Below are 115,343 nucleotides of genomic sequence, written 5' to 3'. Positions count from 1 at the left end.
CGAGGATTCAAGTAAATCTTATGTAGCCGCTATGGGTTCAATGTCCAAAAGCACGCAAGAGGTTTATAAGGAGTATGAGAACGGAAATGCAAGCGTAGCGGATTTATATAAAGCTGTAATACCTGACCTTCAAAAGATGAAAAAAGAGCTGCCAGCTAAAGAATTCAATACGATAGGAAAAGCGCTTTTTGGCACGAAGTGGGAAGATCAAGGGGCAGATGTTGTTTTATCCATGAAAACCATTAATAAAGAGCTACAAAATAATAAAGGTACAATGGATAAGATGACTAAAAATGTAGAACAATCCTTTGGTGCTAGATTAAAAGGAACTCTACGTGAAGCGGGAACAGCATTGTTACCTTTTGGGAATATCCTTCTTTCTGTAGCTGAAAAGATTCTTCCTAAAGTATCATCTGGTGTTCAAGCAGTCTCTAGCTTTATATCTGCATTATCTCCAGCCGTACAAACAGTAGGGCTTATTTTTGCTGGACTGTTAGCAGCACTTGGCCCTGTACTTACTATGGTAGGTATGTTTGTTGGTGCCATAGGTAATATTTTACCTGTTTTTACGCCAGTGATGGGGGCTATTGCACGGGCCGGAGGTTTATTAAATGTTCTAAGAGCGGGGCTTGCTGCTTTAACTGGCCCGGTGGGGATAGTCGTAGGTGCAATAACCTTATTAGGCGCTGGATTTGTGGCCTTATATCGCAATTCTCAAACATTTAGGGATGGCATTTCTGGCGTAATGAGCGGTATACAAAAGCTTGGACAAAGTGCGCTAAATATCTTAAAACCAGCTATTGAGTCGGTTAAGCAATTCTTTCAGAGTCAGCTATCCGTGATAAAGAAATTTTGGCAGGACAACTCTAAAACAATACTTCAAGCTCTTTCAAATATAGGCAGCGTAGTGAAGGTAGTTTTTCAGGGTATTTCCGCTGTAATTGGCTTTGTCATGCCCTTTATACTTTCCATAATCAAATCCGTTTGGGGAAATATACAGGGTGTCATAAGCGGAGCGCTAAATATTATTATGGGGCTAGTGAAGGTTTTTTCTGGTCTTTTCACAGGCAATTTTTTAAAAATGTGGGAGGGCTTAAAGCAAATATTTAAGGGAGCTGTTCAATTTATTTGGAATTTTGTGCAGCTGCAAATGTTCGGTAAGCTCCTTTCTCTAGGAAAAGTCTTTATTACCTCTTTCCGTGGTGCCTTTGTCGGATTGTGGAACGGTTTGAAATCGTTATTTTCTTCAAGTGCAGGAGCAGCAAAAAATGCTGTAGTGGGATCTTGGAACATACTTAAATCAGTAACGACAACTATTTTTAATGCGTACCGTTCTTTCCTTTCAGGAATATGGAATTTCTTGAAATCTATGATTACTAAAACGGCATCTGGAATAGTTTCTGCTGTTCGTGGTTCGTGGAATTTACTTAAATCAGTAACGACAACTATTTTTAATGCATACCGCTCTTTCCTTTCAGGAATATGGAATTTCTTGAAATCCATGATTACTAAAACGGCATCCGCAATAGCTAATGCTGTCCGTTCAGCTTGGAATTCCTTGAAATCTGCAACAACAAGTATTTTTAATTCTGTCCGTGGTTTCCTAACTTCATTGTGGACAGGAGTACAAAAAACGGTAACTAATTTAGCTTCCAGAACAAAAGATGGGGTAGTAAATGCCTGGTCAACTTTGAGAAACCGAACAACTGAAATTTTTACAAATATTAAAAGCAAAACATCGAAAATTTTTGATGATATAGTTTCTGGGGCCAAAAAATTGCCTGGTCGAATTGGCAGCGGGATCAAGCAGATGGCTGGAAAAGTAAAAGATGGCGTGTCTGCTGTTGGTGCAAAGCTTGCTGGCGGTCTTGAAACGGTTCTTAATAACATTACTCAAAAGGGTATTAATGTTGTTTTAGATAAGATCGGTGTGAGCAAGAAAAGCCAAATTCCTAGATTAGATATTCCCGGTTATGCAACAGGTACTGATTCACACCCAGGCGGTTACTTTTTCGCAGGTGATGGGGGAAAAAATGAATTAATACGTTTCCCGGATGGACGAATTACAATGAGTCCCAACAGCACTACTTTATATTGGGGGCCTAAAGGTACTCAAGTATTAAGTGGTGAGCAAACGGAACAGGTAATGGGCGCAGCACCTCCAATGTATAAAAAAGGTACAGGCGTTAAAAATCCACTAAAAGCAGTCGGAGAATGGACAAAAGAAAAAGGCTCCCAAGCTTTAAGTAAAGGGAAAGATCTGGCTGGAAAAGTAGCTGATAGTATTGGTGATGTATGGTCGTATATATCTAATCCTAAAAAGTTAGTTGATAAGATATGGAAAACCCTTAGCATAAAAATGCCAAATGTAGGCGGGATTATGGGCCAGATTGCAAGTTCTGGTGTTAGTAAAATCAAAGATGGAGCTGTTAGTTTCCTTCAAAGTAAGTTAAGTGAATATATGCCTAGTGACGATGGTTCCTCTACTGGAATCGGTAGCTATTACTTGAACAGTCCGTTTAGAATCACAACACGTTTTACGCCTAACGGAAATAAAAACGATAGAGTACACAAAGGCGGAAAACATAACGGCCTAGATTTAGCTGCACCCGCTGGCACAATTATTAAGTCATTAACTGATGGAATTGTACGAGAAGTATTAGTAAACAATCCTACTGGTGGTAATCTGGTTCGTATTGCTTCAGGAAAAGACTTATTATCTTATGCTCACATGCTTACAGCTCCACCTGTTAAAGTGGGACAAAAGGTAAAAGAAGGGCAAAAAATTGGCCTTGTGGGTTCAACAGGGTTTTCAACAGGAAACCATTTGGATCTTAAAATTAAGAGAAATGGAAAGTATATTGATCCGTTAGCTTACTTAAAAGGTATGGCTGGTAGCGGCCCTGCTGGTAAAGGTGCAAAAGCATGGCGCTCTTTAATTTACAAAGCAGCAGCACAAATGAATGAAAAAGTTACAGAGCGTGAAGTTAACGGGATTATTGCCCAGATTGACAGGGAATCCAAGGGTAACGAAAAAATCATTCAAGATTCAAGATTACGTGATATTAACGTCAGAAATGGAAATCCGGCAAAGGGCTTGCTCCAGTACATCCCGCAAAGCTTTATGCGCTATGCCTTAAAAGGACATACCAATATCTTTAACGGCTATGATCAATTATTAGCCTTTTTCAATAATACATCTTGGAGGAAGAACCTAAGATACGGGAAATCTGGTTGGGGGCCTACTGGAAAACGTAAATATAGAATGGGTACCGGATTGTTCGGACACATCGGAGGCGATGCAATACTAGGTGATGGAAATAAAAAAGAACCTTTCTTGCTTCCAGATGGCACTTTAGGATTAAGCCCAAGCAAAGCAACATTGTTTCCTAACCTTCCTGCTGGAACAGTGGTATGGTCGAGTATTCAAGATTTTTTAAAAGAATACGCTGGCTTTGCAGCTCCAGCTAATAACAATAAAACAGATGCTATGAAACTGATAGCTCTGGCTGGAAAAGAGTTTCAACAAAATAAAGGCTCGAATCCGTTATCTACCTCTACAGGTAATAATACAAGTACGAAACAAGGGCAACAGCAAGAACAATCTATTCATGTTGAAAACCATGTTTCTGTTTCTTACGCAGGTTTGCCAAATAGGGATGATGTCATTAAGTTTGCTAAATGGCTGCAAGAGATAATGGACGAACAAACAGAACAACAGCTAAGAGCTAAAGGAGTAAGGTGGGTAGTACATGGCCAGTCTTATTAAAAGTTTTGCAGGGGTTAACACCCCTGACTTTTTAATTATAGATAAAGTTCATTTGCCGCCTTTGCCGCCTTCTGAACTAACATCTATTGATATACCTATGAAAAGTGGTTCGCAGTTTGTAAATAAGAAGCATGGAAACCGAACGATAACTATTGATTTAACGATTAAGGCACCGGGCCGAGATAAAGTAATGTCAATGGGGGACCAACTAGCCGATTTTTTACAGCATGACGAACCACAACCTATTATTTTTCGGGATCTGCCAGGGCGTAAATATTATGCCATTTTGGACGGTGACACGGATCTTGAAAAGATTGAACATCTAGGAAAAGGCAGTATTAAGTTAATTTGTCATGATCCGCACGGATATGGAGAGCAAAGATCCTATAATATCACCTCTGACACTACTATGTTAGTGAATTACGGTAATAGGCAAACAGCTCCACAAATTAGCATGACATTCACTAAAAATGTAACTGACTTTTTTATTGCAACAGACAAGCAAAGCCTTTATTTTGGGGAGCCTTTTGATCCAACAGAAAAAACAGTAACCGATACAAAGCCAGTTATTTTAAATGATCCTGGCAGCAGTACAACAGATTGGTTACAAGCAACAAACTTTAATGTAGATGGCGGGCGTGTATTAGGTACCATTGGTTCTAATGGCTATTCATTTAGCCAGGCAGGAAAAGATTATGGTACACTAAGCGGCTTATGGCATGGCGGCAGTATGGTAAGAAGCTTAACAAGGCAAATTCAAGATTTTGAATTGGAATGTCAGGTAGGCTTTGCATCCAGTAATAAAAACCAAAAGGGCAGAATTGAAATTTATCTGCTCGATATTAATAATAATCAGCTTGGAAAAATAGCGATAAGAGACATCTGGAATAACTTAGATAACCCACAATTTGAATTTTGGGTAGGAAAGGTAAATGGTGGCGGTGTTTCTGTCACAAATACCTACGGAGCTTATAAAGGCGTATTTTCTAATTTTAATGGAATTATAGAGATGGGTAGGATCGGCAAGAAATGGCATTGCTACATTGCAAAGGTTGATTCTAACGGCAGAGCGCACACCAGACACTACAAAGCCTTTACTGATTGGCAAAATAAATATATGCAAAAGGTAGCCAAAATTCAGCTGCATATTGCTGCCTATGACAAAGATCCAGCAGTAGATCAAATGTGGATCAGTAATGTTTACTTTAGAGAAATTTTATCTAAACAATCTAACCAAGTTGATTATGTATTTAGAACAGGTGATAAGCTGCTAATCGATTGTGAAACAGGGGAGATTTATAAGAATGGAAAACTCTTTCTTGAACGGTTATATCCAGGATCAGAATTTTTACTTTTAGATAAGGCAGCAAATGGCCTTGTGGTTTCTGATTACTCAGCTATTAAGGATGGAAAAGTAACCTTTACAGAAAGGTGGCTATAGATTCTAATGTGGTATATTTTGAACAAAACTTATGATGCCGTAGGCGTTTTAAACAATAAGATTCCTAAAGGCTGTCCCATTCTTAGAGATAGCTGGAAAGGTCAGCTAGAGGATGGATATACGACATTAGAGTTTGATGTCTATGCTAGTCACCCACAAGCCAGCTTTTTGAGTAGGGGAGCTTTTATTATTTATACCGATAATCCAGATGGCTATGAGCTATTCAGGATTACAAAGACTACGGAAAGTCATGGATTAGAGGAAATAAAAACAGTTTATTGTGAAACAGCAGCAACCCAGGATCTAATTGGCCAGATCATTGAGCCAAAGTCTTTTGTCGGGGCCAGCTTATCCGATATAGTTAAATTTCTTTTGAGTAATACAGGATGGGAGCTAGGCGTTTGCTATTATGGTGAAATCATTTCAGTAGATTTTGACGATTACCCAACAGCTTTAGAAGCCATCCGAAATACGATTAAACAATTCGGTGCAGAAATTGAATTTAAGGTAGAATTCGATGGACAAGAGGTTGTGCGGAAAGTTGTAAATCTCTATGAAAAACGGGGCACAAAAACAGGTGTTAGCTTTGAATATGCAAGGAATTTAGAGGGTTTACGCAAAATTGAGGATGGAAACAAAATTGTTACGGCCATGATCGGCATTGCTAGTAATGAGGACAAAAACGGAAATCCTATTTTACTTATGAATGCTCAAAAGAAACCGCCAGAGGGTTTTGAAGTAGTGGGAAACATGATTGTGGATGTTAATGCCCTTCAGGAATATGGAAACAATGGCGCAAATGTAGTCGATAAATTTATTGATGAAACTGCCACAAATCCAGTAGAGCTTTTTGATAACACAATAGAAGCCTTAAAAAAAGTAAATCATCCCGTTTTTTCATATGAGGCAACAGTCGTAATGATGGAGCAGCTAGAAGGGTATGAGCATACAAAGGTTTCTATTGGCGATACCATTTTCATAAAAGATATTTCATCCGAGCCGCCTACTTATTTAGAAGCCAGGATTTTAAATAAGGAATTAAGTACCGTCCAAAAGGATAAAGGATCTATTGTACTTGGTGAATATGTTCCGCTTACAATTCAACCAATTCAAGCAGTAGAAAAAGCGCAGCGTACCCTTCAGTTAAAGGAAAAAGTATGGAATGCAACTATTGACCGGGCAAAAGAGGCCCAGGAAGGCGTAGAAGAAGTAAAAAAGCAAGTTCCTTATAAGGTAGAGCTTGTTTCTAGTAACGGCACAACATTTAAAAACGGCCTGATCGATACAGAGATAACAGCTATTGTCTACAAAGGAAAAGAGAATATTACCGCTACACTTCCAAAAACCGCTTTTATCTGGACGAAAAAAGATAAAGACGGTTTTTTTGATGTGGCTTGGAATTATGAGCATGTAGGGATAGGTAACAAAATCACTGTTAGTTCGTTTGATGTTGTTCAACGAGCTGTCTTTACTTGTGATTTAGATTTACCAGAAGAAGAATAAAAAACATAGAAAAGAGTGAAATGTTTATGGCGACAGTAGCTACAGGCAGTATGACGTTAATCGATGTAACAGATGCAAAACAACTAATAGCGTTTATTGGTTCATCACAACAAAGACAGGTTATTTATAATCCTAATGGCGGTTCATATACACCGAACTATGCTAGTTCAAATAACGTGTTAACACCTCAATTGTATATTGCAGGGACTAACACAAATATTGCAGATAAAGCTAAATCAATTAAATGGTTCTATCAAACAAATAGCAGCGGCAATTTCACTGAAATTACAGCGAGCGATACAAACTATACGTTAGGAACTACAGCACCTAAAACATTAACGATTAAGGGAAATGTACTTGCTTCCGCTAACTCAATGACTTATATGTGTGAGGTTATTTACACAGATCCAGACACGGGATTTGATGTAACTACAAAAGCAGAATATGAAATTATTAAAGTAACAAATGGTACAAATGGCTCCAATGGTGCAGCTGGTCAAGATGCTGTAAGAGCTGTTGTATGGACACCAGATGGAAATGTTACACGTAATTCAAATGGGACTGTCAAAGCAACTGTTGATGTATACAAAGGAGCTTCAAAGGTAACACCAACAGCTTTTAAATGGTATATCCAAGATCCTGCTGCTACAACTTCAAGCGGTGGAGATACAGACGGGAGCGCTGGTTGGCGCTTACTTACTTCTACATCAAATGCAGGAGTAACAGGCTATACAACAGATACAATTACGATTCCAGCAAGTGCAATCCCTAGTGTAGAGGCTTTCAAGTGTGTTGCAACATATAACAATGTGAAATATAACGATGTCTGTACAGTGGTAGATGTTAGTGATCCATATGTAGTTACAATTGTAGGGACAAATACTTTTAAAAACGGGCAAGGAAGTACAACTTTAACGGCTAAAGTATTCCAGGCCGGGGCTGAAGTAGATGCTGCAGGAACAGCTTTTACTTACAAATGGTCTATATATGATGCAAACAATGTTAAAAATACAAACTGGAGTAAAACAGGAAAATCAATTACTGTTACCGCAGCAGATATTAATGTTCGTGGTAATGTAACATGTGATATAGATAAGGCTTGATAAAAGGAGTGGGAAACCGCTCTTTTTATTCGTTCTTGAAAGGAGTAAATAGCAAATGGCACCTTTAGCAACAGGAACAATTTCACTAGTGGATATGAACGATGCTATTGTTTCAGGAACAGCACCAGCAAATCCTACTGTTGGGACATTATGGCTAGATACAAGTGTAACCCCTAATATGATGAAAAAATGGGGCGGTTCTTCATGGGTGGATATAGGAGAGCTTGATCCTAACTATTCGGATACGATTGAAAACATAAACAAAAGCATTGATGATATTACAAGCGACAGTGTAATTGATTATACGGAACGGAAAATTTTAAAAGACCGTATTACTGAAATCATCGGTTATGTCATTGCGGATAATGCCACAACCTTGCCAGCTGCTTCTACCCTGGATAGTAGCGGTAAAGGAGAATTGTATACTGTTCGGAAACAGGCATTAAATGCGGGCATTTCAACAGCTGATACAACTTATATTGAGGTAGCTACTCAATATACGAATTTAAAAACCTATTTAGAAGGTCTTACACCTGTTGACGTTTGGGATCTATCTACGGCCAATAAAGCAAAAACAATCGCTGTTACAAAATCAACGTTTCGAGATAAGTTTTTGCAATACGAAAATGCAGTCAATGCACTAGTAGTTGCAACAGCTGCCAAGCAAAAAGACAATTCAGATGCAGCGGATAAGAAGGGCCAAGATGCTCTGGATGATTTGGGCCTTTATGGTGAGAAGTGGACCGATGCAGCAAATAAGGTCGGTCTATGGAAATATAAAGGTGATGAAACGAAATTTAACGGTGGATCAGTAGCAACAGGAACCATTTTTGCACAAGCTCTTTTACTAGCTGATTGGACAAATTTAGTTGAAAATCCTGACTTTGAAAATGATACCATAGGCGAGTTCCCCAACGGTTACTATCCAAGTTATGAAGCAAATAGATCTAAAATTAGGGTAGAAGATATTTCAAGCTTTCAAAATGGGAACGGATCAAACAAAGCATTGGCCCTAGATGCTTTATCAAGCTCTAATAACAGCATCTATGTAAATAACCTTATACCTGTTAATCCTGGTGAAGAAATGTTTATCCAAGCGGAGGGCCGCTATTTAAATACAGCTGGTTCAGGTGATGGACGAGTGGGCTTTTTATGCTATGACGCTAAAAGACAATCATTAAACATCTGGAATACACCTTTAAGATGGAATGAATCAACGAAAAAAACCGCTTTTGTTAAAAAAAGTGGTTCTTTTGTTGTTCCTGAAGGTACCGCCTATTTACAGTTTTACATGAGCTTTTCGTCTAATGGAGAAACGACAAACAAATTTTATGTAGACAATCTTATTTGGCGAAGAAAAGCGGGTGGCGATTTAATTGTTGACGGTGGCATTGAGGGCCGACACGTTAAAGCTAAATCAGTTTCTTTTGACAGTTTACAAGGTGGCATAGCCCAGTTTGGTGGATCTGGCGGGAATGGTCGAATTGAGGTTTACAATGCAAATGATGAATTAATTGCTTCACTGGATGCTGCCCAGGGAGGGTTTAGTGATTTATATGTAGGTAATTTTGATAGTCCTACAGTGGTAGAGTATGGTGCGGATGATATAAACCTTTTTGTCTCTGACAGGCTTTTAGAATATTCAGGGGCCATTGAACCTAACGATGATAACGAGGGTACGGGATGGACAAAGCCGCTTGCAACAGTAACAGAAGCTATAAGACGTATTCCAAAGTATTACGATGGAAAAGCCACAATAAACGTAGCTTATAACTCTCTGATGTATGAAAGCTTTGAAATCAGCGGCTTTTTAGGTGCAGGATCTATTAATTTATCACTAGGTAGCTCTAAATTCTATGGGAATCCAGTGATAAAAAATAACTTGTTAAATATCTTTTCCACTGGTGGAACAATCAACGGTAAAAAACTTGATTATGCAGTCGTAAGCTTATTGCGTAATTCTTATGTGCGTTTAGAAAAAATGAAAGTGTATGGTAATGGATCTAGCATGAACTTTGATACATCGGCAGGATTTACAGAAATGGATCAATGCGAAACATACGGTGCTGATTTGGGTATTAGTTCACGTTATGGTGGGCGTGTTTTCCTCACTAATTGTAAAGGAAGCGCCACAACCTACGGTTTGCATTGCTATGGCGGTGATATTTTTGGCCAGGGCACAGCTCCAAGCGGTGGAAATAATAACATAGGAGAAGTTGCAGGGGGCAAGGTTATGGGTGCCTTCGATTACCAGAAAACTACAGGGAGCACAATGGATGCTCAACCTACTACTGTAACAATTAATGCAAGTAGCGGTGATAGCTGGCGTGATAACTTTGGCGGTCAGTGGTACGGGCAAAATGAAGTTGTGCAAGGTAAGTGGGGCAGCTATGGCATTTATCGTGGTCTATGGTTCTTTTCATTACCTTCTCTTACTGGAAAGACGATTACACAAATTAGAATGTATGTACATCGTAAAAATGCGGGTGGAAATGCTGCACCTGTTACTACGTACTTTAAACCGCATACGTATACAAGCAAGCCGAGCGGAGCACCTTCTTACCAGTCACCGCAAACAACAGCAAGCTTTAAGCTCAATGAAGGTAAATGGATTACTATTCCTAGCTCATTCTATGCTGGATTTGTTAGTGGATCTTATAAAGGCATTGGAATTTATATTAACTCAACTAGTCAAAACTATTATGCAAAATTCGATGCAACAGCAAAATTAGAAATCACTTATAAATAAAGACTGAAGGAGCAAAAAAACATGAAATTTGTATCTTTAAATATTGAAAACAAAGTAGGAAACATAATTGAAAACATTGTGAATCACACATCTAAACTTGATCAGTTTGTTTATACAACAGCAGAGGGTGAATATGGTGTTTTATCTGGATTCCAGGTAGGTTATTGCGTGGGAGAAGATAACTTAGATCCTGACACTGTAACCCCGCAAGTCGTGGCCAATTATTTGAAGCCGTTCAAAATTGAAGAATTGGAACAGCAATGTAACCTGGTCATTGCTTCAGGATTTGAATATACAAATGGAGATAAGTTTTTATATGGCCCGGATCAGCAAAACGATTTCTCTCAAAAGCAACTCTTACTTTTATTAAATCCATCTTTAACTACCGTCCAAGTTCAAACAAAGAACAACGGTATTAAAAAATATACAAAAGAAGAATTTATTAGCCTGGTCACTTATGCAAATTCCTTCAAGGATCAGCTTATTAGAAGGCTCGATGATCTAACTAGGGAAATTGATGAAACAGAATATACCGATGTCCAGGAGCTAAGAAATTTAACGTTTGTTGAAGATGTATCCATTCTTACATTAGATGCTGAATAAGCATCTTTTTTTAATTCTTAAAGGAGGGAGTAAAGGTGGAACAAATTTTCAAATGGTTACTAACCGTTTCTGGTGGAGTAATCGCTTTTTTATTTGGAGCGTGGACACCCATGTTAAATATTTTAGTGGCGTTAATGGTTATTGATTATCTGTCAGGTATGGCAGCAGCATCCATGAACGGGGAATTAAAAAGCCGTGTTGGATTAATGGGTATAGCCCGTAAAGTATTTATTTTTGCAATGGTAGCGGTCAGTCATTTGGTGGATTTATTGCTAATTGAAAACAAAATTGAAGTTGGTTATCTAGCTATGAGTGTTGTAATTACCGCTTATTGTCTAAACGAAGTGCTTTCCATTGTTGAAAACGCTGGAAAGATGGGTGTTTATGTTCCAGAACCATTAACCAAAGCAATTGCCGTTTTAAGAAGCAAGCCACAAAAAGAAGAAAAACCTGTTGTACCTTCAACTTTAGAAGTTCCAGCAGAAGTCAAAAAGGAAGAAAAAGAAGAGGTTAAGTAAGTCGCTGTTTATGCAGCGGCTTTTTTATATCAAAATTTTGAAAGGAAGATGAAAATGTATAAGTTTGAAAAATTACCGCAGTTAGTTGATAAACGAGGAAAATTAGTTCATAAAGGTTCATACAGCAAGCGTACAAAAACTATTACTACCCGTGTATGGCATCATTCATTAACAAAATTATCAGCTGGTGGATCTAAAATTGAATCATTCGCTGATTTTCATGTAAGAACAAACGGCTGGCCAGAAATTGCTTATCATTTAATCATTGATCCTAAACACGTTGTGAATGGCAAAGCCACTATTTATTATTGTGTAGATATTTCTAAGAAATCTTATCATGTAGGTAACAGTAATAACATTGGCTTGGGTATTTGTGTTATTGGTGATTATCGAACTGATAAACTCACTGATCCTACTATTCATTCAATTGTTGATCTTCATAAAGCTCTAGTTGCTGATGGAATTGGAAAGTACGATAAAGCCCATAATGAAATGCCTGGCTACTCTTGGAAAGCATGTTGCGTATTTGATTATAATAAGGCTTTTAAAGATGTCTTAGATGATATGCTGCCAGGATCTAAGCAACCTGATCCAGTACCAGGATTATATACAATTCAAGAGGGTGATACATTTTGGAGTATTGCTTTAAAAGATGGAAAAGAAGGTATTACTGTTGAGGATTTAATTGCTGCAAATCCTGGTGTAGATCCTAGTAAGTTGAAAGTAGGCCAAACGATTAAATTTGGGTCAGCTCAAAATTCATATACACCAAAGCCAGAAACACCTAAAAAAGATCAATCAGAATATAAATATCCTTTACCTTCTGGAATACTTAAAACGGGATCAACAGATAAAACAGGAATTAAACAACTTCAGAACGCTTTAAATGCTGTTTATTTTAAATGTGGTACAGTAGATGGAATTTATGGAGCTAAAACAAAGGATGCAGTTACACGTTTTCAAAAAGTCTACTTGCCATATGAAGTTGACGGAGTATTTGGTTCAAAGACAAAAAAAAAGTTACAAGCTGTCTTAAAATCCAACGGCTTTTAGTTGGTTTCTTTGCTCAATAAGTTTTATCAGAAAAATTTTTAAGGTGAACAAATTATGTTGTTTTTTAACAAATATTATCAAGTGGAAAATATATGTGTGTTAGAGTAGTACACATTTATAAAAAGTAAGTTTTTTATACATTTTTTGTTTATTGACCTTTTAATGATGTAAAGGTATATCATGAGTATGTATAATGTTTAAGTAGGAAGAGAACCCTTTACCCGAACTTTTGCCGCTCGAAAGTGGGTGAGCGGTTCCAATCCTTGAAGAGTAATTATCTTTATGAAAAATTTATATAGTATAGCTAAACTTATTTGAGTTGCTAATTATTTTTTACTATATTTATATCTTTTAATTAAAAAATGAGTAAAAAAGGTTCAGGTAAATTTGGATTTTTAATAAGGTAACTGTGCATATAGTGTAGAGGAACAGCACGACTGAAATTTTTAGAAGTCTAGATATAGGGAAAAACACCGCATTTAATAAATTGAACGATTAAATGTTTTATAAATAAGGAATTTAATATGTTAATTTTCTTTTTAGTCTAGATTCGTTACAGAGGTGTTATCCATCTAAAGAGGGGGACATTGTATGGATAGAGAAAAACTAGGGAATATCGTTGTCAGTACTTATAATGAAAAAGATCTTTCTCCAGTTTCTAACGCTCAAGTTGAAATTATGGATATGGAAGGGAATTTAGTTAAGACTTTAAAAACAAATGAATATGGTAATACAGAAGAGCTCGTTTTACCTGCTCGTTCACCTTATGATACCTCAGGAATCACTGGTAAGTATATAATATACGTTACACACACTAATTATCAGCCGGTAACTTTGAAGGGTATACAAATATTTGAAGGGTCTAAATCATTGCCAACAATTAAGCTTTCTGCTGTTAGGAATGATTCTGAATATGTTAGAAATAAGGTTTTAATAATGGAAGATACAAGATTACCAATAGAAAAAGAAATTCAAAGCTCTTACAATCTCTCTCATTTCTCTTTAAGCCCGACGTCTCTTTTACCCTCTACGTCTCACCATTCATATCATTCACCTGGTCTGTCGGATTCGGCAGCTCCTATCTTTTCTATAGGTCTTATAATCCCTGAATTTGTAAGATTACAGTTATTCTCTTCTAATGGAAGTGCTCGCACTGTAGAAGTTCCATTTATTGACTATATCAAAGGTGTGGCACATATTGAAATCCAAGGCTTTACAGAAGATGAAGCAATTAAAGCCTGTGTCATAGCAATGGTTTCTTTTACGTTAAATCGTATATATACAGAACATTATAGAAGACAAAATAAAGATTATGATATAACTAATAGCACTAAAGATCAAGATTATGTGGAACATTATACTCCTCAAGAGCCCTTAATTAGGAATATAGAAGAGGTCTTTAGTGACTATGTAGAATATCCTGGAGGGCAATCTTTTCCCTTTTTGACTCAATATTGTGGCAACTGTGGAACCCCGGGGTTATTAAATTTGACAGCAACTAGAGAATTAGCTAAGAAACAACAGCGATACATTGATATCTTAAAACATTATTATGGGCAAAACTTTAATACTCTCTCAGCTACTGGAATTATTATCAAAAATAGATTTTATAGTTTTATAGCTCCCATAAAATTAGGTAGTTCAGGGCAGGATGTATATTTACAACAACATTATTTGGAGGTTATAGGTAAAAATTATGGTATACCGACTTTCACAAAAGCCATTGATGAAAAAGGAGAATTTGGAAAGAAGTCTGAGGAAGCAGTTAAGTTGTTTCAGCGTCAAGCTATGAGGATGTCGAAAGAAAAGGCAAATGGAATAATTGATCGAAAAACCTGGTATACAATTTTAAATCGTTATCACAGTATTGTTGAAAATACATCTAGTAGGAATTATCATCCTATAAGCCCTCCACCTAAAAATATTCCTTTAAAGAAAAAAAAATTAAAAGAGACTGTAGAGTTTTTTCCATACCTTGCTTCTTGGATTTATATATGGACTAAAGAGAGTAATGGAAAAGAAGGCTTTTGGTTCTGGCCAGCTTATATTGCGATAGATCACTTTCAAGGTTATACTTGGAAAAATAATGACTCGGATTATATTCAGATTTATGATCGTGATATTTATGCAGTAGGGTACCCGCCCCAAAATGAATACGGAAGAAATTTACATCATCGAAGTAAATTCCAGGACATCACGGGGACTATGCTTATCACCAAAAAAGGTATAAAAAGGCTTAATATTTTACCTAATACGAGCTTATATATTTGTCAAACAATTTCAAACTTAAGGAATCATCAACAAACTTTCGTTGTGCTATACCCCAAAGTGGATATGTGGGGTAATTATACAAACGGAATAGCTAAGATTACTTTAGAAGAACTTTTAAAATCTTAAGCTGTTTGAGTCGGAAAAAATTTGTAGGCTTAAAATAGCTTTGAAAAATATATAATAAGAATTTCTGGCGTAAGCATATTTTCTAAGAAAATATCTTTTTAACAAAAGCTATCTAACTACAAAAAACATTGGTTAAGCCTTAACCAATGTTTTTTGTAGTTGTGAGACCCTTTATTTTATCTTTTATGCTTAATTTCCAACTTTTGTGATTGGGGATAACTTTTATAATGTTAATTAAGTTTGTATACTCTGGAGGAGTTTATCATGCAAAAAGAAGTTTTCTCATGATAAATTTTTCAGCAGTTGAATTTAACCCAACTAAGCCTTATTTAACTAATACTAATATTTGATTAGGCCCTGTACGCTTTATAACGCGATAACCAGTGTTTGAAGCTGTAGCAATCCCTTCATCATTTGGCTTACAATAGCTATTTACCTGTGCAGTTCCATCATCTCGAACTAAAAGTTTTCCAACAAGCCCAACAGGGACCCATTCTGCTCTTTGCAAACGTGGGATATATTCTTTTGAAGAGTCCCATTCAGGGTTTAATATAGGTTCAGTTTTTATAAAAGAAGATTGAATGACTTTTCCGTCACCATCTTTGATTTCTGGTACGACGACCTCATGGTATTGAACTTTTCCCCATTCATCTTTTACAAACAGATTATGCCAACGTAAATCACTAGCATCTGCAATCATTGCTGGGTTCGCACTAACTACCCCAAGAATATAATCATCCTTCGCATTTGCTTTTCGTATTTTATCTTCTTCTAAGGTTACAAAATAACCAAAGTCAATTGAGTTACCATCAACTGTTTCAAACATTTCAGCATAATCGGCTTGAGAACCAGCCAATACCGTGCCATCGAGATAAAGGTTTCCTGTCGCTCCTTCTATTACAGCTGAGTTTAATGTTGGTCCAACAGCAAGGCCATTTGCTAGATGCCAGGAAAAAGGGAAACGTGTGGTTCCATTTTGTCCCATTATATGAGAACCAATATGAAGGGCATTTACAACTGTATTTTGTCCCTCAGCATGAGAAAAATTGGCTTGTGCTTGTGTATTAAATCCTTCAGTATGAGAAGCTTCTCCACTTGCTTGTGTAGCATTTCCTTCAGCGTGGGAATAAGCCCCACTGGCAATTGTTGATCTTCCTTCGGCATGAGAAACGTCCCCACTAGCAGTTGTGAAAAGGCCTTCAGCATGAGAAATAGTCCCATTTGCTAAAGTGCTTGACCCCTCAGCATGAGAAACACCCCCAATGGCTTTTGCATCAACTCCTTCGGCGTGAGCAGCTAACCCAGCGGCTTCTGTAATAATTCCTTCGGTATGTGAAAAATTCCCACTTGCTTTCGTGCCATTCCCTTCAGCGTGAGAACCTTGACCAATAGCTTGGTTAACAGCTCCTTCAGCGTGAGAACTTTGACCAATAGCCTGTGTGCTAGTACCTTCAGCATGAGAAGCTATCCCACTCGCTTTTGTATTTAGTCCCTCGGCGTGAGAGCTATCGCCGCTTGCTGTATTGGGCAAATCACCTACTATATTGGTACCGCCTCCTTCAGCGTGAGCAGCTTTCCCGCTTGCTATGTTACCCAGTCCTTCAGCATGTGAAACATCGCCGTTCGCTTGAGTGAGACTTCCTTCCGAATGTGAAGCTATTCCATTAGCAGTAGTTTCTCTTCCTTCGGCATGAGAGCAATCTCCATTCGCTACAGAGTTACAGCCTTCAGCATGTGATCCAAATCCATTAGCAATTGTGTTGCTTCCTTCTGCATGGGAGCACGCACCTATTGCTTGAGCATTACAATTATTTGTTGGGTTTTTCTTTAATATTAAAATTAAGATAACTAAGACGTTAATGTTTATAAGACCGTTTGAATTTGAAAGATTGGTACTGGATGTATTGTTAAAAAGATTACTCACCTTTCCTATATTATTAAGTAACTGTATCCTGTTCATTAGCAAAATTCCTTTCCCATAATATAAACTCTGACACATTATATGTGATTTGATAAAGATAGTTTGTGTAAAAGCCTATTAATGAATAGATTAATCTTTTAAGAGGAGAACAGGTGATGTTATACAAAAAGCTTAGAGTATAAATCTTATGTAGGATGGAATTATAACCGTTATATGATGGTTTATATTTGGTATTTCTTAATATGAAAAGGGGATGTGATTAGGATTCAAAAAAAATCATCTAAATTTGGACTAGCTCTATCGGGTGGAGGGTTTCGGGCAGCATTTTTCCATATTGGTGTTCTTGCGAAAATGGCAGATTTAGGTCTCCTTCGTCATGTAGAAGTCATATCAACAGTGTCTGGGGGTTCAATAATTGGTTCCCTTTACTATCTTCATTTAAAAAAGCTGCTTCAAGAAAAACTAGACTGTGATATAAAAGATGAAGACTATCAAGAAATCGTTAAAAAGATTGAAGTTGACTTTCTTCAAGCTATTCAAAAAAATTTGCGTGCACGTACTTTTCTCAATCCTTTAAAAAATCTAAGGATGAGTTTACCTAATTACTCCCGGAGTGACCATATTGGAGAGCTTTACGATAAGTATTTATATCAAAAAGTTCTTGATCCTAATAACAACAGTCCTATTAAAATGAAATGTTTAAAAATAAAGCCTTATGGTGAAGAAAAGTCTTTTCATCCAAAAAAACATAATAAAAATAGAAAAGCAAAAGTACCAATTCTACTTATTAATGCTACAGTTTTGAATAATGGCCATAACTGGCGTTTTAGTGCAACGGGTATGGGTGAAACAAATACATGTAAATCAAATAATGAATTTTATAAAAATTTCCAATTAAAAAAAGTAAATTCTTACGAAGAAATAAATAATAAACATAAGAACTTTGAACTTGGTTGGGCTGTGGCTGCTTCAGCTTGTGTTCCTGGGATATTTGCGCCTCTAGCTATTAGCAATCTTTATCATGAGGGAGTTCGTGTACAATTAGTTGATGGTGGTGTTTATGATAATCAAGGAATTGATGGATTACTGGATGAGGAATGTACGCACTTTCTCATAAGTGACGCTTCAAAACAGATGGAGGATGAAAAAGAACCAGAAATACAACTAAATAACGTAATAAAACGTTCTAATAGTATTCTCGCAAATCATGTACGAGAACAACAACTCTCAAGAATATTTAAAGATTATGCAGATAATACCATACTCTTACATTTAAAAAAGGGAATTAAGCGGCGAGAAATATCTTATTATGAGAAAAATCCTAAATTCAAAAATAAAACTAAAGATTGTGAAACCGAATTACCGTCAGAAGTTTATGGTGTAAATACAGAGGTTCAGATACTTCTTTCTCGTATTAGGACTGATTTGGATTCATTTTCGGATGTAGAAGCTTTTTCTCTCATGTATGATGGTTATAAAATGGTTGAATTTGAATTAAATAAAAAGAGTATAAGAGACTTTGTCATAAATACCACACTAAGGAAGAAAAGTTATAATTTTTTTAAGGTAGAAGAATGGATGTCTCCTTCAACTATTGACTCTTATTATAAAAGTATTCTTGAAACCTCCAGTCAAAGACTTTTTAGAACTATGAAGTTAAATTCTTTTTTTAAAATTGTAACTATGCTAATGTTTATTTCGCTATGTGTAATCTTTGTAAGTGCTTTCGAATCCATATTTACTGAATGGGCAAATGATTATATAACAAAAGGGAATCTATTGTTAATAATCTTATTTACAATTACTCTCTTGGTTCTTAGAAAGAGGTTGTACGATAGCTTAAATCAAAATCCTGTTGTGAGGTTTTTACTAAGCTTTATACCAGCCATTTTTATATCAGTAGCTGGTCTCATCTGTGTTGGAATTTACCTCATTACATTTGATCGGCTATTTATATACTTAGGAAGTCTCAAGTGTTTAAATAAGATGCAAAAAAAACGAAGGTTAGCTAATAAGCAATTATCTTGATGAATAATGCAGAAGAACACATATTTAAAATAAATGAGTTGACCACGTAAATAACCAGATACTATCTAAAAAATGCTAAAAGATGCGAATGTAAAATAAGATATATGCAGGGAAGATGACGAATCTTTACTAGTTCATGAGCTACTTTGAAAGCCTTCGGTATTATACCTAAGCTATTCTATATAATTCTTGAATTTCAGAAAGAAAAAGAAAATGGGGCAGAAGTTTTGCCCCATTTTTGCCCCATATAATTTAATTTATAATGATATGTTTTGAAAATTAGAACCTAATAAGAATCAATTAAATAGCTCTACAATAGCTTCACTACATATTATGAAACCCGCTTGTTTTTTTAAGAAAAAGATGGGGTTTTTTTACGGGATTAAATGTTAGAATATTTAAAAAGGAGGAGTGACATGCAAGTAGAGCAAAAAAGTGTAAGCAGCCAAACTAATAAGATTACCTATACATATATTAAAACAGGAGGGCCTCGCATTTGCTTTATGTTTTCAGGGCTAGGCTATACGTACGAAAAGCCCCTGTTGTATTATGTAACGATGCTGATGATAAAACACGGAATTGACGTGGTTCAGATTCACTATACATATTCAAAAGAGCTGATGACAAAGTCTACAGATGAGATTGCAGACGTTATGATGAAAGACATTTGTTTAGTGCTGCAAGACGTTTTGCCTCAAAATAGCTATAAAGATATCATATTTGCAGGGAAATCGCTTGGGACCATTCCTCTAATTCAGCGAGTTATGAAAGATGAAGTTTACAAAGACGCAGTGATGCTTTTACTGACGCCGCTTTTAACAAGAACAGAACTGTTTGAAAGTTTACTAAAAAGCTCTCACAAAGGTCTTCTTGTAATAGGAAGTGGTGATCACTATTATACTGAAGAAGTTTATCGATTAAAAACAAATCCAATGAATATTGCGGTCATCGAAAATGCCGATCATTCATTGGATGTTTTATATGCTCCAGCAGAATCGTTAAGGGTGCTGGGAACCGTTTTGGACGGCATAGAACAGCTTCTGTGAGACAGGAAATAAGGAAAGGAGAACAAAATGGATACGCTACGTGAAATTATTTGCGAAAAAAGAGCCTACAGCTATTCACCTCATACTCATGATCATAACTACAGTCAGCTTTTGTTTCCGCTAGCAGGCGCTCTTGATATTCAAGCAAGCGAGCAGCACTTAACGCTGCAAGAAGGATGCTTTTACATTCCGCCTCGTCAACTGCATACGTATCAAGCTAAAAATACAAATGAATGTTTGGTTGTTGATATTCCTTTGAAATTTACAGAAGGTGCGCATCTTTCTCAAGAAGCAGCTTTTATTCAATGGGATTCAACGTGGAAAGCACTTCGCTATCTGTTACTTGAGGGGCTTCAAAAAAGCACTGACAGGGGGGCGCTTGAAGATTTAGTCCGTTACGTTCAGCATTATTTACCAAAGAAGCAAACGTTTAAATCCATTGATTACCTTCATGCTAACTTTAATCAAGAGTTAAACATGGAAAGTCTTGCTAAGCTGGAAAATTATCATCCTGCCTATTTTTCCACTTGGTTTAAGCAAAAAACGGGTTATTCGCCTCAAAGTTATGTAGCGCATATACGTTTAAATAAAGCAAAAGAACTGTTAAAAGAGAAGGACTACTCGGTAACGTATATTGCGCATGAAGTGGGCTATCACAGCTTGTCTTCATTTACGAAATGGTTTGTAAAACAAGAGGGAGTCTCACCGACGCGATATCGAAGTATCTTAAAAACAGACAAATAAGATCATAAAAGCGGAAAAACTTTTTTCTTTCTTTTAGCTATGATAAAAGAAAGGAGATGAAACGATGAATACTTCATTATCAAAAATACTTATTTTATGTGCCGCAGTTTTGTGGGGAACAACAGGAACCGCCCAAGCTTTAGTATCTGCTGAAGCGCATTCCGTGGCTATTGGAGCCGTACGTTTAGCGGTAGGGGGACTATCGCTTCTTACAGCTTGTCTTATACAAAGAAAGAATGTGGACGTAAGACGTTTTCCTATTTTGCCTCTTGCGGTTGCTGCAGCAAGTATGGCCGCTTATCAGCCGTTATTTTTTTCCGCTGTCATTAAAACGGGTGTTGCAGTAGGCACAATGGTGGCAATTGGCAGTGCGCCTGTTTTATCAGGAGTATTAGATTACATAGTGTACCGCAAGAAACCTACAAAAAAATGGTTGCTTGCTACGGTTACTGGTATTATAGGGTGCAGCTGCTTGTTGTTAAAAAAAGATACTCAAATCGACGTGATAGGTTTGGGTATGGCGATAGGAGCAGGGGCGTCTTTTGCTTGCTATACGACTGTCAATAAAAAAATTGTTCAGCATGTTAATCCGCAAGTAGGAGCTTCGCTTGTGTTCACAGCCGCCGCCGTTTTACTGATACCATGCTGGTTTATGTACGATATGAGCTGGCTAGTCTCTTTAAATGGAATGGGGATTGCTCTTCATTTAGGAATACTTACGACGGCGATTGCTTATGTATTATTTTCTACAGCGCTTAAGTCAGTGCAAGCGTCTACCGCGGTAACGTTATCGTTAGCAGAGCCCGTTACCGCTTTTTTACTTGGCGTCTTTTTCTTAGGAGAGTCTCTAACTTTGGTCAACATATGCGGAGCAGCACTAGTATTTGCTAGCTTAGCGTTTTTAACGTATTCTCCGAAGTCATCGCTAAATCAAGAGGTGCGTATATAAAAAAATCCCCTTTCTCTATAGAAAGGGGATTTCTTATTAAGCGTACATACTAGCTACTTGTTTTTGCAGGTTGCTGTCTTCTAAATACTCATCGTACGTCATTTGCTTGTCAATTACTCCATTTGGCGTAATTTCAATTACACGATTTGCAATCGTTTCAACGAACTGATGGTCATGAGATGTGAAAATCATTGAACCTTTGTAGCTGATAAGTCCATTATTTAGTGCTGTGATTGATTCTAAGTCAAGGTGATTCGTAGGGTCGTCTAGTAAAAGAACGTTTGAACCGCTTAGCATCATTTTAGAAAGCATACAGCGAACTTTTTCTCCTCCGGAAAGAACGTTGGCTTTTTTCAACACTTCTTCACCAGAGAATAGCATTCTACCTAAGAAACCGCGTAAGAAGCTTTCGCTTTGATCATTAGGTGAATACTGACGCAGCCAGTCTACTAGGTTTAAATCTCCGTTTTCAAAGTACTCGGAGTTGTCTTTTGGGAAAAAGGCTTGAGACGTTGTGACACCCCATTTGTACGTACCGCTGTCTGCTTCCATTTCACCCATTAAAATCTTCATTAATGTTGAATTTGCAAGTTCGTTTCGGCCTACAAGAGCAATCTTGTCATCTTTATTCATAATAAAGCTTACGTTATCGAGTACTTTTACGCCGTCAATTGTTTTTGTTAAACCTTCAACGCGAAGTACGTCATTTCCAATCTCACGTTCCGGCGTGAAGTTCACGTATGGGTAACGACGAGAAGAAGGACGGATGTCATCTAATGAAATTTTATCAAGCAATTTTTTACGAGACGTTGCTTGTTTTGATTTCGATGCATTTGCGCTAAAGCGAGCGATAAAGGCTTGAAGCTCTTTAATTTTTTCTTCTTTTTTCTTGTTTGCATCTGACGCCATTTTTTGTGCTAATTGACTTGATTCATACCAGAAATCATAGTTACCAACGTAGACTTGGATTTTACTGAAGTCAAGGTCAGCAATGTGCGTACATACTTTGTTTAAGAAGTGACGGTCATGTGATACAACAATGACTGTGTTTTCAAAGTTAATTAAGAACTCTTCTAACCATTGAATTGCTTGGATATCCAAGTTATTCGTAGGCTCATCTAGAAGTAATACATCAGGTTTTCCGAATAAAGCTTGTGCAAGAAGCACTTTTACTTTTTCACTACCCGTTAGTTCAGCCATTTTTTTGGCGTGAAGATCTTCAGAAATACCTAATCCTTTTAAAAGAATAGCCGCTTCTGATTCTGCTTCCCAACCGTTTAATTCAGCAAATTCACCTTCAAGCTCAGCTGCTTTCATTCCGTCTTCATCTGTGAAGTCTGCTTTCATATAAATAGCATCTTTTTCTTGCATTACTTCATAAAGGCGAGCGTGCCCCATAATAACGGTTTTCATAACTTCTTGATCTTCATATTCGAAGTGGTTCTGTTTTAAGACAGCAAGGCGTTCGCCAGGGCCCATATGTACATCACCAGTCTGAGATTCAATTTCACCAGATAAAATTTTTAAAAACGTTGATTTTCCAGCACCGTTTGCGCCGATTAATCCATAGCAGTTACCAGGCGTGAATTTAATATTCACATCTTCAAATAACTTTCGGTCGCCAAATCGTAAACTTACATTACTAACTGTAATCATGTATGAGCAGTCCTCCAAATTCAATATCTATAAAATTATACCATTCTTTTGAGATAAGAGCGATATGAATACAATATTTCAAACATAAAGTGTAACCGACACTTTAAGCACTCGTCAACCATTTAAGGGATTTTTTGAGCGGTAACGCTTGATTATTCTAGCATTCACCAAAACTTTGAGCAGCAAACTAATATATTCAGGGAAACAGAAATTGTTGAATATATATTGTTTTTTATTGAGCTATACGGATACAATCTATGAAAAACGTAGACGGTTTAAAAAACGACTCTTCACGCTTCACTTTTATGTTCAAAACGAAAGAAAGCTCTGAGGAATAACCTGAGAGCTTTCTAAATTTATTATTCAAAAATATAAGCCAATGCTTGAAGAGCCTGTTCTGCCGTTTCGACTACAACTTGCGCTTTGTTTGATAGTTCTTTAAGCGGGTGATGCAGTTTTTCAGGGCGAACCAAAATTAGCGGTTTATCTAATGCGATGGCTGTTGCCGCATCCATTGCGCTGTTCCACTGTTTGTATTTTTCACCAAATAAAGCAATGACCACATCAGATTTTTTAAGGAGAACCTGTGTGCGTAAATTATTAATTTGAGAAGCAGCTTCATCTTTTAAGACAGCGTTAGGCTGTTTTCCTAAAATTTCTTCTCCAATGTTGTCGGAGCGGTCATGGTCTGTCATGGGACCGACAAAGGTAAGGGGAAGGTTTAATTGTTTTGCTTGGTTTTTAATTTCGTCTCGCCAGTTATCGTGAATTTGCCCGGCAAGGTATACGGTTAAGTTCATTATGTAGAAGTCCTCCTCTAACTAAGATTTGTTTTATTTTATCAAATGTAAGCGGATAATACGAATGATTTGAATGGGCTACTTTTCCAAAAATAAGGTTATAGTAGACAAATAGTTAAAAAAGAGAAACAATAGAAGGCGTATTGCTAATTAAAGAAAGGATGTACATGATGACAGAAACAGTGCTACAAGTAGATCATGTCAGTAAAGTAATTGGGAAGAAAACCATTTTGCATGATGTATCCTTATCGGTTGAGCGCGGTGAGATTTTCGGATTGCTTGGTCCGAACGGATCTGGAAAAACAACGCTCATTCGTACCGTCGTAGGACTCATTAAAGAAACAAAGGGAACAATTACCGTCAATGGTTTTCCTTTAAAAGAACAGTTTACATCAGCTATGAAATCAATTGGAGCGATTATTGAAAATCCTGAGTTTTATGATTATCTGACGGGCTATCAAAATTTAAAACACTTTGCGAATATGCATGAAGGGATCACAGCAGAACGCTTGGATGAAGTGATTGCGCTAGTAAAGCTTGAAAACAGCATTCATGCAAAAGTGAAGACGTATTCCCTTGGGATGAGACAGCGTTTAGGAGTAGCTCAAGCTATTTTACATAAGCCTGCATTGCTTTTACTAGACGAACCAACAAATGGTCTAGACCCAGCGGGAATGAGAGAATTTCGTACATATTTACAAACCCTCTGCAGGGAAGAAGGTATTTCAATTTTAATCGCGAGCCACTTATTAAAAGAAGTGGAAGCATTATGTGACCGCGTTGGTATTATTCAAAACGGCGAGTTAAAAGCTGTTCAAGATCTATCTCCAAATCGTCAAGATCAAGGGATGTATGTAGAATTTGAAGTATCTGACGTGCAACAAGCAGCGGATCTTTTATCTCAAGAATTCCAAGTAACAATAAAATCCGATAGTATTGATGTAGTGATTATGAAAGAACAAATTCCAGCTGTGAATAGAAAATTAGTGGACAGCGATATTTTAGTCTACCGAATCACTCCTGTTTATGAGACGCTTGAAGATTCGTTTATGTCCGTTACGGAGGGAGAGCACCATGCTTAAGTTAATTCAAAATGAACACATGAAATGGTTTCACAAAAGAAGTACAAAAATCACGTTTATCACAATCGGTATTTTAACTCTTTGTATGGCTCTTTTAATGAAGAAAGTGGCAAACAGCGCAGGAACGGAAGACAACATATTGAATTTCCTGTCATTTAGTGCAGGCATGCTGATCCTCGTTCAATTTTTCGCGCTTGCTGTTGGAGGATCAATGGTTGCAAAAGAGTTTGAAGCGGGTACCATTAAGCTTCTTTTAATTCGCCCTGCTAGACGTTCAACGATTTTAACGTCCAAGTACATAACGCTCATTTTAATTAGCTTGTATTATTTGCTGAGCTATTTGCTTTTTTCGTTTGTATGGGGAGCATTGTTCTTTGGATTTGCCAGTCTAGAAGGAGATGCGCAGCTGCTTAAAAACATTACGCTTACGTATGACAGCGCGTATATGGAAACGTTTATGATGATGACGTTCGCATTCATGCTGTCGTCTTTATTTAGAAACAGCGCGCTTGCTTCAAGTCTAGCTATTGTCGTAAGTATTGGGGCGAAAGCAGTAACTGGGATAGTATCACAGTTTGGTCTATGGTGGGGGAAATTTTTACTGTTCGCCAACACAAACTTTGTGCAGTATATGGACGGAATGAAGACGATGTTTGACGGAATGACAATTCCATTTTCAATCTTCATCTTAGTTGCACACTTTGTCTTCTTTATGGGCGTAGCATGGGTGGCGTTTTTAAAACGTGACGTAGCTAATTGATGTGAGAATTTTCACACTATATATTTTTCTAAAATAGCATTTGACAATTAAATAAAAAGAGATTACAGTAGTGAAAGACTATTTTTAAAACAACTACAAACTTCTTATCAAGAGAGACGGAGGGACTGGCCCTACGATGTCTCGGCAACTGGCTGTACGCAGTGCGGTGCCAAATCCAGCAGACGATGTTTCGTTTGGAAGATGAGAAGGGTAATCTTATGATACAAATAAGAGACCTCTTCTTATCAATAAGAAGAGGTCTTTTTTTATTACGTAAACAAGAGGTGTTAAGAATGGAACAACAAAAAGGAAACGGCTGGGCGCTGTTACCGCTGGGCGTCTTTTTAGTCCTGTTTGTCGGATCAGGAATTATAACGGGAGATTTTTATAAGCTGCCTGTATTAGTAGCTATTATCATTGCAGCCATTGTGGCGCTGGCTATGAACCGCAAAGATTCACTTAATGTAAAAGTGGAACGCTTTGCTAAAGGAGCAGGGCATCCTGATATCATTATTATGGTACTTATTTTTATTTTAGCAGGTGCTTTTTCAGAAGTCGCTAAAGGCATGGGAGCTGTTGATTCAACGGTAAACTTAGCTCTGTCTGTGCTTCCGCAAAGCTTAGTGGTAGTCGGAATCTTTGTTATTGGCGCATTCATTTCAATTTCGATGGGAACGTCAATGGGAACGATCGCTGCGTTAGGGCCTATCGCTGTAGGAATCAGTGAGCAGGCGCATGTATCCATTACATTGGCAATTGCTGCTGTTGTTGGTGGTGCAATGTTTGGAGATAATTTATCCGTAATCTCTGATACGACCATTGCGGCAGTTCGTACGCAAAAAACAAATATGTCAGATAAATTAAAAGTAAACTTTTTCATTGTCCTTCCTGCAGCGATTGTTACAGTGATTTTATTACTTGTAATGACGCTAGGCAATACGTCATCAGTAGAAATTAAAGATTTTAGCTGGTTTAAAATCTTGCCTTATGTCGGCGTACTCGTTGCTGCCATATTTGGTGCAAACGTATTAAGCATTTTAACCGGAGGAATTGTATTAGCCGGCGTAATTGGATTAGCTGACGGAAGCTACACGCTTTCTTCTCTTGCTAAAACTGTGACAGAAGGTATTGGCGGAATGTCGGAATTAATTATTTTATCTCTTTTAATTGGCGGAATGGTTGAACTCATTCGCTATAACGGCGGTATTCAGTTCTTATTGAACCTATTAACACGACGCATTCAAACAAAAAAAGGCGGAGAATTCAGTATCGCCGGATTAGTAAGTTTAACCAATTTAGCCACGGCTAATAACACGATTTCAATTATTACAGCAGGTCCGTTAGCGAAAGAAATCTCTGATAAGTATTCAATTGACAATCGTAAATCAGCCAGTCTGCTCGACTTGTTTTCATGCAGCGTTCAAGGGCTTATCCCTTACGGTGCACAAATGCTTCTAGCAGCAGGATTTGCTAAAGTTTCACCGATTGAGATTATTCCATTTACATTCTATCCAATGTTAACAGCGGTTTGCGGTATCATTGCAATTGTAATTGGCTTTCCTCGTTTAAATAAAAAATCAAAATCATCTAAAGAAGCTGCGTAATATCAAACCCTTAAAAAGAACATTCTTTTTAAGGGTTTTTTACTGTTTGAAAAAATCAGTCGGCTTTTTTTCATCTAGCTCCTTCCAAAGTGTCTCATTTTGTTTAAGTGCATAAGCCGCTCCTCCGATTTCAATTCCGCATAATAAAATGAATAACAAAATACCCATGATATGACCTCCTTATACAAGTGAATAAAAACATGATTGTAACGGGTTTAGCTTATTGCTTTTTCACTTTATAATGAGAATAAAGTATGAAACGCGTTTCAGCGCAAGAGAAAAAGGTGAAAACATGACAAATATCCGAGATATCGCAAAAAAAGCTGGTGTATCTGTTTCGACCGTGTCACGGGTTTTAAATCATCATCCGTATGTAAAAGAAGAAAAGCGCCGTCTGGTAGAAGAAGTAATTCAAGAACTTAATTACGAACAAAACATTAATGCCGTTCACTTATCAAAAGGGAAAACAAATATGATTGCCGTCGTCTTGCCTTTTATTAATCATCCTTATTTCAGTCTGCTTTTAGAAGGAGTGGCCTCTCAAGCGTTAGAAAAGCAGTATCAGCTTGTTATTTGTCAGACGAACTATGATGTAAAAAAAGAAGAAGAAGCGCTTCATATGCTAAAAACAAAGCAGGTTGATGGAGTGATTATTTGTTCTAGAGCAAGCAGCTGGAGCACGATTGAATGCTATCAGCAGTACGGGCCGATAGCCGTGTGCGAAAACGTACAAAATCGTTCTATTCGCTCCGTATACGTTGATCATTATGCAGCTTTTAAGAAAGCGCTCATGTATTTGAAAGAAAAAGGATATACGGATATTGGCTACTGTATTGGAAGAATGACGGGTACAAATAGTCAACAGAGGCAGCAAGCATACAAAGAATATGTAGAAAGAATAAATGAGCCTTATCATCCGGAATGGGTGTTTCAAGGCTGTTTGAACGTGACAGATGGTGAAAAAGTGGTAAAAAAATTGGTGCAGATGAAAAATCGGCCTCAGGCGCTTTTAGTAACAAACGATCAAGTCGCTATTGGTATAAAAGCTCAGTGCGAACAAGCGGGTATATCAGTTCCAGGCAATTTAGCTATTATTGGTTTTGATAATCATCCGCTTTCTTCTTATTTACAAATCACAACGATCGAACTTCCTCTCAAAGAAATGGGCGAAACGCTTTTTAAACTAGTCAGGAGCAAGGATCCTCAAAAAATTGAGCTTCCTTTTCGGTTTATTGAGCGTAAAAGCGTATAAATTCTTGATGATCTCACCACGTGTTTTTATCGGATAAAATGAGTAAAAGCGGACATCATACGAGTAAAGAAAGAAGAAAAGGATGATGATCGTGGAGAAAAAAGAATATCAAGTAGGAGATCAAGTATTTGTTATTTACCGAAATCCTCATACGGCAAACGTTGCTAATATTAATCAAGCTGAAATTGTTGAACACCCTGAAAATAAAGGTGAAAAAGCGCTGTTTCTGCATGAGTCTTATCATTTGTTAGCTGAAGATGATGCTGTGTATTCAACGTATGAAGAAGCAGAGAACATGTATAACAAGATATTTGATTATGAACAATATGATTGACGAAAGGCTCTCTTAAATAGAGAGTCTTTTTTGATGTGGAAAATAATTACCATGGATAGAGTCTTTTTATTTTTCAAACGCTATTAGTATTAGAAAAAAGGAAGTGTACATGATGATAAAACCTTTTGTACCTCAATTAGTATACATTGAGCCAGGGGCAATGGAGTACCCGCTTGGTGTTCAATTAAAAGAAAAATTTGAGAAGATGGGAATTGAGATTCGTCAAACAACTTCTCATAATCAAGTGCGTAATATACCGGGAAAAAATGATTTGCAAAAATACCGCAATGCCAAGTCCACTTTAGTAGTTGGTGTGCGTAAAACCTTGAAATTTGATACATCTAAACCGTCAGCTGAATATGCAATACCTTTTGCAACAGGGTGTATGGGGCACTGTCACTATTGTTATTTGCAGACAACAATGGGAAGCAAACCATATATTCGCACGTACGTGAATGTGGAAGAAATATTAGGTCAAGCAGAGCAATATATGCAGGAAAGAGCCCCTCAAATAACGCGATTTGAAGCGGCTTGTACATCTGATATCGTAGGAATTGATCATTTAACACATTCATTAAAGCGCGCGATTGAATATTTTGGGGAAAGTGAACTAGGTCAACTGCGCTTTGTGACTAAGTTTCATCACGTGGATCATTTATTGGATGCTAAACATAATGGTCGCACGCGCTTTCGCTTTAGCATAAACGCAGATTATGTTATAAAAAACTTTGAACCTGGTACATCTCCTCTTGATTATCGGATTGAAGCTGCTAATAAAGTTGCAAAAGCCGGATATCCACTTGGCTTTATTGTGGCGCCTATTTACATTCATGAAGGTTGGCAAGAGGGATACCGTCAGCTGTTTGAGAAGCTTGATGCTTCTATACCTGAAGAGTCAAGAGATGATATTACATTTGAAATGATTCAGCATCGCTTTACCAAGCCGGCCAAACGAGTGATTGAGAAAAACTATCCGAAAACAAAGCTTGAGATGAATGAAGAAGAGCGCCGCTACAAATGGGGGCGTTACGGGATTGGAAAGTATGTATACGCAAAAGATGAAGAACAAGAATTAAGAGAGACGTTGGAATATTACATTGATCAGTATTTTCCAAATGCGAAAATCGAGTATTTTACGTAATTATTCTACAGTAATTGAAAAGTTATTTTGACATCTTAGTCGAGATAGCTTTTCAATTTTTAATGTGCAAAATAAATTGGTTGCTAATAAGCTGAAAAAAGAGGTTATTTGTATCTCTTGTCGTATTACATACATAAGGGAGGTGACTGAGATGTTAAAAAATGAAGAGTTTGCGCTAACAAAAGAATTAACAAAAGAACAGCAAGAAGCTGCACGAAATTTTATTCAAGTGTTGTTCCAAGAAGGTTTATCTGAATTTTGGAACATATTATGTGATATCGATAAGTCTCGTATTTACGGCTTGTATGAAGCAAACCACTATTACGATTCGGATGTTGAACTACATGGATTTGTACAAGAAATTAGAGATAATGTAAGAGCGGTTTATGCGCCTCTTCAAGGGCAAGGAGGTATTTCGACGAAAGTTCGATATACAAGCGAAGGAAAGATGTATGTATACATATTAGGAAGTGGTGAAAACCCGAGGGTATATCCTGTTGGATTAATGCCCGAGACCTACATTGAAGAAGAACGTTTTTCTCAGCGTCTTCAAATTAGCATTTATAACGATGAGTTTCGAAACGTTGCGCTGTAAATTATATATAAATGGAAAAATAAAGAATAATAAAATTAATTTGTTAAAATAGCAATATTTGGGGTATGTAATAGGTATAACATTAAAAAGGGGTGAAAGAAATGCATTATTATCGTATTTCAGAGGGAGACCATGAAGAGTATTGTGAAACGATTCTGCTTCATGAAAAGAAGTTTTGCAAAGAAACATTTCAATCTATGGTGCGAGAAGCAATGAACAATAAGCCAGGTAAAATTGACCGTGTGGATATTGTTAAATATTTAATTGGTCATCATAGCTTTCAAGTAGCCCACATCGAAGCGGGATTTCACAGTACATACAGCGAGAAAGTGACATAAAAAAGGCAGCACATCCTATACAACGAACTTTTCTTTTGAAAAGGGCGCTGTATTTTTTTTTGCTAAAAATAGAATGTTTCTAAGTAATATTCCTTTTAATGGTATAATAGTTAAGTGTTGTAAGGTATACATATAAAAATCACAAATACTTTAAAGAGAAAGGGTGAGGAAATATGGAAAACGAAAGAATAGAAGAGCTTGAACGAAAAATAAGCAGTTTAGAAGAAGACGTAGCCAAGCTAAAGTCGCTTGTATATAAAACAAATTCTCCAAGACCAGCAGTTCACGCTCCTCCCAAACAGCGCGAGGAGACGACTAAACGTCCTGCTCAAACAGCAGCTAAAAGCTCACAGGCAATAGAAGAGCCTGTTGATTGGGAAAAAGTCCTTTTTCAAACATGGCTGCCGAGAATTTTTATTTTCGTATTTATTATTGGCGTGCTATGGGGATTTAAAGCAGCCTCTGACTATGGATTAATGAATGAAAAAGCAAAAGTTGTTCTCGGTTTCGTTGTTTCGATAGGTTTTGCTGTGACAGGTCATTTCCAAATCAAAAAGGGTAGGCTGGTGCTCGGGCAAGTACTTGTAGGAGGAGCTATTCCTATTCTCATGTTAACGACGTTTGCGATGCATAGCCTATATCATTTAGCAGGACCAACGCTTGCTTTTATGCTAAATGCGAGTTGGATCATCTTAGGAATTGCAGCAACAGTCTTTTATCGTTCACAGGCATTAGGGATTATTAGCGCGGTTGGAGGCGTACTAGTTCCTTTTCTTATTGAAAGTAATTCGCCTAATGCTCTGGTTTTCATTGGCTATGAAACGTTTCTGTATATTGCCTTTTTATATGTGGCAATCAAACAAAAATATTCAATTTTATATGTTCTTTCCGCGGTACTATTAAATCTTACGCTACTCATTTATTACTCGTTTGTTGGTGATAATGGTGTAAAAGCGTTATTAGGTATGGCGATTCTGATTCAGCATTTATGCTTAATTTCTAGCTTTTTTCTATCACAATCCGTACTCCAATTATATGCGTTTACCCTTCTATCGAGTTTAGCAGTTACGTACGGCTGGCTGCTTGCCGTTTTTGACGATGGCATGACCACCATGGTGCTGCTTGCGCTAGTTATTATTTACGCATTAGGTGTTTACACAGTAAGAAGTTCTAAAGAGAAATTTGAATTTTTTATTACCTATTTAATTGTTGCAGTAGCGTTTTTTATTCATCAGCTCGTCGATTTAAGAGAAGGAGTCATTTTATATGTGATTCAAGGACTTGCTGTTTACTATATCGCCATGACGTATAAAAATCTACTTCATCAACTGTTTTCTTATACGATTTATATACTGAGTGCCACGTATATCTTAGTTACACCAATCGAACAAGTGCTGTCTCTTCCGACATTAAATTGGGTTGTTGTGTTAGCTTCTATTCTAGTATTTGTATGGATCAGTATTCAAAAAACAGAAAAAGATGAGCACGATACGTTCAAAATTGGAGGAAGTATTGTTTTTTCTATTCTTTCTTTAATTTTTGCAACGGAAGTGACGGCCGCTGGCACCAATGATCTTTCCGCTAATACGCAAACGCTTATTATGACGGCTGTTTGGCTATGTTTGGCCATTGCTGCATTCGTAATAGGATTACTTCGAACCTTTAAAACAGCCACGTATATCGGTGTCGGCCTGTTATTTTTAACACTTTTCAAACTTGTTTTATATGATTTACCTTTTATTCCAATGGCTATACGTGCCTTACTATTTATCGTCTTAGGAGCCATCGGTTTAATTATTTCGCGCCTATTTTATAAAAAGAAGTAGCTAAAAGCTGAAGAGAAATTCTTCAGCTTTCTTTATTATAATATGATTATGTAAACTTAGCCTTGAAGTCGTACAAAAGGTATCCAATCATGTATAATGGAACAAGTGAATTGGAGGTATACATAAAATGAAATCACTTGTATTAGCAGAAAAGCCAAGTGTAGCACGTGATCTTGCGCGCGTGCTTGGCAGCACACAAACAAAAAAAGGGTATATTGAAGGGCCAAAGTATGTCGTAACATGGGCACTCGGCCATTTAGTTGAATTACAAACACCAGAGGATTATGATAACCAATATAAAACGTGGCGATTAGAAGATCTGCCAATTATGCCTGAGAAAATGAAACTAAAAGTAATTCGTAAAGTAAGCTCTCAGTTTCGCACAGTATCTGATTTAGCAAAAAGAAAGGATATTGGAGAGTTAATTATTGCGACTGATGCAGGGCGTGAAGGAGAGCTTGTAGCACGTTGGATTATGGAAAAGGTACGCTGGAACAAGCCGTTTAAACGCCTTTGGATTTCGTCTCAAACGGATAAAGCAATTCGTGACGGGTTTAAACAGTTAAAACCAGGAAAAGAATTTAATCGCTTGTATGATTCAGCGGTTTGCCGTTCAGAAGCCGATTGGCTTATCGGTTTAAACGTAACGAGAGCGTTAACGACTAAATACGAAGAACCATTATCAGCGGGACGTGTACAAACACCGACGCTTGCGATGATAATTGAGCGTGAACAAGTAATTAACACATTCAAACCTAGTGAATATTGGACGCTTACAGCTCAGTTTTCGTCGTTTGAAGCAGCTTGGCAAAAGGGTAATGAAAAGCGCATTTTTGATGAAAAACGTGCAAAAGAGCTGCATTCAAAATTATCAGGTGAAGCAGTTGTGAAAACAATCAAGCGTAAAATGCATAAAGAAGCGCAGCCGCTTCCTTATGACTTAAATGAACTGCAGCGCGACGCTAACAAACGCTTTAACTTCTCTGCTAAGAAGACATTGAATGTACTTCAAAAGTTATATGAACAGCATAAGTTAGTCACGTATCCACGTACAGATTCTCGTTATTTAACAACAGATATGGTTTCCACTATGAAAGAGCGCTTGGAAAGCATCTCTGCTGTATATAAAGAAGAAGTTCGTCCAATTTTAAAAAATGCACAGCTGCCAAAGCGAGTGGTTAATAATGAAAAAGTAAGTGATCACCATGCGATTATCGTAACGGATCAGCCTGTGTTTTTACAGGACTTATCAGCTGATGAACGAAAGCTGTATGACTTAATTGCAAAGCGATTTATTTCATTGTTTTATCCTGCATATGAGTATGAAGTGGTTAAAGCAGAGCTTGAAGTAAACGGGGAACTGTTGGTAGCGAGCGGAAAGCAAGTCGTGAATGCAGGCTTCAAAAAAATTTCTGGTGGAGACTCAGAAGCAACGGTGAAGCTGCCTGATATGAAAGAAGGCAGCAAGCTACTCATTCAAAATGTAACGATGAAAAGTGCATTTACAGAGCCGCCGCAGCGCTATACAGAAGCCGATCTTCTTGGACAAATGGAAAAACACAACTTAGGTACGCCGGCAACACGCGCAGATATTATTGAAAAACTTCTGCAAAACGAATCCATTGATCGCCAAAATAACCGTCTGCACGCAACAAAAAAAGGAAAGCAGCTGATTGACTTAGTAGCAGACGAGTTAAAGTCTCCTGAGCTTACGGCTAAATGGGAACGTGACTTAGAAGCAATTGCTAAAGGAAAAGGAAATGCAAAAGAGTTTTTAACGAATATTCGCGAACAAACAGAAAAGCTTGTCAAGCAAGTAAAAACAAGTAATCAAACGTACAAACCTCATAATTTAACGGGCTCTAAATGTCCGGAATGCGGTTCGTTCTTAAAAGAAAAGAAAACAAAGCAAGGAAGAGTGCTCGTTTGTTCAAGCCTTGAGTGCAGCTATAGACGCGCAAAAGACCCTAAACTATCGAACCGACGCTGTCCGCAGTGTCATAAACGAATGGAAATTCATTCAGGAAAAGCAGGTACGTACTTCCAATGCCGTTCATGTCAAGTAGTGGAAAAAGCCGAGGACAAAAAGAAAAAGATTTCAAAACGAGAAGAACGAAAGCTTCTTAACAAATACAACGATGACGGAGCATTTGGTTCAAGCTTGGGAGATGCTTTAAAACAAGCTCTTCAAGATAAAAAAGATAAGTAAAGTAGAAGTGCGATACCATGGTATCGCACTTTTTTTGGTATAATATGGATTAAGTGATGAGTAAGCAAGGTGGCGTGGAACAATGAAAAGAAAAAGCAGGGGAATGAATCGGTTAATCGCGTTCTTTATAGTAGGAACGATGGTACTAATCATTTTAGCTATCTTAATGGGAAGCTACTTTTTTGGTTTTATAGGCTTCCTTAGAGTGATGGGAGTGGAGTATGACTCTTACTGGGCCATATGTTTATTTCTATTTTTTATTTTTGTGTTTGGCTCTATCACAGAGCTTTTTTCAAAGGCGCTTATTTTTTTAATGAAGAATGCTAGGATGAACAGAGTATTATTTGTAGCATCTGCAGCTTTTGTGGACATATTTTTTACTTTTCTATCGGTTTATATAGCAGACTTGCTTGTAAGCGGAATCCGTGTATCTATTTTAGCGATGATTATTTTATCCGGTTTATTTTTTTTGTTAGAGAGTGCATTGGATAGTGAGTTTCTACGTAAAAAAACAAGCTGATGAAATTGTTCATCAGCAGCGCATCAACAAAAAAAGCGCATCATATCAAGCTTCAATGCTATTTAAAGAACTCTGTAACATATTTTTTAAAAAAAGTATGTGATTTTTTTCACATATCTCTTGAAAAAGAACAAACATGTTTGTATAATAAGAATTGTAAAAGATATGTGAAATATTTCACAATATATGTGAATAACTTCACAATATCGTATTTTCTATAATCCTAAGGGGGATATCATCTATGAAAATTGCAGTAGTAGGGTGTACACATGCAGGAACAGCAGCAGTAAAAAATATGGCAGAACTTTATCCAGAAGCTAAAATTACAGTTTATGAGCGAAATGATAATGTTTCATTTTTGTCTTGTGGAATTGCGCTCTATGTAGGCGGGGTCGTGAAAGATGCAAATGGTTTATTTTACTCTTCACCGTCTGAATTGCAAGAGATGGGTGTAAATATGAAAATGAAACATGAAGTGACGAATATTGATACAGAAGACAAAAAAGTAGCGGTGCGAAACTTAGAAACAAACGAAGAATTTGAAGATACATTTGATAAATTAGTGATGACAACTGGATCATGGCCGATTATTCCAAACCTTGAAGGCATCGATTTAAATAATGTTGTGCTTTGTAAAAACTATCAGCATGCTAATCACATTATTGAAAAAGCAAAACAAGCAAAAAAAATTGCCGTAATTGGTGCGGGTTATATTGGTGCAGAATTAGTAGAAGCCTTTGAAGTGTATGGAAAAGAAGTCACGTTCATTGATAGTGCTGATCGTATTTTAAATAAATATCTTGATCCAGAGTTTACAAGCTTGATGGAAACTGAATTTAAAAAGCGCGGAGTCACATTAGCATTAAACCAAGCGGTTACTAAATTTGCAGGCAGCGATGGATCTGTTGAAAAAGTAGTGACAACTGCAGGTGAATATGAAGCGGATCTTGTTATTTTGTGTGTTGGCTTTCGTCCAAACACAGACTTAGTAAAAGGGCAGGTAGACATGCTTCCAAACGGCGCAATTGTGGTTGATGAATATATGCAAACAAGCAAAAAAGATATATTTGCGGCCGGAGATAGCTGTGCGATTTACTACAATCCGATTAAGAAACATGCCTATATTCCGCTTGCTACAAATGCGGTTAGAATGGGAACATTAGTAGCTCAAAACCTTGTTAAACCGACGATTAAGTATATGGGAACACAAGGAACATCAGGGTTGCATATTTATGATTACAATGTTGCATCTACCGGCATAACTGAAACAGCGGCTTCTCTTTTTGATATGAATGTGAAAAGTATCACAATATCAGAAAATAACCGACCAGAATTCATGCCAACGTACGAAAATATTACGTTAAAAGTAGTATATGAAGAAGAAACGAGACGAATTGTAGGTGCACAGGTTATTTCTAAAATTGATGCTACTCAAGCAATTAATACATTGTCTGTATGCGTACAGCAGGAAATGACGATCGATGAGCTTGGCTTTATGGACTTTTTCTTTCAACCCCACTTTAATAAGCCTTGGCATTTCTTAAACCAAGCAGGGCTTCAAGCGCTTCAAGAATAAAAAAGCAGGTGACTACCTGCTTTTTTTATGTGGATTTTATTATCTTTTTTATTTTTATTTTAGCAGGTTTAAAACGGATCCATCCTATGATAAGAAGAATAAAAGGATATAAAGCTCCTAGCAAAAAACTATAGGGAATCCACGTTTCGGCTAACCATGTTTTTTGATAGGTAATGGTTGGGTACACAATAATGGAAAAAGTCGTAACAATTAATCCCATCGGTAACGTTAGAAATCGAGTTTCATTGATGTTAAAAATATGACAAAGTCCAGCGATGGAAGCATGAAAATAAAGAGAAACCTTAAAGAAAAGAGTAAGAAACCATATAATAGCAATAATTACCTCGATTCCTTGCAAAAAATTTCCCACCTCAATTCGCTTAGCCATTTCATATACAGGAAACATGGTAGTTGAAGAATGATAAGAACCAATAACGATTATACAAGAAAAAATAACAATTACCATAATAAATCCACCTAGCGGGCTGCCGCTCATTAAAGCTTTAGCTCCTTTTTCAGGTTTTCTTAAATGAAGGGGGAAAATCATCATCAAAGGAGCAAAAGTAAAATAAGTAATGCTAAGAAAGATAAGAACCGAATGAGTCAGCGGCTTTAAGTGAATGTCCATTAAAGGCATAAGATTTTCAAGTTTCATTTGAGGAGTTAGTGAAAAAATAAAAATCCCGAGAAGGCCAACAAACCACGGGAAAAAGATTTCACAGCAGCGTGCAATTGTTTCTAGCCCGAGTCTTGCCCCGAAAACAACCACAAGCATAAAAATAATGTGAATAGCAAGCAGCGGCGTTTCCATCATAATATGGGTATTTAAAAAACTCCCGACGTAGTATACAATACGGCTGCACGTTATGACAGTAGATATGACAAATAAACAAGATACACCTTTTCCTAGATATTTTCCAAATACTACATCATTGATTTCTACCAGATTTTTATCTTCAAATAAAAGTCCGAGAGCAATATATACTTTCACTAATACAAATCCGCATGCTACTCCGAGGATAGAGGGAATCCAAGCAGTTTGCTTAGAATCAATAGTCATAGACGCTGGAGCAATAACAATTGTGCTTCCAATTGTATAAAGCATGACGAGCATGCGAAATTGAATCGTTGAAATTTTAACTACAGGTTTCACGGTGTTCACTTCCTCGTCTTACGTATTAAGATAATAAATGAAGTAAAAATATGCTGATTGGCCTGAAGATAGCAGCTGATAAATCAGAAGGATTTGGAACATATAAACCCAGTGCTTTACAGATGCTTACGGACATTCCAATTACAAGAACTGTGTAGAATAGCCATAATTCTTTCTTCGCTTTTTTTTGCCGTAAGTTAGGTACTTCAAACCAAATGACGAGCGTGCAAACAATAAGTAACCCCAATACCCCTAGCATAGACTAGCTCCTATACGTGAATAATTAATGTTATATTTTCCAGAAAAATAACTACTTATACTGAAGGTGCATTCTCTATTAAAGGTTTTTGATTTTTTAGTCGCTGTTAGAAGAATGCTGCTTTTTGTTTTGAATAAATCCTGCAATTAAAAGGAAAAGCGGATATAAGATGCCTACAACTAAGCTGTAGGGAATCCACGTTTTTGTATCCCAATCTTTTTGATAAGAAACGCTTGGATACACAATAAGGGAAAGTGTAATCATGATGAGTGCGACTGGAAAAGAAAATAGCTTGTAGTCCTTTATATGAAATACATTGGCAAACCCCAAAAGAGTAGCGTAAAAGTAAATGCAAAGCTTAAAAAAGAGAGTAATAAACCACAAAATAGCAATGACTACTTCAATTCCTTGAAGAAAGTTTCCTACATCAATTCTTCTTCCTAATTCATAGCTTGGAAACATGGTGATTTGGGAGTAATAAGGACTAAGTACTAAAATTCCGAGTAAGATTAACGTCACCATCACTAGCCCACCGGCTATATTCCCTATATAAAAAGATTGAGTGGACTTTTTTGTGTCTGGTGTATGAGAAGGAAAAATCATAAGAAGAATGGTATAAGTCAAAGAACTCATGCTTAAAAACGTTAAAACAGCACGAATAAAAGCTTTTGGATGTATTTCAAGCACAGGCTGAATATGCTCTATTTTAATTTGCGGAATCATAGACAAAATCAGAAGTCCGAATAATCCGACAAACCAAGGAAATAAAATCTCGGCACTTCGTGCAATAACTTCTATTCCTAGGCGTACTCCTACGATAACCACACCCATAAATGCAATGTGGATGGCTGTAAGCGGCGTGTAGGGAAGAATTTGTGTAGTGAGAAAATTCCCTACATAGTAAAGAACTTGACTGCTGATAAATAAATTGGATAATACAAAAACAGCAGAAACAATCTTTCCAAACAGTTTTCCTAAAATTTTTTCGTTCATTTCCATCAGCGTAAGCGTTGGAAACATTTTTCCTAGTGAGGTAAAAAGCAAAACTAAGCCAATTCCTGATGCTACACCGAAAAGTGCTGCAATCCAGGCGTCTTGATGAGCATCAGCTGTAATAGCGGCAGGCACAACAATAATTGTGCTCCCGATGCTATATAAAGTTACTAGCTTGCGAAATTGAGTAGCCGAAATATTGATTTCATTAAGCAAAATGAGCACATCCTTTTGCCATATACACGAATTAAGTGATCCAACGGAATAATAAGTGACTTAAAGGCTGAAACATTGCTTCTACCCAATCAGAAGGGTTCGGTAGAGGCAGTCGAAAGATTTTTGCAAGAGCGATCATCATACTGATTGTCATGAATAAAATAAAAATTTTCCGTTCCTTTTTATAAGAGGGTTGAGGTAATCTTTTTATTTCCATCCATATAATCCCTGCACAAATGATCAAAAAGGAAAGAAACAAGTGCATGCAGTCAACCCCAATATATTTTGACGTTCAAATAAGCTATTCGTATGATGTCCGCTAAAGAAAGTGATTATACATTTATGTAAAATATAGAAAGTATTTCAAGGGATAAAAGATATCATTGGATGCTCTTAAATAATAAAGGAATTCGTTATGCAAAATATTTACGCAGCTTCAAGCTATTGAAACGTCGTATGAATAAGTGGAAAAATGCCACACTATAGAGTGAACAAATAGAAAGGAGCACTATGATGAAAAAATTCCCATATAACAAAGATAAACAACAATCATTTCAAGCAGCACAGCAGGGGCATAAAGAAGCAGTAGATGCATATGAACAGGCAAATGAAGCTAAAAATGATGCATCGTATGGACATGAAGCGAAGCAAGCGATAGGTGAAGTGAACGAAGCCTCTCAGCAAATTGAGAATGCGCTTGAAAATGCTTCTGAAACACAGCGTCAGCGTTTAACTGAGTTTCAGCAAGACATAAAAGATATGGAAAACGACCTTAATCAATAAAAGAGTAGCTGTTTTACTTAGACTTACAGCAGGTTCATAATAGAGTATAAATTGCAAAAGCAGAAGATAATGAACTTCTGCTTTTTTTATTGGCAGAGTGAATGTAGGTTTCGTGTATATAATGGCTTCTAGCGGTTGTTTGGAGGGCAAGGCGAAGACTCCTATAGGGAAAACAGAATAGGTGAGACCCGGCAGGAGCGGAAGCGAAGGCTTGCACGGAAGTCAACAGTAGTGTAACAAATAATCCATCGTTCCATTCTTATTTTAAAAGGTATAGAAGTTAAAAAAGTAAGAATCCTAATAAAAACAGAACGATGAGAATGGAAAGGGATTGTGACAGGAAACATGCTAATAAATATACTAATAATGATTGTCGTATTGTACTTCATATATGTATTCGTAACTGCAGTGGTACTGTTTTATGTCCCTTTGCACAAGGGAAAAGACTTAAAAGTAATGAATACTGAGAATTTTTACGGAAAGAAAGAATCCACAGACCGCGTTATGCTTTTGGAAAACGGTTATTTTTCAGGGCTTGTTCGGATGCAGATGATTCAAGAAGCGAGGCATACAATCGATATTGCGTACTTTTCCATCGGCAAAGGTCGTTCGTCGGATTTACTTATGGGTGCTTTATTCGAAGCTGCGGACCGAGGTATACGTATTCGAGTGCTGTTAGACGGGATCTCTCATGGGCTAAAAGGCAAGAGAAAAAATGTTCTTTATGCTCTAGCTTTCCACAATAATATTGAATTAAAGTACTATGAGCCCTTTACTATTCTTAAACCTTGGACATGGCATAACCGTCTTCACGACAAAATAATAGTAGTCGATGGCCAATTAGGTATTAGTGGAGGACGAAATATTGGAGATAAATACTTGGCCAGTCAACCGGATAAAAATTTTGTCTATGACCGTGATGTGCTGATTTATAATACAAAGCAAGAAAGTAATAGTGTCATTCTTTCAATGGAGAAGTATGTAGAGAAATTATGGAACCACCCGTATACGGGCAAAGCTTTTCCAAAGCTCAAGAAAACTAAACAATTTCGTGGCCTTTCAGGAAAGAAATTGTTAATAGATCAATACGAAGAGGCCAAAAAAGCAAACGAACCCTTTGTCCATCCTTATATTGTATGGAGAGAATCAACGATGCCTACAAGAAAGGTTTCTTTTATTACAAACCCTATTCAAAGAATGAATAAAAGCCCTTTTATATGGAAAACGTTTATTAAGCTTTCCGAGCAAGCTGAAAAATCCATTGTCGTTCAAAGTCCTTATATTGTACCAACAAAAGAGATGGAACAGTATATAGATAAGTCAGTAAAATCTAAAGTGCGAAGAATTATTTTAACGAATTCTATTACGTCCACTCCGAATGCTATGGCTTTTTCTGCATACTTAGGAGTGAAAAATCGCGTCATGAAAGCGGCTTCAAAGCTTTATGAATATCAACAGCCTTATTCCATTCACGGGAAATCCGTTGTTTACGACCAGCGTTTGAGTGCAGTTGGTTCTTTTAACTTAGATTCACGTTCTGTATTTTTAAATACTGAATCGATGGTTATGATAGATAGTGAAGAATTTGCAGCCGAGCTAACAGGGGCTATTGAAACTAAAATTTCTCACAGTACGCTTGTGGGAAATGAGGGGGAACCTGTGGATTTTAATACGGATTCTCAAAAAAACGTGCCTCCTGTAAAATCTGCACTCCTCCATATTCTTTCAGTCTTCACGCGATTTTGGAGACATTTTGTATAGTTCTGCACTTTGCCTAAAAAAGGGCTTTTACAGAAAGCTTCTAAAAATAAATGGTAGAGGGTAAAAGGTGCTGCAACTGGCGGTGGAAAGTGTGAAAAGCTGTGATATGCCTCACAGTTTTTTTTGAAGTCGCCAGTACTAGTCATGATTCATAAAAAGGCCTATTGACGAAATTCCATATATGTTTTATTATAATATAGCGTCGTCAATAAACGAGGTTCTTTTGAAGAAGTCATTTCTAGGGGCATAGTTTAAAGGTAGAACTACGGTCTCCAAAACCGTCAGTGTGGGTTCGATTCCTACTGCCCCTGCCATTTTGGAGTTATTTTTCGATTCACACGCGGGTGTGGCGGAATTGGCAGACGCGCTAGACTTAGGATCTAGTGTCTTATGACGTGGGGGTTCAAGTCCCTTCACCCGCATCTTTACTTTTATATATTGCGCGGAAGTAGTTCAGTGGTAGAACACCACCTTGCCAAGGTGGGGGTCGCGAGTTCGAACCTCGTCTTCCGCTTCTTTTCAAAAGCAGTTTGCATGTGCAAACTGCTTTTTTTGTTGTAGAAATAAAGATTTTTACTATGCTGTTTTTAATTAGAAATAGTTTATTCAATCAGTGCTGCTTATACGTATCGTTTTCGTGAATATACACATATTATTGGGGTTACATTAAAAGCTAATGAACGATACGTGAAGACGTCTAATATGGTTTTTAAGATAGGGGAGAGTCCTATGGAATCTAGTTGGTTTTCAATTATACCGTTTTTAATTGTTATTCCAATAGCTATTTTCACCAAACAAGTGCTGCCAGGTTTGTTTTTAGGCTTATTAGTAGGCGCTTATTTGATTGATCATTCGATTGTCGGAGGTGTTGAAAAGTTACTTCACTACGTTGTACAAGCTCTTAGAAATAAAAGTAATATAGAAATCGTTGTCTTTTTATACGCGTTTTCAGGGCTTATCGGAATGATTAAGATGGCTGGAGGAGTTAAAGGTTTTGTGGAAACAGCTGCAGAAAGAATTGATACAAGAAAAAAAGCTCTTATTTTAACCTATGTTTCAACCATTGGAACATTCAGTGCTCCCACCTTTCGTTTTGTGACGATCGCGCCCATTATGAGAGCGCTGCTGAAAAAAGTGAAAATGACGACAGCAGAGCTAGGGTTTGTTATTGAAACAACTGCTACTCCCGTTATCGTCTTAATTCCCGTGGCAACGGCATTTGTAGGATATATGGTCTCAATCATTCAAATGGCAATTGATCATCAAGGCATAAAACAAGACGCTTATTCTTTGTTTATTCAAAGCATTCCTTATAATTTCTTTTCGATTGTGATTATTTTAGTAGGGATTTATTTCAGCTTTTTTCATCATTCAACGTCTACAGCTCCTATGAAGCTCGAGGAAGAAGACGAAAAAGATTGGCATGATTGTCATCCTTGCGTCTCGAAGGATTTGCCTTCTAAGCCTTGGAATTTGTTAGTACCTTTACTTGTTGTGATTTCACTTACCTTACTTTTAACATGGTGGAGTGGACATCGTAAGAGTCACACCTTTTTTGAAGCATTTATTAAAGCAGACGTGTTAGAAGCGATGGTAGTAGCTTTAATTATGACTACGTTAATTACGCTCATTTTTTTCTTGTTTCAGCGCTTTACATTACAGAATTTGCTTAATGGTTTTATCACAGGAGGCAATGACTTGATGTCCGTTATTTTGTTGTTATCGGTAGTATGGGGATTATCCGCTGTTACAGAAGACTTAGGTTTTTCAAATTTCGTGACGGCACATTCTAAGTGGATTCCTCAAATGTTTGTCACTCCGTTCATGTTTATCTTTGGAGCCGCTATTTCTTACTTTATCGGATCTGCTTGGGGCACGTGGGGGATTTTAATGCCGCTTGGCGTATCGCTTGCAAGTTCTGCAGATCTTTCTTTGCCGTTAATTATCGGTGCGGTGTTTGCGAGCGGTTCCTTTGGAGCGTTTTCTTCACCTTTAAGCGACGATACGAATACCATCGCCAAAATATTAGATTTATCTGTTATTGAATATGCCAAGTATAAATTAAAGCCAGCTTTAATTGCAGCGGGAATAACAGTTGCTTTCTATCTTGTTGTATCTTTCTTATTTTGAATGAGAAAAATAGCCGTCTAGTATCAATTTTTCATTTTTTTTAATTTAAAGTATGCATACAGTCCTAATGACAGGCACACTAGCATGATACAAGTAAGCGGAAATAAGATGGTATTAACAAAATGATCATAAAACCATATATACACGCACATCACCTCAATAATTTTAACGTCATTTTTTCTATTTAGTAGAGATACACTATCTGTGCTGCTTCTTCCTATTCTTCAAAAAGGCGATAATCAGAAGCAGTAGGGGTATGATAGAAAATAGCGGCATATGCAAAAGAAATCTCGCTACGTGTAATCCTTCATAAAGGTGTTCTTGAAAATTACTAGCGATTGTAATCGACAAAAACAACACAATGATGCCTAAAGGATACGCTAGACGTGAAGGAGATTTAATTTTAAATAAAGTAGCTGTACCTATTATAGAAGCATAAAACAAGATGCTAACTTTGAAATAAATCCCAATCACCATAGCGAACATAAAAAATACATCTAGACGCTCTAAAAAATCAGCTACTTGGATCGTTTGGACAGTACTAAGAAGAGGAAACTGTGACCTTGTCGTCAGATCAACTCCAAGCACGCTAATGTTAATAATCATCGTAATAATTAGATTAATTCCGCTTAATCCCGTTGCGCATAGCATGGTCACACTTGCTTTTTTGGGGTTGCTTAAGTAAGGAAGAAGCATAGTAAATACAATAGCTTCTGTGAAAGGAAAATATAGCGTTTCGGTCAAAGCAACTTTGGCAACAGGAAGTATTCCTTCTTTTAATACCGGCTGCAAGTTCTTAAAATCAACTAATCCTGAGCTAATAATTAAGATGAAGCCTGCAATAGCTAGAAAATACATAAAAATAAACAGAAGCTCTCCTGATCTCGCTATCGCTTCAATTCCTTTTCGGGTTATATAGATAATGACCAGCATCAATAAGGCATTGGCAATAAATAAAGGCGTATCCGGATAAGCAAAAGTAAGAAGCATTTCTCCGAAATCTCTTAGAACTCGTGATGCATCGTATAAAAAATAGACAATATATACGAATGCAAGAAGTGTTCCCAGTGCCTTACCTAAAATTTTCTGCATGTATTCTGTAGGGAGGAGGTCCGGATAGTAGGAATAGAGCTTATGATAGACTAAGAAGAAAAAAAAACTGCACAGCATTCCAATTAAAATAGCTAGCCATGCATCTTGCTTCGCTCTCATTGCAAGAGGAACTAATAAAGCGCTTCCCAGTTCGAATAATACCATGAGAATGAATAATTGAGTGGCGCTGATTTTTGCTTTTTCCATATAGCCAGAACCTCCTTACCTCATTGTTGTTTTTCTTTTACGCTAGAGAGAAACGATTTATTGCGCAGACCCGTTCGGCGAATGTAAGCTTCTACTGTAACGTCTACATCTAATTTTGGAAAATAAACGTCATCCCATTCTGATTTGAATTTTTCCCACTGATTGGGGCGCGTGCGTTCCAGTGCTTCTCCAAACCCAAAGATGTCAACTTTGTCTGTCTGAGCTTGTTTAATAGCTGTTTGTAATTCTTTTTTTATTTCTTTACCTGCAGCTTTTTCCATTTTTTTGATTACGGCAGGTTGACGTGTATCAACAGGGACCTCCACTTCTCCAAGATCGCCTTCTACGCGAGTGTGAACGGACACGTAAGGTTTTCCTTTTTTCATTTTTACAGATACATCCGTTTTTTGACGAACTGTTTGATAGGCAAGCGCTTCTTTTTTTCCTTTCCAATCTATATTAATATCCGTTCCTTGTATTTTATCAAGAATCCAAACGCTGCCTCTGGCTGGACTATTGTACAACCAGTCGATTAACTTTCCATTTTTAAAAACAGCAATGCCAGAAGCACGAAGGGTAGCTTCTGGTGCGCTTTGCTGGAGGTTATCTAATTTTTCTGCTTGTTGAGGATTTCCAACTAAACGAAAACCCGAGACTAGTGCTTCTCCTCCGGGAGATTCGAGAGACCTCATCACTTCTTGAAAGGAAACCTTTAGATTTTCTCCCCATTTTCTTTGAGTGAACTCCAGCGTTTTCATAATTTTGTTTGCTGGAATTTTATCGACAGGCGTTAGTGCTTTTACCAAATCAGCAGCACTTGACTGGTTTGCGATGACTAGGGAAGTCGTAATTCGAAACTCAGGATCGCGATCAATAGAATCAATAAGAATGTTAATTCCTTCTTCACGCGCTAGTTTTTCTCCGATCACGACTAAGTTGGTATGGGCATAATAAAGTCTTCGGGAAATTCTAGCTGAAGCGCGTCTGCTTGCTTCAACTAAATTATCGCCAGAAGCAGAATAGATCGTAACAGGCGGACTTTGGGTACCGCCGCCCCCTTGTAAGCCAGCTACGTTTCCCGGGTTAATAATTTGAAAGGTAAGCTCATACCGTCCGTTTTTCGTTTTATCAATGCCCATTGCCGATACAAATGCAAGGTCTGTTAATTCTTTTTTACTCCAGCAGCCAGTAAGCAATACCATCATTATGGTCATTACCAGTAAAAATAAACTTTTACGTTTCATTTTGATCACCTTTTTCAAGTTCCTGGTTAATCATACCTCTTGAAGAAGGAGGCTCAGGCTTTTGATGTTTGCTTTGACGAACTTTGTTATCACTAATTAATTTAGGTCTTCTTCTCATCGTCCACCAAGGTAACCGCAGCAATGTATCTTCATTGCTTGCAGGAATAAAGGGTGCTAATGGCGTCATGTAAGGAACACCAAACGAACGTAAGCTGCACAGGTGTCCAACTCCCATTAAAAGAATGAGGATAATGCCATAGAAACCGAATGTAGCCGCTCCTAGTATAAATAAAAAACGAATTAAACGCGCTGAAATAGCCATATCGAAAGACGGTGTAGCAAAGCTAGCAATGGCTGTAATCGATACAATAATAACCATAGCTGGTGAGACGATCCCCGCTTGAACCGCTGCTTGCCCAATAACAAGAGCCCCGACGATTGATACAGCAGATCCGATAGCTTTTGGTAAACGAATCCCCGCTTCACGCAAAATTTCAAAGGTGACTTCCATAAAAAAAGCTTCCACAAACGCGGGAAATGGAACGGATTCTCGCTGTGCTGCAAGAGCTACGATAAGCGTTGTAGGTACCATTTCTTGATGAAATGTCGTAACCGCCACGTACGTAGCAGGAGCGATAAGTGAAATCATAAACATAAACACCCGCAAAAGACGAATGGATGTGGCAATGTCAAAGCGTGCGTAGTAATCTTCGGCCGATTGGAAAAATTGAATGAACAACGCGGGAGCAATAAGGACAAAAGGAGTTCCGTCCACAAAAATAGCAATTCTTCCTTCCAAAAGGTTACCTGCCACCACGTCGGGTCTTTCTGTGTTATAAATAGTGGGAAAAGGAGTGATTGTTTGATCTTCAATCAGCTGCTCAACATAACCTGATTCCAAAATACTATCAATATCAATGTTTTTTAATCGCTTTCGAATTTCTTTTACAACTTTATCGTTTGCGATGCCATGAATATACATAACAGTGACATCCGTTTTAGTTACCCGGCCAATCTTCATCGACTCTAGCCATAAGTCAGGTGTTTTAATAATTCGGCGCACCATAGCTAAGTTTGTGCCAATAGACTCAGTAAAGGCGCCTTTTGGTCCCCGAACTACCATTTCTGTAGTAGATTCTGCAATGGCACGCTTTTCACCGCCTTGTGTACTCACGCTGAGTACGCGGTTTATGCCATCGACAATAAGAAGGCTGTCTCCTGACATCAAAGAAGACAGTAAATCATCCCAGTTGTCTGCAAACGATACATTGCCGATTGTGACAATGTCTTCGGAGATTAACTCTAATGCATTTTGATCGTTTAGGTCATTTTTTTGATTATCTTTCATCAGAGACTGCAGTAAGTAATCTTGAATAGCCTGATTATCTACAATCCCTTCTATATAGACGATAGCAGCAGCCAAGCTGTTATTGACACCTAGTTTAAAATGACGAATCACAATATCTGAGCTGTTTCCAGTTTTCTCTTTAATGAGGGTAAGGTTCTCAGACAGCAAATTCTTAAGAGAAGAAGCTGCTTGTTCGCTGCTTGTTTGATTTGCCTGAGGTTGAAGCTTATTTTTAGATTTTTGATTTTTAAAGAACGAAGGCATAAATGAAAGCACCCTTACTGTAGTTTTTATTAATTTGACCAAAAACCGTATAATTATGTAATTTTTAACAAAATATCTTTTGCATGATGGTAAATGAAAATGACTAACCTATGAGGTAAGTAATGATTAGGTGAGGAGTAGACATATGAAAATTATTGGAGTTAGCCTGCTGCTATTTGGATCTGTGGTCGCTCTTTCTATAGGAATTGATCTTTTTCAAGGAACGAACATACTGCAGGCACTATACAATGCGTTAAGCCCGTTTCGTGTAATGGAAGTAGCCGAATTATTTGTCCTTTTTTCTCTTTTATTTTTCTTTTTTGCAGAGTCGCTTTATCTTTTTTTAAAGAAGCGGCAACAAAAACAACAGTAATTTGTTGCAAAGAGGTTTTTATCTCTTCGCTATCGAAACAAGCGTATAGAAGGTAGCTTTGAGATAGGGGAGATATGGATATTGAGACTAACAGATTACTAATACGCAAATTTAACTATGAAGATTGGCAAGATGTCTACGCATATACATCTGATGCTGATGTCATGAAATACATACCAGAAGGTGTTTTTAGTAAGGATGATGCGAAGAAATTTGTAAATGAAAATATGGAAGAAAACGTTAAAAATTTTCCAGTTTTATTAAAAAACGAAAAAACCCTAATTGGTCATATCGTCTTTTTCAACTATTTTGGATACCATACTTATGAAATTGGCTGGGTATTTAATTCTCTCTATCATCAGAAAGGATATGCGTCAGAAGCGGCAAAAGCAATCGTGGACTACGCCTTTAATACAATGAACCTGCATCGGATTATTGCTACTTGTCAACCTGAGAATACGTCTTCTTATCGTGTTATGGAGAAAATCGGGATGAGAAGAGAAGGGTATTTCAAAAAATGTATTCCAACTGAAAAAGGATGGTGGGATGAATATTATTACGCGATTTTAAAGGAAGAGTGGAAATGAGCTTTACTCTTACGGAATTACATTTTCCGAGTTATAAAGACGAAAACAAGCCCAATTTTTAAAAAATGAGCAGAACAGCAAACCAAAACGTCTAGGCAGACATACAATAAGCTATCCATGAGAAACACCCCATGTTTGAACCTTCTTTGTTTTAGCAACAGAAAATCACATTGAAAGGGAGTGCTTGTATGTCTAATGCTGGATGTGGATTTGGTTCTGGTTTCGCTTTATTAGTTGTATTATTTATCCTATTAGTAATTATCGGATGTAGTTGTTATAGCGGTGGTTACGGTGGCTACTACGGCTGCTAAGTAGATCACTGAATAGCCTAAAGGATACCCTTTAGGCTTTTTTATGCTCATTATAAAATGCTGGAAAAGATGATTAATCGGTAGGCCCAGTATCAACATGTGATTCAGCTTTTTTTTCTTTCAACAATAGGTTATTAGAAGCCCAAGGCACGCGGCGAGGCTTATATTCAATCGCATCGGTAGAATAAACGGCTACGCTTACGACTCCGCCTTGAACCTGTGCTCGAATCAACAAAGGATCACTATACGTATTTTTAAAATGAAAGTCAGGTCCATACCAGCTGACGGTAGCGTCTCGCCCAGGAGGTACGTAGGAAACACTGCGGCTGTGTGAGTAGCGCTGCGTAATCGTGACGCCAGCGTTATCGACGGCGTTAAATAAAGTAGAAGAAACTTGGCAAATTCCTCCTCCAACTCCTTCAGAATACTCTCCTTTTACAATGATTGGGGCACGCATATACCCTTTTGCTGCCGTTCTTTTTCCAACGGTTTGATTAAAAGAGAAAACTTCCCCAGGAAATATGACGCTGCTGTCTAGTGATTCAGCTGCAAGAGAAATATTGTGAGAACGATTTTTATTATGGGGGTTAAATACCGTATGATAATGACCGATTTGCTTAATACGAATCGTTGCAAGCAGCTCCTTATCCACGCGAGGCGGAACAGGAAGCGTCGGGATTTCTAAGATTGACGTACCGCCGTTAAAAAAATAAGTATAAAATTTCTCGGCAAAATCTTTATGATATAGTTTGACACCCGCTTGCTCAGGAACAATTTGTCCGTTTTTATCAATGCGGGCATTTATGGGCTCTCTATATGTTTTTTTATCCAATTCTTTTAGAAGAAGATTGTATCGATCATGATCCACCATGGGTACAGGAAGAAGAGGTACTGCCACTTTGTCCCGTTCAATCCGTTCAATTGGTTTACCGTCATGAGTAATAGATAGGTGGTCTTGTGTAGAAAGAGGTTGAATAAGCATTAAAAGTCCAATCATCCAAGTGAAATTCATATCATATACCTCGCTTTCACCTGTTAGTATGAATAAAATGAACCGTTTAATGTATAGGATTCACAAGCTCTTTTTTGTATTATTTTCCATGAGACGAGCGTGTAAAAATTTCTATTTATAATTGTATGTGTACTTTCGCATATTACATAGAGAAACTACAAGGTAATGAGGGTAGACAATGATAAAATTAATGATTTTAGTCTTTATGCTTATTAGTTTTTTTGTGCATCCCCAAAAGATGAAAGCAGAAGAAAACCTTACGTACTTTCCGGTAAGCGACACAGGAAAAGTATTAAAGTGGAAACGTGTAGAAACCTTACTGCCAAAGGGAAAAAAATTTAAAGTAATCGATGTAGAAACCGGTTTTTACTTTTATGTGCAGCGAAGAGCAGGCTCACACCACGCAGATGTTCAGCCGCTTACACGTCAAGATACGAAAGTAATGAAGCACTTATATAATGGAAAATGGAGCTGGAACCGAAGAGCTGTTCTTATTCCATTTAAAGGCCAAATGCTTGCAGCTTCCATGAATGGAATGCCTCATGGAGCCGGTGCGCTTGACAATGGGTTCCCCGGTCATTTTTGCATTCATTTTGCAGGAAGTACGACTCACAAGTCTCAAAATGTAGATCCAGGTCATCAGTTAATGGTATTAAAAGCAGGAGGAAAGCTTGATGAATATGCATTAAAAGCTGAGCCGGCAGAAGTCGTCAATATGTTTTTAACCGGATTAAAGCAAGATGACGATGCCTTAATGCAGCCGGTTTTGCGCGTAAAGCAAGAGCATAAGCTATGGGCAAAGCTGCATAGTATCTCCACCATTTATTATAAAACGGACTTATTTCATGCAAAAAAGTATAAAACAAAAGAGAAAATCTCCGTAGATTGCCTTATTTATTACGAAAATAAAGGGGCTCACAAGACAACGATGGTTTTTACTTTAAAAAGAAATCCGTTAACAAACGGGTGGGAAATTTCTTCTCTTACACTGTAATGAACCATTATTTTTAAAAAACACATCTGACAGAAAACAGATGTGTTTTTAATCATTTGTTTAGCTCTTTAGCCGTTTGCAATGTTATAGTGAAAACATACTTACATACGATAGAAAAGAATTAAAAAGGGTATAAGTAATAATATTACTCTTTCTACAAAGAACTTTACAGCACGAAAGGAGAGGGTGTTTATTTTTTCATATTGGTTTAGCCGCTTAGTCGCTGCAGATCCTGGACGAAAAAGGCTCAAAACAGCTTCTAAAGCTACAATCAGTGTCATTACAGCGGTCGTTATTATGCTGATTGTATTAAAAGCAGCGGGAAGCTCTCAAATTACCGCTGCTATTTTATCCGGCGTAATCGGCCTGATGGGTATATTGGTTGTAAATGATGAAACAACAAAAGCAAAAAAAGTGACAACCGTCTTAGTAGCACTTTCTAGCGCCGTTTCTCTTGGAATTGGCTCGTTTTTATCACGATATGGACAAGCAGAAAATGTTTTTCTCGTTCTATTGGTGTTTTTGTCTTTTTATTTACAGAAATTTGGTATTCGCTACTTCTCTCTGTCGATGGTAGCATTTATGTCGTTTTATTTTGCTTCTATTTTACACGTTACATTTTCTCAGCTGCCGTGGCTGTTAGCTGGCGTTATAGTAGGAGCCTGCTGTGCATTTATCTATAATTTTGTTATTTTTAAAGACCGGCCTTCCAACGTGCTAAGGTCTTCAATGAAATCCTTTCATATTCAAGTAAATTTGGTGCTTGATTTAATTATTGAGTTAATTCAAAAGAAACAAATTGAACCAGCTCAAATCAAACAGTATAACCGCAATATTAAAAAACTAGCGGAGTATGCCCGTGTAGCATCAGAAGAGCTTGGAAATACAGATCCTCACGACATATGGCCTGGCGTAACAGCTGAGCAAATGCGCCTTTATGTATTTGATACAGTGATGCTGCTGCAGACATATTCTCCGGCGATCCGAAAACTCAGTGAATTAAAGGCATTTAATCATTTTGATATTCAGCAGGTGCTGTTAAAGCTAGTGGAATCGATTCGCGAAGCAGAGGTATTAAATGAAAATCCTACTCATTCCTTAACGGATGCAGCTCAGCATTTGCAAGAGCTGCGCCAAAAATTAAGCGAACTCGAACCTCAAGACAAAAGGTATAAAGACTGGCTTTACTTAATACGCCGTATCGAAACGATATCAAATCACGTCATTGATGAAGCGTATGAGCTGCAGCAAGCAATTGTGAAACAAGAAAAGCAGCCTCAAAAAGAAGCGGAAGAACAAGAAGACGAAGAGGATAATGATGAAGAAAAAGGATTAAAACCGTCTACGAAAAAGTCTATTCAAGCGGTCATCACTGCTGTTGCGACATTAATATTTGGCTCGTTTTTATCTCCATCGCATCAATATTGGGCGCTCTTAGCAGGCTATTTAGTGCTTCTCGGTACAGAAACGATAGGAAGTACGTTTGTAAAAGCCGTGCAGCGAAGCGTAGGCACGCTTTTAGGAGCAGCTGTCGGCTTTGTTGTTGCAAGCTACGTTTCCCCTGGAATACTTGAAGTAACGCTGCTTTTTATCTGTGTGTTTATGGCTTTTTATTTCTTTCCCATTACGTATTCGTTTATGAGTTTTTGGATTACGATGATGCTGGCCTTTATGTATGACATGCTTCTTGGCGGAATTTCAGAGAGCTTATTACTGGCTCGCGTGTTAGATACGGTCGTAGGAGTTGGAATTGGTTTAGCCGTATCTGCTCTTGTGTTTCCTAAAAGAACAAGAGATAAAGTAACCGACACTTCAGTAGAATACGTAGCGGCTTTAAAAGAATTTGTTCACACCTATTTACATCGTTTTACGAAGCAGTACGCATTTGCCAATTTAGCTGATAAAGGAATGGAATTAGAAAAAAAGCTAAAACAGCTTCATGTCGATTCCGATCCTATTATCAAAGGTTTCGTTGGCCGTTCACGTCTTCAGCAATTTTTGACCGTTTTTACCGCCATTAATTATTACGCCAAGCATTTGGTGGCATCTTCTACTAGAAACGAAGCTTTTTATAAGGAAGCAGAATTTCATGGCGTAGTAAAGGAAGTGGAAGAGAAAGTGGCAAGCAACTTCACTCAGCTTGAAAAAGCATTACGAGGAGAAAGAGGAACGTATGTATACACGCTTGAAGATGTAAGACAAAAGATTGAACAATCTTTAGATTATTTTGATACGTCCGTTCAATCAAGAAACTTACAGCATCTGCAGCTGCTGCATAACATTTATTACGTATGGAAAATCAATCAATCGGTTGTTCACTTAGCCAAAGAGCTAGGAGCAGAAGAAATAAGTAATGAAGACTAAAAAACCAGCGAATACTTCGCTGGTTTTTTAGTCTGATGAATAAGGAGACGTATCTTTTCTAATCGTTCTCCACGTTGTTTTAAGACCTGCATAGCTTCCAATTGCGGCGTATCCATAAAAATATCCCATAAACAACCCGGCAATAATATGATGAGGGTGACTGATCAATACTGAAAAAAGCACGCCGACAGCTAAAGCGATAGTCGGAACAAATTGCTTTTTAGGATGAAAAAGCCATTTGATCAGCTGCGTCACGATTAATACGACAGGAACACCAATGACTGCGTCCCAAAAATTTGTATGAATTGTAGGGAAATCCATGTTCAAGCACCTCGTTAAATGTGTTGGATGTAAGATTATCTATGCTGTTTTACCTAAGAACACTTCAATTAGAGTTATGAGGGGCTCCAGGTGGATAATAATAAGGCGGAATTTTGAGCCATCCTTTTTGCTGCATTAGAATTTTTATTTTTGATCCTAATATGACCTTTTCAGTGTGGAATTTCAACCACATTAATCCAATATCGGTTCTAATAGATTGTCCCATATTCGTGCTGCACATGACGATATTAGAGGCAATTTTTATAGATATTAAGTTAGCGATTTCAGAATCCGTGGCTTTTGCTCCTAATGGAATACTGTTAGGGTCGGATTTCGGTTTGGTAGCCGGTATTTCAGGAAGGGGAATTCCTTCTTTAATCATTAATTTTTTTAGTGTATCAATCTGAGATTCAGCCAGGTTTTTTGAGTCTTGAGCAAGCTTAAGCAGTTCACTGTTGGTTGTTGTATTAAGACAAGTTTCTAAGGCAGGTATTTCTTCCGCTAAAGCAGTAAAATACAGCCAGCATCCCATAGTCTCACCGATATGTGGGCGAGGGGGCGGATCATCTGTAGAAGAGTTCTTTATATAATCAAGTAGTGTCTCAATGACGTTAATCATAACTTTTCACCCTTTATATAGTTTATGCATCTTCATTATTACCTTCAGCAGAAAAGGATAAACACAGCTAAGAAATGTTACATATAAAATTGATTATGATGAGTGGAAGAAAAAGCATCCCATTCAGCAATTTATAATAGTGATGGTACAAACATCTAAAGGTATAAAAATTGTTGAAATGCTTAATAAATAGGTTGGTGCTAGAAGATAAAGTCAATAGAAAAAAATCTCCTTGCTCATCAAGGAGATTTTTTATCTTGAGTATTATACAGTTTTTCTCCGATACTCTCTCCATAAAGAAGTTAGCTCTTCTGACCAATATTTATAATCAAATACCGTTATATTTTTACTGGGCATAAAAACGTTTAACAGCCAATTAACCCTTAATTTGTCTCTGACGCCTATCGTTTTATCATTTTTACAGCAGCCTTCATCACAAGGTTTATCGTGTATCTTGTAAGGAATATTTTTAACGACTAATCCATTTTTCACACGCTTTGTGTACTCAATTCCTATAATCAAATGTATCACTCCTCACAGCAACTCTTATCTTCACAATTATATGTATGAATGACTTCTTTAATGAAAGGGGAAAAAGGGCAGAAGACAAAAATAAAAAAGCCCTGCTGTAGGGCTTTTAGATTAAGCAACTTTTGATGCAACCACGATTACTTTGCCGTGATCTAATTCTTCTTCATAGCGTTCAGCTTCCGGCTGTGATAGGCCTAATGAACGCATTTTGGCACGAAGCTCGTCTCCTCGAGAACGAAATACATTCGCAATCGCATCAAAAACACCTTGTTCAGAAAGGCCGATATTGTTTGTATTTGTTGCAGCTGTTAAATCCTCGGAGCGATCTTGATGGTGTGCAAGTAAATAAACTTCGTCTTTTGTAAATCCTTCACGCAAAAATTGTTCGATTGTATCTTTTGCCTGTACGCCATTTTCAACTACTTTTACATTTACCATTTCAAAAAAACCTCCTTGTATGATAGACAACTTTCTAGAATATGTTTAGTAATGAAGAGAAGTTTAAGTAACTTATCCTCTTGCTTTGTGTATACACGTTATTGGAAGAGATAAAACCTATTTCATAAAATTGAGTTAAAAAGTCTAACATAGGAGAAGAGGAAACAGCGCGGTTATCTTTGAGGAGAATCTGGCGGACAATAAGCAGAAGAAGGCTTTAGCCAGCCTTTTTCCTGCATCTTTTTTTTGACCTTTTAAGGTACAGTACAAACTGCAAAAAGCCTAGATCTTAAACAGCTAAGATCTAGGCTTTTTGCATACATAAAAATAGAGAAATTTAAGATGAAAGACGTTCTTTTTGTTTTTCATAAACAGAAGTAGACTCGTTCCATGTATATCGACCATCTTGTAATTGAATGGTTGCGCTGAATGGACAGTCTATTGACGTTTCTGCGTCATCTAAACTACTTTCAAGTAAACGTTTTTTAAATCGAAGCAAATCTTCTTTTGAAGCAACTCGAAAAACCATTTCTAACGTAAGATCATCGTCCATCGCATTGTGTAATTGACTAATACTTTTGCGGAATTCTTTATTATATTGAAGCATAATTTTAATATCTGCTACGCAAGCAACACCAAACACATCTTTCACAACAGACTCAACCGTTAACTGAGTTGTGGAAGCATATGTTGAGATATTACGCTGTGGATTTTCTAAATAATAAATCGTTTCTACAGGATGTCTCGTGATAAGCACCTCTTTCCTATTCTTAAGTATACAGGAAAAAAGAATGGAATGGGGAAAGATTTTTAGGAAAGGAGTCCTGACATACATAAAAAGATTGTTTGTGATAGGAAAGATTGTTTGTGATAGGAAAGAGAGTTATAAATTGATGGCTTTTCGCTTATCATTTTTGCTATATCCTTAAATCAACGAATTCTGTGCAACTTCCTCTAAGATTTGATAAAATAAAATCCTACGTCTCAATTCCTTCTAATGAATCCCTCAACTACCATTTCTACTTATTTTAAAGGAGGACGAAATTTTGCAATTTGAACAAGCTTTAACACATTTACAGTCCTATTTTGGCTATGATTCATTTCGAAAAGGACAGGAAGAGTCGATTCGTTATGTTTTAGAAGGGCACAATACCGCTTGTATTATGCCAACAGGGGGAGGGAAATCACTTTGTTATCAGATTCCTTCCTTGCTATTAGAAGGAACGACACTGGTTATTTCTCCGTTGATTTCTTTGATGAAAGACCAAGTGGATACGCTGAACGCAGCGGGTATTCCGGCCACATATATTAACAGCTCGCTGACGTACACGGAAGTGCAGCAGCGCTTAGAAGAAGTAGCACTGGGAGAATATAAGTTGCTTTATGTAGCACCGGAGCGACTGGAGTCTCCGCAGTTTTTAGAACAGCTTCAAATGCTTCCTATTCCGCTTGTAGCGGTAGATGAAGCGCACTGTATTTCACAGTGGGGGCATGATTTCAGACCGAGTTACTTACGCATCAATGAACTAATCAGCAAGCTGTCTAACGCGCCGATTGTGATGGGGCTGACGGCTACTGCGACGCCTCAAGTGCGTGAAGATATTTGCCGAGCTCTTCATATTAACGAAGAGTATACAGTGATGACTGGTTTTGAACGTGAAAATTTATCGTTTGCGGTTGTGAAAGGTCAGGATCGAATCAGCTATATTGATCAGTATATCCGTAAAAATGATCAAGAAGCAGGCATCATTTATGCCGCTACGCGTAAAGATGTTGAAGAGCTTCACGCTAGATTGCAAAAATCAGGAGTTAACGTATCAAAATACCATGCTGGTATGAACGCAAACAGCCGTGATGAAGAGCAAAATCGCTTTCTTCAAGATGATGTTCAGGTAATGATAGCCACTTCTGCGTTTGGGATGGGAATTGATAAATCGAATATTCGCTTTGTTCTTCACTATCAGCTTCCAAAAAATATGGAAAGCTATTATCAAGAAGCAGGACGTGCTGGTCGTGACGGACTGCCAAGTGAGTGTATCGTGCTTTATTCACCTCAAGATATTCGCGTGCAGCGCTTTTTGATTGAACAGTCAACGTCGAATCCTAAAAAGCAAATTCAAGAACTTGAAAAACTGCAAAGTATGGTGAACTACTGTCATACAGAAGGCTGTTTGCAGGCGTATATTCTTCATTATTTTGGAGAAAGTGAAGCGCATGAGTGCGGCCGCTGCAGCAACTGTACGGATGATCGTGTAGAAATAGACGTAACGGTCGATACGCAAAAAGTGTTATCTTGTATGATTCGTATGGGCGAACGTTTCGGTAAAATGATGATTGCTCAAGTGTTAACGGGTTCTCGAAATAAAAAAGTAGTTGATTTTGGTTTCGATAAACTGAAAACGTACGGCGTCATGAGCGACCGGTCGGCTAAAGAAGTGAGCGATTTTATCGAGTATTTGATTTCAGAGCAGTTTATTTTAGTAGGACAAGGGTCATTTCCTACTTTATCCGTAGCGGCCAAAGGAAAAGGTGTGCTTCTTGGTACGGAAAAAGTGATGAGAAAAGAACAAATGGAAGTGAAGCAAATTGTCCAAGACGACGAGCTGTTTGCTCATTTGCGCTCCGTTCGAAAGCAGCTAGCAGACGAAGCCGGCGTGCCTCCTTTTGTCATTTTCTCAGACGACACTCTTCATGATATGTGTACAAAACTTCCGGTAACGCTTGAACAGTTTGCCACTGTAAAAGGAGTCGGAGAGCAAAAACAAGAGCGATACGGAGAACGATTCACGACTGAAATCAAACAGTTTTGCGAAGACCATCCAGACCGAAAGCGAGAAGTGTCAGCTCCTGCTCCGAAAAAAGCAAGAGCATCATCAAAAGAAGGCTCTCACTTAATGACGTATGAGCTATTTCAGCAAGGAAAATCGTTAGATGAAATTGCTGAAGAACGTGAACTGAGCCGCATTACCATTGAAAACCATTTGTTTAAATGCGCGGAAGAAGAAAAAGAAATCGACTGGTCACCTTTTCTTTCGGATGAAGACGAACAGCTTATTTTACAAGCCGCTTCGTCAGTAGGCGATGAAAAGTTAAAGCCAATCAAAGAAGAATTACCTGAAAACATCACTTATTTTATGATTAAAGTAGCTCTATTTAAACAAAAAATGAAGCAGCTATCGTAAACAAAAAGCTCCTATTAAAGGAGCTTTTTGTGTTGAGTAAGCGAGTTTACTGATAAAATAATATGTGTAAATGTTAGAAAAATCAGATTACATAAAAAGGAGGACTGAATGGAGATGATTGAACGAGAGCTTGAAGCTATTTTGCATGCTTCTCACGACAATATCGTGATCACTGATGAAAAAGGGTGTATTTTACGAGCAAGTCAAAACTGCCGTGATATATACGGGTATGACGTGTCAGAGTTAGTGGGACGAACGGTATACGAATTGCAAGACCGTGGGATCTTTTCACCTTCCGTTACGATTGAAGTGTTAAAGAAAAAGAAAGAAGTACAGCTGATGCAACAAACAGAAACGGGAAAAGTTGTAATGGCAACCGGTATTCCCGTGTATGATGAACATCAGTGTATGAAAAGAGTCATTAGCTTTTCGCATGACTTAACAGAGCTTCAGCGCTTAAAAGAAGATTATCAGCAGCTCGAAGTGAAAATGAAAACATATCAGCTCGAAGTGGAAGAGCTTCGGGAACAACAGTCAAATGAGATGGTCATACGAAGTGGATCGGTGAAAAAGGTATGGTCGATTATTAATCGCGTGGCAGACAGCGATGCAACGGTTGTGCTGCTAGGTGAATCGGGTGTTGGTAAAACGGCTTTTGCCCGTGCTTTACACTATGGAAGTGATCGAAAAGAAGAGCCGTTTATTGAAATTAACTGCGGAGCCATTCCAGCTAGTTTGTTCGAATCTGAAATGTTTGGATACGAAGCAGGCTCTTTTACAGGTGCCAGTACAAAAGGGAAAATAGGAAAGTTTGAATTAGCTCATAACGGCACGCTTTTTTTAGATGAAATAGGGGAACTTCCTCTTGATATGCAAGTGAAGCTGTTAAAAGTGCTGCAAGAAAAAACAGTCACCAAAATTGGAAGTGAACGAGCCAAACACGTAAACTTCAGGCTGATTGTAGCCACAAATCAGCCGCTTGAAGAAATGGTCAAAAAAGGAACGTTTCGTGAAGATTTGTTTTATCGTTTACACGTTATTCCGATTACCATTCCGCCGCTTCGCGAGCGAAAAGAAGACATCGCGGCACTACTTTATCACGTGTTACATAAACAAAATGAAAAATATAACATGAAGAAATTTTTTCATGCAGAAGCATTAAATCTGCTTCTTGAACATCCGTGGCCCGGAAATGTGCGCGAACTTGAAAATACAATTGAACGCCTCGTGTTAACAACGGATGAAAACAGCATCTCGCCTCAAGACCTCCCGTTTTATTCAGAAAATAGCAGCAGTGAAAAAGAAGAATGGGAGCCTCTTGACACGTTAACCTCTCAGGGAATGACGCTTCAGCAAGCACTTGCAGAAGTGGAGAAAAACTGGCTGATTCGCGCTTATCGTCAGTGTCAAACAACGTATGAAATGGCAAACACATTAGGAATCAGCCAGCCTACGGTCGTAAGACGTTTACGAAAGTACAATATAAAATAATGAGACTTTAATTCAAAATGAATTAGCTGATTCAATACTGAATCAGTTTTTTTGTTTTGATTCTATTATGAATTAAAAATCGTCCATAATTGCGCGGAATAAGATAATAAAAATTGGCATGCATTTTGCATTAATAAAAAGTATCTAAATAAAAAGCGTCAGTATTTAAAATAATGATGCGGCGCTAATGAATGAAACCCACTAGGAGGAATAAATTATGCCAAAATATCAGCCGAAAAATTCATTTGAATCTCCGCGTTTTTGCGGACCACGCACATTTATGAGACTTCCGTATGTAGAACAAGTAAATTCAGAAATGGATTTTATTGTCACAGGTATTCCATTTGATTCAGGTCAATCTTTTCGAACAGGAGCACGTTTTGGACCGGAAGCCATTCGAGATTTCTCCATTTTGCTCCGCCCGTATAACCCAGAACAAAAGATTAATATTTTTGATTACATCTCAGGCGTGGACTACGGCGATTTATCAGTGGTTCCCGGGTATATTTTAGAAACGTATAAAAAAATTGAAGAAGGGCTAGCACCGGTTGTGAATGAAGGAATTATTCCTATCTCACTGGGCGGTGATCATTCGATGACCCTTGGTGAACTTCGTGCCATCGCGAAAAAGCACGGACCGGTAGCACTTCTCCAGTTTGATGCTCATTCTGATACGTGGGATAGTTATTTTGAACAGAAATACAATCACGGTACGGTATTCAGACGAGCGATTGAAGAAGGGTTAATCGACGTATCGCGCTCGATTCAAATCGGTATGCGAGGCGGTCTGTACGGTATTGAAGATTTAGAAGATGCAAAGAACTTAGGTTTAGCTTTGTATACGACAAATGAATATAAAAAAATGGGCGTTGATAGAATGTTAGACATTATTCATGAGCGTGTAGGGGAAGGACCCGTATTTTTATCGTTTGACATTGACTTTTTAGATCCAGTTTACGCGCCGGGAACAGGAACGCCTGAAGTCTCAGGTGCAAGTATTGACGATGCGCTTCAATTCGTTCGAGGCTTAACAAATATTGATTTTGTCGGTTTTGATTTAGTAGAAGTACTGCCAGCTTATGATCATGGCCAAATTACAGCAGCGGCGGCCGCTAATATTGTCTATGAATTTATCACACTTATTGCGTTAAGAAAAAAAGCAAAAGAAGAAGAAGCGCTGTTAGTGAAAGCACGCGACTGAATATAAGCAAGACGGTAAAAGTGGGAAGGTACTATTATCTTCCCATTTTTATATAAGAGTTCTCTATGAGGGGTGTTTGACTATGAACGGGCAAGTAAATGTAAAAATAGATAAGAAACAAGCAAAACCATGTAAAAGAGAAATAATCAACCCAGCGACCAATAAGATTATAGCGGAAGTGTTTGATTCGTCGCTTCAACAAGTAGAGGAAGCGGTAGGTAAAGCAAAGCAGGCTTTTGAACAAAGTGAATGGAAGAAAAATAAATCACTGCGTGTAGAGGTGCTTACGAAACTAGCAGACTTATTAGAAAGTGAAGCGAGTATATTCGCTGAAACAGAAACATTAAATACTGGCAAACTGATAAAAGAAGCGCAGTTAGATATTGAAGATACAATTAATTGTTTAAGATATTACGCAAATTTAATAGAAGAAAATCAGCCGTGGACAAAGAACATGTTCGACGACACAAGCAGTAAAATCATTCAAGAACCTATTGGCGTATGCGCGCTAATCGTTCCTTGGAATTTCCCTTTGTTGCTTGGCATGTGGAAGCTGGCTCCTGCATTAGCAGCTGGAAATACGGTGGTGTTTAAGCCGTCAGAATTAACGCCGCTTTCTTTTTTAAAGTTAGCTTCACTATATAAAAAAACTGGTATACCAGAAGGCGTGTTTAATTTACTTACAGGAGATGGTGAAGTGGGAAGTGCCCTTGTTGAACACAAAGACGTAGCCAAAGTCTCTTTTACAGGAGGATCAGAAACAGGCAAACGTATTTATCAGCAGTGCGCAAAAGAGATGAAAAGAGTTTCGCTTGAACTGGGAGGGAAATCTCCGCTTCTTATTTTTGAAGATAGCGAAATTGATATTGCAGTAGACTGGACAATGTTTGGCTCATTTTTTAACCAAGGACAAGTGTGTGTAGCTTCATCGCGTATACTCGTACACGAATCTATTTATAACTCGTTTCTTTCTGCTCTTACGGAAGCTGTTGCTGCTATAAAAATTGGTAACCCCTTAAGAGAAGAAACGGAGATGGGCCCGGTTATTAGCAAGGAGCATCTGAATAAAATACAGAGTTTTATTAAGCTAGGTCAAGAAGAAGGTGCGAATTTATTAACAGGAGGAACGTTAATTGACTGCGAAGGTGGAAACTATATAACGCCAGCGGTGCTCGTTGACGTGGAGCAGCATATGAAAATCGTCCAAGAAGAAATATTTGGTCCCGTCATTACCGTTCAATCTTTTTCAAGTGAAGAAGAAGCCATAGCACTTGCTAACGGTACGAGATTTGGTTTAGCTGCAGGGATTTTAACGAATGATGTAGAGAAAGCAGAGCGAGTTGCTGAACAGCTTCAAGCGGGAACGATTTGGATCAACGGCTACCATACGCCTCATATTGAAACGGCTTGGGGCGGTTTTAAAGAAAGCGGCATTGGCCGGGAGCTAGGTCCATCAGGATTAGCTGCTTTTACTGAAATAAAACATGTGAATACAAATTCCAAGTTAGCTCGAGCCAATTGGTATCAATAAAAGTGAAAGGTGGAAAAGGAATGACAACAAAAAGTGGTCTCGCCCATGATGATGTGCAGCCGATTGCAGTGAATAAAAGAAGTATGGGCTTCTTCTCTACATTTTCCATGTGGATAGGAGCCAACGTGGTAGTAACGACCGTTTTTACCGGAATGCTGTTTGTACCCGATATGACCTTTTTAAAGGCATTATTTGTGATTGTGCTTGGCTCTTTAGTCGGTGCCATACCGCTCGTGCTGATGGGGAATATCGGAACTCGAACCGGTCTTCCAACCATGGTTTTGATGAGACCTGCTTTTGGACAAAGAGGGGCTATGCTTCCTGCTGCTGTTAATCTTATTACATTAATAGGATGGGCATGGATTCAAGCCTACATGGCAGGGCTAAGTTTAAATCATGCCGTCACCTTTTTGACCGGTTACAGCAATATCAATCTATTTACGATTCTTACTCAAGTACTAGTAGTAGCTATTTCTATATATGGACACAAAGGCATTGAAGCAACGGAAAAGTTAGTAGCTACGCTAATGGTCATTTTAGCAACCGTTGTGTTTAGCTATTTGTTTATCGAATTTGATGCAGCAAAATTAATTCAAATGAAAGCAAGCGAAAATCCTGGTATTACAGGAATGTTAGCTTTTGATATTGTAGTAGCTACAGCTTTTACGTGGATTCCTATTGTTTGCGATTATAACCGAAACTGTAAATCTGAAAAAACGGGAATTGCGGGAACGTATTTAGGCTATAACGTTGCGACTTTGATTGCGATGGGATTAGGCGCAACGGTTTCCGGCTTTTCAATTCTCGGAAATATGACGCAAACGTATGACCCGGTAAATTTAATTGGCGCATATAGCCCGCTGTTGGGATTAGTAGCAGCCATCGTCATTTTTTTATCGGTGTTGTCAACCAACGTAATGGTACTGTATAGCGCAACAATGTCTTATTTGTCTATTTTCCCAAAGCAGCGCTTTTGGATACCGGCACTAACGATGGGAGTTGTCACAGTCCTAGGTTCTTTATTAAAAGAGTGGTTAATGACAAATTTTCAAAGCTTTTTGCTTATGATTGGCGTCTTATTTATTCCTATTATTGCGATTGTTCTTGTTGATTACTATATCATTCGCCGAAAACACTATGACATTTCAGCTATTTTAGATAAGGAAAATAAAATATATTGGTATACAAAAGGATTTAACCTTCATGTGTATCTATCATACGTAGTGGGGGCTATATTTGCCTATTATTTTACGTACGTTCACCCGCTAGCCACAGGAGCAACAATCTTAGCTTTTTTATTTACAGGTGTTTTACACGTATCGTTCACCAAGCTTTCACAGCTCTCCATCACTTACTCAAAGGGAATCGACAAAAATGCTTGATAGATATTTAAAAAAGACTGAATTATCTAAAATATATTGAAAGCTCCTGTTTAAAGGAGCTTTTTGTCTTGAAAATAGGTGAGAAATAAGCAAAAGCATGGGGAAGAGAAGTTCTTAATCCAGCCTCAAATAAAGTAATAACAATGTATTTGATTCTATAAGGGGTCTTTTCTATAATAAATGTAGGAAAACTTTCCAAAGGAGAATTTTATGCTCGAATTAGAGGCTATTCAAAGCAGGGCCATTGAAAAAACTAAGCATACATTGCTACAGGATATAAAAAGCGTATTAGGTGAACAAGACGAATGTCCGGATTTAGAGACGTATTTAACAGACAGGCACTCTTTTATTAAAAAAGCCTGGGGGACTGCGTGGAGAAAAATAGTTGTTTCTTCTGTATCTAAGAAAAACAGAAGATCGTATTTAACAGAAAGAGGCTTTGAGATAAAAGGATATAAACCTCAAGCTATCGATAAGTTATTTGCTAAAGAAACGAGAAAAGGTATAGAATTTGATGCTTTTTCTTGGTTAGAAAAGCAGTACGGAAAGGGCAATAAAGCAGAGTGGCCATCTCTATACGGAGAAGCAAGAGTTGAATTTGCCAAAAAAGAAGAAGAAAGAAAAGAGAAAGAAAGACAGCAAAGTATTAATGATCGAAAAGCCAGATATCAATTACAGTTAAATTTAGAAGCAGCTCCTATTTTGGAAGTAAACAAAGAGCTGTATTACCTACATATAAGAGAACAGCTTTCACATCAGCTATCAAAAGACATTGAAACAAACTCAAAGTATATTGAAAACTATGCGCCGCATACTGAGCTTGAAGATGAATTAATAGAAAACGGTGATTTAACACGCCATGATTATGAAACGGTTCATGACTTTTTTCAAGAGCTCACCGGGAACGTAAGCTCAGAATTAGACAGATATTCAACGATTATCTTGTTTGAAACGTATGAAGATGTATACGAGGTATTTATCACCGATAAAATTTATGAAATCATTCCAACTATGATTATGGATGACCTTCCTGCTTCATTTAAAGAAGAGTATAAATCTTATACAAATGATTCGGTAACACGAATGGATATTATAAAAGCACTCAGAAGTGATTTATCGGATTTAGTCTATGAATATAAAAGAATGCTTGTAGAAGAAAAGCTTTCCGATGTACTAGAAGTTTCAGATCACAACTTAACGATCGAAGAGCATAAAAAGCGATATGCACAGCAGCTGGAAGAAAGACGATTACAACAAGAACGTGAACGTGAAGAAAAGAACAAGCTGATTGAAGAAGAACAGCGACAGTTAAATTATATTTTTGGTGCAGAATACGAAATGGATCCAAGAAAAGAAACGGAATACATTCTTCATCTCGGTGATACAAACACAGGAAAAACGTATACGGCATTAAAGTCATTAAAGAAAGCTGCTTCGGGTAGTTACTTAGCGCCGCTTCGCCTGTTAGCTTTAGAAGTCTTTGAAAAGCTGAACAAAGACGGAGTTGCTTGTTCGTTAAAAACAGGTGAAGAAGAAAAGATTGTTGAAGATGCTCAGCACATGGCCGGTACGGTAGAAATGTTTAGTGAATTAGAACATGGCGATGTAACCGTAATTGATGAAGCACAGATGATTCAAGACCGAGATCGGGGGTTTTCATGGTATAAAGCCATAACCCGAGCTAATGCCAAACAAGTTCATGTGATCGGAAGTTTAAGCATTCGAAGTATGTTAGAAGAGATGTTAGACGGTGTGATCTCAGAAATTTATGAGTACGAAAGAGATATACCTTTAAAAGTAGATCTTCGAAATTTCAAAATTGAACAAGTGAAACCCGCAGATGCTTTAATTGTTTTCTCGCGTAAAAAGGTGCTCCAGACAGCAGCTAAGCTAGAAAAAGATGGTCACAAAGTGAGCGTGATTTATGGAAGTATGCCGCCTGAAACAAGAAGAAAACAAATTGAGCAGTTCATTAATAGAGAAACAACTGTCATTGTGTCTACAGATGCAATTGGAATGGGGTTAAACCTTCCAATTAGACGAATTGTGCTTTTAGAAAACATGAAATTTGATGGGCAAAAACGGAGGTTGTTGACTTCTCAAGAGTTAAAGCAAATTGCAGGTCGTGCTGGAAGAAAGGGTCTCTATAATGTGGGAGAAGTTGCATTCGCTAAAGATGCCAAGCAAATGAGAGAACTGTTATTTTCAACAGACGAGCAAATCAGCAAATTTTCAATTGCGCCTACTTCAGATATGCTAAGAAGATTTAAAGAATATCATCATGACCTCGGAACGTTTTTTGACATATGGGCTAAATTTAAAAATCCAAAAGGTACACAAAAATCAAACCTGGCACAAGAACGTGAGCTTTATGAGGAAGTGAAAGACACGCTGATTGAGGCGAAAATGCCCATTGTTGATTTATATGGTTACTTGCAGCTGCCGTTTTCAGCAAAAGAAAGCTCTTTGAAAAAGCAGTGGGTGGCTAGCATGAATGCAATTGTTAACAGAGAAGAGTTACCTGAACCAAGGATAATAGAAGGTTCACTGGAAAAATTAGAGCTGTCTTATAAGGCGATTGGCCTGCATCTTTTATTTTTATATCGAATGGATAGAAGACCGGAAGCTATTTACTGGGAGCGTGTCCGAGAAGAGCTTACAAACAAAATACATGACGTATTAAGAAAAGATATGAAAAAATTTAAAAGAACGTGCAGTGCGTGTTCTAAAGACCTTCCTTGGAATCATGATCATGCGATATGCGATTCATGTTTTCATAAAAGATTTCGCAGAAGACACGGGGACGACGGTTTTAATTACTAAGATGTAGTGATAAAAAAAGAGGCTTGTATGAACGTATGTTAGTTAAAGGAAGATCCGAACGAGTTCGATTCTCGATTGAGAATCCAATTCGTTCGGCTTTTTTTATTGTGAAGATAGCTTTCATGTGTTTCGTTCCTTCTAGCAGTTGATTGGAGGGCAAGGCAAAGACTCCTGCGGGAGAAGCGGAACAGGTGAGACCCCGCAGGAGCGTAAGTGACGAGGAGGCTCAGCGGCCGCCCGCGGAAAGCGACGTCTTGCACGGAAATCAACTGCGGTGTAACAAGTACCCCATACCAAATCATTTATCCTATTTGTTCATCTTTAGATGAGATTGATTTAGTTAAGTCTCAACCTCACTTTTCGTATAAGCTTTTCATCTTTTTATTATAAATTTCTGCGTCAAAGCAGATTTTTGCAGAAAAAAGCCGGAAATGTATAAGCGGTCATCTTGTAAAAAGAGCAATAAATTATTATGATATAAGATGGAACTTATATTTTAAAGGATTCCGTGATTTTTTTGTTGGGCGGACGTGTATTGTCTTAGAGTAAGTTTGCTATCATTCATTATGTTAAAAGCAGCACTTTTAAATAGAGATACGGTTCGTAATAGAAGGGAAGAGGATGATGACAAGTCATAACAAAGAAAACAAAGCTGCAGTCGAGCAGTACAGTAAAGGGAAAATTTTGTGGCAATTAACCCGTCCTCATACGTTAACGGCATCGTTTGTACCCGTTTTGATTGGAACAGTTCTAGCTATGTTTTATGGCCATGTGAACGTTTGGATGTTCCTTGCGATGCTTTTTTCATGTTTGTGGATTCAAATTGCGACGAACGTATTTAACGAGTACTATGATTTTAAACGCGGGTTAGACACAGAAGACTCCGTAGGAATTGGAGGAGCCATCGTCAGACACGGAATGAAGCCGAAAACGGTATTAAATTTAGCACTGATTTCTTATGGAATTGCTCTTATTTTAGGCGTATATATATGTGCAAACAGCAGCTGGTGGCTTGCTTTAGTTGGATTAGTAGGTATGGCGATTGGTTATTTGTATACAGGCGGACCGCTTCCGATTGCGTATACGCCGTTTGGAGAATTATTTTCAGGTCTGTGCATGGGCGCTATGTTCGTGTTGATTTCATTTTTTATTCAAACAAATACCGTAACGTCTGAAAGCATCTTTGTATCACTTCCTATTGCGATTTTAGTAGGCGCGATTAATTTGTCTAACAACATTCGTGATATAGAAGAAGATACAAAAGGCGGACGACGTACGCTAGCTATTTTATTAGGTTCTAAAAATGCGATTAGATTTTTAGCTGCTTTGTTCGGCATTGCGTATATTTGGACCGTTGCATTAGTTGTATTTTTCGATATTAGCCCTTGGATTTTCTTAGTGTTCCTTAGTGCACCTAAGCCCATTCAAGCCGTACAAGCATTTGTACGCGGAGAGCTTATTGCAATGAAAGCAACTGCTCAAACAAATACGTTTTTTGGATTTACTTTATCAATTGGGTTATTAATTGGCTATTTAGTAAGCTGATTGTGTTGAAAAAGCCTGTCTTTTTAAAGACAGGCTTTTTGTTATGCTCCAGTTATTTTTTCTTTTACTGCGCTAAGAAATGCGTTCATATTTTCAGAAGATGAAAAGCTGGCTTGAGCTTGTTTTGGTCCGCCGCCGCCTTTTCCATCGTAAAGCGGAAGCAGCTCTTTATAAAGTTCTCCGCATGTTACCTCACTGCCGCTGTGAGCCAGTAAGACTTTTTGATCACTTGAAAAAGCAAAAAGAAGCGTTGTATCAGGCGTTTGAAGAAGCTGCTTTGTCAAAGCTTGCACATCTTTTAGTGTACGATTTTCAAAGTGATGGTACAGAAATGATCCTTCTTTTTTGGCTTCTAATTCCCTTGCTAAAAAAGCTGCATTTTCATTTTTTAATTCTTCTAGTTGTTTTTGCAGCTCTTTTTGTTCAGTCTCCAATTTTTTAATTCGTTCTACAACTAATTCACGGCTTGTGCTGAATTTGTTGCTAAGTTCTGCTACGATTTCTTGAGACTGCTGATAATCAGCTAATGCACGCATACCGCATTTGAAAAAGAGGCGTGTATTGCCGCGCTGCTTTTCTGTTTTCGTAAGTTTAATGAGACCCAGCTCTCCAATTTGGTTCACATGAGTACCGCAGCAGGCAGAAACATCAATGCCTTCAATTTCTACGATGCGTACCACTTCGTCTTCTAGCTCGGGCACTTTGCGAAGCGCAAGAGTATGTAAATCTTCTTTTTTCACTTCGTACGTTTTAATGGGGCGGTTGCTGTAAATAGCATTGTTTACAACTTTTTCAATGTGTAATAGCTGCTCATGAGATAACTGAGGTACATTTAAATCGATAGAGACTGCTTCGCTTCCTAAGTGAAAGCTAACGGTGTGAATATTATATGTATCGATTAATAGAGCCGAAAGTAAGTGCTGTCCGCTATGCTGCTGCATATGATCAAAGCGGCGGTGCCAATCAATTTCACACGTGACGTTCGTTTGTGCAGGCAGTGTGTCAACGAGATGATAGACTTCTCCATTTTCTTCGTAAACATCTTTTACGTCGATTCCGGCAATAGTACCGTAGTCAGAAGGCTGTCCGCCGCCTTCTGGATAAAAAGCGGTTTGTTTTAACGTTAATGCGTAGCCAGTTGAAAGAGCGCGCGTCTCTGTCACTCCTGTTTCCCACGTTTTTATGTAGGGATTGCTATAATAAAGTCTTTCTGTCATGTTCATCATCCTTTCTACTAAAACCATATCTAACTTTTTCTATAGTATCAGAAATATGTTTCTTCGAACATGGATAAGCTAACTTGTAATAATAAAACTGGGTGGGACATATGAAAAATACTGTTTATATTTATACGCGTGACTTAAAAAGGATTTTTACCAATTGGGCGATGATTATCATTGTGCTGACGCTTATGATTCTGCCGTCTTTTTACGCATGGTTTAATATAAAAGCATCTTGGGATCCATACGGGCGGACTGAAGGTATTGCCATTGCAGTAACGAGCGAAGACGAAGGTTCTACGATAAGAGGGCAGCACGTAAACGTGGGAAAAGATATTATTGCAACGTTAAAGAAAAATAAAACGCTTGGATGGACGTTTGTCTCCAAAGAAAAAGCTGATCACGGAGTAAAGCACGGAGACTATTATGCAAGTATTGTTATTCCAAAAGATTTTTCACAAAAGCTTGGTACCGTTCTTCAAGATCGTTTGGAAAAGCCGGTCATTATTTACAAAGTAAACGAAAAAATAAACGCCGTAGCGCCTAAAATTACAAGCAAAGGAGCCAGCAGCTTAACACAACAGATTAGTGAAAAATTCGTCAAAACAGCGAATGGAGCCATTTTTTCTGTTTTTAACGAACTAGGTATTACCCTCCAGCGGGATTTACCGACCATTCAACAAGTTGAACAACGGATTTTTGAGCTTGAAAATCGTCTTCCTGAAATTAAAAAAGTAATTAATGAAGCGAATGACACCACTCAAAAAGCTGGAGCTATTGTATCGAAAGCTCAGGCCGCTCTTCCTGAAGTAGAGAGATTAACAGCTGACGGCGCACAGATGACTCAGCAGCTAAACACTTTTTTAACTAAAAGCGATGAAGTGTTAAAAAACGCTGAGCCAACGATCAGCGAAACGCTGCACCGTGTTCAACAACGAGCTCTCGGAGTTCAAGAATTGAAGAATCAGCTGATGGAAAAAGATATAGCGCCGGCTGAAGTCAGCGCAGCAGCGGAACAGCTAAAAGTGCAGTTAACAAAACAAGTTGCTGACACAGGAGAGATCCTTACGCTTCTTACGGATTTAAATGCGGTGTCTCAAGGGAACGTTCTTTCACCGGTTATTAATCAAATAAAAAGTGTACATACGCTTTTACAGCAGCAGCTGTCGGATGTAAACGACTTACAGCAGCAAAAAAAAAATGGAGATGCACCAGATCCAAGTGTGCTTGAGAAATTCAGCTCTCGCATCGACCAAGCTGTTTCTAAATTAAATACGTTAACGAATTCGTATTCTTCTACGATTGTGCCGGCTATTGAACAAGCTATCAAAGAAGCGAAAGATAAAACAGCAAGCGCAAACGCACTGCTTGATGAAGCTAATAAAAGCATGCCGGATGTTTCGAACGTGCTGTCTAAAACAGCGAGTGGCATTTTGCTCGGACAGCAGGAGCTTGCGAAAATAACAAAAGACTTTCCGCGAATTGAACAAAACGTGCACAATATAGCGGATAAAATACGCGAATTTCAGCGAAAAGAAAACATTGAAGATATTATTAATTTGTTAAAAAACGATGTGCAAAAAGAAAGTGATTTTTTTGCTAAGCCGGTTCTTTTAAAAGAAGAAAGACTTTATCCTATTCCGAACTACGGGTCGGCTATGTCACCGTTTTATACAACGCTTTGCTTGTGGGTCGGGGCTTTGCTGTTAGTTTCAATTTTAAGCGTAGAAGTAGCTGATGAAGAGCGGTTCAAAAGCTATGAAGTCTATCTTGGAAGACTTTTAACGTTTTTATCTATTGCTCTTGTGCAAGCTTTTATTGTGACGCTAGGCGATTTATTTTTAATCAAAACGTACGTCGTAGACAAAGTGCCTTTTATCTTTTTAGGCTTGCTGTGCAGCTTCGTGTTTATGACGATTGTCTATACGCTTGTAGCGATATTTGGCAATGCAGGAAAAGCGATGGCCATTGTTTTGCTTGTGCTTCAGCTTTCTGCTGCAGGCGGTACATTTCCGATTCAAGTCGTGCCTGCTTTTTTCCAAGCACTCAATCCGTTTTTACCATTTACGTATGCAATAAGCATGATGAGAGAAGTTGTGGGAGGCATGTTAGCGGATATAGTAAGAAAAGACGTTACGGTTCTTCTTTGCATTTGGCTTGGCGTGCTGCTGGTGGGTATTTTCCTTCATAAGCCTCTTAGTAAAACGAGTGCAAAATTAACAAAAAAAGCGCGTGAAAGTAAATTAATTCATTAAAAAAACGTTTTGGGTTTCCAGACAGAACAAAATGCGGTAGTGTAGATAGAAAGGAGTGATAAGCATGGGTATATTAGATGGACTATTAGGAAATGCATCAGAAGCAGATATAAGAGGAACTGAAAAAGATTTACAAAACATTTTAATTGCCAACGAGCGAGTGGAACAAGCGTATAAAGTCATTCGCGATTTAATGGTGTTTACGACGAAACGTTTAATTATCGTTGATAAACAAGGAGTGACGGGAAAGAAAACAGATTATCATTCCATTCCTTATAAGACGATTACCCATTTTAGCGTAGAAACGGCTGGAACGTTCGATTTAGATGCCGAATTAAATATTTGGGTATCTGGTTCTAGCGCGCCAATTTCAAAAGAATTTCGTAAAGATAAAAGCATTTACGACGTGCAAAAAGTATTAGCATCTTATGTATTGAATTAAAAAGTTGAGCCATGAAAAATTGGCTCGACTTTTTTTATGCTTGTGTAAAACGGGAAGAGATAATATCTTCTTTCTCGCATGCAGCTGTTTAAAAATAATCAGGTTGTTGTCCTTCTATATTTGTTTATTTCACTCATTACTGAAATGCATGAAAACGATTTACATAATGAATTATACAGAATAAAAAAACCGTGATATGCTTTTTTTAGAGAAAAAAGGAAGTGACCAACTGTGAGTTATACCGTAATTGGAACATCGGCTTTTCGCAAAACAAATGTTGCGCTTTTTGCAGCAGGCTTCAACACATTTTCAATTTTATATTGTACACAGGCCATTTTACCCGAGTTTTCTAAAGAATTTGGAATATCTCCGGCTTTTGCGAGTTTATCTCTTTCGTTAACAACCATCACGCTTGCGGTTAGTATGCTTTTTTTAGGTTCTTTGTCGGAAGTGTGGGGACGAAAGAAACTGATGGGCCTATCGTTAATTTTTGCGTCATTGCTATGTATCATGACAGCATTTAGCTCTACCTTTGAAACGCTGTTAATTTTTCGCGTTATTCAAGGAATCGTGTTAGCAGGGCTGCCTTCTGTGGCCATGGCTTACTTAGGAGAAGAAATTGAACCCGGAAGTTTAGGAAAAGCGATGGGGATTTATATAAGCGGAAACGCCTTTGGAGGCGTAGCGGGAAGACTTATGACAGGAGTGCTCACGGAGTATTTTAACTGGTCTGTAGCTCTTGATGTTGTAAGCGCAATCAGCTTATTGGCCACATTTGTTTTTTTTATGAACTTGCCTGATTCACAGAACTTTACTTCTCGGTCATTTGAACTTCGTCAGCTTACCGGCTCTCTTCGCAGTCATCTTCAAGATAAAGGGATGCTTTGTCTTTTTGCTATTGGTTTTGCACTGCTTGGAAGTAATGTAGCTTTATACAATTATATTGGATACGCTTTATCTGCTCCTCCGTATTCTTGGAATCATACACTTGTAAGTTTTATTTTTGTTATTTTCTTTGTTGGAGTATTCAGCTCAGTCTGGATGGGGACGCTGGCGGATCGATACGGCCGGAAAAAGGTGCTGTTATGTACGATTGCTGTTACGCTTATAGGTTCAATCGTTACGCTGCATCCCGTTTTATGGATAAAAATTACCGGGCTTTTGCTGCTGACGTTTGGCTTTTTCGGAAGTCACTCCATCGCAAGCAGCTGGGTAGGAAGAAGAGCAACGCATGACAAAGCGCAGGCTTCGTCTTTGTATTTGTTTTTTTATTATGCAGGATCGAGCATTGGAGGGACTGCGGCTGGCTTATGCTGGAGCGCGTACGGCTGGAAAGGTGTGATTGCTCTAATTGGTGTGTTTCTTACAACAGCCTTTTTCTTAGCTGTTCGTTTATCAAAAATGCCGGCTCAGCAGACGCACGTTCACTAAGAAAATGTAAAGACATATAGCTATTGATTTAAAAAAAGAGGCCGGTACAAAAGGATTTTAGCCCAAGTGAAAAACGAACCATTGATCAACATGTTTGATTAGTGGTTCGTTTTTTTTGTTATGGTGAACATAGTTTCATCTGTTTCGTTCCTTTTAGCAGCTGATTGGAGGGCAAGACGGAGACTCCTGCGGAAAAGCGGAACAGGTGAGACCCCGCAGGAGCGGAAGCGAAGTCTTGCACGGAAATCAACTGCGGTGTCGCAAGTAATTTATACTAGCTACTTTAGTCTTTAGATTGAAGTAATTTAGTTATGTCTTAATTTCATTACCTAGTTTAAAAGCTGGATAAAAAGCTCCGCTACTTTTTTATGAGCGCTGTTAGCAGGATAGATATAAGAAAAACGGCGCTTAAAAGGAGCGGTGTTAACATTGAGAATCGACAGGTGCTTTTGTTCTACATCTTCTTTAATAGCACAAAGCGAGAGTACAGACATTCCTAAATCGTGAACAATCGCTTCTTTAATTCCTTGATTGCTGCTGATCGTTAGCATGCTTTTCATTTTTAAACCGTTGGACATTAGAACGTGATCTAAATATTCTCTTGTTCCAGAGCCTTTTTCACGCGCTACCCACCGCTGATTTTGTAAATCATCAATTTCTACTTTTTTAAGCTGAGCCAAAGGGTGATCGACTGAAGCAACGATGGCAAGCTCATCGTCCATAAAGGATTGAATATGTAAGTCGGACTCTTCCGTGTGACCTTCAATAAGCCCTACATCCACTTTGAAATGACGAACAAGCTGAGCAATTTCCTTTGTATTGCCGATCGTCACTTCTACATCAATATCAGGATATTGTTCACGAAGCTTTGCTAAAAAAGAAGGAAGAATATATTCGCCAATTGTAAAGCTGGCGCCAATCGTTAGCATTCCTTTGACACGGTGATGGTGTTCATAAATATCTCGTTTCGTATGCTCATATATTTGAATCATTTGTTTAGCACGATCGTATAAAATTTCGCCGCTGGGTGTGATTTTTAACATTTTAGGTGAACGCAGGAACAGGGAAGTTTGAAATTCTTTTTCGAGATTTTTGATGTGTACGCTTACGCTTGGCTGTGAAATCATTAATTTTTCTGCAGCTTTTGTAAAGCTTTGCTCTTCTACAACAGAAACAAACGTCTTTAACGCATCATAGTACATAGAGTATGGCTCCTTTTATATTAAAAAAATTAATTATAAACATTATAAAACATTATTATGGTAATAACTAGAGGCACTTGGTTAAGAAAAGTAAAACAAGGTGTTGACTTAAAGGAGTATGTTAGCTTGCAACGAAGGCAGCCTGCGCAATTTGTTTACAGTTATTTTTGTTTCATCTATAAAGCTATTAAACACTTTTTTGTCATCTATTTGTAACAAAAGTAAAAAAAGTACTTGTTTTTTCCAGAAAACATACTATAATATTAACTGTAATGCGATAAGTAATACAGTTAATACACCTAGTACACACATCATGATTTTGGGTAGATGAAGGGAGGCAGACTATGTTCGATTTAGATATTCGTAGTCGTAAGCCGATATACGAGCAATTAGTAGATAAATTGAAAGAGCTTATTATTCATGAAGTCTTTAAGGCCGATCAAAAGCTTCCATCTGTTCGGCTGTTAGCAAAAGAATTAACGATTAATCCAAATACAATTCAAAAAGCGTATCGTGAACTAGAACATCAAAACTATATTTATTCAGTTCCAGGCAAAGGAAGTTTTGTAACGCCTCAAGTTGATACACTAAATAACGAGAAGGTGAAAAAGATGAAAGAAGAATTAGTAAAGCTGTTGGCAGAAGCTATGTATTTAGGAATGGACAAAGATGAAATTCTATCACTTATTTCACAGGCTGAAAAAGCAGTAAAAGGAGGAAGCGATAGTGATTGAACTGAAGGCGATAAAAAAAGAGTTTGAAGAAATGGAAGCTCTAAGAGACGTCACGCTTTCTATAAAAAAAGGATCTATTTACGGACTGCTTGGCTCCAACGGGGCAGGGAAAACAACGCTATTAAAAATCATTGCAGGTATTTACAAGCAGGATCACGGAAAGATTGCCATAGACGGCGAGGAAGTATTCGAAAACGTTGGTTTAAAAGAACGTATTATTTTTATGCCAGATTCTCTTTATTTTTTCCCTCAAACAACGATTAAGCAATTAGCGTCTTTTTATAGAAGCGTCTATCCGACTTGGAACGAAGAACGGTTCCAAAAATTAAAAGAAGCTTTCCCAATTCAATTACATAAAAAGGTACATAGAATGTCCAAGGGAATGCAGCGTCAAGTAGGATTTTGGTTAGCGCTGTCTGCTATGCCTGATGTACTTATCTTAGATGAGCCGCTCGACGGTTTAGATGCGGTAATGCGTCAAAAAATCAAAAACCTTCTTGTTCAAGACGTGGCAGAACGGGAAATGACGATTTTAATTTCGTCACATAACCTGCGAGAAGTGGAAGATCTGTGTGATCATGTAGGCATCTTGCATCACGGTCAATTATTAATTGAAAAAGAGCTGGATGATTTAAAGTCTGATGTGCACAAAATTCAAGTTGCATTCGAAGGAGATGTGCCGCTAGCGCTTTATGACACGCTAGACATTTTATATCAAGAAAAACGAGGAAGCGTCTTGCTTTGTATTGTTCGAGGAAAAGAAAATCACTTAGTCAACAAAGTCCGATCGTATAAGCCTTTAATTTTTGACATCTTGCCACTTACGCTGGAAGAAATCTTTATTTATGAAATGGGGGATGTGGGTTATGCAATCGAAAACATCATCGTTTAACCGCGGCATGTGGATTCAATCCATGAGAAACGTGGGATGGATTGGGCTTGTATACTTGCTAGTACTGCTGTTCGCTTTACCTTTACAACTGATTTTCACTTTCACAGGAAAGGTAGAGCCTTATATAGAAAAACCAGATACGCTATTTAACGTATTGGATGGGCTGGAATTTGTGTTTATGTTTGTTGTACCAGTGTTACTTGGTATTTTTCTATTTAGATATATCCAAACGAAGGTTGCGGCTGACTATATTCATAGTTTACCAATTAAGCGTTTTACGCTGTTTCATCAAAATATGCTTCTGGGCGCGTTGGTTTTAGTTGTTCCTATTTTAATTACGGGAGTCGTTACTTTTGCCGTTAAAGGAGTTTTAACCGTTGAGGATGTTTATACAACAAGAGATGTTCTAAGCTGGGTCGGTTACAGTATTTTAATTAACTTATTTGTGCTGACTGGAACTGTTTTAGCGGGAATGTTCACCGGAATGTCTGTCCTCCAAGGAATCTTTTTATATGTTCTATTTCTTCTACCTGGCGGAATCTCTTATTTAGCTATATCTAATGTAAAGTTTTACTGGTACGGTTATGCGTATGACTATTACGTGAACAAAAATGTTGACAGCCTTGTTCCGTTTTCACACGTAGCGCAAATGGTAGCTCATAAAAGCTTTTCTACTAGTGCATTTGTTTATATTGGACTCATTGTCTTATTTTACATCATTGCTTTAATCACCTACCAAAAAAGAAAAGTAGAAGCTGCTACGCAAACCATTTCAGTTAGCTGGTTAAAACCGGTATTCGTATACGGAGTAACCGCTTGTTCACTCATGTTAGGCGGATTTTACTTTATTAGCATGAAAGGTGAATTTTCATGGATGGTCGTGGGCTATATTATTGGTTCATTAATAGGTTATATAGTTGCTCAAATTATCTTAAATAAAACGTGGCGGATCTTTACGAAATGGAAAGGGTATCTAGGCTTTGTTATAGCCGCAGCTATTGTGGGCTTTATCATTCATTTAGATGTATTTGGCTACTCTACTAAAGTACCGGCAGCTTCAGAGATTGAAAGTGTATATTTCGATGAAGATATATATCCATTGACTGATAAACCTGAAAACTATGCAAATGGAATGAATGGCTATTATGAAGCTCCATATTACTATACAAGTAAAGAAACGATTCAGAGTGTTCGTCAGCTGCAAAAACGAATTACAGCATCTAAAGATAAGAAGCTGGATCCTGATAAACAAAGTGAAATAGAAAGCAGAAACGGTAAAATGGCTGTATTTGCTTATAAATTAAAAAATGGAAAACAAATGGTCCGAGAATACTTTATTCCATTTTCAGACTATAAAGCTTTTTATAAAGAAATTGCAGAAACAAAAGAATACAAAGAAAATTTCCATCCGCTTTTACGAACAAAAAACACGGATAAAATTAAAAGCGTGAGTTTTTCTGTTCAAGGAAAGTCAAATTCAATCAACATTACAAATCCAGATAAAGTACAAGAACTTATACACGTAGTCAAACAGTCGATGATGAACGAAACGTTTGATGAAATGTACAGCACAAAAGAAAGCTGGGCTTCAATTGAGTTTATGGATGGAAAAGGACAGTATGTACAAACTGCATCTTGGGATAAGTCTTATAGCGAAGTAGAAGCATGGCTGAAAAAAGAGGGTTTATATGAACGTGCTCGTCTCATGCCAAAGGACGTAGAAAAAACCGAAGTGTTTAAAAATTCTTCTCATCTTAAAAACGATTATCGTCTTCAAGAAGAGTTTACATCTCTAATGAAGGATGAGAAAGCAATTAAAGTAAAAAACAATCAGCAGGTAGAAACACTTCTTCAACATGCGAACTTACGAGACACGGGAGATTATCTTGTTGCTTTTTATTACAAAGACCAAGTAGATACTCCTCAGATTTATATGTTGAATGAAAATGAACTGCCAGCAGAACTAAAAGAAAAACTAAAATAACAAGGGAGAACTTATTATGTGCGGCGAGGAATTACAAGATTATTTAAATCAGGTGCTGGCTTATTTATTAAAAAATGGTGTGAATAGACAAGACGCCGAAGATATTACGCAAGAAGTAGCATTAAAATATTTAGAAAAACAAGAAATGGTCGATCCTGAAAAAATAAAAGCTTGGATGTTTCGCGTCGCATTAAATAAACGCTGTGATTTAGGAAGGCGTAAAATAGTGAAAGACCGCTATACGTCTTCTTACAAAGAAGAACCCGTTATGTATACGCCTATTCAGCAGGTCCTCAGAAATGAAGAAGCGGCTGAATGTCAGGCGATTTTAAATCAATTGAATCCTAAGTATCGCAATTTGCTTCTGTTAAAATATGGATTAGGATTTAAATATGAAGAAATTGCCGAGTTATTAAATATGCAGATGACTACGTTAAAATCAGCTCTTTACCGCGCGCGCAAATACTTTGTGAAGGGATATAATGAAGTCATTTAATATAAATAAAACAGCAGCAGTTTGTGAAAAAGAACTTTTTTACACAAACTACTGCTGTTTTTTTCGTATTTTTCTTCTTTGAACGACATAGATAATCAAACTGATCGCACAAAAAGCTAAAGTGATCTCAATCACATCAGTATAAGAAGATGTCGTATTAAAAAAGGAACCGAAAATAAATAAAGCCAGCGTCCAAATGAAACCAAAAGAAAATGAGACTTTAATGTAATGACGATGCTTCATTCCGCTTGCCCCGAGAAAAAAAGGCATCACATGTCGCATTCCTGGTAAAAAGTAGCTTGCGATGATGGCGTGAGATCCATATTCTTGAATCGTTCGCTCAACTTTCATAACATTCTTTTCCCATCGCGGGCGTTTTAATAGCGCAAGCGCCTGAGCTGAAAAAAGACTGGCTATCAAAAACTTGAGGTATAAGCTAAGCATCATGCCGCTGTAGGTAAGTATAAAAGCTGGAATATACTGAACGGATGGAGACGTAGCCTGGCTGCCTGCAAGCATAATATACACTGGGTCAGGAATAGGAGTAAGGTTGGCTCCGACTAAAATGATAAAAAAGAAATATCCGTAGCCTAATTGGTTAATGGCTCCGATAAGCTGATCAATCACGTTTTCTTCCTCCTTTCTTCATTAGAATACGAGAGAGTGACACACAGTGTTCGCTCAAAATAAAAATAAAGTATAGGTACGCACAACTTAGGAAAAAAGAGTTATAATAAATAAGAATGTACGTTCTTCTTTCGGGGATTAATTATACAGAAAGAGGTGATAGTATGAAAATGATGTACCCTAAAAACGGCAAAGTTATTCTTCATATTGATGCTAATGCTTTTTATGCATCTGTTGAAACCGCACATGATCATACGCTCAAAGATAAGCCTCTTGCTATTGCTGGCAATCCAAAAGAACGAAGAGGAATTGTTGTAACCTGTAACTATATTGCTCGTAAACGCGGAGTGTATGCGCCTATGCCTCTTTGGGAAGCGAAAAGAAAATGCCCCGAGCTGGTTGTTATAAAGCCTAATTTTCCATTATATCGCCAAGTGTCCAAAAACATGTTTGATTATTTAGTAACCATTTCACCTCTTTTAGAGCCCGCTTCAATTGATGAAGGCTATTTGGATATTACAAACTGTGCTGAATTAGGCTCTCCTCTTGACATAGCAAAGTCCATTCAGCAGCATTTAATACAGACGCTGCAAATTCCTGTGTCAATTGGAATCGCACCGAATAAATTTTTAGCCAAAACGGCAAGTGATATGCAAAAACCTTTAGGAATTACCGTTCTTCGAAAAAGAGATGTCCAAACAGTTCTTTGGCCAAAAGCCGTAGAGGAAATGCACGGAATCGGTAAGAAGACAGCTGAAAAGCTAAATGCGATTAAGGTGGTGACGATCGGTGATCTAGCAAATGCCGCTCCCGGTCTTCTTAAACAAACTCTCGGAGTAAAAGGAGAAGTTATGAGAGACCGAGCGTGGGGCCAAGATGATCGACAGGTGAACCCTGATCGCCAATCACAGTTTAAATCAATTGGAAACTCTACGACGCTATCTCAAAATGCAGTAGATGAACATGAAGTTCTGCCTATTTTAAATAAACTATCGCACTCAGTGAGTTCTCGTATGAAAGCGAAAAAAGTTGTAAGCAAAACGATTCAGTTAACGATACGATATAGTGATTTTAAAACCATTACTCGAAGCCAAACTATTTCTAAAGCAATTAGCGAGCCAAACGATCTTTTTCATTACAGTGCGGTATTATTTCAAAAGCATTGGAACGGAGAACCGATTCGTTTATTGGGCGTAGCTGCTCTTCAAGTGAGTCACCAGCTTCAAGAAGAAGAACAGTTGGATTTGTTTACATACGGAGAACAAGCAAAAAAAGAGCCTTTATACAAAGCGGTCGAAAGTTTGCGTGAAAAATATGGAGATAACATTATTCAAAGCGGTTTAAAAAAACAAAGAGGAAAAGAAGAGAGGTAACTCTCTTTTTTTGTATAAAATAATAGGTTTACACTCATTATAGAAGGGGAAGTACATTACTATCACGGTAATCAAAGTGATTACAAAATGAATTTGATTGCGACTTTTTTGATTGTCTGCAATGAAATTACATAAAATAATCTATGAGGTGATCTTATGTCAGACGCACTATTTACATCTAAAGCAACAGCGGTTGGAGGCCGAGATGGTCGAGTTAAATCAGATGATGGTATTATTGATTTAACCCTTGTAAATCCTTCTCCAAATAACAAAAAAGAAGGAACAAATCCCGAGCAGCTGTTTGCAGCAGGATATTCTGCTTGTTTTGACGGCGCTTTAAATTTAATCGCTAAAAAACAAAAAAAAGACATTGATTCGTCTATTACTGCAGAAGTAAGTCTACTAAAAGACCACACTGATGATGGATTCAAAATTGGCGTGGTGTTAAACGCTCATATTAAAGGCGTTTCACAAGAAGTAGCTGAGAAGCTAGTAGAAGATGCACATCAATTCTGCCCGTATTCTAAAGCAACGCGCGGAAATGTTAACGTAACGTTAAATACAACGGTTGAGTAAATAAAAAAACGCTTGGATTTTTCTGAAATCCAGGCGTTTTTTTTATGTGCAATTTTATATGGTCTATTTTTGATTGTACGTATGCAGTGATTGCAGTAACTCCTGCAGCGTTTCTTTCAGCTTTTCTAATTCTCCCTGTGACTTATTTGTCATGCTAAAAACTTCTTCTGGAATATGACAAGCTTTATCACGTAATTTTTTTCCTTTTTCGGTTAAACTAATAAAAACAACGCGTTCATCTTCATGAGAACGCTCACGAATCACTAATTCTTGATCCTGCATTCTTTTTAGCATAGGAGTAAGGGTGCCTGAATCCAAATACAGAAGTTCGCCCATTTTTTTCACGCTGAGTGTTTCATGTTCCCATAAAACAAGAAGGGCTAAATACTGCGGATAGGTTACTCCTAATTTATCGAGCAGCGGCTTGTACACCTTTGTAATTTCTCGAGACGTGGCGTAAATTGAGAAACAAAGCTGATTTTCTAGCTGCAGCTGCTTATAAAGTTGTTCCATTCATGTTGCCTCCAGTCTATTGCTTTTTATTTAATTATACACAATTAAATAGGGGTGTCCAATAACGCTGGATGAAAAAGTGATCAAGCTGTAAATAAAAAATGGGAATTTTACATATACTAAGAAAAAAAGGGAGCTGTGCACATGTATTTTGCAAAAAAAGCCGTAGAAGAAGAAGTAGATCAAATGATGGATACGACTGTATATGCGTGTCAATCTGAATCATGTAATGGGTGGATGAGAGAAGATTTTGTTACGGTTGATTATAACTGTCCGATGTGCGGAACAGGAATGTCGCAGGAAGTACGCGAGCTGCCGAAAATTAAGTACGACCACCAATTTTATAATAAATAAAAAAGAAGCAGCTGCTTCTTTTTTATTTTTCACTAAAATTTCATTAAGCTTAGCTAGACTAAGAACCAACATATGATGAAGGTGAGGAATATCAGAATGAATCAAGGGAACTTTTTGAAAGGTTTATTTTGGGGAACCTTATTTAGTATTCCTATTTGGATTTCATTGTTTGGCTGGTTCCGCATTTTATCACATCTTGCATAGTTTCGTTTTATAAATCGTCATATGCGCCCTTATCTTTCTATTTCCGCTATAATAAGGGTGATAGAAAAAATAAGGAGCTGTTCTCTATGATTCAATACAAAACGGAGCAAATGACGGTTTTTGAAAGCGCGCTATTTCAAACAACATCTGCAGTGATTGAAACAAAAGACTGTGTGATTGTTGTTGATCCAACAAGGCTTCCTCACGAAATTAATGAAATTAAACAGCATGTTCAAGAGATCTTAAATCATCGCAAGCTGTATGTATTTTTTACTCACGGAGATTTTGATCATGTCATTGGGTATGGCGCTTTCTTAGAATTAAATGCCACCTTTATCGGCAGCAAATTTTTAAAAAATCATCCGGACAAAGAAGAAAAAGTTCAAATGATTAAGCAGTTTGATCATGACTATTATATAAAAAGATCTCATGATATTATATTCCCGGAGCTGGATATTGTGGTAACCGAAAATGAACAGCACATTACCTTAGGTGAAACATCTATTACCTGTTATTTTGCAAAAGGTCATACAAACGATGGACTATTTATGATTGTCGATAATTCAATATGGATCGCAGGGGATTATTTATCGGACTTTGAATATCCGTACATATATGAAAGTGTAAACGATTACCGCGACACGCTTGCTACTGCGCGACACATTTTAGCTAAGCACCAAAATCTAACGCTAGTTCCCGGACACGGAAAAACGACACATCACCGAGCTGAAATTCAAAGACGAGTGGAGATGGCCAGCTCTTATTTAGATGAACTGCAAGCTGCAGTGAAAGAAGACAGTAAAGAAGCGCTTGATAAGCTAAACGATAAATTGGCATTTCCATCTGATTTCACGGCACAATGTCATCAGAAAAACGTTGAAATTATGAAAAGAGAATTGCTGTTATAGAAATCGAGTGTACAGTCATCCCGTTGATATTAAAAGTAAGAAACCGCATCTTCTGTTGGAGATGCGGTTTCTTACTTTCCTTTATTTATCAATTTAATGAAACTTTTTCCTTTTATATCCGTTTATATAAATAGGAAGTTATTTTATTTGTAAAGGAGTATGACAATGGGGAAAAACGGTTGTGTAAAATGCGGACATACAGAAGCAAAAACAAAAGAAATTGCTACAACGGGAACGGGGCTGTCTAGATACTTAGACGTTCAGCACAATCAATTTACTGTGGTATATTGCACGAGCTGCGGGTATTCAGAGCTATATAATAAAGCATCTTCAAGAGGCAGCAATATTATTGACTTATTTTTCGGAGGATGAAAATGAGTATCGACCTTATTGAAATTGATAAAGACCGGCACGCTTCCTATCTAAACCTGCTATTAATAGGGGATGAAGACGAAAAAGTAGTGAAGTCGTATATAAATGAAGGTTCCTTATTTACCATTGTGTATGAAAAGAAGGAGATAGGAGTTGTGCAGTGCCTCACCGATGAAGAGGAATCGGTAGTAGAAGTAAAGAATATCGGTTTAAAAGAAGCATACAGAGGAAAAGGAATCGGCAGCAAAGTCATTAAAAAGTTAGAAGTACTGTATGAACGTAACCAATATTCTAAAATGATTGTAGGAACAGCGGACTCCAGTCTTGAAAACATAGCATTTTATAAAAAGGCAGGCTTTTATCAAAGCGGTGTCAAAAAGAATTTCTTTTTGCAGTACGCTCCACCAATTTACGAGAATGGCCTGCAAGCTATCGATATGATTATGTTTGAAAAGAAATTAAAAAGCAGAAGCGACTAACACGCTTCTGCTTTTAATGATTAATCTAAAATTTGAAGTTTTACCGTTTTGCGTCCCCAATTTAAAGCTGAGCTTTGAGATGCCATAAATAAATCAACGCGAGTACCTTTAATGGCACCGCCAGTATCTCCAGCAATTGCTTCTCCGTAACCTTCTACGTATACGCGAGAACCTAATGGAATCACGCGAGGATCAACTGCAATTACTTTTCGATTAGGATTTGACCTTAGGTCGATGCCTGTAGCAGTGATTCCGCTGCAGCCCGCACAGTAAGCAGTATAAGCTGTTGCTTCAACCGTAATCTCTTTCGAAACCGACTTACTTTCTTGCGCTGGAGCAGGTGCCGGTGTTGAAGGAGTAGCAGGTGATGGCGTTGATGGTTTCGCCTGAGCTGCAGCTTGTCCGCCTACTTGTAGCACTTGATTAATGTAAATCGTATTAGACGATAAGTTATTCCACTGTTTTAATTGTGAAATTGAAATGCCGTGTCGCTGTGCTACGCTCCACATTGTATCTCCAGGCTGAACTTTATAACTTTTACTGTTGCTAGGAGCCGGGGATGCCTGCGTTTCGTTTGTTTTTTCTTGTACAGGTGCTGAAGGTGATGATGAAACTGTTCCTGTTCCGTTTATTTTTAATACTTGATTCACATAAATTAAATGATTAGATAAGTTATTCCACTCTTTTAGCTGCTGTACAGAAGTACCGTTGTTTTTAGCGATACGATAAAGCGTGTCACCTGATTTTACTGTATATGTATGATTTGAAGATGTTGTAGTTGGAGTTGAACTAGATGAAGAGTCAGTAGATGTAGATCCAATTTGTAATGTTTGGTTTGCATAAATTAGTGTGGAAGAAAGACCATTCCACTTTTTTAAGTCCTCAACTGTTACATTATGCTGCTGTGAGATGCTGAATAACGTTTCTCCAGCTTTTACTTTATGCGTGTCTGTGTCAGCCGATGCTGCGTCTGCAATTCCAATTGATACTAAAGCTGTGGCCCCTAATGTAAAAATGTGTTTTTTCATCTAATAATTCTCCTTTATTTCCAATAGTTGTCTCTTATTCTATCAGCAATATGTAACAAACTCATGACAAAATGGTAGGTTTTATATTACAAGTTTGTAACAATACGTCTAAAAATATAGAAAAAACGCAGTTTTTTTACGATTATGATGAAAAAAGTCTTAATTTGTCTGGAGAGATATACTAGTAAAAAAGGTATTCTGCTTTTATAAAAATGAAGAAGAAAGAAGCTATGCTATATTCAAATGACATGATAGAATAGACAAGTTAGAAATGAACGGATAAAAAGGGAGTTAGACATCTATGGAAAAACGCTCTATCTCTTCATATTTAAAAGCATGGGTGCGCGCACTTTCAATTGAGATTAATTATATGAAGAAACACGGCGGAGAAAAGTATACGGTAGGAAAAGGAGAGTACTTAGGGCAGCAGGGAGATGCGTATCTTTACCGGTTTGAACGCACAGCCGATTTATACCTTTTTGATGGAGCTCAGGTACGCCTTGTCCACCAGCATAAAGAAAGTAAAGGAGAAGTTATCGGAACGGAAGGATTTGATTTGTACCTTAAAATAGATGCGTTTATTGGACAAGAAGTAGACGAACTCGATATATATAACGAACCATGGGAATTATTGCAGGCGCTCATTGATAGACTGACGGAAGCAAAAGACTACAAGCAAAAAATAGTAAGAATCAAACGTCTTATGAGAGGCGATAGTCCTGTTCGTCATAAGGAGTATACGTCTAAGAACGCTCTTCATGAAGTGTTGCTGCGAGCGCGTTATAACCGTACTACTTATATTTGGGGGCCTCCTGGAACAGGGAAAACATATACGCTGTCCAAAATCGCGGCAAGCTATTACCGGAAATCAAAGCGTGTCCTTTTATTATCTCACAGTAATGCAGCGGTGGACGGTTTGCTGCAAGAAACTGCACGTCAGTTAAAAAAGAAAGAAGCTTGGAAAAAAGGAAAACTCATTCGATACGGCGCAACAAAAAGCAGCGGCTTAGAAAATATAAAAGTAGAAGAAGTCATTGGAGAAGGTGATCCGGATTTAGCTCAGGAGATGCGTGATTTGCAAGAAGAACGAGTTTACTTAAGCAGGTATCCCAATAGAGCTCACCAGCTTCAGCAAGTTAATAAAAAGCTAAACGCCCTTCGTAACAAGTGGATTGAAGCGGAGAAAAATGTTTTTGATCAAGCGTATATTGTAGGCACTACTTTATCAAAAGCGGCTATTGACCGATTACTTTATCAAAGTGAATTTGATATGGTTGTGGTAGACGAAATTAGCATGGCATATGCACCGCAAATTGCTTTTGCAGCTACGTTAGGAAAACGAATTGTCGTATGCGGCGATTTTAAACAGCTTCCCCCGGTATCTCAATCTTCTCATGCTGAAGTGAAGAAGTGGCTGCAGCGAGATTTATTTGAGCAGACGGGTCTTGTAGAGCAAGTAGAAAGCGGTGAGATCCATCCGCATCTTTTTATGTTGAAAAAGCAAAGAAGAATGCATAAAGATATCTCAGCTTTTACAAATCGCTATATTTACAGCAATCGAGTAGGGAATCATCCATCTGTCACAACAAGTCGAGAAGTAGTAGCAAGCAGCCGGCCGTTTGCTCATGAAGCAGCGCTTATGCTTAACATTGGTCAGTTGCATTCTTCCGCTATGCGAGATGTCGCTTCCGGTTCACGCTATAATGTGATAACAGCTGTTTTGGCGGTAAGTTTGATACTGCGGGCACGCAAAGCTTCTTCGGCTACTATTGGCTATGTGACTCCTTATAAGTCTCAAGCTAAATTGATTAATGCATTTCTTCAAGATATTGAACCAGCCAGCGATATAATCGCAGCAACCGTACACAAATTTCAAGGCGCGGAACGAGATATCATGATTTTTGATACGGTCGATACAAAGCCGCAGTCAAAACCAGGTTTACTTTTAACAAATGAAAATAGCGACCGATTGGTAAATGTAGCGGTGACGCGTTCAAGAGGAAAATTTATGATGCTTTCAGACGAGTCGTTTGTCCAGCAGCGTGTACCAAAGGAGCGAGCGTTCTGGAAGTTGGTCAACCACTTTAACGAAAATCAAAAAGTATACCAACCTCAGCAATTTTTAAAAGAAGTCATTCAGCATCGGAAATTGATTTGGTACCATCCATCGAACAGCAGTCAGTTAAAAAAAGATTTATATCAAGCTCGGCAGCAGATTTTATTGTGTATTCCTTATGCTTCGCTTGTTCCTCAAGAAATACGGGAGATGTTACATTCATTTAAAGGTGAAGTGACCATTCTTACTCGTGAACCAAAAGAAGTTCGAATTGACGGTGCTCATGTCATTTCATCTGCTGTTCCGATGTCACTGCTTATCATCGATGAATCCACTATATGGATTAATATGCCTTACGGCGGAAAAAATGAAGCGTTTATGGCAGCTAGAATTGAGTCAAAGCTAGGCGCTAAACAGCTTATTCGGTCAATTGATTTTACAGAAGATAAAACAAGAAATCAAGAAACAAAAATGTATATAGAAACAAATAAACCACAATATTCTTTGAGTAATTACCTTCGTAGCTGGGATCGCTGTGAATCCTGTCAGCATATGCGAGAAGTAGAGATAACAAAAAAAGGAAAAGTAAGGTTTATTTGCTATTATTGCGGGAAAACAAGTGGGGCAACACGTTTATTAGTGGAAAAATATTTAAACTACGTACATGCTGTATGTAGAGCATGCAAGCAGCCGATGAACGTAGAGTATGATGAAAATAAAGGCGTCTACGCATGTTGTCCATCTTGCAAAAAAGAAGTTTTGCCTAGAGATCTATTGTAACTTTAGGAAAAGGGCGTGATCTTATCGTTTACTCTCGTAGTGTAGCGGCTTTAGCTGATTGTTTGCTAGAAGGAGACGTTCAAAAAAGCTGGCTGCTCATTGCTATATATATAGAAGAAGGCCATTCTTCAACTGACGTATATACGTTTCTGACAGAAGCGATGTATGAGATAGGGAAAAGGTGGCAAGAAAATAAAATTTCAGTCGCGGACGAGCATTTGGCTACTGCAACCTGTGACTATGTGTTAACTCGCTTTCAGCTATCACAGCATCAATTGCTTCAGCGTAATCGAGCACTTCTTTTTTGTATTGAAGGAGAAGAGCATTACTTAGGCATTAAAATGATTGCAGGACTTATGAGCGAACACGGATGGGAAGTTAAAAACTTAGGAGCAAACTTGCCGCTGCCGTTCGCTCTAAAAAGCATTGAAAGATGGGATCCTGATGTAGTATGTTTGTCCGTCTCACAAGTGCATTTGCTGCCTGATTTACAAAAATACATTGCTGAGATTGAAAGCATGTCGCAAAGTCCTCTTGTATTAGTGGGCAGCAGGCTTCTCAGCACGCATGATTTATCGGCTTCAGGATCTTCAAAAACTATATTCATTAATCATATTCAAGCTTTTAAAGACTGGCTTCTAATCAACAATAAAGAAAGTTCGACGCAAGATAAAATGTTAGTAATGGGGGAAGAAATATGATCAGTTTGCCGATTCAACACATTCCGGTTCCAATGTTTTTACTCAATAAAGACAACGAAATAATTGAATTTACACCAAGCGTCACGAAAAATTTCCCGCCTGTTCAGAACTTTTTAGATCTAGTTGATGAAGACAGCCAAGAAAAAGTAAAAAGAGCACTCCAGGGAAAGGAAGAAGTGCAAATCGAAGTAAATATGCGCACGTTTTCCAACCCGGTTGCTCTTTTTGATTTTCATTTTAAGCCTGAAGCGTACCATTCGCTGCATGCTGTTTTCTGCTATCCTATTCATGAGCATATGATGAGTGTTCAATCAACCCTTCAACAGTTTCGCTCTATACTTATGCAAGACTCACCACAAGTGAACCAAGGTTTTTCGGTCAGAGAAACAGATGTAGAAACGGCGAAAAAAATGCAGCTAGTTGATCTTCAGCGTCATTTTCGAGAAATGAAAACAAATGTGCTAACCATTCAAGACCTCCTAAGTATTATCCGCTCCGACGTAATTGAAGCAGGAAAAGGAGAGTATATTGAATTGGTCACTACACATTTGTTTGACATTCAAGATTTAATTAATCAGGAGCTTGACTGCTTAAGACAGAAGAACAAAGTACATTAAGAAAGCGGCAATCGGATTTCTACCGTTGTTCCTTTGCCTTCTTCACTATCATACGAAATGCTTCCTTTATGATTACTAATGATTTTATGACTCACCATCAATCCTAATCCTGTTCCTTTTTCTTTTGTTGTATAGAAAGGCTCGCCAATTCGTGTTAATCGATCTTTCGGCATGCCTTTTCCTTCATCTATCACTTGGACGACTACTTGATTTGTATCTGGATCAAATTTAGATACCACTAGAATAGACCCGGGGTCATCCATCGCTTCAATAGAATTTTTCACCATGTTGATAAATACTTGTTTCATATCTTTCTCAATACAATGAACAACAGGTAATTTTTCTTCAAAATCTGTTGAAATAGTAATGTTTTTAAGAATGGCCTGTGTATGCAGCAGTGTACATACGTCTTGAAGAATTAAATTTATCTGCTTATTTTCATATTTTACGACTTCGGGTTTGGCTAGAATGAGCAGTTCGCTAATAATCAGCTCTAAGCGGTTAAACTCGGACATCATGACGTCCATATATTCTTTTTTATACGTTTCTTCTTGCATCATAAGCTGTAAAAAGCCCTTTAATGATGTAAGAGGATTTCGTATTTCATGAGCAATGCCGGCAGCCAGCTGTCCAAGTGCTGACAGCATCTCTGAATTTTTGAGCATCATTTCCGACTGTTTGCGCTGGGAAATGTCTTCACTTAAACCAATGTAATGGATGATTTCATCCTGATCATTTTTAACAGGCATTAAGGCTAACTGTTCCCAAACGGTTTCCCCGTCTTCTTGAACGTAGGAAATTTCTCCGTTCCATTTTTCTCCTCTGTATACTTCATTCCAAATTTTAGGGAATCTTTTAACGCCTAGCTTTTTTGTATACAAGTCGTAGAGGTGCAGCCCAAATACTTCTTGCGGCGCATGCTTTTGCTCCATGAATTTTTGATTAATGTACTTAATTTTACCTTGATGATCGGTAATAAAAATGCCCGTAGGACTGTGAGCTACTGCAAATGATGTAATAGCCAATTCTTCATTTGAACGTTTAATTTCTGTAATATTAATAAACGTAATAACTACACCGTTAATTAAATTTTCGTTCGTACGATAAGGCATCATTTTCATGCTATACCATTGGTTATCGTAGCTTTGAATTTCTTTTTGAAGGGTGTTATTTGTTCTTAAAACGTGCATTGCGTCCTCGATTAGATGGTCATATCTAAAGTTATGCGAAATATGAAAGAAAGGTCTTCCGATATCTTGATGAAGAACGTTGATCACTGTTTTCGTTTCCGGCGTAAATAATTTAATATTCAGCTGCTCGTCTAAAAAGATGGTAGCAATAGTTGTACTGATTAATAAATTATCAATATCGTTGTTTAAGTCCGTTAATTCTTCAATCTTTCGCTCGTACTGGTTGTTAACACTAATTAACTCTTCATTAACAGACTGCAATTCCTCATTTGTGGACTGCAGCTCTTCGTTGGAAGCAATCAGTTCTTCGTTCGTGGACTTTAGCTCCTCATTTGCTGTTTCTAGCTCTTCAATCGTCGTTTGCAAATGCTGCTGTGTGTAATGAAGCTCTTGCTCTAAATCTACTACAAGCTCACTAATAGAGCTTGTTTGATTAAGAAACATGGGCTCTTCCTTATCAATAATGGCACTATCTGTCTGTTCATCAAACATAAGTAAGTAAAGAGAGTGATTTGTTGGAAGGGCAGATATAGTAATATTAAAACGGCGCTGCACGTTGTTTATGACAAATTCAATGTGCTGACAGCATACGCTCATACCTTGCTCTTTTACGCGTTTAATAGCTGCTCCAATGGCTAAAGAGACGTGAACGGGAACCATTTTGAAAATGGTATAATTAATCTTCCCCACAGGAACGTTAATAAGCTGAGTCGCTTCTTTTGAACAAAATATCACTTCGTTGTATTCATTTAATACAAGACAAGGGCTCATAAAATGATCAATCATTGACTGATACATCTCATCCAATTTAAGCGAAGGAAGAGGCTTATAAAGTTGACTTGGCAGCGGTACGCTAGAAAAATCACCTTCATGCAAGCTGGATTTTGAAAGATTAAAAGCTCCTGTAATTTGTCGGCTGGGCTGCCCCGAACGTTTAAATATTTTCCACTTACTGTTGATAGGGCGGAACAAATCAGACAAATTTCCCGTTGTTTCACTAGGGCCTAAAAAAAGTACGCCTTCTTCTGTCAAAGAAAAATGAAAAAGAGACAGAATGCGCTGCTGCAGTTCAGCTTGGAAGTAAATCATCATATTTCGACAGCTGATTAAATCAACGTTTACAAAAGGCGAGTCTTTTCCTATATTATGCGGGGCAAAAACAATCATTTTACGGATTGTTTTTTTAACTTGATAACCACCGTGTTTTGTTTGCTCAAAATATTCATTAATTTGAGCTGCTGAGAAGGAATGAACTTCCGCTTCTTCATAAATGCCTTGACTCGCTCTTTTGATTGCATGACGATCGATGTCCGTAGCAAAGATTCGGACATCGAAATAACGGTTGATTGTTGATAAATAGTCATGAAGCAAAATAGCTAATGTATATGCTTCTTGACCAGTAGAACAACCTGCTACCCAGATGCGGATTTCATCTTCTTGGCTATGAATCTTTCTTTCAACTAATTGAGGGATGACTTGTTCTTCAATAATAGAGAATGCTTCTTTATCTCTAAGAAATTGCGTCACTCCAATCAGCAGGTCTCGCTGCAGTTCGACGATTTCTTCGGCTTCCTTACATAAATAGTCCCGGTACTCTTCCATCGTTTGAGAGGGCGGATCGAGTAAAGCCATTCTTTTTTCAAGTCGTCGCAGCACCGTGTTTTTTTTGTACATAGAGAAGTCGATGCCTGTTTTCTTCTTTATTAATGAATAAATGTATTGCAGCGTTTCTTCATTATATGTAAATTCAGTTTGGCTGACATGCGTTTGCACAAGGTCAGGCATATCAGCAGGAGAAAGAATATAATCAGCAAGGTGTGCATCAATAGCGCTTAGGGGCATATCTCTGTACTTTGCTGTGCTTTCATCTTGTACAAGTACAGTTCCGCCATACTCTCTTATCGTTTTTGCTCCTCCTGTTCCATCATTTCCTTTTCCCGATAAAATAATGGCTGTGCACCGGTGTTTTTTTGCAGCGGCCAGAGAATGAAAAAAGGCGTCAATCGGATACTTTACCTGATCATTTTCTTCATAAGGACGAAGGCGAAGAGTATGATCCACAACGGTCACATAATGATGGGGAGGATTTAAATAAATTGTGTCTTCTTGTAAAGTCATCCCGTCTTGTGTCAGTTTGATATTCATTCCTGTTTTTTTTGCTAAAAGTTCTGGCATAAAACTTTTATATTTAGAGGAAAGGTGCTGTACAATAATAAACGCCATTCCATTTGGTGAAGGCATATTAGCGAAAAACTGCTCAATAGCTTCTAACCCTCCGGCAGAAGCGCCAATTCCCACAACGTGTAAATCCTGTTTTTCTATTCCTTCTGAAGACGATGGAACTGTAGAAAACGAGTTGTTCTTCATAATAGAACCTCCAATAATGTTTCGACACTTCCTAGATTGTATGTCGTTTTGTTTATTTTAATGTCGACAGCACAGCGTGGTTTACATCAAAAGTAAATTTTTCAAAAAAAACCAAGATGCTGGTACATAGGTTCATTTTAGCAAACCTATTATATTGTTCAAATAACGTTTTCAAAATTCCTCTATTTTTCGCAAAAAAATTTTAAAGTCCAAACTATATAGTATGCCCCGATTTTCCTTATATAAACGTATTTTTATAAAAAAATCGTTTTTTTTTGCAGAAAAAAATATTTAAAAAAGTTTTGTTTACGCTTACATACGCATAAGGTTATACGCTCAAGGAGGAAAAAAACGGTTAAATTCAACTTGACACTCTTTTTCAGCATGTTACTATAGGAACCGTTGAAAGAAACGAGAACAAAAATACGAACAAATGACAGGGGAGATTTGATGGATCAAAAACAAAAAGTTGCTTTTTTAGGTGCTGGATCAATGGCAGAAGCGATGATTTCTGGTATGGTCAATGCAAAGAAATTACCTGCTGAAAATATTATCGTAACAAATCGCAGCAATGATGCGCGACTGCACGAACTTGAAAATAGATATGGTATCAAAGCAGTAAAGCGCAGCGAGCTGAAAACAGATGACATTGACGTTTTTATTCTAGCGATGAAGCCAAAAGGCGCTGAAGAGGCATTAAACGAATTAAAGCCTCAAATCAACAAAGACCAGCTTGTCCTATCTGTTCTTGCAGGGATTTCATCTTCTTACATGGAAGAGTTATTGCATGATGAACAGCAGGTCATTCGAGTGATGCCGAATACATCAAGTATGATTCAGCAATCAGCAACGGCTATGTCTCCAGGTCAATATGCTGCAATGGATGCTGTGCTAACAGCAAAAGAGCTGCTTTCTGCAATCGGAAAAGTGTACGTGATTGATGAGCCTCAAATGGACATTTTCACAGGAATTGCCGGAAGTGGACCCGCTTATTTTTATTTCCTTATGGAGCATATCGAAAAAGCAGCTAAAGAAGAAGGTCTCGATCCTGAGCTAGCACGTGAAATTGGCGCCCAAACCATTTACGGTGCAGCAAGAATGATGATGGAAAGAGATGAAACGCCGACGGAGCTTCGTGAAAATGTGACGTCTCCAAACGGTACAACAGCAGCTGGTTTAGACGCCTTAGCTAAACACGGCGGCGGAGAAGCAATGATGCAAGCAGTCAAAGGAGCATCAAAGCGTTCAAAAGAAATGAGTGCTCAACTACAAAAAGTGGCAAGTACTAATTAATTCGTCACTTATCTTCTTCGTGAATTCCTCACCACAAAAAAATAATCATAAACAAGAAAACATACAGAACACACTAGGAGTGATTTGATGAGTCCCGACAATAAGAAGCGGGTTGTAATTAAAATTGGAAGTAGTTCATTAACAAGTTCACACGGTGAAATCAGCAGACGGAAGCTCGAGCGCCTTGTGGATCAAGTCGTAGACTTAAAAGACAGCGGTCATGAAGTGCTATTGGTTTCATCAGGAGCTGTAGCTGCAGGATACCGCAAGCTTGGCTGCTTAGAGCGACCTAGCTCTTTACCTGAAAAACAAGCAGCTGCCTCAATTGGTCAAGGACTGTTAATGGAGGCTTATTCAGAACTGTTTCTATCACATGGATACGTTGCTTCTCAAATCTTAATTACGAGAGACGATTTTTCAGACGAAAATCGTTACAACAATGCACGAAATACAATTAATGTGCTGTTAGAACGTGGTATCGTACCAATTGTCAATGAAAACGACACGGTAACCATCAATCGATTAAAATTTGGCGACAATGATACACTTTCAGCTAAAGTTGCTGGACTAGTGGATTCCGACCTGCTTATTATTTTATCGGATATCGATGGCTTATACAGCGCAGACCCTCGTCAGGATCCAAATGCAAAATTAGTTCCTCACGTAGGGGAAATCACGCAAGACATCGAAGAATCTGCAGGAGATTCAGGAAGTTCAGTTGGAACAGGCGGTATGCGCTCGAAAATTGACGCGTTCAAAATCGCTATGGCGTCAGGAATTCCAGCATTTTTAGGAAGAGCTGGCGTGCCAAAAATTTTAACACAAGCGGTTGACGGAGATGCAACAGGAACGTATTTTGAATCTGAAGATGATTCTGCGAACCTTAATCAGAAAAAGCAGTGGATTGCGTTTAACTCTGGTCCTGAAGGGGAAATAGTAGTCGAAGATGCCGCGAAACGTGCAATTATTGAAGATAAAGAGCCTTTACTTCGCGAGCATGTTAAATATATTAAAGGACACTTTAGTGAACGAGCAGTTGTACGTATTCTAGATAAAGATGACAATGAGCTGGCTCTTGGCGTGACAAATTATTCATCTGATGAACTTGCACTGAATGAGCCAATTGATCAACCGATTGTTGACAGCGAAGGTCTAGTGTGTCACTTAGAAATTCCAGTACCGGTCGGTTTGTAAGCAAACATGCTGTAAAGAAAAGGAGCCCTTCCTTTTCTTTGCATGATTGCATTTACCTCTTATGCCTCACACTTTAAAATCAAACAAAACTAAAACGAATCCAGGAGTGATTTGGTGTTACAAACAAATGAAACGTATTCAGTAGAAGAACAAGCTATTTCAGCAAAAAAAGCAGCTAAGCAATTAAGTTTACTAACAACAAGGCAAAAGAACGATGCGCTGTTAACGATTGCTTCTACACTTGAAAGCAACACGGAGTATATTTTAAAAGCAAATGAAGTAGACTTAAAAAACGGGAAAGAAAAAGGTTTTGACGAAGCGCTTATGGACCGCCTTGCTCTTTCAGCGGAACGTGTAAAAGAATTTGCAAACGGCCTTCGTGAAGTTGCTGAGCTAGATGATCCAACAGGCGATATTTTATCAAGCTGGACATTGGATAACGGTCTAGATGTAAAGCAAGTACGCGTGCCTCTTGGCGTGATCGGAATGATTTATGAAGCACGTCCAAACGTAACGGTAGATGCAACAGGGCTAGCGTTGAAATCTGGAAATGCTATTGTGTTAAAAGGCGGCTCTTCAGCTATTTCATCTAACCAAGCTATCGTGGACATTATTCATAAAGCTCTTGATGAAACGCCAATTCCTAAAGAAGCGGTACAGTTTATTTCAAGTACAGATCGTGCGGCTACGCAAGAATTATTTACAATGAAAGAGCATATTGACGTGCTGATTCCGCGCGGAGGGGCTTCATTGATTCAAGCGGTCGTCAATAACGCAACCGTTCCCGTGTTAGAAACGGGAGTCGGAAACTGTCATATTTACATCGATGAAAAAGCTGACGTTAAGAAGGCCATTCCGATTTTAATTAATGCAAAAACAGATCGACCAGCGGTGTGTAACGCAGCAGAAACGGTTCTTGTACACAAAAAATGGCTCGATTCTCATAAAGATGAATTGATTCAAGCATTCAACGATCATAGTATTGAAGTATATGGTGACAAAGCGACAGTAGGTGAAATTCCTGGAGCAAAACCAGCGGCTGAAAAAGACTGGGCTGAAGAGTATTTACGCTTAGCAATTGCGATGAAAGTAGTAGAGAGTGTGGATGAAGCGATTGACCATATCGAAACATATGGAACAAAACACTCCGAAGCCATCATTTCAGAAGATGAACAAGCCGTTTCACGCTTTATGTCATTAGTTGATGCAGCCGCACTGTATCATAATGCATCTACGCGCTTTACTGACGGAGGAGCTTTAGGATTTGGAGCTGAAATTGGGATTTCAACTCAAAAGCTTCATGCACGTGGTCCAATGGGACTTCCTGCACTTACGACAATTAAATATATTATGAGTGGAAACGGACAAACTCGATAAGAAATCAAAAGCGAGCCTAATCATGTGCTCGCTTTTTTTTATGAAAAGCAAAACAAGTAAATGGAAGCTGATTTGTAAAAAATTATAAACTCTGTTATAATAGTAAAATATATAATTTTTGTGATCTTCATTTTTGTTCTTTTCAGACTATCCCGTTGTTTTAAGAAAAGCAACTGCTATCTGCTTTGTTATAACTTCATTTTTATTTTAGTCTTTCAAGACGCCGTATTATTCCTCAAAGATTGATTTACGGATGTATAGTATCACTTTATCTTGCACCATTTACCGCATTTACACGCTAAGTTAATCTTCATTTATTATCCACTTAAAAAGTACTGTTTAAAGGAGACGATGTGTATGTATAATCGTAAAAATTTAGAGCCGGCTGTTATTGAAGAAACAAAAGTTTGGGAATGTACATCAGATACGTGTAATTGTTGGGTTCGAGATAACTTTAAAAGCGGAGATCAGCCAACTTGTCCAATTTGCAAAAGCGAAATGAAGCAAGCTGTAAAAGAGCTGCAGGTTATTCATAATCCTAGAGTCATTGATTAATAACTTTTAGGAAGACGTTTTTTGAAAGGGGTTTGTGGATGTTTCTGGGAATTGATCATGTTCAGCTTCTTGGTCCAGAAGGATGCGAGCAAGAAGCAAGAAATTTTTATGAAAATCTTTTAGGAATGAAAACTGTTCTTAAGCCGGAAAATTTAAGGCACAGAGGTGGCATATGGTTTCAATGTGGGACTCAAGAAGTGCATATCAGTATTCAAGATGACTACATACCTGCTAAAAAAGCGCATCCAGCTTTTGTCGTGGAAGATATCAAGACGCTTAGACGTAAATTGGCACATTCGGGCTGCGTTCTTTCAGAAGAAGAGCCTATTGCAGGGAGAGAGCGTTTTTTTGTCCATGACCCGTTTGGAAATCGATTAGAATTTTTACAATATGACAAATAAAAGACCTCCAAGCGGAGGTCTTTTATTTTAGGGCTTTATCTAAATAGGTATATACCGTTTCTTTGCTAATTAATACTTCGTTCTCTCGGTCTTTATCTTTTTGCCATTTTTCTCGCGCTTTTGCTAATACTTCTTCGGCTTGTTCCTTGGGAATGACAATCACTCCACCGTCATCACCTGCAATAAAGTCCCCAGGACGGATTTTTACGCCCCCGCAGGAAATGATCTCGTTTACCTTTCCTTTTTCTTTTTTGCTGCTTGCTGCGATCGTAGAGCCCTTACAAAATACGGGGAAATCGAGCTTTTCGATGTCTTCTTGATCTCGTATAACCCCATCTAGTACAATACCGCTTATTCCAACAAGCTTCGCCATGGCTACTACGAAATCTCCTGCTAAGGCATGGTTACAGTAGCTTTTACCATCAATAACGAGCACACTTCCCGGCTCCGCTAGTCGAATCGCTTCAAGCACTGAGTAATTATTGCCAGCGGGCGTATCTACGGTAAGAGCCGGCCCGAATAGTTTGTAATGACGCTGCAAGGGCTTAATAGAAAAGTCTAAGTGGTTGGCACCTTCCATTGCATCTGATAAATTTGCTGTTGATAATGGGAGCTGTTCATTCAACATCATATCTCTCCTTTGTAACTTTAGTTTATCTATACATATTCATATAAGAGAAAGCTCTTATTTATGAAAGGGCAAGTATATAATATGAAGTATTGAAGACGAATTAACTACAAACGTGCAATGTTAGAAGCTTTCAGAGACAAATTTCATCCATTCATTAAATCTTTTTCCTATATGTTATTCGTTATATAAGTATATAGATCCTTTAATGTTACTGTTTGAATGTCTCTATTTCCAAGAATTTCTTGAATCTTTTTAAACTTCAACCAAGAGGGAAGTAGTTGTGGGAAGCAAAGAATGGGGTGTAACAACTGTATTCCAGGATGTTTTTTGTACAGGTTTTAATAGGGAAAGAACAGAATTTCTTCTGGAAATCTAAGAATGGAGCAGAGAAATTTTGATTATAATGAAAGGAGAGTTAGTTATTTAGGAGATGACAAGATGATTTATATTTATAACTGCTACGGAGGCACACATTCATCAGCATTGGCAGCTGCTTACCATCTGAAAAAGCTCCCTGCTAATAGAGAACCAACTGATAAAGAAATATTAAATATTGATGTTTTTAATAAATTGACTTCTAAGGATATGGGGAAGTTAATTTTTCATGGATATGATGAAGAAAAAAATGAAGTATATACATTAGGGAGAGGGTCTTCAAAAGTAGTAGTTCCTGCTATGTATGAGTTAGCCAATTTGCTAAATAAAAAAGGAGAATTACAAACGAAAATACTTTTTTCCAATACATCTCCCACCGTGCCTTTATCTATGACACTAGGAGGTTTGTTTTCAAGAAGGTTAAAGATTAATGTAATAGGTGTTCCTTTATTAATAATAGGTGCTAAGCAGGCCCATAAAGACATTATTAAATTAGTGGAGCAAACAAAGAATTCTGCAAAAGTCACTACCTCAAAAATAGAAATTTTAGATAATGTTTTCGGCGAAGTGTAAAATAAGCTATATATAATAAAGATGAAGGACCTTTGTTAGTTTTATGAATGCCTTTGATTTATACTTAACTGATGTTATATAAGCACGAAATACGTGCAAATGTTTAATCCTGTGAACATTTAATGGAGCTTTATGCATTTTTATATAAAAAAGTGAAACCTTTTGGTATGATGAAACGTAGGAACATATATGGAAATCATATATGAAAAAACATATGTGACGTTAGTCATTTAGTGGAGGGAAAGCAATGGTAAAAAAATTATTGGCCGCATTTATCGCATTAGCGGTTGTGTTTTCACCAATCGGTGGATCACTTATTCATGACGGTTCAAACGTAGCAAGTGCAAAAGGGTATAAATCAGGAAAGCGCTCTTTTGACAGCGGAAGCAATAACCAATCAAGCTTATTTAAAAACAATAACAGTAATTCGGTTAAGCAAAACAATACGTCTAAAAACTCATCATCTAAAAGTACAGCGGCTGGTTCAAAGCGCGGCGGCTTAATGAAAGGTCTTTTAATGGGAGGAATTGCGGGCTTATTATTTGGAAGCTTATTATCTAGCTTAGGACCATTAGGCCCAATTTTAGGCTTTATGGTAAATATGCTTGTGATTGTAGCTTTAATTCTTCTTGTAGTAAAGTTATTCCAAAGCGTACGTAGCAACAAGCGTAAAAATGAGGAAGTGAAATCTTGGAGACAATAAAAATTTCTGAACAAGATATTATCAATGCGATGTGTTTGTATATCGCAGAAAAAAAACAAGTTCAGCCTCAAGAAGTAGAGATTGAGCTAATGTATGATGATGACTACGGTTTTTCAGCAGAGTCATACGTGCATGATCGTAAACAGGTTCATATTACTTTGAACATTATCGAAGCCCTGCGCTATTGGCTGGATACGGAAATGAACGTAGACCCATACGCAGCAGGACTAGAACTGGAATTAGACGATGAAGAAGGCATTATCGCTTTTGCTAAATTAAGTCGATAAAGAAATCTTCAATGAAAAACCCGCTCAAGTGAGCGGGTTTTTTTATTATGATTTTACCTGTTCGTTGGAACTGGACTTATCGCTTTTTTTAGTGAAAAACCACCAGTTGGCATCTCCAAGCAATTTCATAAGAGAAGGGACAAGAAGCATTCTGACAATCGTTGCATCGATAAATATAGCTAAAGCAATTCCTACACCCATTTGTTTAACAGGCGTTACGTCTGTAAAAGCAAAGGCTCCTGTAATGACAATCATGATTAAAGCAGCGCTCGTAATGATTTTACTAGTGGAAGCTAGGCCTTCGACCGTTGCTACATTGTTATCCTTCGTTTGATGATACACTTCGTGAATGCGTGAAATCAAAAAGACTTCGTAGTCCATGCTAAGCCCAAATACAAGGCCGAAAACAAAGACCGGCAGCACTAAAGCGATATTGGATTGGGTAAGACCTAAATGTCCATTTTGAAACAGCCATACAAGTAAACCAAACGTAGCTGTTAAGCTTAAAATATTCATAATGATAGCTTTTAAAGGAATCAGGACGGAACGAAAAGCAATCATTAAAATGACATACGTTGAAAATAAAACAAGAGCCAGTCCATAAGGCGCCTTTTCATAAATTTCATCAAATATTTCTTGTTCGAATTTTGGATAGCCGCCAATATGAACGGTGAAAGGTGAACGTTTCTCTTTCCATTTTCGAACAAAATCTTTTGCTTGATCTGAATTTTGGTCTGTATCTAGCGTAGCTTTTATGAGCATATAATGTTCGTTAATAAACGAATCTACAGCTGGCTTTGTCTGCGCGCTTATCTGCGGGTTGTTCAGCATAGCTTGAAGCTGATCACTGGATTTTACGTTTAAAGCGGTAGAAATAGAATCAACTTGCTTAACTAACGAATCTTCTTTTAATTGTTTTATAAAAGTAAAGGCATTTGTTAAAGGCTTTTCCTTCAGCATATCTTGCTTAGCTTCTAACACAAAATAAACGTCTGCCGCGTTTTTATTTATAAACGTATCGTTATACGTGTCAAAAGCTTGACGAGACTCGTATTTTGTTGGCAGTGCTTCTGAAGACGGTATTTCTAGATGCATGTCTCGAACGGGAATAAGTGCTACTAACAGAATAATAAGAGAAACAATCGTCATAGCTACAGGCTTTTTCATGACAAATGTAGCGAATGAACGCCACCTAGATTGACCGCCTTGTTCACTGATTTTTAAGATGCGTAAACGATTGATGCGTGTACCTAGTATAGCCAGTATGGAAGGAAGCAGCGTAAGAGCTGAAAACACAGCAATAAAAACAACAGCCATTCCTCCAAGAGCGACGTTTTGAAAAATATCAACTTGAATAAACAGCATTCCCGCTAATCCAATAAATACACATAATCCGGAGAAGATGACTGAGCGTCCCGCTGTTTGAATGGTGATTTTGATTGCTTGCTCTACCGATTTTGTTTGAATTTCTTCTTTAAAGCGATTAATAAATAAAAGGGCAAAGTCAATACTAAGAGCTAATCCAATCATTGGAATCACGTTTAAAATGAAGATGGACAGCTCTGTGTACGGATGAAAGAAATAGACAACGCCCATGGTGGTAACGACGGTTACAATTCCTATCATAAGAGGGATTGTAGCGGCTACCACGCCACCAAAAGCTAGAAGAAGTACAACTAAAGCAACAGGAATGCCGATTGCTTCCGCTTTTGCTAAATCAGCTTGGCTTGCTGTATTCATATCTTTTTCAATAATAGGACCACCGGTTAATTTTACACTCATTTCTTTTTCTTCAGATGAAAGAGTTCTGATCTTTTCCACTCGTTTATCCATCGTTCCATCATCGTGATTAAAGTGGATAATTCCATACGCTGTGCTTCCTTTTATCATCTTGTTAGAAGCCGTTGGTATATCAACTTTCGACGCGTCTGATTTGTCTTTTGCTTTTTGCATATACTGAGCGATAGTTTGCTGGAATTTCGAGTCAGAAACTCCGTCTTTTTTTTCAAACAAAACGATGATCTGAGCTTCGCTAACATCAAATTTATTAACTAAAAGCTGCTCGGTATCCTTATACATTCCTTTCATTTCAAATCCGTTTCCTCCTAGCACAGAAGGAAGCTTAGCCGCATAAAAGCCAAATCCGACAATTAGGATGATCCACAGTATTAATAAAATTTTTCTGCCCGCATATAATGCGTTCGCTATTTTATTCATATTAACCTCCAATTTTTTGTACAGTTACTAGACTATTTTATACTAACAGTTATTGTAATTAGAAGAAGTATTGTGTTTTTTTGTTTTTTTTGCCTGGAAAAGCTTTTCAGATAGATGCGCAGGGGTGTTTCCTTAGCAAAATCGTGTTTATGTTTCAGGCGATTTAGGGAACACTGTACATAAATGCACGAAGGGGGATTTAGAAAGATGCAAATGAAACAGCCAGCTAAAATGACGAATAGTTATGGATGTAAAAATGAGTATGATACATTAAAACGTGTGGTCGTTTGTCCACCTACATATATGAAAATTGAAGAAATTATTAATGAAACACAAAAGCATTATGCGGACGAAAACATTGATGAGAGCTTAGCTTCAAAGCAGCACCGTCAATTTGTCGAATGTCTTCAAAAAGAAGGGATTGAAGTCATCGGACTATCTGCACAAGAGCCATTTCCAGAACAAGTATTTACACGGGATATTGGCTATACGCTCGGAGATACCGTTATTGTCACGAAAATGGGCAGCGAAATTCGAAGCGGAGAAGAACAAGTGCTAGCCGATTGGCTGCAGCAGCAAGGTATTCCTTTCCATCAGGTACCGGACCACTCCATTGAAGGTGGAGATGTGCTGATTGATGGACAAGCTATTTTTATTGCACTCAGCGACCGTACAAGTAAAGAAGGCGTGGAGCATATCCAAGAGCTGCTTCCAGCGTATGAGGTTGTTCCGATTCCTATTGATCGGTCTTATCTTCATCTTGATTGTGTGTTAAATATTTTATCACCTACAGAAGCGCTTGTATTTTCACCTGCTTTACATGAGAAAGAATTAAATTTACTTCGCATGAAATATGACTTAATTGAAGTAACAAAAGAAGAGCAGTTTACGATGGGAACCAATGTATTATCCATCGGTAATCAACGGGTGATCAGCTTGCCAATGAATACAGAAGTGAATGAAGAGTTAAGGAAACGAGGCTATAAAGTGATTGAAGTTGATATATCTGAAATTATTAAGTCCGGCGGTTCTTTCCGCTGCTGCACTATGCCTCTTGAACGAGTGTAAAAAGTGTAAAAAGCTTAAAAAGAAAAAAAGATCTCGGCGATAGCCAGGGATCTTTTTTTGAGGGATGTTGTATAAAATTTCAAGTGAAAGGAACATTAACCTATATAAGCTGTTGAAGGAAAGGAGTGATAAACATGGCAAATCGTAATCCTATTTTAGTTCAAGGTGCTGAACAGCTTCTTGATCAGTTAAAAACGGAAATCGCGGGAAGACTTAACGTTCAGCTTGGCGCTGAGCAAACGGCTCGTGCAAATGGTTCTGTTGGTGGAGAAATGACGAAGCATCTTGTTGCAATGGCGCAGCAGCAATTAAGCGGTGCACAAGGACACATTCGCTAGTCTGCTCTACATAAATACTTTGATGAAAAGTTCTGGCTCTTTTGAGCCGGAACTTTTTTTGTGTAGGAAACATCATTCTACTTTCTCATGGTCGCTTGATTTGAGATTTTGCTCGAAATTCTCCACTTTCAAGGTTGAAAAGTGCATAAAATGGGAAAAGAACAAAAAAAGAGAAAGTAGAGGTTTATCATGAAAAAGCTATTATCATTCGGAAAAAGTCTTGGTAAAGAAATTCAAGAAGATCAAGCAACGGGACTAGCGGCTGAGCAAGCCTATTATTATATGCTATCATTATTCCCTATGCTTATTTTACTGATATCGATTGTTCCGTATCTATCGATTAAACCGGCAGAGGCAATCGATCTTCTTCAAAGCGTTATGCCGGGAGAAACGGCTGCAATCTTTAAGGATAACGTAGCTCAATTTGTAAGCCAACCAAACGGCGGGTTACTGACTGTAGGGATTTTAGGAACCATTTGGTCCGCTTCAAACGGTATGAACGCCTTTATTCGTGCAATGAACCAAGCCTACGACGTGAAAGAACAGCGCTCGTTTATTAAAGTAAGAGGCTTGTCCATTCTTTTAACAATTGGATTAATTGTAACAATTGTTGTATCGCTTCTTTTACCAGTGTTCGGAGGGGTTTTGTTAAATTGGATAAGCGAATGGTTTTCTCTTCCTTCAGGTACAACAGTGGTTTTAAATATTCTGCGCTGGATTGTTGGTGTCGGCATTATGGTACTTGTTTTATCCGTATTATACAGATTAGCGCCAAATAAAACATTTCCTTTTGCTCACGTATGGCCCGGAGCACTCGCTGCTACGCTACTATGGCAGCTGACATCTTTAGGGTTCTCATTTTACGTAAGCAACTTTGGCAATTATTCTGCTACTTATGGAAGCTTAGGAGGCGTAATTGTTCTGATGCTTTGGCTATTTTTAACGGGGTTAATTCTCGTCATTGGAGGAGAGATTAATGCTATTTATCACCGAAACAAAACGGCTGCACCTCCTAAAGATACGTCTCAGGCGATGTAATAAAAAAGGAAACCTGTATAAAGGTTTCCTTTTTTAACGTTTAAAGCTATTCACAAGCTGTTTAAATGAGTTGGCTGTATATTTGACCGAATCTTTTTTGTACTGTATATCCGTTTTAATCGCTGCTTGTGTTACTTTTAAATGGTTTGTTTTTTCTTTAATATGATCAGTTTCGTTTTGAAGATGTTGAGAAGTGGCATTTACAGAGTTCACAGTTGGCTTGATTTTTTTATTAAATGATACGCCTGCGTAAATAAGATACGCAAGTGATGCCAAAACAACAGCTAAGCTTATATAAACAATAATCATCATTGTGCCTCCTTTGTACGTATTTATATTTATATAGGTGAGAATAAAATATATACGAATATCATCCTCTTTATTTAATTGTTATACCCATTTTTAATTAAAACAAACAAAAGCCTGCCGAGAAGACAATATATTGGATTTTTTCTGAAATTTCATTCATCATTACATATAGAGTTACCTTGAAAGGAGAGAGAAGAAGAATGCCGTTAGATTCGCATATTCAAATATTTCTAAATCAATATAACGAAATGCCCCGTCCTTCTTTAGAGGACGTTACACCCCTGCAGCTGAGGGAAATGGAAAAGATGTCTTTAACTCCTTCCAAAGAAGCAGTTAAAAAAGTATATAATGAAGAAATCCAATTAAATGAACGTACCCTCACTATACGAGTGTATGAGCCTGAAGGAACAGGGCCATTTCCCGCTCTTGTTTATTATCACGGAGGAGGCTGGGTATTAGGAAGCCTGGATACTCATGACTCCATATGCAGGTCGTATGCAAATGAAACAAACTGTATTGTAGTGTCTGTTGATTACCGCCTTGCTCCTGAGAGTAAATTTCCCGCTGCGGTGAACGATGCCTATGACGCCCTGGATTGGATTTCAGCTCACGCGTCTAAATTAAATATCGATTCAAACAAAATTGCCGTTGGAGGAGATAGTGCTGGTGGCAACCTTGCTGCGGTTGTAAGCACTTTAGTCAAAGAAAGACAAGGTCCACCCATTGTTCATCAGCTGCTTATTTATCCGTCTGTAGGATTTAAAAATCAGCATCCTGCCTCTATGAAAGAAAACGCCGAAGGATATCTTCTTTCAAAAGATCTCATGGATTGGTTTCGCCTTCAGTACTTAAATAATAAAGAAGAAGAACAGCATCCCTATAACGCTCCGGTATTACTAGAAGATTTATCGAGCCTGCCAAGCGCTACCATTATTACAGCACAGTACGACCCTCTAAGAGATAGCGGAAAAGACTACGCGGACGCATTAAAAAATCACGGTGTTCCCGTCACCTACGAAAATTATGAAACGATGATTCACGGATTTTTAGGGTTTCATGAATTTGTCCCACTTGCTCAGCAGGCGATCAATAAAAGCGCAGCTCAACTGCGTCAAGTATTTGATTCTATTTAAGTTGAAAAGATGTACAGTGTCATAAATCATATGAACTTGAGGGAAACAGCACATGGATGTGCTGTTTTTCTTTATTGATAGGTAGAAAAGATTGACAAGAATTTCAAAAAATAGCCCATTATCTCTTTTAAAGTCATTTTATTTGGAGTATAGTAGAAAAGTAGGATAAAAACATTTATTTACATTAAGTAAGGTGATTTTTTGAATGATAAAAAACAAGTAGGTCAGCTGATTCAAGATCTGCGAAAGATTGCGGAAATGACAACTGTCGAGTTATCAGAAGGAATTTGTACAGAAGAAGAGCTACATCGATTTGAACAAGGTGAAATTCATGCAAGCAGTGAAGTTCTCTATCATTTATCGAAACGCTTAGGGGTTCCGATGAATTATTTCTTTGAAGCAGGAGAGCTAACGCCCAACGATTATTCAAAAGAAATTAAATCGACCATTAGGCATTATATACGAAAACGCGATTATGAAACCGTGTTACATATGGTGGACAAAGAAAAAGATAATCCTATGTTTCAAGATCCTTTTCACGCACAATTTTTCCTATGGCACGAAGCCATATGTGATTATTATATCGGAAATAAATTTGAACAAGCGCTTCGTAAATTGGAAAAAGCCATTGCGTTCACGCGTACGAGCGAACAGTTTTATTCAGAGAAAGAGATTGCTATTTTAAATAGTATTGCCATTATTTACGAAGAAGAAGGTCATTTAAAAAAAGCGTTCAGTACGTTTATGGAAGGATTGCAGCATATTGCTTTGCTTCCTAAGTTAAAAGATCCTCTTGTCAAAATTCGAATTTTATATGGATTATCACATGCGCTTTTGCAAATGGAACGTTATGAAAAGTCGGTTAAATATGCACAAGCAGGACTAGAGCTGTGTATTCAGCATGAGACGCTTTATTTATTAGGAGAACTGCACTATCAAATTGGAGAAGCACTCTGTCAGCTTGGTGAGCTTAAAGAAGGAATAGCTTACCTAGAAAAAGCTATTACTGTTTTTGAAATTGAGCAAAATGAAGCGTTTGTGACCATTATTAAAGAAGAGATGTTTAAATATCAAGAAACAAAAAAGAAGAGCTGACAGCTCTTCTTTTTTTATCTCCAATACACTGGGTGTGGGTAAATCGGACGAGGACGAGGGTAAAAGTAAGGGGGGTGGTAATAAATAGGACGTGGGTAAGGGTAAGGATAAAATGGCCGAGGGCGAGGATATGGATAATAACCATAAGGGAATCTTTCTTCAGTTTCCTGGGGATTGGAATAATAATCATAGCCATATTGATACTCTTCTAAAGGTTGTTCCGGGTAATATGGGTAATTCACTCTTTTCACCGCCTAAGTTTTTATGCTTTTTACTGTATTCAATATAGAAAGAATTGGAGTATGTACCCATCAAACTTTTAATTTGAAAAAGGGGGGAGACAAGGAGTATTTTGAAAGCAAAAACAAATTAACTTTCCTTCTCGTTTTCTTGTAAGTTATCAGCACCGGGAAGGTTGGGAGGTTCAAAGCTTTTAATAAAAGAAGCGTAAGCAATCGTGTCTTTAATAGGATTTACATAAGATAATGGTTGACCTCGATAGCTGAAATTAAATGTAATCCAAGCAAAATCTTTATTATTGTTAGAAATCAGTTTTGCATTATGTATAAAAGCAGATGCGGCAATCATCGCATCTGGGCCTTTAATTTTTTTATTGGATTCTATTTTAGCTTTTCTGCGAATTTGAGCTGCTAGCTGCGCAATTTCACTTGTAACGTCCACAATCTTATCTGTCATATCGTAAATATAATGATTTTTTACTGCTTTGACTTGAGGATTTGTTTCTACTTCCCAATGCGACAGAAGTTCCATTTGTACAACAGTAGGCATTAAAAATTCCGCATTATTTGAAATAAGTTCATTAATATATTCTACAACTTCTGGATAATTAAGCGCATGTGAAGCCCAAATGTTTGTATCAATGATTACTTTTTCACCCAACACAAATCGTTCACTCCTCTCTACTAGCCATTCGTACCAGCTCTTCTAACCCAAAAGATGAGTAAAGAGCCGCAGCTTCTGAAAGCTGGTTGCTTAATAGAAGCTTTTCATATTTAGTTAATCTAGTTTTTGCAGATTTTATAGGCTTTTCTTGTGTATCATTTAATGTTTTATCATACGTGCGTAGAACTTTATGTTGAGGTTTGTATTTAAGATTTTTCTTCTGTATAGGGGATGAGGAAGGTGATTGCGGTGAGGGTTGTGTGTAAATTTTTCTATTTATTTTAAGGTTAAAGTGCTTCTGAACTTCCTTGCTGTATGTTCCTTTTTGGTCATCTACCAAGCGCTGTGCTTTCATGATATCCCTGCCTTTTATATAAATTTATATAGTATATGTGATGAAGTTTTCTCTTACTATTCCTTTTACATAAAAAGATTAAAAAATTAGCTTCCGGGAGTTATTAAATTAACTAACGTTTGCCTGGTGAGTGATAATCTCAGCCAATACCGGACAAAGATTTAAAAACATGATATCGTGTAAGAGAAATAAATTAGTATAGGTTAGAGAAGGAACTAGGCAACAATACGGTGTTTTATTACCGATTTGGTCCGTCCTCATTTATGAGATTTTGCTAAAATGTAAAAACCTACATATTTCCTTCCGAGATCATCCATACTTTATTGACAAAGGAAAATTAATCATGGTATATTATCTTTAATTAAAGATATTCAAATTAAAGATAAATAATAAATGATAAACTAGACGATTTATCCGGAGGAATGTAGAATGAACCACTTAAAAGGAATACACCACGTAACGGCTATTACAAGCAGTGCAGAAAAGAATTATGAATTTTTCACATATGTGTTAGGCATGCGCTTAGTTAAAAAAACGGTCAATCAAGATGATATTCAAACGTATCATTTGTTTTTTGCAGATGATAAAGGCAGCGCTGGAACGGACATGACTTTTTTTGATTTTCCAGGTATTCCAAAAGGGTTTCACGGAACAAATGAAATTTCAAAAACATCTTTCCGCGTTCCAAATGATGCGGCTTTAGACTATTGGGTAAAGCGCTTTGATCGCTTAGAAGTAAATCATACGGGGATTCAAGAGCTATTTGGGAAAAAGACGCTTTCGTTTGTTGATTTTGATGATCAGCAGTATCAGTTAATTTCCGATGAAGGAAATCAAGGAGTTGAATCAGGCACTCCTTGGCAAAAAGGCCCTGTCCCTCTTCAATACGCTATTACAGGACTTGGTCCTATCTTTATTCGTATTGCCGAGTTTAATTACTTTAAAGAAATGATGGAAAAAGTCCTTTTGTTTAAAGAGATTGCTCAAGAAGGAGACCTTCACCTATTCGAAGTAGGAGAAGGAGGAAATGGTGCGCAAGTAGTAGTAGAACACAATGAAAAACTTCCACAGGCTCAGCAAGGTTTTGGAACGGTTCATCACGTTGCTTTTCGCGTAGAAAATCGACAGGCTCTTGAAGAGTGGATTAATCGAATGCCAAGCTTCGGTTTCCATACGTCTGGTTATGTGAATCGTCACTTCTTTGAATCGTTGTATGCAAGAGTGGCTCCGCAAATTTTATTTGAATTTGCGACAGATGGACCAGGATTTATGGGAGATGAACCTTACGAAACGCTCGGAGAAAAATTATCACTGCCTCCTTTTTTAGAGCCAAAACGTGCAGAAATTGAGAAGCTCGTGCGTCCGATTGATACAGTAAGAAGTACAAAAGAGTTTGTGAAAGAATAATACACAAAAAACACTCAAATAGCTATTTGAGTGTTTTTTTGCTGTTTCAAAGATGAATCAGCTTTCAAAACGCTAAAAAAGAATGTGTTTTTGATATCTTCTCCTTTTATATATACCTATCGCGAATGTTTGCTTAAAAACTGCCAATGTCCTACAAGGAAGGAGTAGGAGTGGGTTGTGCATAGCCTTCCTTATATTTTTCGTCGATGTCTTTGCGGATATCCTTTATTGATTTGCCTCGGTTATAGTCGAGCATAGCTTTAGCTGCAATTTCTATACACAATCCGCATTTTGTTCCATGATCATCCCAGACAACTGCTCCATTTCTTTTGTTTTTAAAAATAAAGCAGTCATAGCTATTTTTGTGATTCGCTTCCATGCCACATCCACAGTAGCAAGGGATTTTTTCAAGTAGTTCACGATTTTTAGCAACGGATAGATAAACTAGTTTCATATCTTTAGGCTGGTTCTTCAAAAACTGTGGCAAAACATCTGCTCCCGGAGTCTCTTCGCGAATATCAGCAACTGCAGCTTTATGATGTTCATGACCTGAATGTGCAGAAGAGTTTGTGGCAGAAGAAGTTGTTGTATTGTTTGAACAAGCGGATAATCCAATACTTGTAGCGAGAATCCCCAACAAAATAATTGATTTTTTCAATACAATTAACATCCTTTCATGTGAAAATAAATGATAGCTGCATCATACACGGCAGTTTATCTATGTAGATAATCAAACACCTGCTTGTTTATATCTAATTCTCTATAAGTATGCAAAGCGGTTATCGTGTATGATAGAGATGGACGAGGAAAAAATATGAAGCATGAATTTATCATAAGGTGCGTTTTGTAAGTAAGTGGACAGAAGGAGAAAGTGAACGGAGGTTAAACAGTAGTGAGTGAACAAAATCAACGACTTTTTGAATATATTTTAGAAAATTCAGCCTCTATCAGTGAAGAATGGCTGCGCCAAAGAAGTAATATTAAAGGATCGATTTACTCAAAGGACGCAGATGCTTCAGTTGAGAAAAAGCTGCGTGAGCAGCATCTTTATACGATTGGAACAATTGCGAGCGGCTTTCTTGACGATCAAAAGATTTTTAAACAACGTATGGTGAAATGGACGACGGAAGTAGTAAACAGCAGAATTAAATTTGATACGCCGATTTACGAGGTAGTAGAAGCGCTAAGCAAAACAAGAAAAATTATTTGGACGTATGTCAAAACATATAGCCTGATACATTCATCTATTAAAAAAGAAGATATACTGTCTTGGAGCGAAGTTTATCATACAACATTTGATAAACTCCTTAATGAATTCTCCGAACAGTATTATAAAATCACAAGGCAAAAAATAAGTCTTCAGCAAGAGCTAATCGACGAAACGAGTTTTCCTGTCATTCCAATTGTAGATCACATCGCGGTCTTGCCTTTAGTAGGGCTTATTGATGAAATCAAAGGTGATTCTATTATCGAGGTTGTTCCAAAAAAGTGTGCAGAAAAACATATAAGGCATCTAGTCATTGACTTATCGGGTGTAAATTATGTAGATACGTATGTTGCTCACAAATTTTTTGATTTGATTAACATTTTGCAGCTGCTAGGCATCCATGCGATTATGTCAGGAGTGAATCCTGACATGGCTCAGACGACTGTTAATGTAGGAATTAGTTTTAATAAAATTGAAACGTTTGGACATTTAAAACAAGCTCTCTCTTCGCTTGGTGTAAAGAAAAAAGAAGAGGAATAAAGTATAGAAATGCTAGATCGAAACGGAACTGTTTGAGACCTTTACTTTCAGTTCCGTTTTTTGTTTGTCTATATTGTGTATATGAAAATATGAAATAATATTCTGCTGCATTCAAAATCTTGTAAGCATGTCTTACAAACTCCTTTTCATATGGGGACAAATGGAAGATACTAAGGAACAAATAAACGGCGGTTTTCTATGCCAAACGTCTCGTTTAGCTCAAGAATGGAGGTGTAAAGAGAAGAATAAGAGAAGTACATAATGAGATAGTTAAAGTGTTAGATAAGTACTGATAAGCCGTGTGATTAAGGAGGAGTTCTATGAAAATAATTTATCTTCTTTGCTTGCTTCCATTTGTAGGAATATTAGGTTTATTGCCTTTTGTTAACAAAGTAACGCCGTTTATTTTAGGGATGCCTTTTTTTCTCTTTTGGATTGTTATGTGGGTAATCCTTACGTCTTTTATTATGGGCATTGTGTACAAGCTCGATCCTGCTGTTAAAGGAGGAGATAAATAATGAATACTGCTCTGATTATTATTTTTGGCTTTTTACTTTTAGCTATTTATCTTGGAATTCGAGCTACGCGGGGCAAAAAAATGGATTTAGAACAGTGGAGCGTAGGGGGCAGAGGTTTTGGAACCGTTTTTGTATTCTTTTTGATGGCGGGTGAAATCTATACTACTTTTACGTTTCTAGGTGGAAGCGCTTGGGCATATGGGAAAGGAGGGCCGGCGTTTTATATTTTAGCCTATATTTCTTTAGCGTACGTTTTAGGGTATTGGATTGGTCCGCAAATATGGCGATATGCGAAGCAGCATAAGCTCATGTCTCAGCCGGATTTTTTTGTTTCAAAATACAAAAGTCCGTTTCTTGGTATCGTTGTTTCATGTGCAGGGGTGCTGGCAATTGTTCCTTATATTATTTTACAGTTCAAAGGCCTAGGCATTATTGTATCTGAAGCTTCTTATGGCTCTATCTCTTCAACTGCAGCCATTTGGATTGGAGCCATATCATTAACGGTTTACTTAATGATATCAGGCATACATGGTTCCGCTTGGACGGCTATTGTGAAAGATATTATGATTTTTATTGTTGTCTTATTTTTAGGAATATATATGCCAATTCATTACTACGGAGGCTTACAGCCGATGTTTGAGGCTGTGCATCAAGCAAATCCAACGTTTCTTACTCTTCCCAAGACAGGTCTAAGTATTTCGTGGTTTATTTCTACAGTCATGCTGACCGTATTAGGATTTTACATGTGGCCGCATACGTTTAATGCAACATATTCAGCTGAAAACGAGAATGTATTTCGAAAGAATTCTATTATAAGTCCTATTTATACGTTAATGCTGCTTTTTGTCTTTTTTGTAGGGTTCACTGCTCTTATGCAGGTACCTGGACTACAAGGTGCAGAAGCGGACTTGTCACTGCTTCGTCTTTCCATTCAAACATTTGACCCGTGGATTGTCGGCTTTATTGGCGCAGCCGGTTTATTAACAGCACTTGTACCTGGATCGATGCTCTTGATGGCAGCTTCTACGTCACTATCTAAAAACGTTTACGGCGTGCTTGTTCCCTCAGCGACGGGCAAACAAATTTCGATACTGGCTAAATGCTTCGTACCAGTCATTGCGCTTGTTTCAGTCTATTTTACACTTCATGGAGGGAATACAATTGTAACGCTTTTACTAATGGGTTACAGCATTGTGACGCAGCTGTTTCCTGCTTTTATTTTTAGTTTAATGAAAAACAATATCGTGACTAAATACGGGGCGTGTGCAGGTATTGTTGCCGGCATTGCGTCTGTGATGTATATAACGATTACTGAAACAACGCTTGGCACGTTGTTTCCTGCGTTGCCACAAA

At 37.8% G+C, this 115,343-nt stretch carries 102 protein-coding genes, 3 tRNA genes and 1 riboswitch (2 of these 106 running past the window's edge); of the genes, 76 read left to right on the top strand and 29 right to left on the bottom strand.

Features of this window, described 5'->3' with window-relative positions:
• The 9 genes from SCI76_RS02945 to SCI76_RS02905 all read left to right on the top strand — a co-directional run.
• Nucleotides 1-3,769, top strand: partial view of a peptidoglycan DD-metalloendopeptidase family protein gene (locus SCI76_RS02945; RefSeq protein WP_407545032.1) — the 3' portion only. Its footprint begins 1,046 nt before the window's first position; 3,769 of the gene's 4,815 nt are visible here — the last part of the coding sequence; the start codon falls outside the window, past its left edge; its stop codon occupies nucleotides 3,767-3,769.
• Nucleotides 3,753-5,210 (top strand): distal tail protein Dit, encoded by a 1,458-nt coding sequence (locus SCI76_RS02940; protein WP_407545031.1) that lies wholly within the window; start codon nucleotides 3,753-3,755, stop codon nucleotides 5,208-5,210. Before SCI76_RS02945 ends, SCI76_RS02940 begins: the two co-directional genes overlap by 17 nt.
• 18 nt (nucleotides 5,211-5,228) lie before the next feature.
• A complete protein-coding gene (locus tag SCI76_RS02935; protein ID WP_407545030.1) occupies nucleotides 5,229-6,713 on the top strand; it encodes a phage tail spike protein in 1,485 nt (494 codons plus the stop codon).
• Nucleotides 6,714-6,739: 26 nt separating this feature from the next.
• Nucleotides 6,740-7,816 (top strand): hypothetical protein, encoded by a 1,077-nt coding sequence (locus SCI76_RS02930; protein ID WP_407545029.1) that lies wholly within the window; start codon nucleotides 6,740-6,742, stop codon nucleotides 7,814-7,816.
• A 55-nt stretch (nucleotides 7,817-7,871) separates the two neighbouring features.
• Complete coding sequence (locus tag SCI76_RS02925; RefSeq protein ID WP_407545028.1) at nucleotides 7,872-10,565, top strand: hypothetical protein; 2,694 nt, start codon at nucleotides 7,872-7,874, stop codon at nucleotides 10,563-10,565.
• A gap of 21 nt (nucleotides 10,566-10,586) precedes the next feature.
• Nucleotides 10,587-11,168, top strand: a complete 582-nt coding sequence (locus tag SCI76_RS02920; RefSeq protein ID WP_407545027.1) for a hypothetical protein — start codon at nucleotides 10,587-10,589, stop codon at nucleotides 11,166-11,168.
• Nucleotides 11,169-11,203: 35 nt separating this feature from the next.
• Nucleotides 11,204-11,686, top strand: coding sequence for a holin family protein (locus SCI76_RS02915; RefSeq protein ID WP_407545026.1), 483 nt, complete (start codon nucleotides 11,204-11,206; stop codon nucleotides 11,684-11,686).
• A 54-nt stretch (nucleotides 11,687-11,740) separates the two neighbouring features.
• Complete coding sequence (locus SCI76_RS02910) at nucleotides 11,741-12,739, top strand: peptidoglycan-binding protein (RefSeq protein ID WP_407545025.1); 999 nt, start codon at nucleotides 11,741-11,743, stop codon at nucleotides 12,737-12,739.
• A gap of 591 nt (nucleotides 12,740-13,330) precedes the next feature.
• Nucleotides 13,331-15,136, top strand: coding sequence for a SpoIID/LytB domain-containing protein (locus SCI76_RS02905; protein ID WP_407545024.1), 1,806 nt, complete (start codon nucleotides 13,331-13,333; stop codon nucleotides 15,134-15,136).
• A gap of 325 nt (nucleotides 15,137-15,461) precedes the next feature.
• Here the strand turns inward: SCI76_RS02905 and SCI76_RS02900 are convergent, their stop codons facing one another.
• The gene (locus tag SCI76_RS02900; RefSeq protein ID WP_407545023.1) at nucleotides 15,462-17,096 is read right to left on the bottom strand and encodes a peptidase G2 autoproteolytic cleavage domain-containing protein; all 1,635 of its coding nucleotides are present in this window, start codon (nucleotides 17,094-17,096) and stop codon (nucleotides 15,462-15,464) included.
• 216 nt (nucleotides 17,097-17,312) lie between these two features.
• On the opposite strand from SCI76_RS02900, the gene SCI76_RS02895 reads away from it, so the two are divergent.
• From SCI76_RS02895 to SCI76_RS02880, 4 genes are all read left to right on the top strand, one after another.
• A complete protein-coding gene (locus tag SCI76_RS02895; protein WP_407545022.1) occupies nucleotides 17,313-19,085 on the top strand; it encodes a patatin-like phospholipase family protein in 1,773 nt (590 codons plus the stop codon).
• Nucleotides 19,086-19,501: 416 nt separating this feature from the next.
• Nucleotides 19,502-20,131, top strand: a complete 630-nt coding sequence (locus SCI76_RS02890; RefSeq protein WP_028413466.1) for a hypothetical protein — start codon at nucleotides 19,502-19,504, stop codon at nucleotides 20,129-20,131.
• A 27-nt stretch (nucleotides 20,132-20,158) separates the two neighbouring features.
• Nucleotides 20,159-20,875 carry an AraC family transcriptional regulator gene (locus tag SCI76_RS02885; RefSeq protein WP_328180128.1) on the top strand — a complete coding sequence of 239 codons (717 nt, stop codon included), beginning with the start codon at nucleotides 20,159-20,161 and terminating at the stop codon, nucleotides 20,873-20,875.
• Nucleotides 20,876-20,939: 64 nt separating this feature from the next.
• Nucleotides 20,940-21,824: a DMT family transporter gene (locus tag SCI76_RS02880; RefSeq protein ID WP_407545021.1), complete on the top strand. Its 885-nt coding sequence runs from the start codon at nucleotides 20,940-20,942 to the stop codon at nucleotides 21,822-21,824.
• A 36-nt stretch (nucleotides 21,825-21,860) separates the two neighbouring features.
• Here the strand turns inward: SCI76_RS02880 and SCI76_RS02875 are convergent, their stop codons facing one another.
• Nucleotides 21,861-23,480, bottom strand: a complete 1,620-nt coding sequence (locus SCI76_RS02875) for an ABC-F family ATP-binding cassette domain-containing protein (RefSeq protein ID WP_013083037.1) — start codon at nucleotides 23,478-23,480, stop codon at nucleotides 21,861-21,863.
• Nucleotides 23,481-23,839: 359 nt separating this feature from the next.
• A complete protein-coding gene (locus SCI76_RS02870; RefSeq protein ID WP_168760730.1) occupies nucleotides 23,840-24,280 on the bottom strand; it encodes a YtoQ family protein in 441 nt (146 codons plus the stop codon).
• Between the two features lie 170 nt (nucleotides 24,281-24,450).
• On the opposite strand from SCI76_RS02870, the gene SCI76_RS02865 reads away from it, so the two are divergent.
• The 3 genes from SCI76_RS02865 to SCI76_RS02855 all read left to right on the top strand — a co-directional run bounded on the left by SCI76_RS02865 (nucleotide 24,451) and on the right by SCI76_RS02855 (nucleotide 27,726).
• Entirely contained in the window at nucleotides 24,451-25,362 is a 912-nt protein-coding gene (locus SCI76_RS02865) for an ABC transporter ATP-binding protein (RefSeq protein WP_034265850.1), read from the top strand.
• On the top strand, nucleotides 25,355-26,122 hold the full coding sequence (locus SCI76_RS02860) for an ABC transporter permease (protein WP_168760731.1): 768 nt from the start codon (nucleotides 25,355-25,357) through the stop codon (nucleotides 26,120-26,122). The genes SCI76_RS02865 and SCI76_RS02860 overlap by 8 nt, the downstream gene beginning before the upstream one ends.
• A 101-nt stretch (nucleotides 26,123-26,223) precedes the next feature.
• Nucleotides 26,224-26,330, top strand: a riboswitch (SAM riboswitch).
• Nucleotides 26,331-26,415: 85 nt separating this feature from the next.
• Nucleotides 26,416-27,726, top strand: a complete 1,311-nt coding sequence (locus SCI76_RS02855; protein ID WP_048021033.1) for a Na+/H+ antiporter NhaC family protein — start codon at nucleotides 26,416-26,418, stop codon at nucleotides 27,724-27,726.
• 39 nt (nucleotides 27,727-27,765) lie between these two features.
• Here the strand turns inward: SCI76_RS02855 and SCI76_RS02850 are convergent, their stop codons facing one another.
• Nucleotides 27,766-27,894: a hypothetical protein gene (locus SCI76_RS02850; protein ID WP_255219815.1), complete on the bottom strand. Its 129-nt coding sequence runs from the start codon at nucleotides 27,892-27,894 to the stop codon at nucleotides 27,766-27,768.
• Between the two features lie 124 nt (nucleotides 27,895-28,018).
• Between SCI76_RS02850 and SCI76_RS02845 the strand changes: the two genes are divergently transcribed.
• The 9 genes from SCI76_RS02845 (at nucleotide 28,019) to SCI76_RS02805 (ending at nucleotide 37,517) form a co-directional block, all read left to right on the top strand.
• Complete coding sequence (locus SCI76_RS02845) at nucleotides 28,019-28,978, top strand: LacI family DNA-binding transcriptional regulator (protein WP_168760732.1); 960 nt, start codon at nucleotides 28,019-28,021, stop codon at nucleotides 28,976-28,978.
• Nucleotides 28,979-29,063: 85 nt separating this feature from the next.
• Nucleotides 29,064-29,312 carry a transcriptional regulator SplA domain-containing protein gene (locus SCI76_RS02840; protein ID WP_033578899.1) on the top strand — a complete coding sequence of 83 codons (249 nt, stop codon included), beginning with the start codon at nucleotides 29,064-29,066 and terminating at the stop codon, nucleotides 29,310-29,312.
• Between the two features lie 112 nt (nucleotides 29,313-29,424).
• Nucleotides 29,425-30,453, top strand: a complete 1,029-nt coding sequence (splB, locus tag SCI76_RS02835) for a spore photoproduct lyase (protein WP_025752275.1) — start codon at nucleotides 29,425-29,427, stop codon at nucleotides 30,451-30,453.
• 151 nt (nucleotides 30,454-30,604) lie between these two features.
• Complete coding sequence (locus SCI76_RS02830; RefSeq protein ID WP_407545020.1) at nucleotides 30,605-31,048, top strand: hypothetical protein; 444 nt, start codon at nucleotides 30,605-30,607, stop codon at nucleotides 31,046-31,048.
• 101 nt (nucleotides 31,049-31,149) lie between these two features.
• A complete protein-coding gene (locus tag SCI76_RS02825) occupies nucleotides 31,150-31,386 on the top strand; it encodes a hypothetical protein (protein WP_013056931.1) in 237 nt (78 codons plus the stop codon).
• 173 nt (nucleotides 31,387-31,559) lie between these two features.
• Nucleotides 31,560-33,212 carry a DUF2339 domain-containing protein gene (locus tag SCI76_RS02820; protein ID WP_221833369.1) on the top strand — a complete coding sequence of 551 codons (1,653 nt, stop codon included), beginning with the start codon at nucleotides 31,560-31,562 and terminating at the stop codon, nucleotides 33,210-33,212.
• Between the two features lie 127 nt (nucleotides 33,213-33,339).
• On the top strand, nucleotides 33,340-35,421 hold the full coding sequence (locus tag SCI76_RS02815) for a DNA topoisomerase III (protein WP_048021026.1): 2,082 nt from the start codon (nucleotides 33,340-33,342) through the stop codon (nucleotides 35,419-35,421).
• Nucleotides 35,422-35,503: 82 nt separating this feature from the next.
• Nucleotides 35,504-35,941 carry a YrvL family regulatory protein gene (locus SCI76_RS02810; RefSeq protein ID WP_048021025.1) on the top strand — a complete coding sequence of 146 codons (438 nt, stop codon included), beginning with the start codon at nucleotides 35,504-35,506 and terminating at the stop codon, nucleotides 35,939-35,941.
• Nucleotides 35,942-36,182: 241 nt separating this feature from the next.
• A complete protein-coding gene (locus SCI76_RS02805; protein WP_048021024.1) occupies nucleotides 36,183-37,517 on the top strand; it encodes an FAD-dependent oxidoreductase in 1,335 nt (444 codons plus the stop codon).
• 25 nt (nucleotides 37,518-37,542) lie between these two features.
• Here SCI76_RS02805 and SCI76_RS02800 read toward each other — a convergent pair whose 3' ends face one another.
• The 4 genes from SCI76_RS02800 to SCI76_RS02785 form a co-directional block, all read right to left on the bottom strand.
• A complete protein-coding gene (locus SCI76_RS02800) occupies nucleotides 37,543-38,670 on the bottom strand; it encodes an endospore germination permease (RefSeq protein WP_407545019.1) in 1,128 nt (375 codons plus the stop codon).
• A gap of 25 nt (nucleotides 38,671-38,695) precedes the next feature.
• Nucleotides 38,696-38,929, bottom strand: a complete 234-nt coding sequence (locus SCI76_RS02795; protein ID WP_310884428.1) for a hypothetical protein — start codon at nucleotides 38,927-38,929, stop codon at nucleotides 38,696-38,698.
• Between the two features lie 96 nt (nucleotides 38,930-39,025).
• Nucleotides 39,026-40,147, bottom strand: coding sequence for an endospore germination permease (locus SCI76_RS02790; protein ID WP_230683510.1), 1,122 nt, complete (start codon nucleotides 40,145-40,147; stop codon nucleotides 39,026-39,028).
• A 22-nt stretch (nucleotides 40,148-40,169) separates the two neighbouring features.
• On the bottom strand, nucleotides 40,170-40,355 hold the full coding sequence (locus tag SCI76_RS02785; protein ID WP_155404478.1) for a hypothetical protein: 186 nt from the start codon (nucleotides 40,353-40,355) through the stop codon (nucleotides 40,170-40,172).
• Nucleotides 40,356-40,651: 296 nt separating this feature from the next.
• Between SCI76_RS02785 and SCI76_RS02780 the strand changes: the two genes are divergently transcribed.
• From SCI76_RS02780 to SCI76_RS02755, 6 genes are all read left to right on the top strand, one after another.
• A complete protein-coding gene (locus SCI76_RS02780; protein WP_014460213.1) occupies nucleotides 40,652-40,921 on the top strand; it encodes a hypothetical protein in 270 nt (89 codons plus the stop codon).
• A gap of 366 nt (nucleotides 40,922-41,287) precedes the next feature.
• A complete protein-coding gene (locus SCI76_RS02775) occupies nucleotides 41,288-42,682 on the top strand; it encodes a phospholipase D family protein (protein ID WP_342836109.1) in 1,395 nt (464 codons plus the stop codon).
• A 240-nt stretch (nucleotides 42,683-42,922) separates the two neighbouring features.
• Nucleotides 42,923-42,996: transfer RNA gene (locus tag SCI76_RS02770), tRNA-Trp, on the top strand.
• A gap of 26 nt (nucleotides 42,997-43,022) precedes the next feature.
• Nucleotides 43,023-43,104 (top strand) — tRNA-Leu (locus SCI76_RS02765).
• Nucleotides 43,105-43,124: 20 nt separating this feature from the next.
• Nucleotides 43,125-43,196: transfer RNA gene (locus tag SCI76_RS02760), tRNA-Gly, on the top strand.
• Nucleotides 43,197-43,411: 215 nt separating this feature from the next.
• Nucleotides 43,412-44,812: a Na+/H+ antiporter NhaC family protein gene (locus tag SCI76_RS02755; RefSeq protein WP_028413444.1), complete on the top strand. Its 1,401-nt coding sequence runs from the start codon at nucleotides 43,412-43,414 to the stop codon at nucleotides 44,810-44,812.
• A gap of 198 nt (nucleotides 44,813-45,010) precedes the next feature.
• On the opposite strand, the gene SCI76_RS02750 is transcribed toward SCI76_RS02755, so the two are convergent.
• The 3 genes from SCI76_RS02750 to SCI76_RS02740 are packed head-to-tail and all read right to left on the bottom strand — an operon-like array spanning nucleotide 45,011 to nucleotide 48,967.
• Nucleotides 45,011-46,111 carry a GerAB/ArcD/ProY family transporter gene (locus tag SCI76_RS02750; protein WP_155008136.1) on the bottom strand — a complete coding sequence of 367 codons (1,101 nt, stop codon included), beginning with the start codon at nucleotides 46,109-46,111 and terminating at the stop codon, nucleotides 45,011-45,013.
• Nucleotides 46,112-46,131: 20 nt separating this feature from the next.
• Nucleotides 46,132-47,355 (bottom strand): Ger(x)C family spore germination protein, encoded by a 1,224-nt coding sequence (locus tag SCI76_RS02745; protein ID WP_168760735.1) that lies wholly within the window; start codon nucleotides 47,353-47,355, stop codon nucleotides 46,132-46,134.
• A complete protein-coding gene (locus SCI76_RS02740; RefSeq protein WP_221833367.1) occupies nucleotides 47,345-48,967 on the bottom strand; it encodes a spore germination protein in 1,623 nt (540 codons plus the stop codon). The genes SCI76_RS02745 and SCI76_RS02740 overlap by 11 nt, the downstream gene beginning before the upstream one ends.
• A gap of 145 nt (nucleotides 48,968-49,112) precedes the next feature.
• Here SCI76_RS02740 and SCI76_RS02735 point away from each other — a divergent pair, with 145 nt between their 5' ends.
• The 3 genes from SCI76_RS02735 (at nucleotide 49,113) to SCI76_RS02725 (ending at nucleotide 50,238) form a co-directional block, all read left to right on the top strand.
• Entirely contained in the window at nucleotides 49,113-49,340 is a 228-nt protein-coding gene (locus SCI76_RS02735; protein ID WP_048021012.1) for a hypothetical protein, read from the top strand.
• A 74-nt stretch (nucleotides 49,341-49,414) separates the two neighbouring features.
• Nucleotides 49,415-49,927, top strand: a complete 513-nt coding sequence (locus SCI76_RS02730; RefSeq protein ID WP_328174869.1) for a GNAT family protein — start codon at nucleotides 49,415-49,417, stop codon at nucleotides 49,925-49,927.
• 188 nt (nucleotides 49,928-50,115) lie between these two features.
• Nucleotides 50,116-50,238, top strand: a complete 123-nt coding sequence (locus SCI76_RS02725; protein WP_013083059.1) for a YjcZ family sporulation protein — start codon at nucleotides 50,116-50,118, stop codon at nucleotides 50,236-50,238.
• 73 nt (nucleotides 50,239-50,311) lie between these two features.
• Here the strand turns inward: SCI76_RS02725 and SCI76_RS02720 are convergent, their stop codons facing one another.
• Nucleotides 50,312-51,250, bottom strand: coding sequence for a VanW family protein (locus SCI76_RS02720; protein ID WP_048021008.1), 939 nt, complete (start codon nucleotides 51,248-51,250; stop codon nucleotides 50,312-50,314).
• 178 nt (nucleotides 51,251-51,428) lie between these two features.
• Between SCI76_RS02720 and SCI76_RS02715 the strand changes: the two genes are divergently transcribed.
• Nucleotides 51,429-52,244 (top strand): hypothetical protein, encoded by an 816-nt coding sequence (locus SCI76_RS02715; RefSeq protein ID WP_034265927.1) that lies wholly within the window; start codon nucleotides 51,429-51,431, stop codon nucleotides 52,242-52,244.
• A 186-nt stretch (nucleotides 52,245-52,430) separates the two neighbouring features.
• Nucleotides 52,431-54,608, top strand: coding sequence for an FUSC family protein (locus tag SCI76_RS02710; RefSeq protein ID WP_310884431.1), 2,178 nt, complete (start codon nucleotides 52,431-52,433; stop codon nucleotides 54,606-54,608).
• A 27-nt stretch (nucleotides 54,609-54,635) separates the two neighbouring features.
• Here SCI76_RS02710 and SCI76_RS02705 read toward each other — a convergent pair whose 3' ends face one another.
• The 5 genes from SCI76_RS02705 to SCI76_RS02685 all read right to left on the bottom strand — a co-directional run bounded on the left by SCI76_RS02705 (nucleotide 54,636) and on the right by SCI76_RS02685 (nucleotide 57,274).
• Nucleotides 54,636-54,929, bottom strand: coding sequence for a hypothetical protein (locus tag SCI76_RS02705; protein WP_028413425.1), 294 nt, complete (start codon nucleotides 54,927-54,929; stop codon nucleotides 54,636-54,638).
• A 64-nt stretch (nucleotides 54,930-54,993) separates the two neighbouring features.
• A complete protein-coding gene (locus SCI76_RS02700; protein ID WP_033578924.1) occupies nucleotides 54,994-55,548 on the bottom strand; it encodes a DUF3231 family protein in 555 nt (184 codons plus the stop codon).
• Between the two features lie 264 nt (nucleotides 55,549-55,812).
• Nucleotides 55,813-56,079, bottom strand: a complete 267-nt coding sequence (locus tag SCI76_RS02695; protein WP_407545018.1) for a hypothetical protein — start codon at nucleotides 56,077-56,079, stop codon at nucleotides 55,813-55,815.
• 111 nt (nucleotides 56,080-56,190) lie between these two features.
• Entirely contained in the window at nucleotides 56,191-56,517 is a 327-nt protein-coding gene (locus SCI76_RS02690) for a general stress protein (protein ID WP_013056955.1), read from the bottom strand.
• Nucleotides 56,518-56,854: 337 nt separating this feature from the next.
• The gene (locus tag SCI76_RS02685; protein WP_033578925.1) at nucleotides 56,855-57,274 is read right to left on the bottom strand and encodes a hypothetical protein; all 420 of its coding nucleotides are present in this window, start codon (nucleotides 57,272-57,274) and stop codon (nucleotides 56,855-56,857) included.
• 289 nt (nucleotides 57,275-57,563) lie between these two features.
• Here SCI76_RS02685 and recQ point away from each other — a divergent pair, with 289 nt between their 5' ends.
• The 7 genes from recQ to SCI76_RS02650 all read left to right on the top strand — a co-directional run bounded on the left by recQ (nucleotide 57,564) and on the right by SCI76_RS02650 (nucleotide 69,672).
• Entirely contained in the window at nucleotides 57,564-59,699 is a 2,136-nt protein-coding gene (gene recQ / locus SCI76_RS02680) for a DNA helicase RecQ (protein WP_221833365.1), read from the top strand.
• A 108-nt stretch (nucleotides 59,700-59,807) separates the two neighbouring features.
• The gene (locus tag SCI76_RS02675) at nucleotides 59,808-61,190 is read left to right on the top strand and encodes a sigma-54-dependent Fis family transcriptional regulator (protein WP_048020999.1); all 1,383 of its coding nucleotides are present in this window, start codon (nucleotides 59,808-59,810) and stop codon (nucleotides 61,188-61,190) included.
• A 217-nt stretch (nucleotides 61,191-61,407) separates the two neighbouring features.
• Complete coding sequence (gene speB, locus SCI76_RS02670; protein WP_063248037.1) at nucleotides 61,408-62,391, top strand: agmatinase; 984 nt, start codon at nucleotides 61,408-61,410, stop codon at nucleotides 62,389-62,391.
• Nucleotides 62,392-62,473: 82 nt separating this feature from the next.
• Nucleotides 62,474-63,922 carry an aldehyde dehydrogenase gene (locus SCI76_RS02665; RefSeq protein ID WP_221833364.1) on the top strand — a complete coding sequence of 483 codons (1,449 nt, stop codon included), beginning with the start codon at nucleotides 62,474-62,476 and terminating at the stop codon, nucleotides 63,920-63,922.
• A 20-nt stretch (nucleotides 63,923-63,942) separates the two neighbouring features.
• Nucleotides 63,943-65,304: a cytosine permease gene (locus SCI76_RS02660; RefSeq protein WP_168760743.1), complete on the top strand. Its 1,362-nt coding sequence runs from the start codon at nucleotides 63,943-63,945 to the stop codon at nucleotides 65,302-65,304.
• Nucleotides 65,305-65,514: 210 nt separating this feature from the next.
• Nucleotides 65,515-68,127, top strand: a complete 2,613-nt coding sequence (locus SCI76_RS02655) for a helicase-related protein (RefSeq protein ID WP_328180131.1) — start codon at nucleotides 65,515-65,517, stop codon at nucleotides 68,125-68,127.
• Between the two features lie 624 nt (nucleotides 68,128-68,751).
• On the top strand, nucleotides 68,752-69,672 hold the full coding sequence (locus SCI76_RS02650) for a 1,4-dihydroxy-2-naphthoate polyprenyltransferase (RefSeq protein ID WP_048021477.1): 921 nt from the start codon (nucleotides 68,752-68,754) through the stop codon (nucleotides 69,670-69,672).
• 41 nt (nucleotides 69,673-69,713) lie between these two features.
• Here SCI76_RS02650 and SCI76_RS02645 read toward each other — a convergent pair whose 3' ends face one another.
• A complete protein-coding gene (locus tag SCI76_RS02645; protein WP_328180132.1) occupies nucleotides 69,714-70,889 on the bottom strand; it encodes a DHHA1 domain-containing protein in 1,176 nt (391 codons plus the stop codon).
• 110 nt (nucleotides 70,890-70,999) lie between these two features.
• On the opposite strand from SCI76_RS02645, the gene SCI76_RS02640 reads away from it, so the two are divergent.
• The 3 genes from SCI76_RS02640 (at nucleotide 71,000) to SCI76_RS02630 (ending at nucleotide 75,020) form a co-directional block, all read left to right on the top strand.
• Nucleotides 71,000-73,147 carry a YhgE/Pip domain-containing protein gene (locus SCI76_RS02640; protein ID WP_328180133.1) on the top strand — a complete coding sequence of 716 codons (2,148 nt, stop codon included), beginning with the start codon at nucleotides 71,000-71,002 and terminating at the stop codon, nucleotides 73,145-73,147.
• A 64-nt stretch (nucleotides 73,148-73,211) separates the two neighbouring features.
• Nucleotides 73,212-73,589, top strand: a complete 378-nt coding sequence (locus tag SCI76_RS02635) for a PH domain-containing protein (RefSeq protein ID WP_028413413.1) — start codon at nucleotides 73,212-73,214, stop codon at nucleotides 73,587-73,589.
• A gap of 231 nt (nucleotides 73,590-73,820) precedes the next feature.
• Nucleotides 73,821-75,020, top strand: coding sequence for an MFS transporter (locus tag SCI76_RS02630; RefSeq protein ID WP_168760746.1), 1,200 nt, complete (start codon nucleotides 73,821-73,823; stop codon nucleotides 75,018-75,020).
• 329 nt (nucleotides 75,021-75,349) lie between these two features.
• On the opposite strand, the gene SCI76_RS02625 is transcribed toward SCI76_RS02630, so the two are convergent.
• Complete coding sequence (locus SCI76_RS02625) at nucleotides 75,350-76,222, bottom strand: selenium metabolism-associated LysR family transcriptional regulator (protein WP_013083080.1); 873 nt, start codon at nucleotides 76,220-76,222, stop codon at nucleotides 75,350-75,352.
• A gap of 344 nt (nucleotides 76,223-76,566) precedes the next feature.
• Between SCI76_RS02625 and SCI76_RS02620 the strand changes: the two genes are divergently transcribed.
• Genes SCI76_RS02620 through SCI76_RS02605 form a run of 4 tightly spaced genes read left to right on the top strand, consistent with a single transcriptional unit; the run spans nucleotide 76,567 to nucleotide 80,328 of the window.
• The gene (locus tag SCI76_RS02620; RefSeq protein WP_013083081.1) at nucleotides 76,567-76,956 is read left to right on the top strand and encodes a GntR family transcriptional regulator; all 390 of its coding nucleotides are present in this window, start codon (nucleotides 76,567-76,569) and stop codon (nucleotides 76,954-76,956) included.
• Nucleotides 76,949-77,848 carry an ABC transporter ATP-binding protein gene (locus tag SCI76_RS02615; protein ID WP_028413411.1) on the top strand — a complete coding sequence of 300 codons (900 nt, stop codon included), beginning with the start codon at nucleotides 76,949-76,951 and terminating at the stop codon, nucleotides 77,846-77,848. Before SCI76_RS02620 ends, SCI76_RS02615 begins: the two co-directional genes overlap by 8 nt.
• Nucleotides 77,823-79,832 (top strand): DUF6449 domain-containing protein, encoded by a 2,010-nt coding sequence (locus SCI76_RS02610; RefSeq protein ID WP_048020982.1) that lies wholly within the window; start codon nucleotides 77,823-77,825, stop codon nucleotides 79,830-79,832. Before SCI76_RS02615 ends, SCI76_RS02610 begins: the two co-directional genes overlap by 26 nt.
• Nucleotides 79,833-79,848: 16 nt before the next feature.
• Complete coding sequence (locus SCI76_RS02605; RefSeq protein ID WP_028413409.1) at nucleotides 79,849-80,328, top strand: RNA polymerase sigma factor; 480 nt, start codon at nucleotides 79,849-79,851, stop codon at nucleotides 80,326-80,328.
• Nucleotides 80,329-80,376: 48 nt separating this feature from the next.
• Here SCI76_RS02605 and SCI76_RS02600 read toward each other — a convergent pair whose 3' ends face one another.
• Nucleotides 80,377-80,955: a DedA family protein gene (locus SCI76_RS02600; protein WP_048020980.1), complete on the bottom strand. Its 579-nt coding sequence runs from the start codon at nucleotides 80,953-80,955 to the stop codon at nucleotides 80,377-80,379.
• 164 nt (nucleotides 80,956-81,119) lie between these two features.
• Here SCI76_RS02600 and SCI76_RS02595 point away from each other — a divergent pair, with 164 nt between their 5' ends.
• Both SCI76_RS02595 and SCI76_RS02590 read left to right on the top strand, forming a co-directional pair.
• Nucleotides 81,120-82,328, top strand: coding sequence for a DNA polymerase IV (locus SCI76_RS02595; RefSeq protein WP_047751006.1), 1,209 nt, complete (start codon nucleotides 81,120-81,122; stop codon nucleotides 82,326-82,328).
• Nucleotides 82,329-82,484: 156 nt separating this feature from the next.
• The gene (locus tag SCI76_RS02590; RefSeq protein ID WP_016764045.1) at nucleotides 82,485-82,904 is read left to right on the top strand and encodes an organic hydroperoxide resistance protein; all 420 of its coding nucleotides are present in this window, start codon (nucleotides 82,485-82,487) and stop codon (nucleotides 82,902-82,904) included.
• 63 nt (nucleotides 82,905-82,967) lie between these two features.
• On the opposite strand, the gene SCI76_RS02585 is transcribed toward SCI76_RS02590, so the two are convergent.
• Entirely contained in the window at nucleotides 82,968-83,417 is a 450-nt protein-coding gene (locus SCI76_RS02585; RefSeq protein ID WP_014460175.1) for a MarR family winged helix-turn-helix transcriptional regulator, read from the bottom strand.
• A gap of 144 nt (nucleotides 83,418-83,561) precedes the next feature.
• On the opposite strand from SCI76_RS02585, the gene SCI76_RS02580 reads away from it, so the two are divergent.
• The 4 genes from SCI76_RS02580 to SCI76_RS02565 all read left to right on the top strand — a co-directional run bounded on the left by SCI76_RS02580 (nucleotide 83,562) and on the right by SCI76_RS02565 (nucleotide 85,734).
• Nucleotides 83,562-83,771, top strand: a complete 210-nt coding sequence (locus SCI76_RS02580) for a cold-inducible protein YdjO-related protein (RefSeq protein WP_014460174.1) — start codon at nucleotides 83,562-83,564, stop codon at nucleotides 83,769-83,771.
• A gap of 290 nt (nucleotides 83,772-84,061) precedes the next feature.
• A complete protein-coding gene (locus tag SCI76_RS02575) occupies nucleotides 84,062-84,883 on the top strand; it encodes an MBL fold metallo-hydrolase (RefSeq protein WP_407545017.1) in 822 nt (273 codons plus the stop codon).
• A gap of 165 nt (nucleotides 84,884-85,048) precedes the next feature.
• Nucleotides 85,049-85,255, top strand: coding sequence for a zinc ribbon domain-containing protein (locus SCI76_RS02570; RefSeq protein ID WP_047751005.1), 207 nt, complete (start codon nucleotides 85,049-85,051; stop codon nucleotides 85,253-85,255).
• Between the two features lie 2 nt (nucleotides 85,256-85,257).
• The gene (locus SCI76_RS02565) at nucleotides 85,258-85,734 is read left to right on the top strand and encodes an N-acetyltransferase (RefSeq protein WP_098112586.1); all 477 of its coding nucleotides are present in this window, start codon (nucleotides 85,258-85,260) and stop codon (nucleotides 85,732-85,734) included.
• Between the two features lie 20 nt (nucleotides 85,735-85,754).
• Here SCI76_RS02565 and SCI76_RS02560 read toward each other — a convergent pair whose 3' ends face one another.
• On the bottom strand, nucleotides 85,755-86,762 hold the full coding sequence (locus tag SCI76_RS02560) for a LysM peptidoglycan-binding domain-containing protein (RefSeq protein ID WP_328180169.1): 1,008 nt from the start codon (nucleotides 86,760-86,762) through the stop codon (nucleotides 85,755-85,757).
• 301 nt (nucleotides 86,763-87,063) lie between these two features.
• Between SCI76_RS02560 and SCI76_RS02555 the strand changes: the two genes are divergently transcribed.
• From SCI76_RS02555 to SCI76_RS02545, 3 genes are read left to right on the top strand one after another with little or no spacing between them, the layout of a single operon-like run.
• Nucleotides 87,064-89,598, top strand: coding sequence for an AAA domain-containing protein (locus SCI76_RS02555; protein WP_328180168.1), 2,535 nt, complete (start codon nucleotides 87,064-87,066; stop codon nucleotides 89,596-89,598).
• Nucleotides 89,592-90,299 (top strand): cobalamin-dependent protein, encoded by a 708-nt coding sequence (locus SCI76_RS02550; RefSeq protein ID WP_308012831.1) that lies wholly within the window; start codon nucleotides 89,592-89,594, stop codon nucleotides 90,297-90,299. Before SCI76_RS02555 ends, SCI76_RS02550 begins: the two co-directional genes overlap by 7 nt.
• Complete coding sequence (locus SCI76_RS02545; RefSeq protein ID WP_328180167.1) at nucleotides 90,296-90,916, top strand: hypothetical protein; 621 nt, start codon at nucleotides 90,296-90,298, stop codon at nucleotides 90,914-90,916. The genes SCI76_RS02550 and SCI76_RS02545 overlap by 4 nt, the downstream gene beginning before the upstream one ends.
• Here SCI76_RS02545 and SCI76_RS02540 read toward each other — a convergent pair.
• Nucleotides 90,913-94,473, bottom strand: a complete 3,561-nt coding sequence (locus SCI76_RS02540) for a CheR family methyltransferase (protein ID WP_028413400.1) — start codon at nucleotides 94,471-94,473, stop codon at nucleotides 90,913-90,915. The genes SCI76_RS02545 and SCI76_RS02540 overlap by 4 nt on opposite strands.
• Nucleotides 94,474-94,923: 450 nt before the next feature.
• Here SCI76_RS02540 and proC point away from each other — a divergent pair, with 450 nt between their 5' ends.
• The 5 genes from proC (at nucleotide 94,924) to SCI76_RS02515 (ending at nucleotide 99,293) form a co-directional block, all read left to right on the top strand.
• Nucleotides 94,924-95,766 carry a pyrroline-5-carboxylate reductase gene (gene proC, locus SCI76_RS02535; protein WP_328180166.1) on the top strand — a complete coding sequence of 281 codons (843 nt, stop codon included), beginning with the start codon at nucleotides 94,924-94,926 and terminating at the stop codon, nucleotides 95,764-95,766.
• 87 nt (nucleotides 95,767-95,853) lie between these two features.
• Nucleotides 95,854-96,960 (top strand): glutamate 5-kinase, encoded by a 1,107-nt coding sequence (gene proB, locus SCI76_RS02530; RefSeq protein ID WP_328180165.1) that lies wholly within the window; start codon nucleotides 95,854-95,856, stop codon nucleotides 96,958-96,960.
• Nucleotides 96,961-97,074: 114 nt separating this feature from the next.
• Entirely contained in the window at nucleotides 97,075-98,337 is a 1,263-nt protein-coding gene (locus SCI76_RS02525; RefSeq protein WP_328180164.1) for a glutamate-5-semialdehyde dehydrogenase, read from the top strand.
• A 357-nt stretch (nucleotides 98,338-98,694) separates the two neighbouring features.
• On the top strand, nucleotides 98,695-98,892 hold the full coding sequence (locus SCI76_RS02520; protein ID WP_013056990.1) for a cold-shock protein: 198 nt from the start codon (nucleotides 98,695-98,697) through the stop codon (nucleotides 98,890-98,892).
• Between the two features lie 38 nt (nucleotides 98,893-98,930).
• Nucleotides 98,931-99,293: a VOC family protein gene (locus tag SCI76_RS02515; protein ID WP_013056991.1), complete on the top strand. Its 363-nt coding sequence runs from the start codon at nucleotides 98,931-98,933 to the stop codon at nucleotides 99,291-99,293.
• A 22-nt stretch (nucleotides 99,294-99,315) separates the two neighbouring features.
• Here SCI76_RS02515 and SCI76_RS02510 read toward each other — a convergent pair whose 3' ends face one another.
• Nucleotides 99,316-99,921 (bottom strand): RraA family protein, encoded by a 606-nt coding sequence (locus tag SCI76_RS02510; RefSeq protein WP_328180163.1) that lies wholly within the window; start codon nucleotides 99,919-99,921, stop codon nucleotides 99,316-99,318.
• 441 nt (nucleotides 99,922-100,362) lie between these two features.
• Between SCI76_RS02510 and SCI76_RS02505 the strand changes: the two genes are divergently transcribed.
• The 3 genes from SCI76_RS02505 (at nucleotide 100,363) to SCI76_RS02495 (ending at nucleotide 101,862) form a co-directional block, all read left to right on the top strand.
• Nucleotides 100,363-100,872: a DUF3189 family protein gene (locus SCI76_RS02505; RefSeq protein ID WP_043982658.1), complete on the top strand. Its 510-nt coding sequence runs from the start codon at nucleotides 100,363-100,365 to the stop codon at nucleotides 100,870-100,872.
• Nucleotides 100,873-101,119: 247 nt separating this feature from the next.
• On the top strand, nucleotides 101,120-101,575 hold the full coding sequence (locus SCI76_RS02500) for a hypothetical protein (RefSeq protein WP_028413394.1): 456 nt from the start codon (nucleotides 101,120-101,122) through the stop codon (nucleotides 101,573-101,575).
• The gene (locus tag SCI76_RS02495) at nucleotides 101,563-101,862 is read left to right on the top strand and encodes a YxcD family protein (RefSeq protein ID WP_014460159.1); all 300 of its coding nucleotides are present in this window, start codon (nucleotides 101,563-101,565) and stop codon (nucleotides 101,860-101,862) included. Before SCI76_RS02500 ends, SCI76_RS02495 begins: the two co-directional genes overlap by 13 nt.
• 45 nt (nucleotides 101,863-101,907) lie before the next feature.
• Here SCI76_RS02495 and SCI76_RS02490 read toward each other — a convergent pair whose 3' ends face one another.
• Nucleotides 101,908-104,079 (bottom strand): MMPL family transporter, encoded by a 2,172-nt coding sequence (locus SCI76_RS02490; RefSeq protein ID WP_328180162.1) that lies wholly within the window; start codon nucleotides 104,077-104,079, stop codon nucleotides 101,908-101,910.
• 207 nt (nucleotides 104,080-104,286) lie between these two features.
• Here SCI76_RS02490 and SCI76_RS02485 point away from each other — a divergent pair, with 207 nt between their 5' ends.
• The 3 genes from SCI76_RS02485 to SCI76_RS02475 all read left to right on the top strand — a co-directional run bounded on the left by SCI76_RS02485 (nucleotide 104,287) and on the right by SCI76_RS02475 (nucleotide 106,523).
• Nucleotides 104,287-105,147 carry a dimethylarginine dimethylaminohydrolase family protein gene (locus tag SCI76_RS02485; RefSeq protein WP_048020969.1) on the top strand — a complete coding sequence of 287 codons (861 nt, stop codon included), beginning with the start codon at nucleotides 104,287-104,289 and terminating at the stop codon, nucleotides 105,145-105,147.
• Between the two features lie 134 nt (nucleotides 105,148-105,281).
• A complete protein-coding gene (locus SCI76_RS02480) occupies nucleotides 105,282-105,485 on the top strand; it encodes an alpha/beta-type small acid-soluble spore protein (RefSeq protein WP_013056997.1) in 204 nt (67 codons plus the stop codon).
• A 189-nt stretch (nucleotides 105,486-105,674) separates the two neighbouring features.
• Entirely contained in the window at nucleotides 105,675-106,523 is an 849-nt protein-coding gene (locus SCI76_RS02475; protein WP_033578946.1) for a YihY/virulence factor BrkB family protein, read from the top strand.
• A 33-nt stretch (nucleotides 106,524-106,556) separates the two neighbouring features.
• Here the strand turns inward: SCI76_RS02475 and SCI76_RS02470 are convergent, their stop codons facing one another.
• On the bottom strand, nucleotides 106,557-106,835 hold the full coding sequence (locus SCI76_RS02470; protein WP_014460153.1) for a hypothetical protein: 279 nt from the start codon (nucleotides 106,833-106,835) through the stop codon (nucleotides 106,557-106,559).
• A 197-nt stretch (nucleotides 106,836-107,032) separates the two neighbouring features.
• On the opposite strand from SCI76_RS02470, the gene SCI76_RS02465 reads away from it, so the two are divergent.
• Together SCI76_RS02465 and SCI76_RS02460 are read left to right on the top strand one after the other, a co-directional pair.
• Complete coding sequence (locus SCI76_RS02465) at nucleotides 107,033-107,965, top strand: alpha/beta hydrolase (RefSeq protein ID WP_407545016.1); 933 nt, start codon at nucleotides 107,033-107,035, stop codon at nucleotides 107,963-107,965.
• A gap of 201 nt (nucleotides 107,966-108,166) precedes the next feature.
• Nucleotides 108,167-109,060, top strand: coding sequence for a helix-turn-helix domain-containing protein (locus tag SCI76_RS02460; RefSeq protein ID WP_048020967.1), 894 nt, complete (start codon nucleotides 108,167-108,169; stop codon nucleotides 109,058-109,060).
• Between the two features lie 369 nt (nucleotides 109,061-109,429).
• Here the strand turns inward: SCI76_RS02460 and SCI76_RS02455 are convergent, their stop codons facing one another.
• Both SCI76_RS02455 and SCI76_RS02450 read right to left on the bottom strand, forming a co-directional pair.
• Nucleotides 109,430-109,963 (bottom strand): PIN domain-containing protein, encoded by a 534-nt coding sequence (locus tag SCI76_RS02455; RefSeq protein ID WP_048020963.1) that lies wholly within the window; start codon nucleotides 109,961-109,963, stop codon nucleotides 109,430-109,432.
• A 7-nt stretch (nucleotides 109,964-109,970) separates the two neighbouring features.
• Nucleotides 109,971-110,318, bottom strand: coding sequence for a hypothetical protein (locus tag SCI76_RS02450; protein ID WP_328180160.1), 348 nt, complete (start codon nucleotides 110,316-110,318; stop codon nucleotides 109,971-109,973).
• 429 nt (nucleotides 110,319-110,747) lie between these two features.
• Here SCI76_RS02450 and SCI76_RS02445 point away from each other — a divergent pair, with 429 nt between their 5' ends.
• Entirely contained in the window at nucleotides 110,748-111,725 is a 978-nt protein-coding gene (locus SCI76_RS02445; RefSeq protein WP_016764075.1) for a ring-cleaving dioxygenase, read from the top strand.
• 151 nt (nucleotides 111,726-111,876) lie between these two features.
• Here SCI76_RS02445 and SCI76_RS02440 read toward each other — a convergent pair whose 3' ends face one another.
• Nucleotides 111,877-112,383 (bottom strand): PCYCGC motif-containing (lipo)protein, encoded by a 507-nt coding sequence (locus tag SCI76_RS02440; RefSeq protein WP_013083117.1) that lies wholly within the window; start codon nucleotides 112,381-112,383, stop codon nucleotides 111,877-111,879.
• 234 nt (nucleotides 112,384-112,617) lie between these two features.
• Between SCI76_RS02440 and SCI76_RS02435 the strand changes: the two genes are divergently transcribed.
• The 3 genes from SCI76_RS02435 to SCI76_RS02425 all read left to right on the top strand — a co-directional run.
• Complete coding sequence (locus SCI76_RS02435; protein WP_328180159.1) at nucleotides 112,618-113,472, top strand: STAS domain-containing protein; 855 nt, start codon at nucleotides 112,618-112,620, stop codon at nucleotides 113,470-113,472.
• A 320-nt stretch (nucleotides 113,473-113,792) separates the two neighbouring features.
• Entirely contained in the window at nucleotides 113,793-113,990 is a 198-nt protein-coding gene (locus SCI76_RS02430; RefSeq protein ID WP_013083119.1) for a DUF3311 domain-containing protein, read from the top strand.
• A protein-coding gene (locus SCI76_RS02425) for a sodium:solute symporter (protein ID WP_275211130.1) crosses the window boundary here: on the top strand, nucleotides 113,990-115,343 show its 5' portion. The gene runs 140 nt beyond the window's last position; only the first 1,354 of its 1,494 coding nucleotides appear in the window; it begins with the start codon at nucleotides 113,990-113,992; its stop codon lies off the right edge, out of view. The genes SCI76_RS02430 and SCI76_RS02425 overlap by 1 nt, the downstream gene beginning before the upstream one ends.

Source organism: Priestia sp. HNGD-A6 (assembly GCF_045784335.1).
GTDB lineage: Bacteria > Bacillota > Bacilli > Bacillales > Bacillaceae_H > Priestia > Priestia zanthoxyli.
This window is presented reverse-complemented; position numbering and strand designations above follow the sequence as displayed.

Coding starts and splice junctions, on each gene's coding strand:
- SCI76_RS02575 (WP_407545017.1), top strand. CDS start 84,062: ATGATTCAATACAAAACGGAGCAAATGACGGTTTTTGAAAGCGCGCTA.
- SCI76_RS02880 (WP_407545021.1), top strand. CDS start 20,940: ATGAATACTTCATTATCAAAAATACTTATTTTATGTGCCGCAGTTTTG.
- SCI76_RS02650 (WP_048021477.1), top strand. CDS start 68,752: ATGACAAGTCATAACAAAGAAAACAAAGCTGCAGTCGAGCAGTACAGT.
- SCI76_RS02940 (WP_407545031.1), top strand. CDS start 3,753: ATGGCCAGTCTTATTAAAAGTTTTGCAGGGGTTAACACCCCTGACTTT.
- SCI76_RS02735 (WP_048021012.1), top strand. CDS start 49,113: ATGAAAATTATTGGAGTTAGCCTGCTGCTATTTGGATCTGTGGTCGCT.
- SCI76_RS02730 (WP_328174869.1), top strand. CDS start 49,415: ATGGATATTGAGACTAACAGATTACTAATACGCAAATTTAACTATGAA.
- SCI76_RS02805 (WP_048021024.1), top strand. CDS start 36,183: ATGAAAATTGCAGTAGTAGGGTGTACACATGCAGGAACAGCAGCAGTA.
- SCI76_RS02750 (WP_155008136.1), bottom strand. CDS start 46,111: ATGGAAAAAGCAAAAATCAGCGCCACTCAATTATTCATTCTCATGGTA.
- proB (WP_328180165.1), top strand. CDS start 95,854: ATGAGTCCCGACAATAAGAAGCGGGTTGTAATTAAAATTGGAAGTAGT.
- SCI76_RS02620 (WP_013083081.1), top strand. CDS start 76,567: ATGTTCGATTTAGATATTCGTAGTCGTAAGCCGATATACGAGCAATTA.
- SCI76_RS02720 (WP_048021008.1), bottom strand. CDS start 51,250: ATGAATTTCACTTGGATGATTGGACTTTTAATGCTTATTCAACCTCTT.
- SCI76_RS02910 (WP_407545025.1), top strand. CDS start 11,741: ATGTATAAGTTTGAAAAATTACCGCAGTTAGTTGATAAACGAGGAAAA.
- SCI76_RS02485 (WP_048020969.1), top strand. CDS start 104,287: ATGCAAATGAAACAGCCAGCTAAAATGACGAATAGTTATGGATGTAAA.
- SCI76_RS02480 (WP_013056997.1), top strand. CDS start 105,282: ATGGCAAATCGTAATCCTATTTTAGTTCAAGGTGCTGAACAGCTTCTT.
- SCI76_RS02500 (WP_028413394.1), top strand. CDS start 101,120: ATGGTAAAAAAATTATTGGCCGCATTTATCGCATTAGCGGTTGTGTTT.
- SCI76_RS02465 (WP_407545016.1), top strand. CDS start 107,033: ATGCCGTTAGATTCGCATATTCAAATATTTCTAAATCAATATAACGAA.
- SCI76_RS02565 (WP_098112586.1), top strand. CDS start 85,258: ATGAGTATCGACCTTATTGAAATTGATAAAGACCGGCACGCTTCCTAT.
- SCI76_RS02775 (WP_342836109.1), top strand. CDS start 41,288: ATGATTGTCGTATTGTACTTCATATATGTATTCGTAACTGCAGTGGTA.
- SCI76_RS02450 (WP_328180160.1), bottom strand. CDS start 110,318: ATGAAAGCACAGCGCTTGGTAGATGACCAAAAAGGAACATACAGCAAG.
- SCI76_RS02820 (WP_221833369.1), top strand. CDS start 31,560: ATGGAAAACGAAAGAATAGAAGAGCTTGAACGAAAAATAAGCAGTTTA.
- SCI76_RS02430 (WP_013083119.1), top strand. CDS start 113,793: ATGAAAATAATTTATCTTCTTTGCTTGCTTCCATTTGTAGGAATATTA.
- SCI76_RS02645 (WP_328180132.1), bottom strand. CDS start 70,889: ATGACAGAAAGACTTTATTATAGCAATCCCTACATAAAAACGTGGGAA.
- SCI76_RS02475 (WP_033578946.1), top strand. CDS start 105,675: ATGAAAAAGCTATTATCATTCGGAAAAAGTCTTGGTAAAGAAATTCAA.
- SCI76_RS02840 (WP_033578899.1), top strand. CDS start 29,064: ATGATCGTGGAGAAAAAAGAATATCAAGTAGGAGATCAAGTATTTGTT.
- SCI76_RS02855 (WP_048021033.1), top strand. CDS start 26,416: ATGGAACAACAAAAAGGAAACGGCTGGGCGCTGTTACCGCTGGGCGTC.
- SCI76_RS02605 (WP_028413409.1), top strand. CDS start 79,849: ATGTGCGGCGAGGAATTACAAGATTATTTAAATCAGGTGCTGGCTTAT.
- SCI76_RS02610 (WP_048020982.1), top strand. CDS start 77,823: ATGCAATCGAAAACATCATCGTTTAACCGCGGCATGTGGATTCAATCC.
- SCI76_RS02825 (WP_013056931.1), top strand. CDS start 31,150: ATGCATTATTATCGTATTTCAGAGGGAGACCATGAAGAGTATTGTGAA.
- SCI76_RS02510 (WP_328180163.1), bottom strand. CDS start 99,921: ATGTTGAATGAACAGCTCCCATTATCAACAGCAAATTTATCAGATGCA.
- SCI76_RS02785 (WP_155404478.1), bottom strand. CDS start 40,355: ATGGAAATAAAAAGATTACCTCAACCCTCTTATAAAAAGGAACGGAAA.
- SCI76_RS02865 (WP_034265850.1), top strand. CDS start 24,451: ATGACAGAAACAGTGCTACAAGTAGATCATGTCAGTAAAGTAATTGGG.
- SCI76_RS02885 (WP_328180128.1), top strand. CDS start 20,159: ATGGATACGCTACGTGAAATTATTTGCGAAAAAAGAGCCTACAGCTAT.
- SCI76_RS02705 (WP_028413425.1), bottom strand. CDS start 54,929: ATGGATTTCCCTACAATTCATACAAATTTTTGGGACGCAGTCATTGGT.
- SCI76_RS02595 (WP_047751006.1), top strand. CDS start 81,120: ATGAAAATGATGTACCCTAAAAACGGCAAAGTTATTCTTCATATTGAT.
- SCI76_RS02540 (WP_028413400.1), bottom strand. CDS start 94,473: ATGAAGAACAACTCGTTTTCTACAGTTCCATCGTCTTCAGAAGGAATA.
- SCI76_RS02815 (WP_048021026.1), top strand. CDS start 33,340: ATGAAATCACTTGTATTAGCAGAAAAGCCAAGTGTAGCACGTGATCTT.
- SCI76_RS02515 (WP_013056991.1), top strand. CDS start 98,931: ATGTTTCTGGGAATTGATCATGTTCAGCTTCTTGGTCCAGAAGGATGC.
- SCI76_RS02490 (WP_328180162.1), bottom strand. CDS start 104,079: ATGAATAAAATAGCGAACGCATTATATGCGGGCAGAAAAATTTTATTA.
- SCI76_RS02795 (WP_310884428.1), bottom strand. CDS start 38,929: ATGCTAGGGGTATTGGGGTTACTTATTGTTTGCACGCTCGTCATTTGG.
- SCI76_RS02845 (WP_168760732.1), top strand. CDS start 28,019: ATGACAAATATCCGAGATATCGCAAAAAAAGCTGGTGTATCTGTTTCG.
- SCI76_RS02655 (WP_328180131.1), top strand. CDS start 65,515: ATGCTCGAATTAGAGGCTATTCAAAGCAGGGCCATTGAAAAAACTAAG.
- SCI76_RS02470 (WP_014460153.1), bottom strand. CDS start 106,835: ATGATGATTATTGTTTATATAAGCTTAGCTGTTGTTTTGGCATCACTT.
- SCI76_RS02830 (WP_407545020.1), top strand. CDS start 30,605: ATGTTAAAAAATGAAGAGTTTGCGCTAACAAAAGAATTAACAAAAGAA.
- SCI76_RS02690 (WP_013056955.1), bottom strand. CDS start 56,517: ATGGTAAATGTAAAAGTAGTTGAAAATGGCGTACAGGCAAAAGATACA.
- SCI76_RS02890 (WP_028413466.1), top strand. CDS start 19,502: ATGCAAGTAGAGCAAAAAAGTGTAAGCAGCCAAACTAATAAGATTACC.
- SCI76_RS02660 (WP_168760743.1), top strand. CDS start 63,943: ATGACAACAAAAAGTGGTCTCGCCCATGATGATGTGCAGCCGATTGCA.
- SCI76_RS02590 (WP_016764045.1), top strand. CDS start 82,485: ATGTCAGACGCACTATTTACATCTAAAGCAACAGCGGTTGGAGGCCGA.
- SCI76_RS02700 (WP_033578924.1), bottom strand. CDS start 55,548: ATGATTAACGTCATTGAGACACTACTTGATTATATAAAGAACTCTTCT.
- SCI76_RS02715 (WP_034265927.1), top strand. CDS start 51,429: ATGATAAAATTAATGATTTTAGTCTTTATGCTTATTAGTTTTTTTGTG.
- SCI76_RS02640 (WP_328180133.1), top strand. CDS start 71,000: ATGAAAAATACTGTTTATATTTATACGCGTGACTTAAAAAGGATTTTT.
- SCI76_RS02675 (WP_048020999.1), top strand. CDS start 59,808: ATGGAGATGATTGAACGAGAGCTTGAAGCTATTTTGCATGCTTCTCAC.
- SCI76_RS02445 (WP_016764075.1), top strand. CDS start 110,748: ATGAACCACTTAAAAGGAATACACCACGTAACGGCTATTACAAGCAGT.
- SCI76_RS02755 (WP_028413444.1), top strand. CDS start 43,412: ATGGAATCTAGTTGGTTTTCAATTATACCGTTTTTAATTGTTATTCCA.
- SCI76_RS02930 (WP_407545029.1), top strand. CDS start 6,740: ATGGCGACAGTAGCTACAGGCAGTATGACGTTAATCGATGTAACAGAT.
- splB (WP_025752275.1), top strand. CDS start 29,425: ATGATAAAACCTTTTGTACCTCAATTAGTATACATTGAGCCAGGGGCA.
- SCI76_RS02585 (WP_014460175.1), bottom strand. CDS start 83,417: ATGGAACAACTTTATAAGCAGCTGCAGCTAGAAAATCAGCTTTGTTTC.
- speB (WP_063248037.1), top strand. CDS start 61,408: ATGCCAAAATATCAGCCGAAAAATTCATTTGAATCTCCGCGTTTTTGC.
- SCI76_RS02505 (WP_043982658.1), top strand. CDS start 100,363: ATGATTTATATTTATAACTGCTACGGAGGCACACATTCATCAGCATTG.
- SCI76_RS02740 (WP_221833367.1), bottom strand. CDS start 48,967: ATGCCTTCGTTCTTTAAAAATCAAAAATCTAAAAATAAGCTTCAACCT.
- SCI76_RS02555 (WP_328180168.1), top strand. CDS start 87,064: ATGGAAAAACGCTCTATCTCTTCATATTTAAAAGCATGGGTGCGCGCA.
- SCI76_RS02780 (WP_014460213.1), top strand. CDS start 40,652: ATGAAAAAATTCCCATATAACAAAGATAAACAACAATCATTTCAAGCA.
- SCI76_RS02900 (WP_407545023.1), bottom strand. CDS start 17,096: ATGAACAGGATACAGTTACTTAATAATATAGGAAAGGTGAGTAATCTT.
- SCI76_RS02570 (WP_047751005.1), top strand. CDS start 85,049: ATGGGGAAAAACGGTTGTGTAAAATGCGGACATACAGAAGCAAAAACA.
- SCI76_RS02635 (WP_028413413.1), top strand. CDS start 73,212: ATGGGTATATTAGATGGACTATTAGGAAATGCATCAGAAGCAGATATA.
- SCI76_RS02665 (WP_221833364.1), top strand. CDS start 62,474: ATGAACGGGCAAGTAAATGTAAAAATAGATAAGAAACAAGCAAAACCA.
- SCI76_RS02860 (WP_168760731.1), top strand. CDS start 25,355: ATGCTTAAGTTAATTCAAAATGAACACATGAAATGGTTTCACAAAAGA.
- SCI76_RS02745 (WP_168760735.1), bottom strand. CDS start 47,355: ATGAAACGTAAAAGTTTATTTTTACTGGTAATGACCATAATGATGGTA.
- SCI76_RS02905 (WP_407545024.1), top strand. CDS start 13,331: ATGGATAGAGAAAAACTAGGGAATATCGTTGTCAGTACTTATAATGAA.
- SCI76_RS02875 (WP_013083037.1), bottom strand. CDS start 23,480: ATGATTACAGTTAGTAATGTAAGTTTACGATTTGGCGACCGAAAGTTA.
- SCI76_RS02810 (WP_048021025.1), top strand. CDS start 35,504: ATGAAAAGAAAAAGCAGGGGAATGAATCGGTTAATCGCGTTCTTTATA.
- SCI76_RS02870 (WP_168760730.1), bottom strand. CDS start 24,280: ATGAACTTAACCGTATACCTTGCCGGGCAAATTCACGATAACTGGCGA.
- SCI76_RS02560 (WP_328180169.1), bottom strand. CDS start 86,762: ATGAAAAAACACATTTTTACATTAGGGGCCACAGCTTTAGTATCAATT.
- SCI76_RS02545 (WP_328180167.1), top strand. CDS start 90,296: ATGATCAGTTTGCCGATTCAACACATTCCGGTTCCAATGTTTTTACTC.
- SCI76_RS02920 (WP_407545027.1), top strand. CDS start 10,587: ATGAAATTTGTATCTTTAAATATTGAAAACAAAGTAGGAAACATAATT.
- SCI76_RS02520 (WP_013056990.1), top strand. CDS start 98,695: ATGTATAATCGTAAAAATTTAGAGCCGGCTGTTATTGAAGAAACAAAA.
- SCI76_RS02625 (WP_013083080.1), bottom strand. CDS start 76,222: ATGTACTATGATGCGTTAAAGACGTTTGTTTCTGTTGTAGAAGAGCAA.
- proC (WP_328180166.1), top strand. CDS start 94,924: ATGGATCAAAAACAAAAAGTTGCTTTTTTAGGTGCTGGATCAATGGCA.
- SCI76_RS02580 (WP_014460174.1), top strand. CDS start 83,562: ATGTATTTTGCAAAAAAAGCCGTAGAAGAAGAAGTAGATCAAATGATG.
- SCI76_RS02725 (WP_013083059.1), top strand. CDS start 50,116: ATGTCTAATGCTGGATGTGGATTTGGTTCTGGTTTCGCTTTATTAGTT.
- SCI76_RS02850 (WP_255219815.1), bottom strand. CDS start 27,894: ATGGGTATTTTGTTATTCATTTTATTATGCGGAATTGAAATCGGAGGA.
- SCI76_RS02925 (WP_407545028.1), top strand. CDS start 7,872: ATGGCACCTTTAGCAACAGGAACAATTTCACTAGTGGATATGAACGAT.